Source organism: Pseudoduganella sp. jia 12, assembly GCF_055502675.1.
On sequence record NZ_JBUXKP010000004.1, the window covers coordinates 1 to 112,920 of the forward strand.

Genomic DNA, 112,920 nt, shown 5'->3' on the forward strand with positions numbered 1-112,920 from the left:
CGTACAAGTCATGCCTGATGACCATAGCAAGTCGGTCCCACCCCTTCCCATCCCGAACAGGACCGTGAAACGACTTTGCGCCGATGATAGTGCTGCAACCAGTGTGAAAGTAGGTTATCGTCAGGCTGTAATTCCAAGAGAAGCCCATTGCGTGATCGCAGTGGGCTTTTTTCATTTGTACTCACGCTTTGCAGTACGCGCAGACTTCGCTCCAGGTCCCGGGTTTTTGCTCGGCCGGGCACTGCCCGACCTCGCTCCACGAACAGGACCGTAAAACGACTTTGCGCCGATGTTCGTGCTGCAACCGGTGTCAAAGTTGGTTCAATCAGGCTGTTATATAGAAAAAACCCGCTAGCGTATGCTGGCGGGGTTTTTTGCTTTGGAGCGCTGCTTCACCAGTAGATTGCAGGCTTTGCTCCAGATCCGGCGGCCATCGCCGCCGACCCGCAAGCAACGCTGCCCGTACTGGCCACGAATGTCGGCGGCCTGTACGACGCGTTCGATATCGTCGGGCGCCATATGCGGCAGCAGGGGCACGGGCACCTGGTCGCCATCGCCTCCATCGCCGGCTGCTGAAGGACTATCCAGGCGCATCGCTGTACAGCGCCAGCAAGCGCGCCGCCATCGCGGTCTGCGACACGTTCCGCAAGGCCTTGGCGTCGTTCGGCATTGCCGTCACGGTCATCGTGCCCGGTTATGTCGACACGCCCCGACTGCGCGAACTGAACGGCGGCGATGCGCGCCGCAAGCCGTTCCTGCAAACGGAAGCGCAGGCCGTGCGCCATATCGCCCGGCCATCGCCCGGCGCGATGCCCGGTGCGTCTTCCCATGGCAACTGCACATGCTGATCCGGCTGTTCAACTGGCTGCCGCGGCCATTGCAAAGCCTGCGCAAAAAATAAAAGCCCGCGCAGGGCGGGCTTCGGATACGCCGGGTACGGATCAGAACCGGTAGGCCAGCTTCACCACGCCATAATCGACGCCGCTGTTCGGCTTCTTGATGCTGCCGTTCGAGAAGTGCTGCATCTTCACGGCCACTTCCCAGTTCTTGTTGAAGACATAGCCAATACCGATGTGGTCGCCGAACTGGAATGCCGTCGACAGGCGGTCATCGTTGTTGTTATAGGTTTCCGACATCAAGTGCGCGCCAATGCCGATCTCGGCATAGAAACCCAGCTTGTTCTTGTTTTCAAAGCGGAACACCGGCGTGAAGCCGATATCCACGATGTGCTGCTTATCGCCCGGCACGTTCTTGTACTGGCGGCCCTGCCAGTAACCGGCGCTCGCGTCCCAATATCCGGTCAGGTGCGTGTTGCCGGAATCGAACCAGCTCCAGTTCGGGTTCCAGTCCTTGGTGACGCCCACGCGCGCCATGCGGATTTTCGAAGCGGTGGCGGCTTCACCGTACACGCCATCGATCAGTTGGCCATCGGCCGCGAATGCGGCTTGCGCCGCCATCAGTGCGGCCACGGCCGCCATCAATTTTTTCATGTTCCTGTTCTCTCAAAGTGACATGCTGTATACATAATCGATACGGCAATCCGACTATTGTAGCGGGCTCGGCAGATTTAAGCTGAAGGGCATCCAAAGAGAAATCGATGCCATATCGTTATAAAAATGCAATTAACGGAGCAATTTTAGGGAGCAATAATTAACATGGGATTCTTTACGAAAATAGCTTTTCTCGGTATCGGCTTGATGGGAGAGCCAATGGTGCGGCGGCTGCTCGCGGCCGGGCTTCCGGTCAGCGCCTGGAATCGTACCTTCAGCAAGGCCGAGCGGCTCGCACCGGACGGCGCCGTCGCCGTGCCGCACCTGGAAGACGCGGTGCGCGACGCCGATATCGTCATCTCGATGCTGGAAGCCGGCCCCGTGGTCGGCACGCTCATCGATGCGGCCCTGCCATCGCTGCGCCAGGGCACGCTGTGGATCGACATGAGTTCCACCCGCCAGTCCGAGGCCCAGGCGTTCCATGCGCGCCTCCAGGCCGCCGGCTGCCGCTTCGTCGATGCGCCGGTCTCTGGCGGGGTAGGCGGCGCGCAGGCCGGCACGCTGGCGATCATGGCCGGTGGCGCCGAGGCGGATATCGAGCAAGCCCGCCCCGTGTTCGAAGCGATGGGCCGCGTGACGCGCGTGGGGCCGGCCGGCGCGGGGCAGGTCTCGAAGCTGTGCAACCAGCTGATCGTCGGCGGCACGATCAATATCGTGGCGGAGGCGCTGCTGCTCGCACAGGCCGCAGGTGCCGATCCCGCCGCCGTGCGCGCGGCGATCCGCGGCGGTTTTGCCGAGAGCCGCATCCTCGAGGTCCATGGCCAGCGCATGCTCGACCGGAACTTCCTGCCCGGCGGCCAGGTGACAACGCAATTGAAGGACCAGCACAATATCCTTGCCGCGGCGGCGGCCGCCGGCATTGCGCTGCCCGTCACCAGCCTGGTGACGGAGCGTTACGAGTCGATCCGGGATGTGTATCCGCAAGCCGATCACTCGGCCGCGCTGCTGGCGCTGGAGCGCCTGAACGAAGGCCAGCGCGTGGGGGATGCGCCGGACCGATTACCGTGAACTTAACGTAAGGGCAGCGCCGTTTCCACCGGCAGTACCCGGAAGCAAGGGGCCATCATGGGAGACGGTTTGCCGGGCACCAGCGGCCTTGATCAGCGCAACGGTAACGCCGTTTCCACCAGCCGCACCCAGAAACTGGCACCGACCGGCAGCAGGTTGTCGTTGAAATCGTAGCTGCCATTGTGCAGCACGCACGGCCCCAGGCCATGGCCGCCGGTGCGGTGATCGCCATCGCCGTTGCCGATGAAGATGTAGCACCCGGGCTTTTCCTGCAGGAAGAAGGCAAAGTCCTCGGCGCCCATCGTCGGCTCGGCGTTGGCATCCACGTTCTGTTCGCCCACCACGGCCTTCATCACCTCGACGGCAAACGCGGTTTCCTTCTCGTGGTTCACGAGCGGCGGATAGTTGCGCTTGAACTGGAAATCCACTTCCGCCTCGAACGCGGCGGCAATGCCTTCGGCCAGCGCCCGCATGCGCTGCTCGACCAGGTCCAGCACCGGCGTGGTGAACGTGCGCACGGTGCCCACCAGTTGCGCCGTGTCGGGAATCACGTTGGTGGCGCTGCCGGCATGGATCTGCGTGATCGACAGCACGGCCGTGTCCAGAGGGCTCTTGTTGCGCGTGATGATCGTCTGCCACGCCTGGGCGATCTGCACCGCGATCATCACGGGATCGATGCCCTTGTGCGGCTGGGCCGCATGCGCACCCTTGCCGCGCACCGTCACGTGGAATTCGTTCGACGACGCCATCATCGGCCCCGTGCACACATTCATCGTGCCGGCCGCATAGCCGGGCCAGTTGTGCATGCCGTAGATGGCTTCCATCGGAAAACGTTCGAACAGGCCATCCTCGATCATCTTGCGGGCCCCGGCACCGCCTTCCTCGGCCGGCTGGAACACGAGATATACAGTGCCGTCGAAGTCGCGCTGCCGCGCCAGGTGGTAAGCAGCACCCAGCAGCATTGCCGTGTGGCCGTCATGGCCGCACGCGTGCATCTTGCCGGGGTGGCGCGAGGCGTGCGGGAACGTGTTCACTTCCTGCATGGGCAGCGCATCCATGTCGGCGCGCAGGCCGATCGAACGGTCCGACGTACCGTTCTTGATGATGCCCACGAGGCCCGTTACGCCAAGGCCACGCACCACGGGAATGCCCCATTCGGCGAGCCTGGCGGCCACCACGTCGGCGGTGCGTACTTCCTCATAGGAGAGTTCGGGGTGGGCGTGCAGGTCGCGGCGGATTTCCTGCAGCGCGGACTGGAACGCAATGATCGGTTCTACAAGTTTCATCTGGCTCTCCGTTGTTCTTTGCGGCCCCGGGTAAGGGCCGTCACGCCAAACACGCCAATAATTTGCTAGTAAGCGAAGGAACATTGTAGCCCTTGTAACGGTTTTCAGGCCACTGCGCGGCCACCCGCGCGGGGCGATCGCAAGACCGCGCCAGATGGTTTAGGATAGCGGATTGTCCCTCCAAGTTTTCGCCCCCCATGACCGCCACCCAAGTGCGTGCCACCTGCCCGCACGACTGCCCCGATACCTGCGCCATCCTTGTCACCGTTGAAAACGGCATCGCCACCGAAATAAAAGGCGATCCCGACCATCCCACCACGGCCGGCGTGCTGTGCACCAAGGTTTCTCGCTATGCCGAGCGCACCTATTCGCCGGACCGCCTGCTGTATCCGCTGCGCAGGGTGGGAAAGAAGGGCGAAGGTAAATTCGAGCGCATCAGCTGGGATGACGCCCTGGAGGAGATCGCCGCGCGGCTGAAGCCGCTGGCGGAGACCGCGCCGGAAGCCATCCTGCCCTACAGTTACTGCGGCACGATGGGCCTGTTGCAGGGCGAGTCGATGTCGTCGCGCTTCTTCCACCAGCTGGGCGCCTCGCTGCTGGACCGCACGATCTGCGCGATGGCCGGTTTCACGGGCTACAAGTACACGATCGGCGGCTCGATCGGCACCGACCTCGAACAATTCCAGGATTCGAAAGTGATCCTGATCTGGGGCGGCAATCCCATCGCGTCGAACCTGCATTTCTGGATGCGCGCGCAGGAGGCCAAACGGCGCGGCGCGAAGCTGGTGGCGATCGATCCCTACCGCTCGCTGACGGCCGAGAAATGCCACCTGCACATCGCGCCGATGCCCGGCACCGATGCCGCGCTGGCGCTGGGCATGATGCACGTGCTGATCGCCGAGAACCTGGTCGACGACGACTATATCGCGCAATACACGCTGGGCTATGAACAATTGAAGGAGCGCGCAGCCGAGTGGACACCGGCGCGCACCGCGGCCACCTGCGGTATTCCGGAAGAGCAGGTGCTGGAGCTGGCGCGCCTGTATGGCCAAGCGGCGCGGGCAGGCGAACCAGTGGCGATCCGTGTCAACTACGGCGTGCAGCGCGTGCGCGGCGGCGGCATGGCGGTGCGCAATATCGCCTGCCTGCCGGCGCTCGTCGGCGCATGGCGGCACGCCGCTGGCGGCATCCAGTTGTCGACATCGGGTTCCTTCCCGACCAACAAGCCGGCGCTCCAGCGCCCGGACCTGCTGAAGAAACTGCCCCGCACGATCAACATGACGACGATCGGCGACGACCTGCTGCGCCCCGCGTCGCCGGCGTTCGGCCCGCGCGTGGACGCTGTCATCGTCTACAACTCGAACCCGGTGGCGGTGGCGCCGGATTCATCGAAAGTGCAGGCCGGTTTCGCGCGTGAAGACCTGTTTACGGTGGTGCTGGAACAATTCCAGACCGATACCGTGGACTACGCCGATATCGTGCTGCCCGCCACCACGCAACTGGAACATGCGGACGCGCACCTGGCCTACGGACACCTGTACATGATGGCGAATAATCCCGCCATCGCGCCGCTGGGCGAAGCAAAGCCGAACACGGAAATCTTCCGCCTGCTGGCCGCCCGCATGGGCTTCACGGATCCGTGCTTCACCCAGACCGATGATGAACTGGCATCGCAGGCATTCCGGAAAGATGACGCAAGATCCATTCACTTCGATTGGGAATCGTTGAAGAAGAAGGGCTGGGAAAAGCTCAACATGCCGGATGCACCATTTGCCTATGGTAAATTCCCCACACCTTCAGGAAAATGTGAGTTCTTTTCCGAAGCCATGCGGGCCGATGGCCTGGACCCCCTGCCAGCCTATATCGAAAACTACGAATCCGCGTCATCTACCCCGGATCTGGCGGCAAAATACCCGCTGGCGATGATATCTCCGCCGGCACGCAACTTCCTGAACTCCACCTTTGTCAATGTGCAAAGCCTGCGTGCCACCGAGGGGGAGCCGCAGCTCGACATCCATCCTGACGATGCAACAACACGTGCCATCAATCACGGCGATATGGTGCGCATCTTTAACGATCGTGGCTCGTTCGTGTGCAAGGCCCGGGTCACGGAAAAGGCCCGGAAAGGCCTCGTGGTGGGCCTGTCGATCTGGTGGAAGAAGCTTGCGCGTGATGGCAAGAATGCCAATGAGGTGACCAGCCAGCGCCTGACCGACATGGGCCGCGCGCCAACTTTTTACGATACACTGGTTCAAGTCGAACGTGTCTCATGAGTAGGAAGCATGCGCAAGATTGCCCGTTTAAACATACGTGCCAAGTACCTCGTGGCAGGGCTTTCGTGCACAGCCTTGCTGGCCGGTTGCGCCCAGGTCAAGTACTACTTCCAGGCGGCGCAGGGCCAATATTCGCTGTGGTCCGATTCGCGCCCCGTCGATGACTGGCTGGGCGATCCCAACACCGAACCCAAACTGCGGGCCCGCCTGGAAAAGGCGGTCACGATCCGCAAGTTCGCCGTGCGCGAACTTTCCTTGCCGGACAACGCCAGCTACAAGCAATACGCCGCCCTGAACCGCCCGTTCGTGCTGTGGAACGTCGTCGCCACGCCCGAGCTTTCGCTGCGCCCCATCCAGTGGTGCTTCCCGATTGCCGGCTGCGTGGCCTACCGTGGCTACTACAGCAAGGAAGATGCGATGGCGTATGCGGAAGAACTGCGCAAGGAAGGCGACGACGTGCAGGTCGGCGGCGTTCCCGCCTATTCCACGCTGGGCTGGTTCAGCGATCCGCTGCTGTCCACCTTCATCAATTATTCCGACGCGGAACTGGCCCGCATGGTCTTCCACGAACTGGCCCACCAGGTGGTGTACATTCCCGGCGATTCCCGCTTCAACGAAGCCTTTGCATCCGCCGTCGAAGAGGCGGGTGTCGACCGCTGGCTCGAGTTGTACGGCAACGAGGCCATGCGCGAAGCGTATGTCCGCTACAGCATGCGCCGCAAGGAGTTCCTCGCGCTGCTGGTCAAGCACCGCCAGATGCTCTCCGAGCTGTATGCCAGCAAGGCAAGCGTAAAGAAGAAGCGCGAGGAAAAGGCACGTATCTTCGCCTCGCTGCACAGGGAATATGGCGTGCTCAAGGCGAATTGGGGCGGTTATGCCGGCTACGACCGGTTCTTTGCCGAGAAGCTGACGAATGCCCACCTGGCCGCCATCGCCACCTATAATGACCTCGTACCCGGCTTCAAGGCATTGCTGGCCCAGGAAAAGACTTTTCCGCGGTTTTATGCTGCGGTGCAGCGCATGAGTAACCTGCCCTCCGTGGAGCGCAGCGAGCGCCTGGCAGAGCTTGCACGCTCGGCGGCACCCGCCGCCGCGGTGACCGTCGTGGCGGAAAAACAGGCGGAAACCTCCGGTGGTCACTGACGTCGTCCGCTGTCATCTGCCGCATGCGCATGTTGCGCCGCCACAGGCCGATTCGCCTGTGTGCAGCCTTTCATCGCAATGGCCGGCCGCAAAAAGCGCTTGCATACGGCCCTACCTGCCGATAGCATCTTAGCGCGCAGATAGTACGAGCGTTCGTTTTCTGAAGTCGACACCGCGACAGCCCGCCAGCCCTGTGCAGCCGGCGGCCCATGACAGCGGGGCGAGCCAGACAGCCCTGCAATAAAACGGAGACAAGAGGCACAGCATGGACAAGATCTGGTTGAAGTCGTACCCATCCGGCGTTCCTGCCGAGATCGATCCGAACCAGTACCGCTCGCTGGTACACCTGCTGGAGGAATCGTTCCAGAAGTATGCGAACCGCAAGGCGTTCGTATGCATGGACAAGCACATTACTTTCGGCGAGCTCGACGCCCATTCGAAGCGCATCGGCGCCTGGCTGCAAAGCCGTGGCATGAAGCCGGGCGCGCGCGTGGCGCTGATGATGCCGAACGTGCTGCAATACCCGGTCGCGCTGGCGGCCGTGCTGCGCGCCGGCTACACGGTGGTCAACGTGAATCCGCTGTACACGCCGCGCGAGCTGGAGCACCAGCTGGCCGACTCGGGCGCGGAAGCCATCGTCATCCTGGAAAACTTCGCCCACACGCTCGAGCAGGTGGTGGGCCGCACGGCCGTCAAGCACATCGTCGTGGCCAGCATGGGCGAAATGCTGGGCATGGCCAAGGGCCTGGTGGTCGATTTCGTCGTGCGCAACGTGAAGAAGCTGGTGCCCGCCTATTCGCTGCCGAACGCCGTGCGCTTCAAGGATGCGCTGTCGCATGCATCGGGCATGAAGCTCACGCCGGTGGAAATCACGCACGACGACGTGGCCTTCCTGCAGTACACCGGCGGCACCACCGGCGTCTCGAAAGGCGCCACGCTGACGCACAAGAATGTGATCGCCAACGTGCTGCAGGTGGAGGCGTGGTCGCAGCCCGGCCTGGCGAAGGAACCGCGCGTCGAGGAACTGTCGATCGTGTGCGCGCTGCCGCTGTACCATATCTTCGCGCTGACGGCATGCGCCATGTGGGGCATGCGCATGGGCGCGCTGAACATCCTGATCCCGAACCCGCGCGACATCGGCGGTTTCATCAAGGAGCTGGCCAAGTACAAGTTCAACATGCTGCCGGCGGTGAACACGCTGTACAACGCGCTGGTGAACCATCCCGATTTCCACCATCTCGATTTCTCGGGCCTCAAGATCGCCAACGGCGGCGGCATGGCCGTGCAGCAGGCCGTCAACGACAAGTGGCTGAAGGCGACGGGCGTGGCGATCATTGAGGGCTACGGCCTGTCGGAAACGGCGCCCGTGGCCACCTGCAACCGTTCCGACAGCACCGCGTTTTCCGGCACGATCGGCTTGCCGATCCCGTCGACCGAGGTGGCGATCCTCGATGACGACGGCAACGAAGTGCCACTGGGCCAGCCAGGCGAGATCGCCATCCGCGGCCCGCAGGTCATGGCCGGCTACTGGAACCGGCCGGAGGAAACGGCGAAGGTGATGACGGCCGGCGGCTACTTCAAGTCCGGCGACGTGGGCGTAATGGACGAACGCGGTTATGTGAAGATCGTCGACCGCAAGAAGGATATGATCCTGGTCTCGGGCTTCAACGTTTATCCGAACGAGCTCGAAGCCGTGGTGGCTGCGCATCCGGGCGTGCTCGAAGTGGCTTGCGTCGGCGTGCCGGATGCGCACTCCGGCGAGGCGGTCAAGCTGTACGTCGTGCGCAAGGACCCGCTCCTGACCGCCGATGCGCTGATGGCGTATTGCAAGGAAAACCTGACCGGCTACAAGAAGCCGAAATACATCGAGTTCCGCGACGAACTCCCGAAAACGAATGTCGGCAAGATCCTGCGGCGCGTGTTGCGCGACGAGGCCACGGCCGGCACCCGGGAAGTGGCATGAGGATCCCCACAAGGGATTCCCGCATAATAAAGACGAGCGAAAGAAGAGGCACTGCATGGAAAAAATCTGGTTGAAATCCTACCCCGAAGGCGTACCCGCCGAGATCGACGTCTCGCAGTACACCTCGGTGACGCATCTGCTGGAGGACTCGTTCCGCAAATATGCCGACGACAAGGCCTACGTCTGCATGGACAAGTTCCTCACCTATGCGCAGGTCGACCAGATGTCCCGCAAGTTCGGCGCCTGGCTGCAGGGCAAGGGGCTGCAGAAGGGCGCGCGCGTGGCGATCATGCTGCCGAACGTGCTGCAATACCCGGTGGCGATGGCCGGTATCCTGCGCGCCGGTTTCACGGTGGTCAACGTCAACCCGCTGTACACGCCGCGCGAACTGGCGCACCAGCTGAAGGATTCCGGTGCCCAGGCGATCATCGTGCTGGAAAACTTCGCCAATACGGTGCAGCAGGTGGTGCATGAAACGCCGGTCGAGCACGTGATCGTGGCCACGATGGGCGACCTGCTCGGGGCCGTGAAGGGCACGATCGTCAACTTGGTCGTGCGCCATGTGAAGAAGATGGTGCCGGCGTTCTCGCTGCCGCGCGCCGTGCCGTTCAAGCAGGTGCTGGCCGAAGGCGGCCGCATGACGCTGCACCCGGTGAAGATCGGCCACGACGATATCGCCTTTTTGCAGTACACGGGCGGCACCACCGGCGTCTCGAAGGGCGCCGTGCTGCTGCACCGGAACGTGGTCGCCAACGTGCTGCAGAACGAGGCATGGCTGCACATGGGGCCCCAGCAGGAGCAGGTCGTGTTCGTGTGTGCGCTGCCGCTGTACCACATCTATTCGCTCACCATCTCCGCCTTCATGGGCATGCGCCTGGGCGGCCTGAACGTGCTGATCCCGAACCCGCGCGACATCCCCGGCTTCGTCAAAGAACTGGCGAAATACCGCGTGACCGTGCTTCCGGCCGTGAACACGCTGTACAACGCGCTGCTGAACAACCCGGAGTTCGCGAAACTCGACTTTTCCAGCTACAAGGTGTGCAACGGCGGCGGCATGGCCGTGCAGCAGGCCGTGGCCGACAAATGGCTCAAGCTGACCGGCACGCCGATCATCGAGGGCTACGGCCTGTCCGAAACGTCGCCGGTGGCCACCGCCAACCGCGTGGACATCAAGGAATTCACCGGCACGATCGGCTTGCCGATCCCGTCCACCGAAGTGGCCATCCTCGACGACGGCGGCAACCCGGTACCGCTGGGCACCGCCGGCGAAATCGCCATCCGCGGCCCGCAGGTCATGGCCGGCTACTGGCAGCGGCCCGACGAAACGGCCCGCTCGATGACGGCCGACGGCTTCTTCAAGACCGGCGACGTGGGCATCATGGACGAGCGGGGCTACACGAAGATCGTCGACCGCAAGAAGGACATGATCATCGTTTCCGGCTTCAACGTGTACCCGAACGAAGTCGAAGGCGTGGTGGCTGCCCACCCGGGCGTGCTCGAATGCGCGTGCATCGGCGTGCCGGACAAGAATTCCGGCGAGGCCGTGAAACTGTTCGTGGTGCGCAAGGACCCGAACCTGACGGCGGAATCGCTGATGGAATTCTGCAAGCACGAGCTGACCGCCTACAAGAAGCCGAAGTACATCGAGTTCCGCGACGACCTGCCGAAAACGAACGTGGGCAAGATCCTGCGGCGGCAACTGCGCGACGAGAAGCGCGCCGCTTGATGCGTTGGCAAACTTGTTAACCCCACAGGCAACTGCCGGGGTCAGACCGTGGTCTGACCCCGGGGTTACGCCTTTGGGGTAAAGCCCGGAACGAATCTCAGGCGGCAACCACCCCCGCCTTGCCATCCTCCACCGCGAACCTGGCCAGCGTCCGGATCCCGCTGGCCTTGTCCCGCACATCGTCGAGCCCCTGGAACAGCACCGAAGTCCGCTCGGGCGTCATCTCCATCAGCATGTACCCGCGCCGGTCGCTGCGCCCGTATTTGATGTGCGGGTTCATCGCCACGTACTGCGCGGTGCGTGCCTGCGGCCGCGAGCTCGACGTGATCGAGGTGCCGCAGAATTCCGTCGCCACGACCGGGTTGCCGGCGGCGCGCGGGCGCGCCGGGTCGCGCCGCAGCTCGGCCGCATAGAACGTGTGCACGTCGCCGGACAGCACCAGCGGATTGGCGGCGCCGCTCGTGCGAACCGCATCGAGCAGCCGCTGGCGGGCGGCCGGGTAGCCATCCCAGCCATCGGTCCAGAAGCGGCCGTCGCTGGCGCGGCGAATCTCCACCTGCGAAGATTGCGCCATCAGCGTTTGCTGCGCCAGCACGTTCCAGCGCGCCCTGGAGCCCTTCAGCCCCTCGCGCAGCCACGTCTCCTGCGCGGAACCCAGCATCGTGCGCCGGCCGTCCGCCAGCATCGCGCAGGCATTGCGATAAACGGAGTTGGAGCCGCCCCGATCCGGCCGGGCGCAGGCCTGCGGCGTGCGGTACTGGCGGTTGTCGAGCACGTGGAATCTCGCCAGCGCGCCCCAGTCGTAGCGCCCGTACATGCGCACATCCTTGAAGCCTCCAGCAGCAAAGCGCAGCGGCTGGTGCTCGCAATAGGCCTGGTAGGCTGCCGCACGGCGTGCGGCAAAGTCGGGCGTCAGCAGTTCATCGCGCAGGCCGCCGTAGTCGTTGGCCACCTCATGGTCGTCCCACGTCATGATCCACGGCGCCGCGTGGTGCGCGGCCTGCAGGTCGCGATCGCTCTTGTATTGCGCATAGCGGGCGCGGTACTGGTCCAGCGTGAAACTCTCGTCGCGGCGCACGGCCCGATCGGGATGGTCCAGGCTGTACCGGCCCCATTCGTAGATATAGTCGCCCAGGAAGGCCACCAGGTCCGGCGCCGCTTGCGCAAGGTGGCGGTGCGCGGCGTAGTGGCCGAATTCCCAGTGCTGGCACGACGCCACGGCCAGCTTCAGCACGCGGGGCAGGGTGCCCGGCGCGGGGGCCGTGCGGGTGCGCGCCACGGGGCTTACCGCATCGCCCAGCATGAAGCGGTACCAGTACCAGCGGTCCGGCCGCAAGCCTTTCACGTCCACGTGCACGCTGTGCGCCAGGGCCGGATTGGCGGTGGCCGTGCCGCGGGCGGCAATGGTGCGAAATGCCGCGTCCTCGGCCACTTCCCAGCGCACTGCGAATGCCACCGGCGGGGTGGTGCGGGCATCGAGCGGATCGAACAGGATGCGCGTCCACAGCACCACGCTGTCGGGCAGCGGCGCGCCGGATGCGACGCCCAGCGTGAACGGATAGGGCGCGTTGCGCGGCGCGGCCGCGCACGGCAGCACCGGGCCGAGCGCGGCCAGGCCAGCAACGCGGGCACCCGTCAGCAGCAACTGCCGGCGGCCGTGTTCCATGCGCTTATTTGTGCATCAGCGATTCGATCGGCGGTACCGGCCGCGGCTTGCGGTCCGACCCGGTGGCCACGTAGGTCAGCGTGGCTTCCGTGACCTTGACGATATCGGCCTGCAGGCGGTTGCGTTCCGCATAGACCTCGACGTTGACGGTGATCGACGTGGTGCCCACCCGGACGATATCGGCATAGAACGACAGCAGGTCGCCGACGAACACCGGATTCTTGAAGACAAAGGAATTGACGGCGATCGTGGCCACGCGGCCATTGGCGCGGCGGGTGGCCGGCAGCGAGCCGGCAATGTCGACCTGGGCCATGATCCAGCCGCCGAACACGTCGCCATAGACGTTGGCATCCGCGGGGGCGGGCATCACGCGCAGCTCCGGCATTTTGCCCGGAGGCAAGCGATTCGAGGCGGGACTGGGCGTTACATCGGGCGTGGTCATCGTGAAATCTCGTTGAGGGCTACAATTGGGTCCCAGATTTTAACGCCAGCCAGCCCGTCATGCGTCGTTCCGCCTATTCTTCCGAACCGCCCCCGCCCGGCCGCCCTGGCCGCAGCGACCTTGCCACCCTGAAAACATTGGTCCCGTATTTGTGGGTGTACAAGTGGCGGGTCGGCCTTGCCCTGCTGGCGCTGGTGGGCGCCAAGCTCGCCAACGTGGGCGTGCCGATCGTCATGAAGCACCTGGTCGACGCGATGACACTCAAGCCGGGCGACCCGCGCGCGCTGCTGGTGCTGCCGGTCGGCCTGCTGGTCGTGTATGGCGTGCTGCGGCTGTCCACCACGCTGTTCACCGAGCTGCGCGAGTTCCTGTTTGCCCGCGTCACGCAGCGCGCCGTGCGTACCATCGCGCTGCAGGTGTTCCGGCACCTGCATGCGCTGTCGCTGCGCTTCCACCTGAACCGGCAGACCGGCGGCATGACGCGCGACATCGAGCGGGGCACGCGCGGCGTCGGCTCGCTGATTTCTTACACGCTGTTCAATATCCTGCCCACGCTCGTCGAGATCACGCTGGTGCTGGCCTATCTCGTCACCCACTACGACATCTGGTTCTCCGTGATCACGTTCGGCGCGCTGGTGCTGTACATCACGTTCACCGTGACCGTCACGAACTGGCGCACGCATTTCCGGCGCACGATGAACGATCTCGATTCGAAAGCCAACACCAAGGCGATCGACTCGCTGCTGAACTATGAAACCGTCAAGTATTTCGGCAACGAGGAATACGAGGCGAAGCGCTACGACGAAGGCCTGAAGCACTACGAATCGGCGGCGGTGCGTTCGCAAACCTCGCTGTCCCTGCTGAACACGGGCCAGTCGGCCATCATCGCCACCGCGGTCACGCTGATCATGTGGCGCGCCACGGTCGGCGTCGTGGACGGCACCATGACGCTGGGCGACCTGGTACTGGTGAATTCCTTCATGATCCAGCTGTACATTCCGCTCAACTTCCTGGGCGTGATCTACCGCGAAATCAAGCAGAGCCTGGCCGACATGGAACGGCTGTTCTCGCTGCTCGACGAAAACCGCGAGGTGGCCGATGCGCCGCATGCGCAACCGCTGGCCACCCGGGGCGCGCAGGTCAGGTTCTCCCACGTGGAGTTCAGCTACGAGCCGAAACGGCAGATCCTGTTCGACGTGGACTTCACCATCGCCGCCGGTACCACCACGGCCATCGTCGGCCACAGCGGGTCGGGCAAGTCCACGCTGTCGCGGCTGCTGTTCCGCTTCTATGAAGTGGGCAGTGGCGCGATCACGATCGACGGCCAGGACCTGCGGGCGGTCACGCAGGATTCGCTGCGCCACGCGATCGGCATCGTGCCGCAGGATACGGTGCTGTTCAACGACACGATCGAATACAACATCGGCTACGGCAAGCCGGGCGCCACGCACGACGAGATCGTGGCCGTGGCAAAGGCGGCATCGATCCACGAATTCATCGACAGCCTGCCGGATGGCTACCGCACGATGGTCGGCGAGCGCGGGCTGAAACTGTCCGGCGGCGAGAAGCAGCGCGTGGCCATCGCCCGCACCTTGCTGAAGGATCCGGCCATCCTTGTTTTCGACGAAGCCACCTCCGCGCTCGATTCGAAATCCGAGCAGGCGATCCAGGCGCAGCTGAAGGAAATCGCCAGGAACCGCACGACGATGGTGATCGCGCACCGGTTGTCCACCGTGGCCGACGCACACCAGATCCTGGTGCTCGACCATGGCCGCATCGTCGAACGCGGCAATCACGCGGCGCTGCTGGCGGCGGACGGGCTGTATGCGCAGATGTGGGCGCGGCAGCAAGCTCGCGCCAATGCGCCGGATGAAGCCGCAGCATAACCGTCGGCATCATTGACATTATTGTTGTAAATACTGATGACTGCGCAATAAGCCGCTGATTCCAAAAGGGTTTTTTGCCTGGTCCGCAATTTGCCTCCTTCAGGGCGGGGCCGCACTGCGAGCGGCCTGATCGAGGGGGCACCGTGCGATCGACACCGGTTGTTGCGCTTGCAGCATTGCTGGCCTGCCTGCCGGCATGGGCGGTCGAGGTGATCGACATGGGGGGCCAAGCCTATTTGCCCACCGAGCCATTCGTGCCATCGCCTGCCTATTTTTACCCGCATGCCGGCGCTTCCTTTTCCGCTTATTCCTTTCCCGATCCGCTTTCACTCCCGCCCGCGCATGTACCGGGCGGTGAACGGGCCGGCACGCCATCGAACACCGCGTTGACCGACCTGGCCCTGCCCGCCGGAGCGCTGGCATCCGCCGCCATGGTGGCCGAGCCCATGCCGGTGCCGGAACCGGTATCGGTCCTGATGCTGGCTTGCGGCTTGTTGCTGATGGTCCCGGGCGCCTGGGGAGCGCGCTGGTCACGCCTGGGCGATACCGATTCATTGCTGCAACGGAGGTTTCCATGAGCGGATTGACAACCGCCGCACGCGCGGCACTTGGCGCGCCCGGCATCGAAAACGTCGACGGGCAGGTGCACCTGCTGGTGCCCGTGGTAAACGTTGGCGAGGCGGCCCTGTCCGTCCTCGAGGTGCGTGCGGTCAAGCTGGGCGGTGCGGTGCGCCTCAGCCCGGCCGCATTTCCGGTCGTGCTGGGCATGCTGGAAAGGCGCAGCGCGGCGAGCTTTACCGTGCGCTTCGCCGCCGGCGCTCTGGTGACGGGCCGACGCTACCTGCTGACGCTGGTGATCAATTATGCGGATGGCGGCGTGGTGCACGGCTTGCAACTGAGCCGGTATGTCAGGATACCGGCACCGACCCCGCGCATGACCGCACCGCTCCATGCCCGTGTCACCACCGTGCTGGCGCAGAATACGTGGCGCTATACCCTGCACAACGATGAGGCGCCGGATTCGGGCCTGTACATCTCCTCGCTCGCGCTGATGATTTCCGCGCCGGTCATGATCACCGGCACGCCACCCGGATGGCGTGGTGAAACGGATGGCATCAGCTATGTATTCTGGCGTGCCGTCGACTACCTGCGTCCCTATCCGAACCACGTGATGCCGGGCCACGAACTGCCGGGCTTTCGCCTCAACAGTCCGCACACGGCGTCGCAGGCCTCGGCGGCGGCCATATCGAGCTGGAACCACGGCATCGATGCGATCGGCCCGGTACTTACCGCCGACGTCGACGCCTGCTATGTGCTGACACCGTACCGTAACGTGGCCGAACCGGGCCGCAAATAAAAAGGCCGGGCTGTCATGCCCGGCCTCGTTGCAGATGGCGCCGCGGTCCAGCCAGCGGCATCCGGTTGCTGCATCAGGTCAGCGGCTCGGCCGCCGGATCCTTGTCCTTCGAAGGATGGGTCAATTCGCCTTCCCACTTGGCCACCACGGCGGTTGCGATGCTGTTGCCGATCACGTTCGTGGCGGAACGGGCCATGTCCAGGAAGTGGTCGATCGACAGCAGCAGCACCAGGCCCGCCTCGGGAATGTTGAACTGCGACAGCGTGGCGGCAATCACCACCAGCGAGGCGCGCGGCACGCCGGCCATGCCTTTCGACGTCAGCATCAGCACGGCCATCATCGTCATCTGCGTGCCCAGCGAAAGCTCGATGCCGTAGGCCTGGGCGATGAACACGGCGGCGAACGTGCAGTACATCATCGAGCCATCGAGATTGAACGAGTAGCCGATCGGCAGCACGAACGCGGCGATCCGGTTGCGCACGCCGAAGCGCTCCAGGCCTTCCAGCGTTTTCGGGAATGCCGCCTCCGACGACGCGGTGGAAAACGCCAGGATCGTCGGGCCGCGCACTTCCGTCAGCAGCTCGAAGATGCGCTTGCCCAGGAAGATGAAGCCGGCCAGGATCAGCAGGCCCCACAGCACGGCGATGCCGAAATAGAACTCGGCCATGAAGACACCGTAGGTCTTCAGCACGATCAGGCCTTCCTTGGCGATGATGCCGGAAACGGCGGCGAACACGGCGATCGGCGCGAACTGCATCACGTAGCCCGTCACCTTCAGCATCACGTGGGCCACGCCGTCGACGGCGTCGATCATCGGTTCTGCCTTCTTGCCCACGGCGGCGGCACCCAGGCCGAAGAACAGCGAGAACACCACGATCTGCAGGATCTCGTTTTTCGCCATGCCGTCCACGATCGAGGCGGGGATCAGGTGGGTGATGAAGTCCTTCAGCGTCAGGCTGCTGGTGGCCAGGCTGGTCACGTGCGCAGCGGTGTCCAGCGTGCCTTTCAGCGCGTCGCCGGGGCGGAACAGGTTGACCAGGACGAGGCCCAGCGCCAGCGACATCACCGAGGCGCCAAAGAACCAGGCAAGCGACTTGATACCGATGCGGCCAACCTCGCTGGCATCGCCCATGCGCGCGATGCCCACCACCAGCGTGGAGAACACCAGTGGCGCGATGATCATCTTGATCAGCCGGAGGAACATGGTCGTGATCAGCGACATCGCATCCGAATACGATACCGGCGTCGCCATCGTGGTGTTCAGGATATAGCCAACCACGATCCCCAGTGCCAGTGCCACCAGGATCCAGGTGGTCAGGCGGTTCTTTTTCTCCATGAGCGGTGTCTCTCCATGCTGGGCGCGCGGCGGCGGGTTGCGCGCCGGTGCCGGGGTTTGCCGTAAAATGATTAATTATCAGGCATTGTTAGAAAAGTTTCGCGCAGTATCCTTGGGGCATTCAACACTGTCAAGCAGGCTTTGGGCGCACGAATGGCGATGATCGACATACAAAACATCAGCAAGTGGTATGGGCAGTTCCAGGTGCTCGCCGATTGCACCACGCAGGTGGCAAAGGGCGATGTGATGGTGATCTGCGGCCCGTCCGGCTCCGGCAAATCCACGCTGATCAAGACCGTCAACGGGCTCGAACCGGTCCAGCGTGGCGAGATCGTCGTCGATGGCACCGCGGTCCATGCGCCCGGCACCGACCTGCCGCGCCTGCGCGCCCGCATCGGCATGGTGTTCCAGAATTTCGAATTGTTCCCCCACCTGTCGGTGCGGCAGAACCTGGCGCTCGGCCAGGAGAAGGTGCTCAAGCGCCCGCGTGACGAGGCCAATGAGCGCGGCCTGCAATACCTCGATCGCGTCGGCCTGCTCGCGCAGCAGGACAAATACCCGAACCAGCTCTCGGGCGGGCAACAGCAGCGCGTGGCCATTGCCCGCGCACTGGCGATGGACCCGGTGGCGATGCTGTTCGACGAACCCACGTCGGCGCTCGATCCGGAAATGATCAACGAAGTGCTGGACGTAATGGTGGGCCTGGCGCAGGACGGCATGACGATGATGGTCGTCACCCACGAGATGGGTTTTGCGCGCCGCGTGGCCAACCGCGTAGTGTTCATGGATGCGGGCCGCATCGTCGAGGATTGCGGCAAGGATGAATTCTTTGGCGCGCCCCGCTCGGAGCGCGCGCGTGAATTCCTGGCCCGGATCATCCACTGACGGAAGAGGCGGCAGCCGGTGCCGGCGAGCTCTCGCCGGATGCAGCTTGCAAGGGGGTAGAATATCGCATCCGTTTTTCGAGACTTGCCCATGTCCACCTTCGACGCCCCATCCTCCCTCACCATCATCCGCCCCGACGACTGGCACCTGCATCTGCGCGACGGTGCCACCATGGCCAGCGTGCTGCCGCACAGCGCGCGCCAGTTCGGCCGCGCCATCGTGATGCCGAACCTGAAGCCGCCCGTCACCACGGTCGCCCAGGCCGCCGCCTACCGCGACCGCATCCTGGCCGCGCTGCCGGCCGGCCTGTCGTTCGAGCCCCTGATGACGCTGTATCTCACCAATAACACATCGCCGGACGAGATCCGTCGCGCCGCCGAGTCCGATTTCGTGCACGCCGTGAAGCTGTACCCGGCCGGCGCCACCACCAATTCCGACGCGGGCGTTACCGACCTGGCCAATTGCTACAAGGTGCTCGAAGTGATGCAGGAAACCGGCTTGCCGTTCCTCGTGCATGGCGAAGTCACCGATGGCGACATCGACCTGTTCGACCGCGAAGCCGTGTTCATCGAACGCGTGATGCGCCCGCTGCGCAAGAACTTCCCGGCACTGAACGTGGTGTTCGAGCACATCACCACCAAGGATGCGGCGCAATACGTGGCCGAAGCCGAAGGCCCGATCGCCGCCACGATCACCGCGCACCACCTGCTGTACAACCGGAACGAGATCTTCAAGGGCGGCATCCGCCCCCATTACTATTGCCTGCCCGTGCTCAAGCGCGAAGAGCACCGCCTGGCGCTGGTCACGGCGGCAACGAGCGGCGACGAGCGCTTCTTCCTCGGCACCGATTCGGCGCCGCATGCGCAGGGCGCCAAGGAAGCGGCCTGCGGCTGCGCCGGCTGCTATACCGCGCTGCACGCGATGGAGCTGTACACCGAGGCATTCGAGCGCGCCGGCGCGCTCGACAAGCTCGAAGCGTTCGCCAGCCTGAACGGTCCGGCGTTCTACGGCCTGCCGCCGAACGAAGGCACGATCACGTTGAACCGCGAACAGTGGACGCTCCCGCAAACCCTGCCGCTCGGCGAGCAGGAGGTCGTGCCGCTGAACGCCGGCGAAACCATCAACTGGCGCATGGCGTAACACGGTGCTGCCCCCGGTCGACTGGTCGCGCCCGTGGTACGACGCGGTGCGCCCGGCGGCGCAGGCCGCTGGTGTCGCCGATGCGCCGGTGGACGTCATCGGCACCTTCAGCGCCCATGCCGCGGCGCTGGGCCTCGTCAACCATGCCGGCCTGCCGATCCGCTTCGTGCCGCAGGCCGCGCTTCCCGAAGGCGCCGCCTACGAAGAGCACATCGGCGCCACCGGTTGCGTGCCCACGCGCGACAACCTGCATGACTTCTTCAATGGCCTCGTGTGGCTGAGTTTTCCGCTGGTGAAGCGCGAACTGAACGCGCTGCAGGCGGCGCAGATCGCGCGCGACGGCATCCGCGCCGAACGGGGCCCCGCGCGCGACGCGGCCACGCTGTTCGACGAGAATGCGGCCCTGCTCTTGGTGGCCGATACCATGCAAGGCCAGGCGCTGGCCGATGCGCTGCGCAACCACCGCTGGCGCGAGGCATTCGTCGAGCGCGCCGCCATGTTCGGCACTCAGGCGCAGGCGCAGGTCTGGCTGTTCGGCCACGCGCTGATGGAAAAGCTGATGGCGCCCTACAAGGCCATCACCGCGCATACCCTGGTCGTGGCCGCGCCGGCCGCGTACTTCGCGCTGCCGCGCGCGGCGCAGCAGGCATGGATCGACGGCCACGTGGCCGAGAGGCTGCGCGCGGCAGGCTTGCGCAAGGCCGATTTCACGCCGCTGCCGGTGCTGGGCGTTCCCGGCTGGTGGGCGGCGCAGGACGATGCTTTTTATGACGACACCACCGTGTTCCGTCCCAGGCGGAACGCATCCACTCTGGAGAAACCATGACAGTACGAACGATTCGTTGGGGCATCCTCGGCACGGGCAAGATCGCCAAGGCCTTCGCCACCGCGCTGAAGGAAACACCGGATGCCGTGCTCGCGGCCGTTGCGTCGAGAAGTGTTGATAGCGCTACCGCGTTTGTCGGCGAATATGGCTCGCATGAATTGACGAAGAGCCATGGCAGCTACCAGGCGCTGGCGGACGATCCGGATGTCGATGCGATCTACATCGCCACGCCGCATCCGATGCACCGCGAGAACGCACTGCTGTGCCTGAACGCGGGCAAGCACGTGCTGGTCGAGAAGGCCTTCACCGTAAACCGGCGCGAGGCGGAAGACATCGTGGCCCTGGCGCGCGAGAAAAAACTGTTCGTGATGGAAGCGATGTGGACCCGCTTCCAGCCTGCCGTGCTGGAAGCAAAGCGCATCGTTGCCAGTGGCGAAATCGGCACCGTGGCCGCCGTGCAGGGCGATTTCGGTTTCCACGCGCCTGTCGATCCGGAGCACCGCCTGTTCAACCCCGCGCTGGGCGGCGGTTCGCTGCTGGACCTCGGTATCTATCCGCTGTCGATCGCCGCCTACTTCCTCGGCCCCGTGAAGTCGGTGCAGGCTGTCGGCCAGCTCGCGACCACGGGCGTGGACCTGCAATGCACCTTCGTGCTGCAGCACGAGAACGGCGGCCTGGCAGCCTGCACATCCAGCCTTGCGGCGCGCACGCCGGGCGAATTCACGATCAGCGGCAGCAAGGGCTTCGTGCGCCTGCACGGCCGCTTCCACAACACGGAAGAAGTGACGGTCGAACTCGATGACGGCAATCGCCGCACGGTGCGCATGCCGCGCATCGGCAATGGCTATGCGCATGAAATCATCGAAGTGAACCGCTGCCTGCGAGAAGGGCTGACGGAAAGCCCGCTGATGCCGCTGGAGGAAACGCTGGCGCTGATGGGCGTGCTGGACGAGGTGCGGCGGCAGGTCGGCGTCGCCTACGACGCCGACCTCTGATCAGCGAACGAGGTTGTCGACGCGGCGCTTGCGCGGCAGCAACAGCACGCCGGCGCCGACCAGCAGCATCGACCAGTTGGACGGCTCCGTGAGCGCCTGTTCCGCTGGCTTGGCGGAAGCCTTGGCGGCAGGCGTGACGGCTTCATGGCTGCCGGCCGGATCTGCCGTTGCGATGACCACTGGCTGCGTACCGGCGCCGGCCGCCGAAGCCGCACCTGCCATGGCAGGTGCGGCAGTTGCCTGCGCGCCGATTGCAAGAGATGCGATTACGAAATATGTTTTGATATTGATCATGTATTTGCAGAAAAGTCCAGATTGGGTGGCATTTTAATGTTGCAAACGATTCAACACAACGACTTTATTGATCGAAGCATATATATGGTGTTGCAGCGCAGCATGTAAGTACCTGGAGTACACTGTTCCCACGATCCCGAAAGGCCCGCCATGTCCACCAGTCCACGTTCCCTCGACCTGAAAACGATCCTGCTCGCCACCGGTGTCGTATTGACGCTGGCGATGGGCGTGCGCCATGGATTCGGTCTCTGGATGCAGCCGGTTTCCCAGGCCAACGGCTGGAGCCGCGAGACATACTCGCTGGCGATGGCGCTGCAAAACCTGCTGTGGGGCGCCTTCGGGCCGTTCGCCGGCATGGTGGCGGACCGCTGGGGCACGATGCGCGTGGTGCTGGCCGGTGCGTTCGCCTACATGGCGGGCCTGGTGTGGATGGCCACGGTCACGGACGCCACGCTGTTCATCGCCGGCTCCGGCATATTGATCGGGCTGGGCCTTGCCTGCACCGCGTTCGGCGCGGTCAGCGGCATCATCGGCCGTGCTGCACCGCCAGAAAAGCGCTCGTGGGCGTTCGGTATTTCCGGTGCCGCCAGCTCCTTCGGGCAGTTCCTGCTGATGCCGATCGAGCAGACGATGATTTCGCAGGCCGGGTGGCAAAACGCGCTGTACCTGCTGGCCGCCATCGTCGTATTCCTGATGGTGCCGATGGCGTTCCGGCTGCGCGAACCGGTGGCCCGCGTGGCCGCCGGCCACCAGCAGGGTATCCGCGAAGCACTGGGCGAGGCACTCGGCAACCGCTCGTTCCTGCTGCTGGTGGCGGGTTACTTCGTGTGCGGCTTCCAGCTCGTGTTCATCGGCGTGCACATGCCGGCCTACCTGAAGGACCAGGGGCTGGCCGATCCCAAGGTGGCCGTCATGGCGCTGGCGCTGATCGGGCTGTTCAACATCTTCGGCTCCTACTGGGCCGGCAAGCTGGGCGGCAGGCTGCCGAAGCGCTACCTGCTGTCGTTCATCTACTTCGCCCGCGCGGGCGTGATTGCCCTGTTCCTCACGGCGCCATTGTCGCCAATGTCCGTGTACCTGTTCGCGGCGGCGATGGGCGTGCTGTGGCTTTCCACGGTGCCGCTGACGAATGGCATCATCGCCGGCGTGTTCGGGCTGTCGCACATGTCGATGCTGGCCGGCGTGGTGTTCTTCTCGCACCAGGTGGGCAGCTTCCTCGGCGTCTGGCTGGGCGGCTACCTGTTCGACCTGCGGGGCAGCTACGACCTCGTGTGGGCCATTTCCATCGGCCTAGGCATCCTGGCCGGCGTTGCCAACCTGCCGATCGACGAGCGGGCGCTGGCGCGTCCGCACCTGAAGGTGGCATGAGGAGACGGACATGAAGTGGAACACGAAGAGGGGCGCGCTGACTTCACGCTGGCGGCGGCTGTTCGCGTGGTGCCTCGTCGCCCTCGTGCTGGCGGCGTGCTTCGCCGCCTACCTGCAGCCCGCCTTCATGTTCGACATGGCGACGCGGATCGTCATGTGCTTCTGACCGCCGCGGATCCGTTCCTGCATGTCGCGGAGCGCGAGCGGCGCGACACCGCCAGCACGCCGGCGCCGGCAAGCAGCATCATCCAGGTGCCTGGTTCGGGTACCGCAACCACGTCGACACCCAGCAGTTCCGTGTAGCCCTGGCCAAGGACCTGCTGGTCGTAGCCGGGGCCGTGGAAGGTGAAATCGATGTGCCGGGTCAGCAGGTTTTCGTTCGCATACAGCAGGTACGAATACTCGTAACGGAATATGCCGGGTGAACCGGTGAAGGCGTGGGAGGCGCCGCCTTCGAACGATCCGTCAGGATCGTAGTTCGCCCAGGTGGACAGCGCGACGGGCATGCCCGATGACGTGTCCGCGAACACCGGCGGAGCCGGCGGCTGCGGCAGGTCGGGATATTCCGGTACCTGGCCAGGGCGATAGTCGCCACTCAGGTGCATGCTGGACTGGAAGCCCGGCAGGCCATCGACCAGGCGCGGCACCTGCGCGGGCAGGAGTGTTCCGATGACCCAGAACTGCGCGGTATGCTCGCCGATCGCCGTGACGTCGAGGCCGACCTGCGCCAGGTCGCGCCAATGGCCCTCGACATCGTAGGTCACGTCGCGATAGTGCGAGGTGGTGCGCAGGCCGTCTTCGATGACCACCTCGTCGCGCAGCGTGTAGACGAAGTTGAAACGGCTGCCAGTCTCGCGGAACGCGGAGCTGCTGGAAACCGACGCACCGGTAACGTCGACGCCGGTCGTGGCATGGACAACCGTGAAAGTCATCACCCGGGCGGCCGCATCCGGCGCGGCAAGGCCCGGCGGGGAAAGGAAACACAGGAAAAGGAGCGACAGGAACGACAGGCGTGAAGCACGGTGCATGGCAACCCCCTGGAAGATCGATCGATATGTCGGCACTGCCTCATCCAGCTTAGGCCAGGGCTTGCAGGCTGCAAGGACAATCGGCGAGGTGTTGTGTTCGCCATACTCGGCAGGCACGGCCCGGGGATCGGATTACACCTTCAGGAATTCCTCGCGCCCACCCAGCCACCGCTCCAGGTGCGCCTCCACCACGGGTTCGCTGGCGGGGTCGTGCAGCAGCGCGTGCGCCACGTCGCGTGCCTGGTCGACCAGCCAGCCATCCGTTTCCAGGTCGGCAAAGCGCAGCATCGCCTGGCCGGATTGGCGGGCACCGAGAAATTCGCCGGGGCCGCGGATTTCCAGGTCGCGCCGGGCGATCTCGAAGCCATCGGTGGTCTCGCGCATCGTTGCCAGGCGCTGCTTGGCCACGTGGCCGAGAGGGCTCTGGTACAGCAGCAGGCACACGCTGGCCGCCGATCCGCGCCCCACGCGCCCGCGCAGCTGGTGCAGCTGCGACAGGCCGAAGCGCTCCGCATGCTCGATCACCATCAGCGACGCATTCGGCACGTCCACGCCCACCTCGATCACCGTGGTGGCCACCAGCACGTGCACCCGGGCGGCCGTAAACGCATCCATCACTTCCTGCTTCTCGGGCGGTTTCATGCGGCCATGCACGAGGCCCACCTGCAGGTCGGGCAGCGCCGCGGCCAGCGTTTCGTAGGTTTCCGTGGCGGTCTGCAATTGCAGCGCTTCCGATTCCTCGATCAGCGGGCACACCCAATACACCTGGCGGCCATCCAGCGCGGCCGCGTGCACCCGCTCGATCACTTCGTCGCGCCGGTTCTGGTCGATCACGCGCGTGACGATGGGCGTGCGGCCCGGCGGCAGCTCGTCGATCACCGACACTTCCAGGTCGGCGTAATACGTCATCGCCAGCGTGCGCGGGATCGGCGTGGCGGACATCATCAGCTGGTGCGGTACCAGCCCGTCCGCGCCCTTGCCGCGCAGGGTGAGGCGCTGGCCGACCCCGAAGCGGTGCTGCTCGTCGACGATGACGAGGCCCAGCCTGGCGAACTGCACCGTATCCTGGATCAGCGCGTGGGTACCGATCACCAGCTGCGCCTCGCCCGATTCGGCCATGGCCGAAGCCGCCATCTTTTCCTTTTTCTTCAGGCTGCCGGTCAGCCATGCCACCTTCACGCCCAGCGGTTCCATCCACGCGGCGATCTTCCTGAAATGCTGCTCGGCCAGGATCTCGGTGGGCGCCATCAGCGCGGCCTGGAAGCCGCTGTCGATGGCCTGCGTGGTGGCCAGCGCGGCCACCACGGTCTTGCCGCTGCCCACGTCGCCCTGCAGCAGGCGCTGCATCGGGTAGGGCTGGCGCAGGTCGGCGCGCACTTCCTCGAGCACGCGCGCCTGCGCATTCGTGAGCCGGAACGGCAACGCGGCCTGGAATGCCGCGGTCAGCGTGCCCACCGCCTCGAGCGGTGCCGCGCCTTTTTGCCGGCGCGCGTCCTGCGCGCGCTTCAACGACAGCTGCTGGGCCAGCAGCTCGTCGAACTTCATGCGGGTCCACGCCGGATGCGAGCGCTCCGCCAGCGCATGCTCGTCGACCTGTTGCGGCGGGTGGTGCAGCAGCTTCACGGCCGGCTCGAACCCGTGCAGCTGCATTTTTTCCACGAGGCGCGGGGGCAACGTGTCGGTCCAGTCGACGCGGCGCATCGCTTCCATGATCGCGCGGCGCAACACGTGCTGCGACAGGCCTTCGCCGGAAGGGTAGACAGGGGTGAGGGAGGTGGGCAGCGGCGCGCCTTCGTTGACCACCTTGTACGTGGGATGCACCATCTCCGCGCCGAAGAAGCCGTGCTTCAGCTCTCCGCGGGCGCGCACGCGCGTGCCTTCGGCCAGCTGCTTCGTCTGGCTGCCGTAGAAGTTCATGAAGCGCAGCATCAGTTCGCCCGTATCGTCGGCGATGTGCACGATCATCTGCTTGCGCGGCTTGTAGGTGATCTCGTTCTTCGTGACGATGCCTTCGACCTGCGACGTCTGGCCGCCGCGCAGGCAGGCCACGCGGATGTCGACCACCTCGGTCTCGTCCTCGTAGCGCATGGGCAGGTGCAGCACCAGGTCCATGTCGGTGCGCAGCCCGAGCCGGGCCAGCCTGCTTTCGACCGAGGGGGCCGCTTTCTTCACGGGGGACTTGCTTTGCTTCGTTTCGGCCATGGTCAGGTGATGCTTTTTTTACTCGACTGCGGTTTCTTGTGGGTCGCCCGGCAACTGATCGTGGGTTAAAAGCGTGCACGCATTTTTCTCTTCTGTGTCATGCCCGTTGCAAATGCCCCGGGATAGGTGGCTATCCCGGGGCATTTACGCCTAGCCTGACACGCAAATCCATCGCTTTTACCTCCACGCCGTTGCCGAGCGACCCACTAGCGTACAATAGAAGGTTGCCCAATGCTTTTTCAGCGGAATTGTGCGCACGTCGTCATCCATGCGCGCTACCGCCAGAACACGATATGTATTCGCTTTCCGATTTCGATTTTAACTTGCCGCCCGAGCGCATTGCTCAGTTTCCGCTGCCGGACCGCAGCGCTTCCCGCCTGCTGCACGTGGACGGCACCCGCCTGGTCGACCGAAAATTCACCGACATCCTCGACCTGCTGCAGCCGGGCGACCTGCTGGTGATGAACGACACCCGCGTGCTGAAGGCACGCTTCTTCGGCATCAAGGACAGCGGCGGCAAGGTCGAGGTGCTGGTCGAGCGCGTGCTCGACACGCGCACCGTGCTGGCCCAGATTCGTGCCTCCAAGTCTCCCGGCCCCGGCGTGAAGATCCGCCTGGCCGACGCGTTCGACGTGACGGTCGGCGAGCGCGCCGGCGAATTCTTCACGCTTCGTTTTGACGCCGACGTGTTCGACCTGATCGAGCAGTACGGCCGCCTGCCGCTGCCGCCATACATCGAGCACGCGCCCGGCGAAGTGGACGAGACCCGCTACCAGACCGTGTTCAACAAGGTGCCCGGCGCCGTGGCGGCCCCCACCGCCGGCCTGCACTTCGATGAAGCGCTGCTGCAAAAGCTGCGCGACAAGGGCGTGAACTTCGCCTACGTCACGCTGCACGTGGGGGCCGGCACGTTCCAGCCCGTGCGCACGGAGAACCTGGCCGAGCACAAGATGCATACCGAGTGGTACACGATGCCACAGGCCACCGTGGATGCCGTCAAGGCCGCGCGGGCCGCGGGCCGCGACGTGATCGCCGTGGGCACCACGAGCCTGCGCGCGCTGGAATCGGCATCGCAGTCGGGCACGATCGAGGCGGGCAGCGCCGACACGGCGCTGTTCATCACGCCGGGCTATGCCTTCAAGTCCGTCACGCGCCTGATCACCAACTTCCACCTGCCGAAGTCCACGCTGCTGATGCTGGTCTCGGCCTTCGCCGGTTTCGACGAGATCCGCGCCGCCTATGCGCATGCGATCGCCAACGAATACCGCTTCTTCAGCTATGGCGACGCCATGCTGCTGACCACGCCCAACCGGGCATAACGGATAAGTGACAATGCTGGAATTCAAACTCATCAAGACCGATACGACCGGTCTGACGAAGGCGCGCCGCGGCACGCTGAAACTGAACCATGGCGTGGTGCAGACGCCGATCTTCATGCCCGTCGGTACCTACGGTTCCGTGAAGGCCATGTCGCCGATCGAGCTGAAGGAAATCGGCGCGCAGATCATCCTCGGCAATACGTTCCACCTGTGGCTGCGCCCCGGTAACACCGTGATGGCCAAGTTCGGCGGCCTGCACAAATTCATGGGCTGGGACAAACCCATCCTCACGGACTCCGGCGGCTTCCAGGTGTTCTCGCTGGGCGAGATGCGCAAGATCACGGAAGAGGGCGTGCACTTCAACTCGCCCATCAATGGCGACAAGCTGTTCCTGTCGCCGGAGATCTCGATGCAGATCCAGCGCGTGCTGAACTCCGACATCGTGATGCAGTTCGACGAATGCACGCCGTATGAAATCGACGGTCGCCCGGCCACGCTGGAAGAAGCGGCGAAGTCGATGCGCATGTCGCTGCGCTGGGCGCAGCGCTCGATGAACGAGTTCAAGGCGGGCGAGAACCCGAATGCGCTGTTCGGCATCGTCCAGGGCGGCATGTTCGAGTCGCTGCGCGACGAATCGCTGGCCGGCCTGGAAGAGATCGATTTCCCGGGCCTGGCGATCGGCGGCCTCTCGGTCGGCGAGCCGAAGGAAGACATGATGCGCGTGCTCGAGCACATCGGCCCGCGCCTGCCGGCCAACAAGCCGCACTACCTGATGGGCGTGGGCACGCCGGAAGACCTGGTGGCCGGCGTCTCCAACGGCGTGGACATGTTCGACTGCGTGATGCCGACCCGGAACGCGCGCAATGGCTGGATCTTCACCCGCTTCGGCGACATCAAGATCAAGAACGCACGCTACAAGGAAGATACCGAGCCGTTCGATGCCACCTGCTCGTGCTACGCCTGCCGCAACTTCAGCCGCGCCTACCTGCACCACCTGCACCGCGCGCAGGAAATCCTGGGCGCCCGGCTGAACACGATCCACAACCTGCACTATTACCTGGACATCATGCAGCAGATGCGCGATGCGCTCGACGAGGACCGCTTCCCCGAGTGGGTCAAGCAGTTCCACGCCGACCGCGCCCGCGGGGTTTAACTGAGGAAAAACCTGCAAAAACTTCTTGCAATAGTGTAAAAGTCCCTGATCTCTGCGGCTTTGCCCAGTGCTAGAATACAGCGCTGTTTTTTTTAATTACATTGGAGTCACCCGTGTTCATTTCCAACGCTTATGCTCAAACCGCCGGCGCCGCCGATGCGTCGATGATGGGCAACCTGTCGACCTTCGTGCCGCTGATCCTGATGTTCGTGGTCATGTATTTCCTGATGATCCGCCCGCAGCAAAAGCGCGCCAAGGAACAGAAGGCCATGATGGACGCGCTCGCCAAGGGCGATGAAGTCGTCACGGTCGGCGGTATCCTGGGCCGGGTGTCCCGCGTGACCGATGCCTTCGTGACGGTGGAAGTGGCACCGAACACGGAAATCGTGGTACAGAAATCCGCGGTCACCACGCTGCTGCCGAAGGGCACGCTGAAGGGGCTGTAAGACCTCGCACAGGAAGCGGGCGGCATCACCGCCCGCTTTTGTTATCGGCCAACCACGCTGAAGATCATGAATCGTTATCCCATCTGGAAATACATCCTCATTGCCGTCGTCGTGCTGCTGGGGGCACTGTACACGGCTCCCAACTACATGGGCGAATCGCCCGCGCTGCAAATCACCAGCGGAAAATCCACGGTGAAGGTGGGTAGCGATATCGTCGCCCGCGTGGAGCAATTACTGGCCGCGGCGAAGCTGCCCACGTCCGGCATTACGTTCGATGCCGGCTCGAGCAGCCCTTCCGTGCGCGCCCGTTTCACCGACATCGATACCCAATTCAAGGCCAAGCTGGCGCTGGAACAGGGTTTGAACACCGATCCGGAAGACCCAGCCTATATCGTCACCAGCAACCTGATGGCCAATACGCCGGCATGGATGCAGAAACTGGGCGCCCACCCGATGTACCTGGGCCTCGACTTGCGCGGCGGCGTCCACTTCCTGATGCAGGTCGATACCAAGGCGGCGCTGGACAAACGTATCCAGGGTTTCCAGGCCGCGATTCGCAGCGAACTGCGCGACAAGAGTGTCCGCCATGCCGGCATCGAACGCGTGCGCGATTCGATCATCGTGAAATTCCGCGACGACGCCACGCGCCAGGCCGCCCGCAAGGCGCTGGGCGACATGAATGAACTGCAGTTCGCCGATGGCACCAGCGGCGCCGACCTGACGCTGACGGCGTCGATGAAGCCGGCAGCACTGAAGGCCGCGGTGGATAACGGCGTGAAACAGAACATTGCCACGCTGTCCAAGCGCGTCAATGAACTGGGTGTCTCGGAACCGATCATCCAGCAGCAAGGCGTGGACCGTATCGTCGTGCAGCTGCCGGGCGTGCAGGACGTGGCTCGTGCCAAGTCGATCATCGGCCGCACCGCCACGCTGGAAGTGCGTCTGGTCGACCAGACCGTGCCGCGCGGCACCGAGCTGACCGCGGCGATCCCGTTCGAGTCGGAGCTGTTCACCGCCGGCAAGAACGTCCCGGTCGTCCTGAAGAAGGATGTGATCATCACCGGCGACTTCATCTCGGCCGCCACGGCCACCTTCGATGAAAACCAGCAGCCGGCCGTGTCGCTCGACCTGAATGGCGATGGCGGTCGCCGCATGCGCGAAGCCACGCGCGACAACGTGGGCAAGGGCATGGCCATCGTGCTGTTCGAGAAGGGTAAACCGGAAGTGCTGTCGGTGGCCACGATCCAGGACGAACTGGGCAGCCGCTTCCGCATCACCGGCATGGGCAGCATCGAGAATTCCACCGAACTGGCGCTGCTGCTGAAGTCCGGCGCGCTGTATGCGCCGATGGAAGTCATCGAGGAACGCCTGGTCGGCCCGCAGCTGGGTGCCGAGAACATCGCCAAGGGCTTCAACGCCACGATGTACGGCTTCCTCGCGATCGCCGTCTTCATGGTCATCTACTACATGATGTTCGGCGTGTTCTCCGTGCTGGCGCTGGCCGTCAACCTGCTTCTGCTGGTGGCGATCCTGTCGCTGATGGGCATCACGCTGACCTTGCCCGGCATTGCCGCTATCGCGCTGGCACTGGGCATGGCGATCGATGCCAACGTGCTGATCAACGAGCGGGTGCGCGAGGAACTGCGGGCCGGCGCTTCGCCGCAGGCCGCGATCTCGGCCGGTTTCGACCGCGCGTGGGCAACCATCTTCGACTCGAACGTGACGACGCTGATCGTGGCGCTGGCGCTGCTGGTGTTCGGTTCGGGCGCCATCCGCGGCTTTGCGATCGTCCACGGCCTGGGCATCCTGACCTCGATGTTCTCCGCCGTCTTCGTGTCGCGCGGCGTGGTCAACCTGTGGTACGGCCGCAAGAAGAAACTGCAGTCGCTGTCGATCGGTACCGTCTGGGTACCGAAAGAAGCGAAGTAACGGCCATCGGTCAATAAGAGGATTTCATGGAATTTTTCCGCATTCATAGAGACATCCCGTTCATGCGCTATGCGACGATCTTCAACGTCGTGTCGGCGTTGACGTTCGTGGCGGCCGTGTTCTTCCTGGCCACCAAGGGCCTGCACCTGTCGATCGAGTTCAAGGGTGGCACGCTGGTGGAAGTGAAGTATCCGCAGGCGGCCAACCTGGAACGCATGCGCGAATCGCTGCGCACCGCCGGCTTCGAGCATCCCGAAGCCAGCACGTTCGGCACCGCCAGTGACGTGCTGATCCGCCTGCCGATCACGCCGGGCTCCAGCTCGGATACCACGTCGGCCCGCGCGTTCGAGGCACTGTGCCGCGCCGACCAGGGCTCGGTCAAACAGTTCGACGAGGTGTCGCCGCAAGGCGATCATCACGCCCGCACCGCCTGCGTCGACGCGGCAGGAAAGGAATCGATCTCGCTGCAGCGCGTGGAATTCGTCGGCCCGATGGTGGGCGAGGAACTGGCGCAGAACGGCATCAACGCGCTGATCATGGTGGTGATCGGGGTGATGATCTACCTGGCCATCCGCTTCGAGTGGAAGTACGCCGTGGCGGCGATCATCGCCAACCTGCACGACGTGATCATCATCATGGGCTTCTTCGCGTTCTTCCAGTGGGAGTTCTCGCTGACGGTGCTGGCGGCGATCCTGGCGGTGCTGGGTTACTCGGTCAACGAATCGGTCGTGATCTTCGACCGGATCCGCGAAAACTTCCGCAAGCAGCGCAAGATGAGCGTGCAGGAAGTGATCGACAACGCGATCACCAGCACGATGTCGCGCACGATCATCACTCACGGCTGCACGGAGATGATGGTGCTGTCGATGCTGTTCTTCGGCGGCCCCACCTTGCACAACTTCGCCATCGCGCTGACGATCGGCATCCTGTTCGGCATCTACTCGTCGGTGTTCGTCGCCGCCGCCGTCGCCATGAAGCTGGGCGTCAAGCGCGAAGACCTGATCAAGCCGGTCAAGGAAAAAGACGAGACCGACGGCGCCGTCGTGTAAAACGGCACCGCTCTCCCAATGCCGCCTTCGGGCGGCATTTTTTTCGCCTCCAACATTTAGGAAACTTTGCGATGTCAGGCGGGCAGCAGGATGGTGGCGCGCAGGCCGCCGGTGGGGCGGTTCGACAGCGTGACCTTGCCGCCGTGCGCGTCGATGCAGGAGCGGGCGATGGCGAGGCCGAGGCCGGCGCCGCCCAGCTCCGGCTGCCGGGCGGTGTCGAGCCGGTAGAACGGCTTGAATACGTCGTCCAGCTGCGCGGGCGGAATGCCGGGGCCGTCGTCGTCGATCGTGATGCGGATGGCGTCGCGGCCGCCGTCGATCTGCGCGGGCGCGACGTCGATCCGCGCGCAGCGCCCGTAGCGTACGGCGTTGTCGACGAGGTTCGTCAGCGCACGCCGGATCGCCAGCGGGCGGCAGCGGCAGGGCAGGGGATCGAGCCCGGCGGCGCGAGCCAGCGCCACGTCGCGCCCCTGCGCCGCCTGGTCGGCCGCGATTTCGGCCGCCAGGGCACCGATGTCGATGCCGATCGTCGGCTCGTCGTAGGCATCGTCTTTCGAGAAGCGCAGCGTTTCCTCGATCATCGACGCCATGTCGCGCAGCGTGCGCTGCATGCCGGTGCGCACCTCGTCGTCATCGACGAGTTCGGCGCGCAGCCGCAGCGACGTGACCATGGAACGCAGGTCGTGGCTGATCGAGGCGAGCATGCGCTTGTGGTCTTCCAGGTAGCGCGTCAACCGCGCCTGCATGATGTTGAACGACGCCGTCACCTCGCGCGCCTCGCGCGGCCCGGAAAGCGGCAGCGGTTCGTATTCCCCGCGGCTCACCCGTTCGGCGCCCTGCGACAAGGCCTTGATCGGCCGCACGATGCGCCGCACGAACACGATGCCGATCACCAGCACCGGCAGCGTGCTGACGGGGATCGAGAAGCGCAGCGGCTTCCACCACCACTGGGTGTTGGCGAGCGGCCGCTGGGCGCTGTTGAACCAGCCGCCCGGCAGCCGCAGCGCGATGGCGAGATCGGGATCCTCGTCGACCCCGGCGCGCGGTGCCAACGACACCCGTACCGCGTTGGCCGGCAGCTTCAGCTCGCGCTGCAATACCGCCTGCAGCGAGCGCTCCTCTTCATCCAGCGAAGTGTCGGCAACGTCGCTGCGCGGGCCCATGCGGTGGCGCGACGTGCCGGTGTCCAGCGCGGCCAGCATCGCATTGCCGGATGCGGCATCGCGCTGCGCCAGCGCCAGCCGGTAGGCCGACATGACGTTTTCCATCACGTAGCGGCGCGACATCCGGTGCAGCGTGCCGCCGCCGCTGTTGCTGGCGGTGGCCAGCAGCGCGATCAGGTGCGCGGCCAGCAGGCCGCAGATCAGCAGGCCGACCAACTGGCCCGCCATCGTCTGCGGCAGCAGCCGGGCAACGAACGCTTTCACGAAACGGCGAGCTGCGAAGCCGGGGAGGCGGTCACGGTGGCGGCGAACAGGTAGCCGTTGCCCCATACCGTCTTGAGCAGCCCTGGGCGGCGCGGGTCGGGCTCCAGCTTCTTGCGCAGCCGGCTCACCTGGCTGTCGATGCTGCGGTCGAACGCCAGCGCATCGCCGCTGCCGATCAGGTCCATCAGCCGGTCGCGCGAGAGCACCGTGCCCGGATGCTCGACCAGCACGCGCAGCAGGCGGTACTCGGCACTGGACAAGCCAGCCGGCTGGCCGTCCCGGTCGAACAGGTCGTGCTTGCCCGTGTCGAGGAACCAGCCGTTGAACGCATAGCCGCCGGCACGGTTGGCATGGGCCGCGGCCGGGGAGACAAGGGGACGGCGCCAGCGCCGCAGCACCGTACGGATGCGCGCCACCAGTTCCGGTGGGTCGAATGGCTTGACCACGTAATCGTCGGCACCGCTGTCCAGGCCTGCCACCTTGTCGGCGGAGGTATGCATGGCAGTCAGCAGGATCACGGGCGTGTCGAGCGTGCGGCTGATGCGCCGGCACAGCGACAGGCCGTCCTCGCCGGGCATCATCACGTCCAGCACGATCAGGTCGAAGCGTTCCTTCAGCAGCAGTGCGCCGGCCTGGGCGGCATCGGCGGCGGTGCTGACCGCGAGTCCTTGCCGGCGCAGGTAGGCGGCAAGGGAACTGCGGATGTCGGGGTGGTCGTCGACGACGAGGATATGGTCGGCTGCTGTCATCGGGGTGGTCCGGAGATGCGGATGATTCTCATTTACAAACCATGATTGTAGCAGTGCCGGCAGGCGGGCGGCATCCCCGGATGGATCTTACGCCAGCACCCAGCCCGCGGCGCCCAGCAACGCCAGGGCCGGCGCCGTCCATCGCACCGGCTGCGGCGCATAGGTCATCTGCAGTCCGACGGCCAGCGCGGCGAAGGTGAGGAACCCCAGCCACGCCAGGGTGCCGACGGAGGTGCCCCACGCCGCGATCGCCGGCACCAGGGCCACCGCCAGCAGCGCCCAGCCGCCGAGCCGCAGCGCCATCGCGGGAAATGCCTTGCCGTATACCTGCTCCTGGTGCCGCTCCATCGACAGCGACACGGCGGCCATTGCCGCATAGCTCAGCGCGAGCACGATCAGCGCGTTCATGGCGTCACCTCCTTCAACGGGGCAGGTACGGACTGCGCGGCCGGGCGGTCCTTGCGGATCAGGTGCCGGGCGATCCAGCCGAACAGCGCGGCGATTGCCAGCATCGCGAAATCGAAGCCCACGATCCCGGCCTGGCCGAGCGGAATGCTGGTGAACAGGCCATGGCCGCCCGTCACCGGATTGACGACCGGCAGCAGCGCGAACAGCACGGCGATCGCGATGCATTGCGCTTTCCACGCCGCGCGCGACGGCCGCAGGGCCGCATGCACGAGCGCGGCCAGCCATGCCAGGAAGAAGCCGTTGATTTCCCACGCGGCCCGTTCCGCCATCTCCACCGGCAGCAGGCGATTCAGCCAGAAATAGGCGCCCGTTGCCAGCGCCAGGCCGGTGATGACACCGATGTTCGTCACTTCCACCACGCGGTGGCCGAACGGCGTGCGGCCCAGCTTCTTGCGCTCCGGCGCCCGCTTGACGACCCACAGCACGAGGCCCGTGGCCACCATCGCGGTACCGACGATGCCGGACAGGAACAGCAGCCAGCGCACGGCCGGCCCGGCGAAGCGGCCCATGTGGGCACTGGCGAACACGTTGCCGAACGCGCTGGCGGCCGATGGCGTCGGCAGCGGCGGACGTTCCTTGATCTGGCCGGTGGCGGCGTCGAAGACGAGCCGTGCGGAGGCGCCGCGCGTCGTCAGGCTGTCGCTGCCGTGCGCGCGCAGTTCCACCGTCGCACCGGGCTTGTTGGGGTGGTTGACCGTGATGCGGCCCACTTCATGGTTCGGCCATTCGGCGCGTGCCTGCGTCATCATCGGACCGATGGCCGCAGCCAGGTCGACGGGGGGCGCACCGCCTGCATCGCGCGAACGGCCGCCGCGGCCTTCACGCCCCTGGCTCCCGCCTTCACGCTGCTGCTGCTGCTGCTGCTGCTGCTGCTGCGCACCCGCCACCATGCCGCGCCGCTCCATGTTGTAGGCTTGACGGTCGCCGCCATAGGCACTTTCCGCGCCCCACGGCATCAGCGTGGCCATCAGCAGCAACAGGCCGGAGAACGTGATCATGATGTGGAACGGCAGCGCCAGCACGGCCGTCGCATTGTGCGCGTCGAGCCACGAGCGCTGGCCCTTCTTCGGCCGGAACGTGAAGAATTCCGTGAAGATCTTCTTGTGCGTGATGACGCCGCTGATGATCGCCACGAACATGAACATGGTGGCGATGCCCACGATCCAGCGGCCGGTCACGCGGTCCATCGCATGCAGCTCGAAGTGGAAGCGGTACAGGAAATTGCCGCCGCGCGTTTCGCGCGCTTCGATCCTTTCCCCGGTGGCGGCGTCGAGCTCGGCGCGCTTCGTGCCGGCGCGGCCGGCCGCGGCGTTCCGGTCGCGCCAGCTGGCCGACACGGTGGTCTGCCGTTCGTTCGGCAGTTCCAGCGTCCACGTATTGGCGTTCGGCGCCAGCTTCTGCATGCCGGCCAGCGCCACCGCCGCCGTCTGCGCGGCCTCCGCGCCCGGCACGGAGGCATGCAGCTCCGGCTTCATCCACAGGTTCACCTCGTCGAGGAAGTAGCTGAGCGTGCCCGTGAAGAACACCGCGTACAGCAGCCAGCCCAGCACGATGCCCGTCCACGTGTGCAGCCACGACATGGACTGGCGAATGCCTTCCGGCTTGCTGTCGGGCCTCATGCCACGCTCCCCGCACCGGCACGCGCCAGCCATGTCGATGCCGCCAGCAATGCCGTCGACAGCACGATGCCGAGCCACGCACGGCGCGTGCTTGCCACCGCGAATACCCAGATGGCGGCGCACAGGTGCACCACGAACGACGACATGGTGGCCGTGGTGACGGCATCCACGCGGGTCATGCCGGTCTGTTGCAGCCACAGGCTCATGGACGCGGCCCAGGCGGCCGCCAGCGCATAGCCGCCGAAGATGGCCGCCACGCTGCGCGATGCGACCAGCCACCGGTAGGAGGCGGGCAGGGGAGTGTACTTGCTCACGATGTTCCTTCAGGACGAAACTGGTTCAATGCGGTATCAGAACGACGACGTCAGGCTCACGAACAGCGAACGGCCCGCTTCGTTGTACGAGGCCGCGCCGGACGTGCCGTTGGTGCTTTCGCGGAACAGGCGCTCGTCGAACAGGTTGTTGATGCCGGCACGCAGGCGCAGGTTCTTCGTGAACGCATAGCCGGCGCTGACGCCCCACACGCTGTACGGGTCCAGCGTATTCAGCGCGTCGCCGGTTGCCGCCGCACCCTGCGTGGTCAGGCGGCGCGGCTCCTGCTTGCCGTACCAGGTGCCGGTGAACAGCAGCGAGACCTTGTCGTCGACCTGCCAGTCGAGCGATGTGTTCAGCGTGAACTCCGGAATCACGGACAGCGGCTCGCCCGTGGTCTTGTTCTCGTTCTCGATCATGTAGGTGAGGTTGTTGATGAACTTCACATTGCGGCCGAACGGGATCGTCACGTTGCCCTCGACACCCTGCACGACCGCCTTCGGCGCGTTCTCCCACTGGAACAGGCGGCCGTTGGCCGACGTGTTGCCCAGCAGGCTGTCCATGCCGCCCACGATCTTGTTGCGGTAATCATTGTGGAAATACGTCACGCTGGCGCTGTGGCCGGCGTCGCTCCAGCCGATGCCGATTTCCTTGTTGACCGACGTTTCCGCGTCGAGGTTGTCGTTGCCGCGCAGGTAGCAGCCACCGCCCAGGTTCGGGTTGTTGACGGGGCAGCCGTTGCCGCGGGTGTAGTACAGGTAGTTCGGGTTCGACTGGTACAGGTTGGGCGCCTTGAACGCCCGCGCGATGCCGCCCTTGAGCGTGACGGTCGGCGTCAGCGAGTACGAAGCGTTCAGGCTGGGGCTCCAGTTGGTGCCGAACTGGCTGTGCTTGTCGAAGCGCAGGCCGGGTGTCAGCATCAGGTCATTGGTCACGCCGATATTGTCTTCCACGTACACGGCGTAGGTTTCGGCATCGGCCTTGCCGTCGCGGTTCGTCGCGCCCAGGCCGGGGATCGCGGTGGCGGTCTGCGTCATCGAGTACGGGTCGTCCAGCTTTTCCTGGCGCACGTCGAAGCCCACCGTCATCATCTGCGACAGGCCGAACAGCTTGCCCGGAATGTTCAGTTCACCGTTCAGGATGGTGTTCTCCAGTTCGGACGTCGACCACGACGTGGCGTTCGAGATGCTGCCTTCGGGACCGCCGGCCAGGCCTTCGTTCAGGCGCGTATTGTCCGTGTTCTCCCACTGCACCGACAGCTTCGACGTACCGAAATCCCACTTGCCGCGGTGCGTCAGCGCAGCCGTGCGGCGGATCATCACATTCGTTTCGGCGCCCGCATTGGCCAGTTCGCCCAGCAGCGCCGTGCCGGTGGAATTCACCGCGCGGTCGCCCGCGTAGATATTGCCCTGGCGGGAAAAGCCCGATTCCAGTTCGAGCACCTGGCCCGGCGCCAGATCCCAGCGCAGCAAGCCACCCACGTCGCGGTTGCGCACGCCTTCGCGGCCAGCCGGCGGGATCGCGCCATCGGCCGTGTTTTCCGGTGTGGCATTGATCGACAGATCGTCCGCATCGGTCTTGTTCACGTTGCCGAACACGCGGAACGAGAATTTGCCGGCCAGCGGGCCGGAGAGGTTGAAGCCCAGGCGCTTCGTCGAGCTTTCCTCGCCGTGTTCCGGGGCCAAGGCGTACGCCGTGACGGAGCCGGACAGCTTGTCGCCCGGCGCCTTCGTGATGATGTTGACCACGCCGCCGGCAGCGCCGGAGCCGTAGCGCGCGGCGGCCGGGCCGCGCAGCACTTCGATGCGTTCCACCAGCTCGGCCGGCACCCAGTTCGTGTCGCCGCGCGAATTGCGCTCGCCGCTGCGGCCCATCCGCACCGAGTTGCGCGAAGCGACCGGCTTGCCGTCGACGAGGATCAGCGTGTTTTCCGGGCCCATGCCGCGCAGGTCGATCTGGCGGTTGTTGCCATACTGGCCCGTGGAGCTGTTGCCGGTGAGGTTCACGCCGGGCATCGTGCGGATGATCTCGGAAAGGTCGTTGGCCGGTGGGCGCGCTGCGATATCGGCGGCGGTGATCGTCGACACGCCCGGTGCCTGCTTCAGTTCTTCCTCGGCGGTGGCGGTCACCTGCACTTCGGCCAGTTGCTGTTCGGCGGCCACCTGAGCATGGGCGACGGTGTTGAAGAACGCCAGACAGAGGGCGGCGGCGAGCGGGGTGCGTTGCAGAGTGTGATTCATTTCCTGGTCCTGGTTCATGGCATGTTCCGCGATCGCTGCCTGCCTCCGAGCATGACTATCGGCAACATCCAGATCGCGCGTAACTGAGAATGATACGCATTCAGGTCCGTAAAAGTTTGTCAAAGTGTGGCAGCCGATGGGCCGATTTCATGGTGCCGTCTTTCGCACACCTTCCATGCCTCATGGCGACAGCCGTCCGGAATGGTCCGGCGGCATTTGGCAATCCCTCGAATGCGGCCGATTTTTTGTTGACTTCGCAAAAAGGCGTGATTACACTAATTGCATCTGTTAGCGCTATCAGAGCTGAGTTGTAAATCAGCGAAAACCCGATTGCGCTGGCTGGGACGAAATAATTGTTAGCGCTGCCAGCATGTCCGCGAAGATGGACGGCGGCACGCGACGCAGGAGGAGACGACCATGCTGCACGCCAAGCCACCCGCCACCGCCGCAGCGGCATCCACGCCGCGCGCGTTACCAGGGGCAGCATGACGGAAGGTCCGATGGGCGGACCGGGTTACACTTTCCCGGTCTGTTTTTTCTGTGCGGGTGGGCAAACGGTCCGCCCGCGCAGTTTTTTTTCATGCAGGCCTTCCGAATGAGCAACCGCTTGAACAAACCCGCCACCACGCGCCTGCCCTGGCGCGAAAAGATCAGCTACGGCATCGCCGACATGGGGTTCAATTTTTATTGGACCAATATCGCCACGTTCCTGCTGTTTTTCTACACCGAGGTCTTCGGCATCTCGGCCGCCGCCGCCGCATCGATGATGTTCTCGATCAAGCTGATCAACGCCTTCACCGATCCCATGATCGGCGCGCTGGCCGACCGCACCACGACCCGCTTCGGCAAGTTCCGTCCTTACCTGGTGTGGATGGCCGTGCCGCTGGGCTGCGCCGCGGTGCTCACCTACACCACGCCCGACCTGGACGGCGACGGCCGCCTGCTCTGGGCCTATGGCACCTACCTGCTGATGATGGTGTGCTACACGGCCATCAACATCCCGTACAACGCGCTGTCCGGCGTCATGTCGTCCGATCCGCAGGAACGCTCCACCATCAACGGCCTGCGCTTCATCTGCGCATTCGGCGGCAGCATGCTGGTCACGGCCGCCACGCCGTGGATGGTGGAGGCGCTCGGCAAGGGTAACGACGAGCGGGGCTGGCAGCTGACGATGGCCGCCTGGGCGGTGGCCGCATGCGTGATGTTCCTGATCGCTTTCTTCAACACGCGCGAGCGCATCGCGCCGCCGCCGCAGCAGAAGACCAACGTGATGCAGGACGTGCGCGACCTGTCCCGCAACGGCCCCTGGGTGGTACTGTTCTTCCTGGCGCTGATCATCATGGTCACGATCACGCTGCGCACCACCACCGCCGCCTATTATTTCAAGTATGTCGTGGGCCAGCCGGAGCAGATGGGCACGTTCGTTTCCGTCTACATGTTCGCCGCCGCGGTGGGCGCCGCCGCGTCGCCGCTGATGACGCGCTTCATCGACAAGAAGAAGCTGATGATCATCCTGATGAGCACCACGGCCGTGCTGTCCGCCGCCTACTTCTTCATCCCGCCGGACCAGGTGTGGCTGATGTTCGTGCTGCAGGCATGCATGGGCCTCGTGCTGGGGCCGAAATCGCCGCTGGCCTTCTCGATGTATGCCGACACGGCCGACTACAACGAATGGCGCACCGGCCGCCGCGCCACGGCGATGACGTTCGCCGCCGCCACGTTCTCGCAAAAGCTGGGCACGGCGCTGGCCGTGGCCGTGATCGGCGCGCTGTTCACGACGCTGGGCTATGTGCCGAACGCCGCGCAAAGCCCCGATTCCACGGCCGGCATCGTGTGGCTGATGTCCCTGATTCCCGCCGCCTTCGCGCTGCTGGCCGTGGGCGTGATGTGCTGCTACCACCTCGACGCGGCCACGCTGCGCACCATCCAGTCCGACCTTGCCGCGCGCAAGCCGGCAACCGATATTCCAGATTCCGGAGAAGAACCCGATGCACGACCGAGTCCATTCCCACCTCCTGCGCCCGTCCGCTGACGGCCAGCGCTACGACCTGCTGTCGCCGACAGCGATGCCGCGCGCGGCCGGCTTCCTGTGGAACCGCAAGATGATGATCCAGGTGAACTGCCGCGGCTACGCCGTGGCCCAGTTCATGCAGCCGGAACCGGCGAAGTATTCGTTTGCGCCGAACCTGGAAGCGAAAACATTCATGCAGCCGGAGCAGGGCTATTACGCGCACCATCCGGGCCGCTTCTTCTATGTGAAGGACGAGGACACGGGCGAGCTGTTTTCCGCACCCCACGAACCGGTGCGCGCCACCCCGGACCGCTTCGAATTCTCGGCCGGGAAGAGCGACATGGCCTGGACGGTCGAAGCGCTCGGCATCCGCATCGAGCTCGCCATGGGCCTGCCGGTCAACGACGTGGCCGAGCTGTGGTCGCTGAAGGTCACGAACCTGTCGGGCCGGCCGCGCCGGCTGTCCGTCTACCCGTACTTCACGATCGGCTACATGAGCTGGATGAACCAGTCGGCCGAGTATCGCGCCGATCTTGGTGGTGTCGTGGCGTCGTGCGTCACGCCATACCAGAAGGTCGCCGACTACTTCAAGCAGAAGGACTTCAAGGACCGCACGTGCTTCCTGTGCGAGCGCGCACCCGATGCGTGGGAAGTGGCGCAGGAAGCGTTCGAAGGCGAGGGCGGGCTGCATGCGCCGTCGGCCCTGCAAGCCGAACGGCTGTCCGGCGGCGATGCGCGTTACGAAACGCCGGTGGCCGCCGTGCAGTACCGGCTCGCGCTGGCGCCAGGCGCGTGCGAGGAATACCGTTTCCTGTTCGGTCCCGCGTTCGACGATGCGGAAATCGCCGTGCTGCGCGAGCGGTACCTGTCCGCTGCCGGCTTTGCCAAGGCACGCGGCGAGTATGCCGCCTACATCGCCGCCGGCGCCGGCTGCGTGACGGTATCGACGCCGGACCCGGAGTTCGACAACTTCGTCAACCACTGGCTGCCGCGCCAGGTGTATTACCACGGCGGCTCGAACCGCCTGACCACCGATCCGCAGACGCGCAACTACCTGCAGGACAATATGGGCATGAGCTTCGTGCACCCGCCCGTCGCGCGCGGCGCGTTCGTGCATGCGCTGTCGCAGCAGGAGCCCAGCGGCGCGATGCCGGACGGGATCCTGCTCGTCGAAGGCGCGGAACTGAAATACATCAACCAGGTACCGCACACCGACCACTGCGTGTGGCTGCCCGTGTGCCTGAAGGCCTACCTGGACGAAACGGCCGACTGGGCGCTGCTCGACGAGGTGGTGACCGACCGCGAAGGCCATGGCCTGACGGTGGCGCAGCGCATCGGCCGCGCGATGGACTGGCTGCTGGCCGAGCGCGACGAACGGGGGCTGTCCTACATCGCGCAGGGCGACTGGTGCGACCCGATGAACATGGTCGGCTACAAGGGCAAGGGCGTGTCGGGCTGGCTGACGGTGGCCGCCGCCTATGCGCTGAACCTGTGGGCCGGCATGTGCGCGCAGCACAGGGATGAGGAAGGGGCACGGCATTTCCGCGCCGGTGCGCAGGCGATGAACGACGCGGCCAACGAGCACCTGTGGGATGGCCGCTGGTTTGCCCGTGGCATCACGGACGACGGCGTGGTGTTCGGCGTGGCCGACGACAGGGAAGGCCGCATCTGGCTCAATCCGCAGGCATGGTCGATGCTGTCCGGCGCTGCCAGCGCGGAGCAGCGCGCGACGATGGTCGCTGAGGTGGAACGGCAGCTGCACACGCCATACGGCGTGCAGATGTTCGCGCCGCCATTCTCGACAATGCGCGACGACGTCGGTCGCGTCACGCAGAAGCACCCCGGCTCGGCCGAGAACGGCGCCGTCTACAACCACGCCGCCGCGTTCTACATCTATAGCCTGTACGACGGCGCCGACGGCGAACGGGCCTGGGACCTGATGCGCAAGATGATTCCGGGACCGGACGAGGCGGATTACCTGCGCCGCGGCCAGCTGCCCGTGTTCATCCCGAACTACTACCGGGGCGCGTGGCACGAATACCCGCGCACGGCGGGCCGTTCGAGCCACCTGTTCAACACGGGCACCGTGTCATGGATCTACCGCTGCGTGATCGAGGGGCTGTGCGGCCTGGTGGGCGATGCGGAAGGCTTGCGTATCGCGCCGCAACTGCCGGCCGCCTGGCCCGGCATGAACGCCGTGCGCACGTTCCGCGGCGCCACGTTCGAGGTGTCGATCCAGCGCGGCGACGTGCGCGACGTGCAGGTGCGCTGCGATGGCACGCTGCTGCCGGCGGCACACGTGCCCGGCATCGAAGCGGGGCGCACCTACCGGCTGGAAGTGACGGTGCCGGCCCAGTGACCGGCGGCCGGCGCATGCGCCGGCCGATGCCGGCATGTCGTGCTGTTGTGCTCGTGTTGTGAGAGCAGTGCTCTCACTGCCAGGCACGGGGACACGGGCTCAGCCGCTAGTCGAGCTGCCGAAAAGCCGGGGGGCAACCGCCGTATTCGCCCTCAGGCGCTTGCTACGACGCGGTCCACCAGTTGCGGCACGGCTTCGCCGATGTCGAGCACGATGCCCGCCTCGTCCGGCTGCAGCGGTTCCAGCGCGGCGAACTGGCTGTCCAGCAGCGACACCGGCATGTAGTGGCCGACACGCGCGGCCATCCGCTCCTCGATCAGCTCGCGCGTGCCGGCCAGGTGCGCAAAACGCAGGCCGGGCACGCCTTCGCGCAGCAGGTCGCGATAGCGGCGCTTCAGCGCCGAGCATGCCACCACGATGCCTTCGCCGCGCGCCATGGCATCGCGGATCTCGCCTTGCAGGCTGGCCAGCCAATGCAGGCGGTCGCCATCCGTCAGCGGCACGCCGGCACTCATCTTCGCCACGTTTTCCGGCGAATGGTACCGGTCGCCTTCCACGTAGCGCACGCCCAGCCGCTCCGCCAGTGCCGCTCCCACGGAACTCTTGCCGCAGCCGGCTACACCCATCACCACCCAGCGCGGGGCATCCAATTTACTCATCTCGCCCTCTGATAGCGCTAACATAATTTTTCATTGTAATGCACACTGCGGTATCGTTCAAGCGCAATGTTGCTTGAAAAATGGGGTACGTCCCCATTTTTCAAGCAACTTTTCCAGGCAATGTTGGCACCGTTATGCGCTTTCGCGCGCCATCAGCGTGAAACCGAGGTCGATATGGGACTGGGCGGGACGTTCGCCGCGGATCGTGGCGCGCAGCATCGTGGCGGCCTCGAACCCGATCTTGTAGCGGGGCGTGCCGACCGTCGTCAGCGCCGGTTTCATCCACGCCGAAGCGGGCAGGTCGTTGAAACCGCAGATGGCCAACTGCTCGGGCACCGCGATGCCGCGCCGCTGGCACTGGTAGATGGCGCCGTGCGCCAGGTCGTCGTTGCAGCAGAAGATCGCGTCGCAATCGGGCACTTGCGCGAGCATGCGGCCCAGCAGTTCGGCGCCCAGCGCGATCGTCGATGGATCGGGCACCATGATTTCCAGGCGCGAATCGGCCAGGCCGGCATCGGCCATGGCCTTGCGGTAGCCCTCGGCGCGGCGCAGCGTGCGTTCGTCGAGCTGCGCGCCGATGAAGCCGATGCGTTTCTTGCCCTTGCCGAGCAGGTAGCGCGTCATCGCCTGGCCCGCTTCCACTTGCGAGAAGCCCACGCACAGCAGGTCGGGATCGGACGACAGGTCCATCATCGACACCACGGGCACGCGCGACGTTTCCAGCATCTGCTGCACGCGCGGGCTGTGCGTGAGGCCCGACAGCAGGATGCCGTCCGGGTTCGACTGCATGTACACGTTCAGCAGCTTTTCCTCCTCGGCGTCGGAATAGCGGGTGTTGCCGATCAGGAGCTGGTAGTTGTCGTCATCGAGTGCGTCCTGGATCCCCTGCAGGACAGCGGTGAACACGGTATTGGACAGCGAGGGCACGAGCACCACGATGACGTTCGATTGCGCCGAAGCGAGGGCGCGGGCGGCACGGTTCGGCACGTAGCCGAGTTCCTGCACGGCCTGCTCGACACGCTGGCGCAGCAGCGACGACACGAGATCGGGCTGGTTGATCGCGCGCGAGGCGGTCATGGGTGCCACGCCGGCACGGGCCGCCACGTCGCTCAGCGTGACGCGGCCGCTGGCGCGGCTGCGGGAAGAGGGGGATTTGCTCATATCTGGAGGGGCTCTTGGGGACCCCTGGAATCCTACTTTGTTTATGGTGTTGTTGGGCTGGATTTATCCATAGTTCGGGGACCGGTGTCAATCGAAGCTGCGCAGTCGATACCTGGGCGGCATGACCGAAAAGGCCCGGCGGCCCGCCCGCCGCCCATGCTAAGCTTGCCGCTTTGCCATCGGAGAAGCGCATGAGCCGCACCGGCCGCCTGTTCCAGCTGATGGATGCGTTGCGCGGCAACCGCCATCCCGTCACGGCGTCCGCGCTGGCCGACAGGCTGGGCGTATCCGAGCGCACGATCTACCGCGACATCGCGGCGCTCGCCGAGCTGGGGGCCCCGGTGGAGGGCTCGGCCGGCGTGGGCTATATGCTCAAGAGCGGCGTCTTCCTGCCGCCGCTGATGTTCTCGGCCGACGAACTCGAGGCGCTGGTGCTGGGCGCGCGCTGGGTGCGGCGCCAGGGCGACTCGGCGCTTGCCGCCGCGGCCGCCAATGCGCTGGCCAAGATCGCCACGGCCACCCCGAAGGACCTGCGCGACGAGATGGCCGACACCAGCCTGTGGGTACCGATCACGCCGCCCCAGCCGGAGCGCGACCGGTTCGTGCGCCCGGCCCGCGAGGCGATCCGCCGCCAGCACAAGCTGCGCATCAGCTACAGCGACGAACTTGGCCGTCCCTCCGAGCGCACCGTGTGGCCCTTCGCGCTGGCCTTCCTCGATGGCTGCCGCCTGCTTGCCGCCTGGTGCGAACTGCGCGCCGCGCCGCGCCATTTCCGTATCGACCGCATCCAGGCGGCCAGCACGCTTGCCGAGCGCTACCCCACGCCGCGCCAGGTGCTGATCCGGGACTGGCGCGCCGAGCACGGCATTCGCGACGACTCCTGACAGGAACTGTCAGGAGTCGTCGATAACATGCTTCATGTTGAAAATACATGTTATGTGAACTGGCGCACAGAGCGCGGCTGGCCTGACTAGTACTATGGAATTGTCTCTTTCAGGACATCCCTAGTTTTGGACTTGGCCCGCTTTCGAGCGGGCATTTTTTTTGTCCGTCGTCAGCGTGCATTGTGCTCCGCAGAATGGAGCCGTGATGGAAAACCTGTACGAAATGCTGCTTGGCCGCCCGCGGCACCCGCATGCCGATGCCGATGCTGATGCTGATGCTGATGCCGCGCCGGGCGAGCCCTTTGGCTGGGACTTGGCCGATGGCGCCGGCCCGGACCGCCTGTTCAACCGCTACCGCCGGCTGCGGCTGTCCGCGCAAAACGAACCCGCCGGGGCCGGGCTTACGGCTCGCTGCCCGGCAGCGCCCAGCGCAGCCCGCGCGTGATGACGGCCGGCGCCACCGTCAGGTGGTCTTCCTCCGGAATCACGTCGGCAACAACCTTCAGGCCCGGGTAATTGCGCGACTTCAGCGCCGCCTTGAATGCGCGCATGTCGCGCACCACGTCTTCGCGCTTGTTGAAGCGGGCGCCGGGCTTGATCGCCTCGTATTCACCGGCGACCAGCAGCACGTTGGCGCGCAGGTCCCTGCGGCTGGCCGCGACGGCCTTCTCGCGCTCGAACATCATGCGCCGGCCGAACCACAGCGACGGGCTGCCCAGCACGTAGTTTTCGAACATCTGCCGTTCGCCGAACAGCATTTCCAGGCCCAGCAGCGAGCCATACGAATGGCCGATGAATGTCTTGCGGTGCATGTCGGCGCGATAGTGCTTTGTCACGAACGGGAACACGTCGCTGGCGATGAAGCGGGCGAACGCCGCCGCTTCGCCGAACTTCGGTTCACGGCCCGGCATGTCGGAGCGGATGTCGGCATCGTCGGGCATGCCCGGCGTGTAATCGCGGCGGCGGCTGTATTCCGGGGTATCGCCGTTGGCATACGACAGGCCCACCAGGATGAATTCCTCGACCGTGCGGCCCCTGCGGCCCACACGACTGGCGATCGCACGGGTCAACGGGAAGGCGTAGGGCGCGTCGGTCACGAACACCACCGGGTAGCTGCGACCCGAGCGCGCATACGAAGGGGGCAGGCTCACATAGACCTGGTAATCGCGCTGCAGTTCCCGGGCACGCACGGTGCGCACTTCGGTTCCCTCCAGCACGTACGGCGCACCCTCGAGGGCAATCGAGGCGCCCTGGGCCAGCGCGCCGCCGGCCATGAAGCAGCATGCGGCGGCAAGCGCGCGGAGATGGTTCTTCATGTTGTCAGCGAAACAAAAAAATCCGATTATCGCCGAAATGGCGGATCCGGGTGCCGGCGCGATGCCGGGCATCGGCAAGGCATCAGCACGGCATCAGCGGCATCAGCACAGCACAAGCACGGCACGCAGCGCCTGCACCTCGCCATGCGACTCGTCGAGGATCGCCTGCAGCGTGCCGTCGCCCACCGCGAAATCGATCGTGCGGGCCGCTTGCGGTGTCGTCGCGCCGGGTCGCGCATGCATCGGGGAGGCGACGGGCGCCAGGTCGTCGGCCAGCAGCAGCGTGTCGCCCAGCGTTTCCGGCGGCAGCGCGCGCATGCCGGTCCACATCGCCTCGACGGCGCGCACCACGTGCCCGGGCACCATCAGTGCGCCGAGCACACAGCGGCCCAGCGCCGTTTCGCCGTGCGCCAGCCAGTCATCCGGCTCGCCGTCCAGCAGGCCGGGGAATTCGCCCGCGCGTGACAGCGCATAGAACGCTCCCACCTCGTGCACGATGCCGGCAAACAGTGCCGTGTCGGGATCCACATGGCTCACGCGACAGGCGATCACCTGGGCCAGCGCGGCCGTGTGGGCCGTATGCTCCCACAGCTGCGCCGCCTTCGCGCGCAGGCCCGCATCGGCCGGCGCACCACCGAGCTGGCGCACGATCAGCGCGGCCACCAGCGATTGCAGCGTGCGTACGCCGAGCCGGTGCACGGCCGCCCGCACGCTGGAAATCGGCGTGCCGGAACGGTTGAAGGCAATGGAGTTGGCGATCGCCACGGTACGCGCGGCCAGCAGCGGATCGGCGCCGATCAGGCGGGCGGCCAGGTCGACATGGCAATCGGGATCGACCAGTGCCTGCTGGAGCCTGATGGAGGCCTCCACGCTGGCGGGAAATGCGAGCTCGCCGCGGCCGGCCTGTGCCGCGATCGTGTTGAAGGCCTTGATTCTGTCCATCGAAAAATTATACCCATAATATTTCCATATGGAAATATGTTCGATGGAGCTGGGCAATGGAACTAGGCAATAGAACTGCGCAATGAGGCCGCGCCGGCGGTTACCGGCCGCCCGCGGCATCTCGCCATGGAACTTATTCTTGCCGGAAGATGGCGTCGCAGCCCTCGTGGGTGGTGCCTTCCTGGTCCGCCAGCTCATCCGTCAGCTCCAGGTCTTCCAGTTCCTCGACGGCATTGGTGAAGCTGTTGTGCTTCGTGGCGCCGATCAGGCGGTAGATGTCGCCATCCTCGTTGCGCACGCCGATCAGGAATTTCTGTGCGCGCACGTCGTCTTCGGAGGCGGTTTCCAGCAGCAGGTTGCCGGAGATCTGGTTGTCAAACTTGGCCGGGGTAAAGCCATCGATCAGGGTAGTTTTCAGCATCGTCTTTTTTCAGGATGGGGTTGATTCGGGAGAGGCATCGATCACGGACTTCAGGCGCGCAAGCACCCGTTCCAGTTCCGCGTAATCGGCCTCCGTGTAATGGGCGAACACGGCCCCGCCGCGCGAGGTCACGCGCGGGAACACGTCGTGGAACGCCTGTTCGCCGCGGGGCGTGAGCCGGATGAACCAGCTGCGTGCATCGAGCGTGCTGCGTTCGCGCATCACCAGGCCTTTTTGCTCCAGGCGTTCGATCACGCCCGTCAGCGTGCCTTTCGTGATCAGCGTCCGCTCGCCCAGCTCCTTGTACGACATGCCCGGGGTATTGCCCAGCGTGGCGATGATGTCGAACTGGGCATGCGTCAGGCCGCTCTCGCGCACATGGCGGCCGGACAGGCGCTCGAAGGCCTGCATGCATTCCGCCAGCAGCCGGATACTTTTCAGATAACGTTCACCCATGGCCGGATTATAGCGGGCGTCTGCCGCCGCCGTAGCGCGTGGTCGCGCAGCTGTTACCATAGCGGTCCCCATTTGTTCCGCTGTACATGCCACTGTCCATGCCCGATGTCCTTCGCTAACCTCGCACGGCTCGGCCGCGGGCAACCGCTGCGCATGCTGCTCGTGAATGCCGGCGATGCCGAGAGCCTGACCTGGTCCGGCCTGGCCCAGCCATTGCGGCTGGCGCAGCGCCTGCTGGGCGATGCCTTCGTGCTCGACATCCGCACGCCTGCCGCGGTGGCTGCCGGTGGCGCGGGAGACTGGCATGTGGCGCTGCTGGTCGCGGACGAGCAGCAACCGGCGCTGCCTTCCCCATTGCTGCACACGGTGCTCGACCGTTGCCGCGGCGCTGCCTGGTGGGGCGGTGTCGGCGCGGCGGTGCTGTGGCTGGCCACCGCGGGCCACGCCGCCGGCGTGCGCATCGCGCTGCCCTGGGCCTTGTACGGCGACACGGGCGAAATCGCCGAACAGGCGATCCTCACGCCCCACCTGTTCGAATGCGACGGCCGGCACCTCACGTGCTGCGGCGGGGCGGCCAGCATCGACTTCGCGCTGACGCTGGTCGAACACCTGTTCGGCAGCGGCATCGGCGCCGCCGTCAAGGAAGCGCTGTGCATCGACCGCGTACGCGGCGCGGACGAGCGGCAGCGGGTGGCGCTGCAGGCCCGCTTCGGCGTGCTGCAGCCGAAACTTTCCGAAGCGGTGACATTGATGGAGGCGAACCTCGAGGAACCGCTGTCCACCGACGACATCGCCCAGCTCGTCGGCCTGTCGCGTCGCCAGCTCGAACGCCTGTTCAAGCAATACCTGGGCAGCCTGCCATCGCGTTACTACCTCGAGCTGCGCCTGCAGCGCGCCCGCCAGCTGCTGCTGGAAACCAACCACTCGATCGTGCAGGTCGGCCTGATGTGCGGCTTCTCCTCCGGCTCGCACTTCTCCACCGCCTTCGGCGCGCTGTTCGGCAACACGCCCCGCGAAGAACGCCAACGCAAACTCGCCGCCGCCTGAAATGTTTCTTCAAAAATGGGGACGTACCCCATTTTTGAAGAAACATTTCCCGGAAAATGGGGTACGTCCCCATTTTTCGGGCAACATTGCCCGGTGATACGGAGCCGTTCCCATTTTTTCGGCAATTATGAAAATTTAAAATTCTTGTCGCATCTTCAAAAGAGTTTTAGCATCCCCGCTTTTACAATCCGTACTCACCGTGGACTTGCCGCGGCCGTACCTCTTCTTTTCCTGGGGAATGCCAATGAACGCCAAGCTTGATTCGACTGTTACCACTCGCCCTGTCACCAGGCAGACTTACGACGAAGTACTGGTGCCAACCTACGCACCGGCGCAGATGGTACCGGTGCGAGCAGCGGGCCTGGACCTGTGGGACCAGGAAGGCAAGCGCTACCTCGACTTCACGTCCGGCATCGCCGTGGCGGCGCTGGGCCATTGCAACCCTATCGTGGTCGAAGCGCTGGTGCGCCAGGCCAATACGGTCTGGCACCTGGGCAATGGCTACACGAACGAGCCGGTGCTGCGCCTGGGCCTGGCGATCACGGAAGCCACGTTCGCCGACCGCGCGTTCTTCTGCAACTCGGGCGCCGAAGCGAACGAGGCCGCGCTGAAACTGGCGCGCAAGCATGCCCATACCAAGTACGGCGAGCACAAGTCGCGCATCGTGTCGTGCCTGAATTCGTTCCACGGCCGCACGCTGTTCACCGTGTCCGTCGGCGGCCAGCCGAAGTACACCGAAGGCTTCGAGCCGCTGCCGCCATCGATCGACCACATTCCCTACAACGACATCGAAGCGGCGCGTGCCGCGATCGGCGACGACGTGTGCGCGGTGATCGTGGAGCCGGTGCAGGGCGAGGGCGGCGTGATGCCGGGTAATCCGGAATACCTGCAGGAGCTGCGCGCGCTGTGCGACAAGACCGGCGCCCTGCTGATCTTCGACGAGGTGCAGTGCGGCATGGGCCGTACCGGCTCGCTGTTCGCCTACATGGGCTACGGCGTGACGCCGGACGTGCTGACGTCGGCGAAGGCACTGGGCAACGGCTACCCGGTCGCGGCGATGCTGACGACGGAAGAGCTGGCGAAGAGCCTGGCGGTCGGCACGCACGGCACCACGTACGGCGGCAACCCGCTGGCCGCCACCGTGGCGCTGACCGTGCTGGAAACGATCAACCAGCCGGCCTTCCTGGCGCGCGTGAAGGAAGCGAGCCTGTACCTGATCGGCAAGCTGGAAGAACTGGTGCGCGACTACCCGCAGGTGTTCGGCATCGTGCGCGGCGCCGGCCTGCTGCTGGGTATCGTCGTCACCGACGAGTTCAAGGGCCGCTCGAAGGACATCCAGCGCGCCGTCGAGGCGGAAGGCCTGATGGTGCTGATCGCCGGTCCGGACGTCGTGCGCCTGGCACCGGCGCTGATCGTCACCGACGCGCAGATCGACGAAGCCATGGCGCTGATGCGCAAGGGCCTCGACAAGCTGCTGGCCGCCAAGTAAGACAGCCTTACCGGGCTGGCCTCACCGGCGTCGTCCATGCCGCCGGCGCGAAACACCCATCGTGCCGGCGGCTTCATTCAAACCAGGAGTGCCTATGTACGTCGTCCGTCCGGTGGAAACCGCGGATATCCCCGCGCTCGAGTCGCTGGCCGCGGTGACGATCCCCGGGTTGCACACGCTGCCGCGCAGCCGCGACAAGATCGTCATGGCCGTCGAGCGCTCGCTGGCGTCGCTGGCCGCCCAGGTCGATATCCCCAGCGAGGAATCGTACCTGTTCGTGCTCGAATCGGTGGAGGAGCGCCGCATCTGCGGCACCGCTGCCATCTTCGCTTCGGCCGGTTCCAACGGCACCTATTTCTCGTTCCGTAACGACGTGATCCAGCAGGTTTCGCGCGACCTGAATATCTGCCACAGCGTGCATGCGCTCACGCTGTGCTCGGAGCTCACCGCCTACTCGCAGCTGTCGTCGTTCTACATCGCGCCGGAAGTGCAGCAGGGGCCCGAGGCCGGGCTGCTGTCCCGTTCGCGCCTGATGTATGCGGCGCAGCACCCGCAGCGCTTCGGCGACCGCTTCTTCGTGCCGCTGGCCGGCGTCACCGATGACGATGGCCAGTCGCCGTTCTGGAATGCCGTGGGCCGCAAGTTCTTCAAGATGGATTTCCTCGACGCCGAGCGCACGATCGGCGGTGCGCGCAACCGCACGCTGATCGTGGAGCTGATGCCGCACTACCCGGTCTATGTGCCGCTGCTGCCGGGCGATGCCCAGGCGGCGATGGGGCAGATCCACCCGTCCGGCGAGCTGGCCTTCAACCTGCTCACGGCCGAAGGTTTCGAGGCCGACGAATACATCGACATCTTCGATGGCGGCCCGATCCTGCAGGCGCACAAGCATGCGCTGCGCACGTTCAACAGTTCGCAGAAGCTGCGCGTACGCACCGGCGTGGCCCGCACCCGGGAAGGCCCGCTGTTCAACTACGCGGTCGCCAACGGCGACAGCACGGCGTTCCGTGCCGTGACGATTCCCTGCCCGGACCTGGACGGCTGCGACGCGGTGGCGCTGCCCCCCGAAGTCCAGGAAATCCTGCGCGTCGCCGAAGGCGACAGCGTGACCTGCGTACGCATCTAGGAGAAGCCCATGCTTGTTGTACGCGCCATCAACGAGAACGATCTCGGCGGCCTGTTCGACCTGGCGAGCCAGGTCGGCACCGGCATGACCACGCTGAAGCCGGACATGAAGATGCTGGGCGACCGCCTGGCCACTGCCTGCGCGTCGTTCGCCGAAACCATCCCGCCGGAAGAGCGCGACTACCTGTTCGTCATGGAGGACACGGCCAATCACCGGCTGGCCGGCGTCTGCGCGATCAAGGGAGCCGTCGGTCTCACGGAACCGTTCTACAACTACCGGATCGGCACGCTGGTGCATTCGAGCCGGGAACTGAACGTGTTCACGAGAATGGAAACGCTGTACCTGTCGAATGACCTGACGGGATCCTCGGAGCTGTGCTCGCTGTTCCTGCATCCGGATTACCGGGTGGGCCACAACGGCAAGCTGCTGTCGAAGAGCCGTTTCCTGTTCATCGCCCAGTTCCCGCACCTGTTCACGGAAAAGATCATCGCCGAGATGCGCGGCTACCAGGCCGACGATGGCAGCTCGCCGTTCTACGAAGGCCTGGGCCGGCATTTCTTCAAGATGGATTTCCACCACGTGGACGACCTGACCGCGCTGGGCAAGAAATCGTTCATCGCCGAGCTGATGCCGCGCCAGCCGCTGTATATCGCCTACCTGCCGCAGGATGCGCAGGATGTCGTCGGCGCCGTGCACAAGTCCACGGCGCCGGCGCGCCGCCTGCTGGAGCAGGAAGGCATGCACTACGAAGGCTACGTGGACATCTTCGACGCCGGCCCCGTGCTGCAGGCGCGCGTGTCGGAACTGCGCGCGCTGCGCGACAGCGAGCTGGCCACCATCGCGCCCGATGAAGACATCGTGCATGCGTGCGCGCCCGCCACCACCGAACCCACGCTCGTCTCGAATACCACGCTGCGCGACTTCCGCATGATCGTCAGCGACGCGGTCAGCGTGAACGGCAGCATCGACCTGTCATCCGCCGAGCAGCGGCTGCTGCATTGCGGCACCGGCGCCACGGTGCGCACGCTGCCCCTGAACGTCAAGAAAAACCAGTGAGGAACCACATGCCCGATACCGTACTGTCCAACTTCATCGCCGGCCGCTGGCAAGCCGGCAGCGGCGCCGAACTGATCACCGTCGACCCGGCCACCGGCATCGAAACGTGGCGCGGCAAGGCCGCGGCACTGGAGGACGTGGCGGCCGCCTGCAGCGCCGCGCGTGCCGCGTTCGAGCCCTGGGCCGAGCGGCCGCTGGAAGAGCGCATCGCCATCGTCACCCGCTTTCGCGACCTGCTGAAGGAAAACAACGAGGCGCTGGCGGAGCTGATCGCCCAGGAAGTGGGTAAACCCATGTGGGAAGCGCGCACGGAAGTGACGACGATGGCGAACAAGGTCGACATCTCGGTGCAGTCGTACAACGCGCGCACCGGCGAAGTCCAGAACAAGATCGCCGATGGCGCCGCCGTACTGCGCCACCGCCCGCACGGCGTGTTCGGCGTGTTCGGCCCCTACAATTTCCCCGGCCACCTGCCGAACGGCCACATCGTGCCGGCCCTCATCGCCGGGAACACCGTCGTGTTCAAGCCCAGCGAATACGCGCCGCGCACGGCGATCAAGACCGTGGAACTGTGGGAGCAGGCAGGCGTGCCGGCGGGCGTGATCAACCTGGTCAACGGCGGCCGCGATACCGGCGTGGCGCTCGGCCAGAACGCCGACATCGACGGCGTGCTGTTCACCGGCAGCAGCCAGACGGGTGCCGCGCTGCACCGCCAGTTCGGCGGCCAGCCGGGCAAGCTGCTGGCGCTGGAAATGGGCGGCAACAACCCGCTCGTCGTGTGGGACGTGCAAGACATCGACGCCGCCGTGTTCATGGCGATCCAGTCGGCCTTCATCTCGGCCGGCCAGCGCTGCACGTGCGCGCGCCGGCTCGTCGTGCAAAAGGGCGAGAAGGGCGATGCATTCCTGCGCCGCCTGGTCGACGTGGCCGCGAAGATCCAGGTGGGCGAGTCGCATGCGGAGCCGCAGCCATTCATGGGCCCGGTGGTTTCCGCCGCCGTCGCCGAAAAGCTCGTGCAGGCGCAGGCCGCCATGGTCGAGAAGGGCGGCAGGCTGCTGCTGGAAATGAAACAGCTGAAGCCGGAAACGGGCTTTGTCTCGGCCGGCATCGTCGACGTGACCGATGCGCAGGGTATCCCCGACGAGGAATGGTTCGGCCCCCTGCTGCAGGTCTACCGCACGGACGATTTCGACACGGCGCTGCGCATCGCCAACAACACGGAATTCGGCCTGGCCGCGGCCCTGCTGTCGAACGAGGAAGAACTGTGGAAGAAATTCCAGCTGCGCGCCCGCGCCGGCATCGTCAACTGGAACCGCCCCACGACCGGCGCGGCCAGCACGGCGCCGTTCGGCGGCGTGGGCAAGTCCGGCAACCACCGGCCCAGCGCCTACTATGCGGCCGATTACTGCGCCTACCCGGTCGCATCGATCGAGAACGGCGCACTGGAAATGCCGGCCAAGCTGTCGCCAGGCCTGACGTTCTGAGGAAGATCCATGAGCACGCGTGAATTCAACTTCGACGGCCTGGTGGGGCCATCGCACAACTATGCCGGCCTGTCCTTCGGCAACGTGGCTTCGTTCAACAACGTCAAGAGCGCATCGAACCCGAAGCAGGCCGCCTTGCAGGGCCTGGCCAAGATGCGCGCGCTCGCCGCACGCGGCTTCGCGCAAGGTTTGCTGCCACCGCAGGCGCGGCCGAACTTCCGCCTGCTGCGCAGCCTGGGCTTCACGGGCAGCGATGCGCAGGTGCTGGCGCGGGCATACAAGGAGTCGCCCGTGCTGCTGGCCAGCGCGTACTCAGCGTCATCGATGTGGACCGCCAATGCCGCCACCGTGAGCCCGTCGCGCGACACGGCGGACGGCAGGGTGCACTTCACGCCGGCCAACCTGAACAACAAGCTGCACCGCTCGCACGAGCACGAGCAGTCGGGCCGCGCGTTGCGCGCCATCTTCCATGACGAGCGCCACTTCGCCGTGCACGACGCGCTGCCGTCCACGCCGGCGTTCGGCGACGAGGGCGCCGCCAACCATACGCGCCTGTGCCGCGAGCATGGGGCGGACGCCGTCGAGCTGTTCGTCTACGGACGCGTCGAATTCGATCCCGCCGCGCCGGCGCCCACGCGCTATCCGGCGCGGCAAACGCTGGAAGCGTCGGAAGCCATCGCCCGCCTGCACGGCCTGCAGGAAGCGCGCACCGTGTACGTGCAGCAGAATCCCGCCGTGATCGACCAGGGCGTGTTCCACAACGACGTGATCGCCGTCGGCAATGCCAACGTGCTGTTCTACCACGAGCAGGCGTTCGCCGACGAGCAGGGTACCTTGCTCAAGCTGCGCCAGGCGCTCGACGGCGTCGAGGCCGAGCTGGCGCCGATCCGCGTGGAGACCGGCCAGGTGGCGGTGGCCGATGCGGTGCAGAGCTACCTGTTCAACAGCCAGCTGCTGTCGAAGCCGGACGGCAGGATGGCGCTCGTGATCCCGCGCGAATGCGAGGAAAACGCCGCCGTGGCGAAGTACCTGCAAGGCCTGGTGGCCAGCGGCGGCCCGGTCGACGAGCTGGTGCACTTCGACCTGCGCCAGAGCATGCGCAACGGTGGCGGCCCCGCCTGCCTGCGCCTGCGCGTGGCGCTGACGGACCAGGAAGCCGCGGCGATGCACCAGGGCGTGGTCATGACCGAAGCGCTGTACCACAAGCTCGTGGGCTGGGTGGACAGGCACTACCGCGACCAGCTCGCGCCGCAGGATCTGGCCGACCCCGCGCTGGCGATCGAGATCGCCGCCGCACTGGAGGAACTCGAACGCCATCTCGGGCTGCCCGGGCTGTATGATCTGGGCTAGAACGTAGAGTGTTCTCACGTTTGGCAGATTGAACAATGAGTGGGGCTGGGCGATCCTCGGCCCCATTGCACATTGCGCCAGCCACGAGCCGGCGCGCAGTACCCATCACGCACACTGGAATAACTGGAGAAGCAGATGACAAAGATGCCGCAGCAACTGCGTAGTGAAACCCTGGAACTCGTCAATGGCGGCGTCGCCGGCAAGGGCGCCGACGGCACCCCCGTGGGCGCGCTGATCGCGCTCTGGCTGAAGTCCCTCGACGATGAAGACCTGGCCGATACCCTGCCCGCCAGCCTGGCGCCGGTGCTGGTGGAAGGCTTCACCGCCGCGGCCCGCCGCACGGTGCCGGGCGCGCAGATCGCCACGCTGCGCTATGCGGATGGCCGCGGCGGCAACGCCACGGCGCTGCTGGTCCTGAACGACGACATGCCGTATCTCGTCGACTCCATCGTGATGGTGCTGCGGCGCCGCAAGGTGCAGGCGAACGGCGTGCTCAATGCCGTGCTGCCGGTCACGCGCGACGCGAACGGCGCCGTCACGGCCGCCGGCGAACCGGGCGCGAAACTGGAGTCCTACGTGCTTTGCCTGCTGGCCGAGGAGCTCGACGACGCCTCGCTGCGCGAGCTGAAGGAAGGCATCGAAACGGTGGCGCGCGATGCCGCCGTCGTCCGGCGCGACCTGCCGACGATGAAGAACCGCTTCACCACCGTGGCCGATTCCGTGCAGGGCCAGGGCGAAGAGGGGGCCGAGGCCGCCGCCTTCCTGCAATGGGCGCGCGACGACGGCTTTGAAGTGCATGGCTATGCGTACTACCACGTGAAGCCCGGCACGCGCGAGCTGGAGCGCGACCTGCCCAGCCGCATCGGCGTGCTGCAGGATACCGCGCATCCGGTCTATGGTACCTGCCTGGCGAACATCCCCGGCGACCTCGATACGCTGAACCGCCGCGGCCACATCCTCTCCATCGTCAAGGCGGACGTGGGCGGCACGCTGCACCGCGACGAGCAGCTCGATTTCATCGGCGTGCGCGCCGCCGACGGGAACGGCAACGTGCTGGGCGAGCACTGCTTCATCGGCCTGTTCACCCGTGCCGCGATGCTCACGCCGCTGGCCCGCCTGCCGTTCGCGCGCGGGCGCATCGCCCAGGTGCTGAAGATCGCCAACCTGCGCCAGGAAGGCTTCCGCGCCGAAAAATTCATCGAGATCCTGGAATCGCTGCCGCGCACCGAGGCGCTGGAAGCGGATCCCGAATGGCTGGCCGAAGTGTGCAGCGCCGTCGTTTCGCTGTACAAGCAGCCGCGCACGAAAGTGTTCGCGCGGCGCGACGTGTATGCGCGCCACCTGAACGTGCTGGTCTACCTGCCGCGCGAGCGCTACAGCGCCAGCGTGGCATCGGCCCTGTCCCGCGCGCTGCAGGAGAGCTCCGGCGCCACGCATGTCAGTTCGCACACGCTGGTGGCGGATGGCCCGCTGGCCCGCCTGTACATGATCGCGCACGCGGCGCGCTACCCGCTGGACCTGGAAAGCGACGTGCAGCGCCCGCTGCTGTCGGTCCTTGATGGCTGGCATGAAGGTTTTTCCGAACTGGCCGACGCGGTGCCGGACGAGCACCTGCGCAACGACCTGCGCCGCCTGTGCGCCACGCTGCCGGTCGACTACGTGGCGGCCACGTCGCCGGCCGTCGCATTCCATGACCTGGACACGATCCTGCGCAACGGCATGCCGGAGCGCGCCAGGGTGCGCATCGAGCTCGCATCGGCCGCCAGTCCCGCCACGATCCGCATCTACACGCTGGACAAGACGCCCACGCTGTCGTCGATCCTGCCCGCGCTGCACAACGCCGGCGTGCTGATCGACCGCGAACGCGCGCACACGATCCGCACGGCCAACGGCCAGCGCCACTATGTGACGAGCCTTGCCGTGGATGCCGCGTCGGCCGAGAAGCTCGCGCGTCCCGGCGTGGCCGCCGTGGCCGAGGACCTGTTCGCCGCGCTGTTCAACGACGATATCGAGGATGGCCGCCTGAACGGCCTGGTGGTCGAAGGCGGCCTGAATCCGCGGCAGGTGCAGCTGGTGCGCGCCTACATGAGCTACTGGCGCCAGACCGGCACGCAGTTCTCGGTGCGCTACATTGCCGAGAGCCTGCGCCGCCAGCCGGCACTGGTGAAGGAAATCGTCGACGCGTTCGAGCACCGCTTCGATCCGCGGCGCAGCGAGGAAGACCGCGCCGCGGCCCGCGAACAGCTGGTGGCGCTGAAGGCCCGCGTGCCGCAGGTGAACCATGCCGACCTGGAGGTGATCCTGGCCGCGCTGATCGACCTGATCCTGGCCACCGTGCGCACCAATTACTTCCAGCCCAGCCCCGAGCTGCAGAACCCCGACGTGCTGGACGTGCGCGACAAGGTCATCTTCAAGTTCGATACGAGCCGGCTCGCCTTCCTGCCGGAGCCGAAGCCATACCGCGAGATCTACGTGTTCTCGCGCCGCTTCGAAGGCGTGCACCTGCGCGGCGGCCCGGTGGCGCGGGGCGGCCTGCGCTGGTCGGACCGCATGGAGGATTACCGCACGGAGGTGCTGGGCCTCGTGAAGGCGCAGATGGTGAAGAACGCCGTCATCGTGCCCGCCGGCGCCAAGGGCGGTTTCGTCTGCAAGCAGATGCCGGCTGGCGCGCCGCGCGAAGTGGTGGCGGCCGAAGGCGAAGCCGTGTACCGCATGTTCATCGCCAGCCTGCTGGAAGTGACGGACAACCGCGTGCTGGGCAAGATCGTGCCGCCGCAGGACACCGTGCGCTACGATGACGACGACCCGTACCTGGTGGTGGCGGCCGACAAGGGCACGGCCTCGTTCTCCGACATCGCCAACAGCATCGCCGTGCAGCGCGGTTTCTGGCTGGGCGACGCATTCGCCTCCGGCGGTTCGAACGGCTACGACCACAAGAAGCTGGGCATCACCGCCAAAGGTGCGTTCGAAGCCGTCAAGCGCCACTTCTACGAGATGGGCCACGACATGGCCAGCACGCCGTTCACCGTGGTCGGCGTGGGCGACATGTCCGGCGACGTGTTCGGCAACGGCATGCTGTTGTCGGACAAGATCCGGCTGCTGGCCGCGTTCGACCACCGCCACATCTTCCTCGACCCGAACCCGGACACGGACAAGTCGTTCGCCGAGCGCCAGCGGCTGTTCGCGCTGCCCCGCTCGTCGTGGGAAGACTACGACAAGGGCCTGATCTCCGAAGGCGGCGGCGTGTATCCGCGCTCGCTGCGCACCATCGACCTGTCGCCGCAGATCCGCGAGGCGCTCGATATCAGTGAATCGTCGCTGTCGCCCGAGGAGCTGATGCACCGCATCCTGCTGGCGCCGGTGGACCTGTTCTACAACGGCGGTATCGGCACCTATATCAAGGCCTCCACGGAAACCAACGCGCAGGTGAAGGACCGCGCCAACGACCAGATCCGCGTCAACGGCAGCGCGCTGCGCTGCAAGGTCGTGGGCGAGGGCGGCAACCTGGGTGCCACGCAGGCCGGCCGCATCGAGTTCGCGCTGGCCGGCGGGCGCATCTTCACCGATGCGATCGACAACTCGGCCGGCGTGGATTGCTCCGACCACGAAGTGAACGCCAAGATCTGGCTCGACGTGGAAGTCAACGCGGGCCTGCTGACGGAAGAGCAGCGCAACCGCACGCTGAACGACATGACGGACGATATCGTGCGCCTCGTCCTGCGCGACAACACGCAGCAGACGCGCCTCCTGGTGCGCGAGCTGCAGGCGCAATCGGATATCTCGGTGCAGAAGGGCTATGCCGCGCTGATCGCCAGCCTGGAAGAAGAGGGCGCGCTGTCGCGCGAGCTGGAGATGCTGCCGTCGGTGGCCGAACTCGCCCGCCGCAAGGGCGACAACCGCGGCCTGACGACGCCGGAACTGGCCGTCGTCATCGCCAACGTGAAGAACCGCTACAAGCGCCTGCTGGGCGTGCTGCCGCTGACGGAGGAAAGCTGGGCCGAAGCCGTGCTGCGGCCTTACTTCCCCGAACTGCTTGTGGCTACCCGTTCGCCGCTGGCGCACCCGCTGGCCAACGCGATCCTGGCCACCGTGCTGGCCAACGAAGCGGTGAACCGCTGCGGCCCGCTGATGCTGCGCAACCTGGCGCAGGAACATGGCGTGGCGGAGACGGACGTGATCCTGGCATGGGGCGAGGCATGGTCGGCGCTGAACCTGAACCCAGTGTTCGATACGCTCGACGCCGATGCGCTGGCCGTGCCGCGCGAGGTGTCGATGGCCGTCGATGCGCGCAGCCGCTCGGCGCTGCGTGCCGTGCTGGAAGGCGTGCTCGCGGTGCCGAAGGAACAGTTGCGCGGCAGCGGCGGCATCGCCGAGCTGGCCCGCCTGTTCGACGAGCCGGGCATGGCCGGGCGCCTCGCACCGGACGGCACCACGTTCGAAGCCGATGCGGTGCCCGACGCGAAGCCAGAATTCGCCACGGCGTGGAAAGCCCTGGAAGGCATCGAGGGCGTGTCCGCCTTCCTGTTCGCGGCACTGTCGGTGCAGCGGCCGGAAGGCATGGATTTGCCCGCGTTCCTTGCGCTGGGCACCACGTTGCGCGCGAAGGCCGGTATCGGTGCGCTGGAGCGCGGCCTGGATCTGCCGGCCACCAGCAAATCGCAGGAACAGTTGCGCAGCTATGCGCAGCAGGCATTGCGGCGCACGCAGCAGCGCTTGCTGGCACAGGTGCTGGCCCGCGCGGCCGGCCATGGCGCCGGCGCCGTGGATACCGTGATCGCGGCGCTCAACCTGCCGACGTTCAGCGCACCGGCGGACCTGGAGCAGGCGATGCTGGATGTGTGGACCTTGTCCGAAGCTGTCAATACCGGCGGCTATGGCATGCAGAAGGCGGCCTGAGATGGCGGCACCATTGGAGAACACACTGCCGCCGGCGGCCGATGGTGCGGCCGCGCTGCCGCCAGCCGTGCGGGCCCTAGCGGAGGCTGACTTCTCGGCCATCGCCCGCACGTTCGGTGACGCGGGCTTTGCGGTAACCGAGCCGGCGGACGGCATTCTCTCCATCCGCCATACCGGTACCGGCCGGCCGGCCGTGCTGCTGTCCGTCGGCGTGCACGGCGATGAAACGGGGCCGATCGAGCTGACGGCTTACCTGCTCGATGCGCTGGCGCGCGAACCGCAGGCGCTGGCGGTGGACCTGATGGTCTGCGTGGGCAGCATCGGCGCGATCCGTGCCGGCAAGCGCTTCATCGACGCCGACCTGAACCGCATGTTCCGCGCCGAGCGGGGCAGCCTGGCCGGCACCGCCGAAGCGGCGCGGGCGGACGAGATGATCGCCGCCACCGCCGCGTTCTTTGCCGATGCCGGCCCGGAGCGCTGGCACCTCGACCTGCACACGGCCATCCGCGCGTCGCATTACCCCACGTTCGCGATCGTGCCGGAACTGATCGCCACGCCGGCGCGCGAGCGTTTGATCGGCTGGCTGGGCGAAGCGGGCATCGGCGCCGTCATCCTGAACCGGGAAACGGCCGGCACGTACAGCTTCCACACGGCCGAGCACCACGGTGCCGCGGGCAGCACGGTGGAGCTGGGCCGCATCGGCACGCTGGGCCGCAACGACCTGGCGCAATTCGCCGCCGCTTCCGCCGCGCTGGACCGGCTGCTGCGCGGCAAGCCACCGCAGCCTGCCCCGCAACAACCGCACCTGTTCCGGGTTGCGCAAAACATCCTCAAGCTGTCCGACGGCTTCACGATGGCCTTCGGCAAGGAAACGCAGAACTTCACACCACTCAAGCAGGGCGACGAGATCGCCCGCGACGGCGACACGGTTTATACGGTGCAGCATCCCGAGGAATTCGTCGTGTTCCCGAATCCGGATGTCCGTATCGGCCTGCGCGCCGGCATGATGATCGTCCGTATCGGCTGACCACATACGGCATTACAGCTCACCCCGTGTCCACCTTGGGGTCAGGCACAAAAGTGGACACAGCCTCGACTATGGTGTGGCCGAGCTCGTGTCTGTTTTCGGGCCTGACCCCAGGGTGGACACGGCCTCGACTGTGGAGACGTAAAAAAAGCCACCCGAAGGTGGCTTGTGAGGCAGGAAGCTGGTGTCACTCGGATCAGATTGAAGCGAACTGCGTCGCTTGTGCCCGGGAATTCTGGTCGCGCATCTTGCGCATGGCCGGCCCATCCGGCACGCCGGCCGACGAAGCGGACGACGCGCGCGCAGCCGTGGCCGGGACAGGCGGCTTCTCCGATGATTCGCCGGCGCGGCTGTCGTCCGGCAGCCAGCGGACGATGGCCGCGGTCGCAACGACGGAGAGCAGCACGATGCCGGCGGCGGCCACCAGCATCAACGGATCGATGCGCGTAGAAGTGGTCGGGATCTTCTGGTACAGCGTCATCTCTTCCTCCTGTCTCGTCTGCTATTGGTATACGACAAGGTTATCCTTATACCAATAAGCGATCTACCCTTTTCCCTGTATCAAAGGTAAGCACATGTAACGACGCCCGGTAAAAGCGGGATCGGGCGATCCTCGCTACACTCTTTGCTATACCGTTGAAAGGAATTTCATGAGCCAGCTTTTTTCCCCGTACACCCTCGGCGAGACCCCCCTGAAGAACCGCATCGCCATCGCGCCGATGTGCCAGTATTCCGCCACCGACGGCCTGCCTGCCGACTGGCACATGATCCACCTCGGCAACCTGGCCCTGTCCGGCGCCGCGCTGCTGATCCTGGAAGCGACGGCCGTGTCGCCCGAAGGCCGCATTTCGGCGCAGGACCTTGGCCTGTGGTCGGACGAGCACCGCCGGGCACTGCAACGGGTCGTGGCGGCCATCCGCCGGCATTCGCCGATCGTGCTGGCCGTGCAGCTTGCCCATGCCGGCCGCAAGGCATCGTCCGCCGTGCCATGGGAAGGCGGCGGCAATATCCTCGTGGAAGACGGCGGCTGGCAGACCGTGGCGCCCTCGGCGGTGCCGCACGCCGAAGGTGAAACGGTGCCCGTGGCGCTCGATGACGCGGGCCTCGCGAAAGTGAAACAGGATTTCGTCGACGCCGCACGCCGCGTGCACGAACTCGGCATCGAGGCAATCGAACTGCATGGCGCGCATGGCTACCTGCTGCACCAATTCCTGTCGCCGTTGTCCAACCAGCGTACGGACCGCTACGGTGGCTCGCTGGAGAACCGCATGCGTTTCCCGCTCGAAGTATTCAAGGAAGTGCGCGCCGCGGTACCCCGCAGCGTGGCCGTGGGAATGCGGATCTCGGCCTCCGACTGGGTAGAGGGCGGCTGGGATATTGAACAGAGCGTGGTCTTTGCCAACGAACTGAAGAAGCTCGGCACCGACTTCATGCACGTGTCCAGCGGTGGCGTGTCGCCGAAACAGAAGATCCCCGTCGGCCCCGGCTACCAGGTGGGTTTTGCCGAGCGCATTCGCCGCGAGACAGGATTGCCGACGATCGGCGTGGGCCTGATCACCGAGGCGGAGCATGCCGAAGCCATCGTGGCGCAGGGCCAGGCCGACATGGTCGCACTGGCCCGCGGCATCCTGTACGATCCGCGCTGGCCGTGGCACGCGGCCGCGCAACTGGGCGCGCAGGTCGACGCGCCGCCGCAATACTGGCGCTGCCAGCCGCATGACCAGAAACAGCTGTTTGGGGATACACGTCTCGGACAGCGCTGACAACCGGACAAAGGGAACGATGCGCCGCTACGACCTGCTGATCTTCGATTTCGACGGCACGCTGGCCGACAGCTTTCCCTTCTTCCTCGAAGTGTTCGATACCGTGGCGGAAGCGCACCACTTCCGGCGCCTGGACCCTTCCCGCCTGGACGAACTGCGTGGCGCCGAGCTGCCGCAAATCATGCGGCAGTTGGGCATGCCGCGCTGGAAGCTGCTGCCCGTGGCGATGCATTTCCGCACGCTGATGGCGCAAAGCATCGGCCGCATCCGCCTGTTCGATGGCGTGGCCGGTGTACTGCGCAGCGCGGCGGCCGATGGCGTGCTGCTGGCCATCGTCAGTTCGAATTCCGAAGCCAATGTGCGTGCCGTGCTGGGCGAGGATGCGCGCCTGTTTGCCCACTTCGAATGCGGCGCGGCGCTGTTCGGCAAGCGCCGCCGCCTGCACCGCGTGGTGCAGGGCAGCGGGGTGCCGGGCGAGCGCGTGCTGTGCGTGGGCGACGAAGTGCGCGACATCGATGCCGCGCATGCCGAAGGGCTCGATTTCGCCGCGGTTGCCTGGGGCTATGCCAAGCCCGAAGCACTGCGTGCACGTGCGCCGAAGCTGATGTTCGGCAGCGTGGCCGACATGGCGGCGCAGCTCGCATACTGCGCGAAATCGCCCTCCGCAAGTTGAAGTATCTTTATTACCACTTGTTTTTTGCACACAAAATTCTCTTAGGGAAGTCGCGAAACTTGGCCCTATAATCGCGACTTTGCCCGGCGTCACGAGCGCCACGGCCTTGAACACCCTGACAAGGAACCCCCTGTGAGCCAGACGCTGGTCCAGAAACTGACCCGTACCAAACCGGTCGCCGCCACCGCCGACACGAGCCCGGAAACAGCCCCGGGCATTGGCATGGAAACGCCGCATGCTCCCGGCGGCCTGGCCCGCTCGATGGGCCTGTTCTCGCTGACGATGATCGGCGTCGGCGCCACCATCGGCACCGGCATCTTCTTCACGATGGTCGAAGCGGTGCCGAAGGCCGGCCCCGCCGTGATCCTGTCGTTCCTGCTGGCGGCGCTGACGGCCGGCCTGACAGCGCTGTGCTATGCCGAACTGGCGTTCCGCATTCCCGCATCCGGCTCCTCGTACTCGTTCGCGTATGCCACCGTGGGCGAATTCCTGGCCTTTATCATGGCCGCCTGCCTGCTGCTCGAATACGGGCTGGCCGCCAGCGCCACGGCGATCGGCTGGTCCGACTACCTGAATAACTTCCTGGGCAATGCCTTCAACTGGCACATACCCACGCTGCTGCGCACGCCGATGATCGTGTCGACACCGGAAGGCGTGGTGTTCAACTGGGGCCACGTCAACCTGCCGCCGATCATCCTGGTGGCACTGTGCTGCTTCTTGCTGTCGCGCGGCGCCAAGGAATCGGCGCGCACCAACGCCATCATGGTCATCATCAAGCTGGCGATCCTGCTGTTCTTCGTGGCCGTGGCCTTTACGGGTTTCGATGCCGACAACTTCACGCCATTCTTCAAGGGCGAAGGAGAGAAGGGCTTGCTGGGCATGGCCGGCGTAACGGCCGCCGCCGGCACCGTGTTCTTCTCGTTCATCGGCCTCGATACCGTGGCCACCGCGGGCGAGGAAGTACACAACCCGAAGCGCAATGTCCCGCTGGGCATCCTTGCCGCGCTGGGCATCGTTACCGTGTTTTATCTGCTCGTGTCCGTGGCCGCGATGGGCGCGCAGCCGGCGCACATGTTCGAGGGCCAGGAAGCCGGCCTCGCCGTGATCCTGCAGAACGTGACAGGCCAGGCATGGCCGGCACTGGTATTGTCCGCCGGCGCGGTGATTTCCGTGTTCTCCGTCACGCTGGTCACGATCTATGGCCAGACCCGCATCCTGTATGCGATCTCGCGCGACGGCCTGATCTCGAAGGGTTTCCACAAGATCCACGAGCGCACGGCAACGCCGGTGCTGAACACGATCATCGTCAGTATCGTGGTGGCTTTCGTGGCAGGCTTCGTCGACGCCACCTTCCTGTGGGACATGGTCAGCATGGGCACGCTGACGGCGTTCATCTTGGTGTCCGCCGCGGTGCCCGTCATGCGCGCCAAGGAGCGCCGCGCAGGCTCCTATAAAAAAGGGGGCTTCCGCGTGCCGCTCGGGCCTTACCTGGTGCCGGGCCTGTCGATCGCGGCGTGCCTGTACCTGATGGTGGGCCTGTCGCACACCACGCGCGTGATCTTCTCGATCTGGATGGCCGCCGCCATCGTCACCTATTTCGCCTATGGCATCCGCAATTCCCGCCTGAACAAGGTTTGACATGCAACTGAAAGCAATCGCCCTCGCAAGCTTCGTGGCCGCGGCCACAACGTCCGGGGCGATTGCCCTGGCCGCGGACGTTCATCCGAACCTGCGAGACTACAAGGCCGTGGCGCTGTCGCCTGCCGGCGAACGGATCGCCGCACTGGAATCGGTCGATACCGGCGTGCCGGGCAAGCGGCCGCACGCCACCGTCGTCGTGCGCGATGCCGGCACCGGCAGGATCGTCGATGAATACGATCCATGCGCGGCCTGCACCTATGACCGCCCCAGCTGGTCGCCGGACGGCAAGAGCGTTGCCTTCATCGGCAGCGCGGGCGGCAAGGCTACGCTGTACGTGGGTTCGCGCGTGCTGGCCACCGTGGATGGCAATGCGAATTCCGCGCGCTTTTCTCCCGACGGCGCATCGCTGGCCCTGCTGGCCACGGTCGGCGCGCGCAAGGAAACCGGTGCCACCGCCGCCGGCGCCCGCCTCGTGGGCGAGATCGGCAGCAACGACGATGCGCAGCGCATCGCCACGGTACCCGCCAGCGGCGGCACGCCGAAGCTGCTGTCGCCGGCCGATACCTTCATCTATGAATACGACTGGACGCCGGACGGCAGAGGCTTCGTGGCCACGGGCGCGAAGGGCGACGGCGACAACAACTGGTGGGTAGCCAGGCTGGCCTACGTGGATGCGGCCAGCGGCGCGCTGCGCGTGATCGCTTCGCCCACCACGCAACTGAACCTGCCGCGCGTGTCCCCGGACGGGAAGACGGTGGCCTATGTGGGCGGCCTGATGAGCGACTTCGGCGCGATCGGCGGCGATATCTGGACCGTGCCGCTGGCCGGTGGCGAACCCACGAACATCACGCCCGGCTTCAAGGGCACGTTCAACGCCCTGGCGTGGAAGAAGAATGGCCTGGTCGCCTCGGCATTGATGGGCGACCTGTTGGCGGTGCTCACCGTCGATGCGGCGACCGGCGAGACGAAGAAGCAGTGGTCGGCCCCGGTGACGGCGGCCGGCGGCACGGATGGACGGCTGTCGTTCAGCGCCGATGGCGCAAAGGTGAGCGGCGCCATCGAGGACTTCACCAGTGCGCCGCGCCTCGTGGCCGGCCCGCTGGCGCTGCCGGCGCAGGTCACGCGCGACAACGAGCGTGTTCCGGCACAGGTGTCGATGTCGAGTTTCTCGTGGGCGAACGAGGGCAGGACGATGCAAACCTGGATCGTGGGTCCGCCGAAGCTCGACCCCGGCAAGAAGTATCCGACGATCGTGCAGGTGCACGGCGGCCCGGCATCGGCGGCCACGCCACGCTTCATTTCCGAATCGGGCAGTCCCGATGTGCTGGCGCTGGTGAAAGCCGGCTACCTGGTCATGATGCCGAATCCCCGCGGCAGCTTCGGCCAGGGCCAGGAATTCGTGCGTGCCAACCGCCGCGATTTCGGCGGCGGCGACCTGCGCGACATCCTTGCCGGCATCGACATCGCGGCAAGGATCATGCCGATCGACTTGCAGCGCCTGGGCCTGATGGGCCGATCCTACGGCGGCTTTATGACGATGTGGGGCGTGACGCACAGCGACCGCTTCAAGGCGGCCGTGGCGGGCGCCGGCGTGGCCAACTGGATCAGCTACTATGGCCAGAACGGCATCGACCAGTGGATGGTGCCGTTCTTCGGCGCCACGATGTACGACGATCCGGACATCTACCGCAAGCTGTCGCCGATCGAATACGTGAAGGCCGCGAAGACGCCGACGCTGATCTACGTGGGCGAGCGCGACGTGGAAACCCCGGCTGCGCAATCGATGGAATTCTGGCACGCGCTGAAGGCGCTGAACGTGCCGACCGCGTTCGTGGTGTACGAGGGGGAGGGGCACGCTATCCGCAAGCCGGAACACCAGCAGGACCTCACGAAGCGGATCGTCGACTGGTTCGACAAGTACCTGTAAGCGCAACCTCCTGAAAGCAAAAAAGCCGGCAATGCCGGCTTTTTTCACAACGTATCGTCAGTATCAGATCGCGGCGGCGCGTGCGCGCAGCTTGGCCGCTTCGTGCGGTGCATCCGCTTCGACTTCGTCGGCCCAGCGCAGCAGGGACATGCGCACGCCGACCTTGTAGTACGACGGCACGTCTTCAGGCTGGGACTTGCTGCCGTGGACTTCGGCCAGTGCCGGCGGCGTGGTGCGCAGCATGGAGTGCAGCCAGCCGATCACGGTACGGCCGGTGCTGTCCAGGGAACCTGCGGTGGCGGTAGTAGGGAAGATGGCGGTCGACATGGTGAACTCCTGTGAATTGATCGTTGATGCAGTGCAGTATAAGGCGCGCACAGAAATAAAAAAAATTTTCATTTGTGATGTGTGCCATGCGTAAAACGTATAAAGTTGGTTTCCCCATAACAACTATTTATAACGCCGAAGAATACCCTGTCATCACCAATTCGTATAAAGCCCGACAGTCGCCATAAAAAAAGCCGGCATTGCCGGCTTGTATGGAGCAGTGCGCACCGGCACGGATCAGTCCAGCTTCCAGGCATAGTCCACGCGGGTCCATGTATCGGCCGGCGCGCCATCTTTCGTGCCCGGCGCGAACTTGCAGGCGGCCAGCTTGCGCAGCGCGGCGTTGTCCAGCACCCGATAGCCGCTCGACTTGTTGATGCGCGAATCCTTCACGACACCGCCGGACGACACGAGTACCGACATCGAGACCGTGCCTTGTTCTTCGTTGGCGATGGCGGCGCGGGGATAATCCGCCTTGCAGTTGCGGGAATCCGGCGTTGCCGGGACTTCGATCGCGGAGGCGGCTCCCGAGACGAGCATGGCGGCCAGCAGGCCGAGGCAACGGTTTTTTGCGGAAGTTTCGATGGACATGTTATTTCCCCTGAAGTTAATGACAGTTAGCCTTGGCGGTCGCCTCGGCTGTCTCCTGAATTAACGTTGTTGCATGCAGTGTAGGCATGCCGGAGAAATAAATGAACTTTTGATTCGTGATGTAAACCATTCGCCAAGTGAATGATTTATAAGGAAATAAACGGAAAATATAGCTATTTCATCACCGTGCCAAATGTCCGGTGCCCACGAATCTCATAAGAGGGGAATCTGTCGCGGAAATGAAAAAAGCCGGCAATGCCGGCTTTTCCAGGAAGCGCAGGAAGCGGATCAGTCGCGGCCGACCAGGTTGCGCAGTTCGGCAGCCTGGCTCGGCGACGTGATGTCGAAATCCTTGGCGAGGCGCAGGATGGCGCGGCGCTCGCGCAGGGTGGACACTTGCGAAGCGCTGCCATGCGATGCGGCTGCGGCGAATGGTGCGAAGGCGAGCATCTTGCCGAAGAAATTCATGGCGACACGGCCCACGCTGTCCAGATAGCCGCGGGTGGCCGGAGTAGTGATGAGGGCGGTAGACATGTTAGCTCCTGAATTGAGGGTTGTTGCAGTGCAGTATAGGGGCGTCCAGGTCATAAATAAAATTTTACTTTGTGATGATCTCCATTCGCAAAACGTATAGTTAATGAAGTGAAAACGATCGCTGTTCGTTTCCGGACAGTAAAACTGTTCGCCATCGGACACTACCGGCGCACCTGCCCGGGCAATGCATTGGCACAATGCTTGCAGAGATGACAGCATCAAAAGACGGAGACCATCATGCATTTGCGCGACTTCCGCATCGGCTGGCGAATGCTGGCCCGGCAGCCCCTGCACACGGCTGCCATGCTGCTCGGCCTGGCGATCGGGCTGGCCGCCGCGTTCCTGCTGCTGGCGTTCGTTCATTACTCGTTCAGCTACGACAGCGCCGTGCCGGACAACCGCAACGTTTATGTCTTCAAGCACAAGCTCAAGCTGCTGGCCGAGCCGCAGTGGATCGAGCAGATGCCCCTGCCTGCCCGCGACGTGCTGGCCAACAGCGGCCTGCCGCTCACGCTGTGCACCGTGAATCCGCATGCGAAGACGGTCAAGGTGGATGGCCGGCTGCATCAAGTGACGTTCAACGAGGTCAGCGCCACGTTCCCCGCCATGTTCGGCGTGCGCGCCCTGGCGGGCGACCTGGCCGCAACGCTGGCCCGGCCGGACGGGCTGGCGCTGACGCCGCGCGGCGCGCGCGAGCTGTTCGGCACCACGGCGGCGCTGGGGCGCACGCTCGATGTCGACGGCCGCATGCTGCGCGTGCTGGCGCTGCTGCCCGAGCCGCAGCCCAATACCACGCTGCCCTATACGGCCCTGGTCGGCGAGGGCACGGTGTTGTGGAAGCCGGGCGAGCGCGAACGGCAGCGCCACAACTGGACGGGGCTGGCTGGCAAGCTGTACGCCAGGGCGCCCGGCGTGCAGGCGCAGGCGATGGCCGCGCCGGTGCAGCAGGAGGCGAATCGCGTGGTGGCGGCAATGCTGGGTGCGAACGAGATGCGCCGTGTCGGCGGCACGATGGTGGAAGTGGCCGTCACGCCGCTGGCCGACGCGTATTTCGATACCGACGTCGCGGTCTTCCATGGCGGCGCGCGCGCATCGAAGGCGCGCGTGCTGGCGCTGGCCGCGCTGGCATTGCTGATCCTCGCACTTGCCGCCACCAATTACGTGAACCTGGCCACGGTGCGCGTGCTGGCGCGCGGCCGGGAGATCGCGGTGCGCAAGACGCTGGGCGCCGGCACCGGCCGGCTGGCGGTGCAGTTCGTTGCCGAATCCGTTGCCGTCGCGCTGGCAGCCGCCAGCCTCGGCCTGTTGCTGGCGTGGTTGCTGCTGCCCGTTTTCGCGTCATTGATGGACCGGCCGCTGGTGGAATTCCTGTCGCCCGCCTCGCTGCTGGCGGCGCTGGCGATCGGGCTGGCCACAGGCCTGGCGTGCGGCATCTGGCCGGCCCGGATCGCGCTGCGCGTGCTGCCGGCGCAGGCACTGGCAGGGCGGCCCGGCAGCGAACCGGCCGGCAGCACATGGCTGCGCCGTGCCCTGACCGTGTTCCAGTTCGCCGCCGCGATCAGCCTGTGCGCGCTGGCGCTGGCGGTCGGCTGGCAGGCCCGCTTCGCGGCGCAGGCCGATCCCGGTTTCGACGTGGACGAATTCGTGCTGCTGCACCTGCGCCAGGAGGCCGGCGCCGAAACGCGGCAGGCTTTCCATGCGGCGCTGGCGCGCGTGCCCGGTATCCTTGGTGCCACCGCGATCGACCTGCCGTTCGGTCATCCGATGGTGCGCAACAGTACCGCGTTCCGGGGGCCGTCCGGCGTGGAGCGGCGTTTCGAAATGAGCCTGGTCGGCCCCGGCTTTTTCGACGTGACCGGCATCGCGCCGGTGGCGGGTGTTGGCTTCAACGCGGGCTTCGATGCGGACTTCGATGCGGGCTCCGATGCGCGCTTCGACGGCACCCGCCCGTCCGCACCCCGGCAAAACGACATCATGCTGAACGGGGCCGCCGCGCGGGCGCTCGGCTTCGCGTCCGAAGCCGCCGCCGTGGGACAGGTGGTCACGATGGGCAAGGTACCGCTGCGCGTGGCCGGTATCGCGCCACCGCTGCGGCACAGGGGCTTGCGCTACCCGTCCACGGCCATGGTGTACCTGGTGGAGCAGGCCAGTGCGAACGTGATCATGGTGCGCACCACGCTGGATGCCGCGTCGCTGGAAAAGATACTGGCGCCGCTGCTGTCGCGTTTTTTCCCGGGGCCGCCGATCTGGGTACAGCCGGCGCGCGGGGTATTCGAGGATAGCAGCGCCGACGACTGGCGCATCGCGCGCCTGCTGACACTGGGCACCGCGGTCGCCACCGGCATCGCCGCGTTCGGCATCTACGTGCTGGCCGCCGGCAGCGTGCAGCGGCGCGGTCGCGAAATCGCGCTGCGCAAGCTGCACGGCGCGGGCGGCCGGGCCATCGGGCTGCTGGTCGGCACGGAGTTCGCCCTGCTGCTGCTCGCGGCGGCGGCGCTGGCATTGCCGCCGGCCGGTTTCGCCATCGCCTACTATCTTTCCGGCTTCGCGGTGGCGACGAGCCACGCATGGTGGGCACTGCCGGCGGCGCTGCTCGTCGGCGCGCTCACGGCATTGGGTGCCACGGTGCGCCACGCGATCGCCGCCATGCGGGTGATGCCGGTGGCCGCGTTGCGACAGGGGGAGTAGTCACCTGGCCCCATGGATCCCGGGGCATTTCCGCATGGCCTGGCACGAACATCCATCGCTTTTCACTACCGGGCCATTGCCGGGTCAGAGGCCAGGGAGGCGTGCCGGCTGGGCCAGCGGTGCCAGCCCATATGCGCCGCGGGCCTTGTCGCATTCGGGCGTGCAGGCGGCGAAATCCCGGCACGTTGCCGAGCGCAACGGGTAGATGGCGCAGCCGACCTTGTCGCCCACGCTGCCCTCGAGCGCCATGCAGCGTACCGGCGACTGTTCCGTTCCGCGCATGGCGATGCGGTGTGGCGTGATGGGGATGGTCATGTGGCGCGGCACCGTGCCGCCGGGATGGGCATCGCTTTCTCCCCAGTAGAAGGACACGCGGTAGTGCGCGCAGCACGCGCCGCAGTCCTGGCATACGTCGGAAGTGGATTCGGACATCATTCACAGGCGCGATAGTGGCTTGGCCTGGAATGATAGCAAAACGACCATGGATGAGTACATGGTCGTGCCGCGACCTATGCGTGTGCCCGCACCACGTTCCGTTCGATCGCCTCGCTGTGCACGAGGATCTTTTCCGCATCGGCCTGCAGCAGGCGCACCCGGCGCTGCACCACGGGCCAGCCGGGCCAGTCCACGGAACCCGCGGGCGCGATCGTTTCCGACCACGCCAGGTCTTCTTCCAGGCTCGGCACCGGCGCCATCACGCCGTGCCTGGCCAGCGCATCGGCGAGCGTGCGGCCTACCTGCGCATGGCTGGCCGCCAGCATGCGGTTCACCTCGCGCGCCGGGATGTCCTTCACGTGGCGGCGCAGGATCGCGCGCAGTGCCGCCACGTGCGCCACCAGCAGGTAGTTCTGCACGATGAACAGGTTGATGTCTTCCGCCGCGCGGCGTTTGCTGGCCGGCTCGTCGAGCATGCGCACCATCGCGGCAGACAGCATTGCCAGGGCATCCATCAGCCCCTTGCGCTGGATGCGGTAGGGGAAGTCGTTGCGGGACTTGCCCTGCAACAGCTCGAACGCCGCTTCCATGTAGCGCCCATTGGCGGCCAGCACCTGCTGGACCAGCTTGGGCAGGCTCTGGTATTCCCAGCTCGCCAGCACGAAGCTGAACACGGTGGCCACCGCGGCGCCGATGAACGTGTCCACCAGCCGTTCCGTGATCACGTGGATGCTGCCGCCCGCGGCCAGGTTCATCTGCAGCAGGATCATGATCGACACCGCGATCGCCGTGTAGCGGTAGCGCAGGTAGACGAACGTGGGCGTGGCGATCGTGGCCAGCACCAGCGCCGCCAGGATCACGGCTGGGTGGTTGAAGAACAGCAGGATCGCGGCCGTGATCACGCAGCCGATCACGGTGCCCACGATGCGGTCGCCGCGGCGCTGTTTCGTCATCGAGAAGCTGGGCCGCAGGATGATCACGATGGTCAGGATGATCCAGTAGCTGTGCGCCGAATAAGGCAGCAGCGTGCCGATGGCCAGGCCCACCGCGATCGCCATCGCCACGCGCAGCGAGAAGCGGAAGATCGGCGAATCCATGCGCAGGTGCGACAGCAGCACGCCGAACTCGTACTTCTGCTGCGACAGGAACGGCTGCATGTCGGCATCCTGCCAGAACGGCGTGCTGTCGTAGGCCTTCTGGCTGGCACCGTGCAGTTCGTCCACCATGTTGATGATGGCGCGCACCTTGTTGCGCTGCGCGCGCAGCACGGCCAGCGCTTCCTGCGCCGGCTTGCCCGCTTCCACGCGGCGCTGCAGCTCGGCCAGCTCCGTCTCGATGGCCGCCAGCTCCGGCTCGTAGCTGATGGTCTGGAACGACGCCTTCTTGCGCGTGACGGCGTAAGCCACCGATTCGATGTCCCGCGCGCACTTGAACGCGAGACCGCGCAGCGCTTCCAGCGCCGGCGAATCGGCCAGGTGCACGCGCAGTTGCGTGTAATCGGTGTGCGTGGACAGGATCTGCTCGTACAGGTCCAGCATGCACACGTGAATCTGCACCACGATCGCATCCTTGCGGTTCTGGTGCGAGCGCAGGATCAGGTCGCGCGAAGCCTGCTGCTTGTCGGCCAGCAGCGCCTGGTGGCGCACCAGGCGGTTGAACTGCTCGGTGAGGTTGTAGCGCGTGTCGTAGAAGTCGGCCTTGATATCGATGTAGGCCGCTAGCTCGAACAGCGCCTCGGCCAGTACCTGCTGCTTGATGCGGTGGCGCAGCAGCCAGGCGATGCCCATCGCGTAGCCGAGGTAGGCCACGCCGCCCAGCGTGAACAGGCCGGCATGGCCCAGCGCCTGCAACGGCGTCAGGTGGTGTTCCATCGACATCGTCATGATGAACAGCGTGGCCAATTGCAGCGGCATCGACTTCTTGCCGTACACGATCATCATGCTGGCGAAGAACGACAGCAGCACCAGCACCGCGATCAGCAGCCAGAAATGCGGCGCGCACAGGCTCACCACCAGCGTCACCAGACTGCACAGCAGGATGGACGCCAGCATCTCGTTGAACTTGTGGCGCAACGGGCTGGGCATGTCCATCAGGGCCGTGCACAGCGCGCCGATGCCGACGGACATGGCCGTCGTCATGTCGGCGAACGCCAGCGTGGCCCAGATGATGCCGATCAGGCCCGCGCCGAAGCGCAGGCCGAGGTGGAAGTAGTGGCTGTGGAAGAAGGTGCGCGGGCTCAGTGCATAGTGAAGTGGTTGTGGCATGGACCCGCCTTCGTTACAGCAGGCCCAGTACCGGGTAGCGGCGCCACTCCGGCTCCGCATGCCGCGCGCAGTGGTGCAGGATGAAGTCCAGCACCGCTTCCTGGTTCGACAGCAAGTCCGGGTTGGCCGCCTTCCACGCATCGAATCGTTCGCGCAATTGCGGTTCCTCTTCCAGCAGCTGCACGGCCAGGTCCTCGAACACGTAGTCGGAGATGGCCTCCTTCTTTTCCAGCACCGAGTTGAAGAAGCCCCAGCGGAAGAAGCTGTCGTGCGCCTGCGGCTCCAGCGTTTCGACGGCGTAGCGGGCATTGTCCTGGTCCAGCGACACGATCCAGTCGCCCGCATTCAGCGTGAACGTGCCGGTGCGCGCCTCGACATCGACCACGTCGTGGAACATATGGCCTTCGTAGGCGGCGGCGCGGGTCGACAGTTCGCCGATGTGGTACCAGCGCGCCTCGACCTGCATCGGCGCTTCGACGCGCGTCATCCGCACGCCGTTCCACTGCAGGCGCGCGACGACTTCGCGCCACGCCTGCGGAATGGCATACGCCTTCGGCACCCGCACCACGGTATCGGGCAGGAAGCTGTTGTAGTAAGGGATATCCTTCTCGTAGGGCTTGCTGCGGTCGTACGACAGGCGCGTGTAGTTGCCCAGCACGCTCGGGTGGCGGCGGGCTTCATAGCCCTTGAAGCGGAAGGTGGATGGCGTGTCCGACATCTTCCACGTCACCGTCCATTCCTGCTGCTGGCGCTGGGCGGCTTTCGCTTCGCGGCGCAGGCGCTGGATCTCGCCGGCATGGCGCACGGTGAATTCGCGTGTCACGTCCAGCAGGGTGCGCATCGATTCGTAGCGGTCCTTGAACGGCTTGAGCATGTGCGTCTCGGGCATGAAGCCGATGATGTTGTGCAGCGCCGTGAAGCCGGTGGAGAAGCGGGGCACTTCGAGGAATTCGGCGATGCCGTCGTCCGGCGTGTCCTGCACCGGATTGACGTACGGACAGGTGGGCCAGCCGCGCGCTGCCATCTCCGCGTAGAGATGCGGCAGCATGGTGTCGCGCAGGAAGGGGCCCAGGCCGGAGCCCAGCTTGTCCGCCTGGGTGTGGATCAGCGTCATCGTATACGTGTAGTCGGCGCCGTTGGACGTGTGGGTATCCACCATCACGTCCGGATCCCACGCGGTGATCAGTTCGTTGAAGACGCGCGCGTTCAGTGTGTCGCACTTGATGAAATCGCGGTTCAGGTCCAGGTGGCGGCTGTTGCCGCGAAAGCCGAACAGCTCCGGGCCTTCCTGGTTCGGGCGCGACGTGTTCGTGCGATTCAGGGCGCCGTCCACGTTATAGACCGGCACGAACAGCAGCACGGTGTCGCCCAGCGTGGCCAGCTTTGCCGGATCGAAGCAGAAGTCGCGCACGATGGCCATGCAGGCATCGATGCCTTCCGGCTCGCCCGGATGGATGCCGTTGTTGTTGAAGAAGACCGGGCGGCCCGCGGCCTTGATCGCTTCGCGGTCGAACACACCGTCCGCGCTCACCACGCCCACGTGCAGCGGGATGCCGCCATCGGACACCCCTGCCTGCCGGAAGCTCAATACCTGCGGGAAACGGCGCGCGAGTTCTTCATAGAACGCGATGCAGTCGGTCCACAGCGTGGTCTGGTTCTGGTTGCCTTTTTCATAAGGCGTGGGCATGGGCGTGAGCAATTCGGGGTGCATGGTCTGGATCTCAGGAGCAGTGACGGGAACGGCGATGCCGGGTAGGCGGCCGCGCCGCGATTGTAGCATCGCAACCTGTGTCGCAAGGACGCCGCAGCCGCTGGGAAACGTGCGAACGAGGCAGCGAAAACCATGCTATCAACGCCTTTTCACGAGGAGGGAACCGATGAACCGGATGATGGCTTTTGGCATGAAATTGCTGTGCATCTTGACCCTGGCGCTTGGGGGCGTTGCCACCGCGCAGCAGGCAAACACGGCGCCGCGCTTCACCTTGAACGTTCCCGCCGCCGAAACGTCGGGCGAGGCCGACCACTCGGTGCAGTTCATCGGCACCGCCACGGTGCTGATCCGTTTTGGCGGCATGACGATCCTGACGGACCCGAACTTCCTGCACAAGGGCGATCATGTGCACCTGGGCTATGGCCTCACGTCGGAACGGCAGACGAATCCGGCCATCGAATTCGATGCCTTGCCGCCTATCGACTTCGTGCTGCTGTCCCATTTGCACGACGATCATTTCGACAAGCTGGTGCGCGAAAAGCTGAAGCGTTCCACGCCGATCGTCACCACCGCTTCCGCGGCGGACGACCTGCGCAAGCTGGGCTTCACGTCCGTGATCGGCCTGGGCACGTGGCAGGATGTGCAGGTGACGAAAGGCGGCACGACGCTGCGCCTGACGGCGATGCCCGGCCGCCATGGCCCGGTGGCGGCAGCCGCGCTGCTGCCGGCCGTGATGGGATCGATGCTGGACTTCTCGTCCCCCGCCGGCCGCTATCGCATGTATGTGTCGGGCGACACGATGGTGTACCGCGATATCGAGGAAATCCCGAAACGCTTCCCCGGCGTGGACCTGGCGCTGCTGCACCTGGGCGGCACGCGTATCCTCGGCATCGTGACGGTGACGATGGATGCCAAGGAGGGCGTGAAGATGCTCAAGCTCATCGCCCCGCACCGGGCGATCCCGATCCACTACAACGACTACACGGTGTTCAAGTCGCCGCTGTCGGATTTCCAGAAGGCCGTGCAGGAGGCGGGGCTGGCGGAGAAGGTGACTTATTTGAAGCATGGCGAAACGTACCGCTACGAGCCGAAAAAGTGAGCCGGCAAGTGAGGCAATGAGGTGAGGCAATAAGGTGAGGCAGTAAAGGTGAAGCAATAAGGTGAGGCAGTAAAGCGACGCGCCGGCTATCGGCGATCCCTGCAGGCAAGCGGCTTTGCGGCAGTTCATCTTCCAGTCCGGGGCGGCATGGTAACTGTAGGGTTTCCCCGGAGGCCCCATGAAGATGCCGCTGAAGCTGTGTTCGCCGTTGCTGCCTTTGTTGCTGTTCTCGTTGTCATATGCCGCCCTGGCCCATGCCGCCGACGTGCCGCGCTACCGGCTCACGATTCCCGCCGGCGCGGCACGCCAGGATCCCGGCGGCATGGTGCAATTCTTCGGTACCGCCACCGCGCTGCTGCGCGTGCGCGGGCTGTCGGTGCTGATCGATCCCGGCACCGATGGCGGCACGCTGCCGGCCGACATGGCCGGTGCCGACCTGGTGCTGCTGTCGAACCCCGACTGGCATGGCGTGGGCGCGGCAACCTGGAATGCACGCCCCGTCGTGGCGATGACGGGCACCGCGGAGCGCCTGCGCAGCCATGGCATCCACAGCGTGTATCCGCTCGACACATGGGAAGGCATGACAGTTCGCAAGGGCGACACGCGGCTGCGGGTGACGTCGATGCCCGATCCCGGCGGTGCCCGGCCGGCCATGATGGCGGCCATGCTGGATTTCGGGCCATCGTGCCGCGTGCTGGTCAACCACGGCAACCTGTCGGCCGCCGAGATCGGCCTGATACCGCAGCGCTTCCCCGGTGCCCGGCTGGCATTGCTGCGGCAAGCGGGCGCGCCGCTACTGCTGGCACTGGAACAAAACGGCCGCGAGCCGGTGCCGGAACATCCTGTAGCGCGTGGCGAGCCTTATCGCTTCGGCTCGCCGACCTGCCAATAGGCTCGTTTGCCGGCGCTTATTTCTTCGCGTTGGCCTCGACCCACTTCTCGAACGCGGCAACGAACTTGCCGATCAATTCCTTCGTCTGTTCGTTGTTGATGTCGCCGTCCTCGCCCAGGTAGTTCGGCGAGCCGCCGATATACAGTTCCGGTGCCGGCATGACCGGCACGTTCAGGAACACCACGGCCTGGCGCGTGTTGTGGTTGGCGCCAAAGCCGCCTTGTGCGCCCGGCGACTGCGATACGACGGCGGCCGGCTTGCCATCCCACACGCTCTGGCCCCAAGGCCGCGAACCCACGTCGATCGCATTCTTCAGCGCGCCGGAAATCGTGCGGTTGTACTCGGGCGTCAGGAACAGCACGGCGTCGGCGGCCTTCAGCTTGTCGCGGAACACGGTCCACGCCTCGGCCGGCGTATTGGCGTCATCCAGGTCCTGGTTATACAGCGGCATGTCCAGCTCGACCAGTTCCGCCTCGAGCGACGGCGGCAGCATTTTTGCAATCGCCTGGGCGTACTTGCGGGTGATCGATTCCTTGCGCAGGCTGCCGACGAGGACAGCGACTTTCTTTGCCATGCTTTTCTCCTGAAGTTTGCGTGTTGTTGCGTGTGAAAAAGACAATGTAACGCATGCGGGCGAGATGTGCAGGGAAGTTCGCCGTTCGGTATGAGCAAGCGTCACGACGTACATTGCGCGACACGGCGCAGGGCCTGGCAGCATTGTGGTGCACGGCAGAAGGGATAGCGAAGATCTTGGTTCTGCCTGCCCCGAGAGGCTTTAAGATGCTTCCGCCAGAAGGTAGAAGCAGGGGGGCGTGCCGAAGTCGGCCATCGCGGCAACTTCGCTATCGGTCGAGGTACGAGAAGTGCGCGGAAATCAATCCGCCCGCGAATATGGCTGTCATCCTAGCGCAGAAACCGTGTCGAGCATGACCGCTTTCGCCACAAAGCCGCCACTCATACCGAGGGTCTGGGTTATGTTGACGAGGCTGCTGATAAATCGGCAGGCGGTGCGCGCTTTAGGGAAACATACCGCTTACGCCAGAAGAACCGATTGGCTCGTCTAGCTAGCTCTGCAAATTTGAATGACCAAAATCCGTATGGCTGAACGACTAGGTGCCATCGATCGTCGGTTCCGAAGAAGCCAAAACTGAGAGCGTTTGGTTCGTGAATATTGACGTCCTGTATGAAGCCGAAATAGTCAGGTGTTGATACGTTGTCGATGATTTTCCCTGTTCTATCAATCAGATAGAACCAATAACTAACTCCATCGAAATAATCATAGCAAGTCGCGATGAGTGAATGGCCAGAGAGCAAGAACTGTGCAGCGATCTCGTCGCCATTTACGACGGTGTGAACACGTGCCCTATCCATGACAAGCCGGCGCTTGAACCTTCGACCGGGATACCATTTAGGAAGCTCTTCCATTGAAAAATGGTCGGTATGCATCGCGATATTGTCCACCTGTGCTTAGGTTGGCAGCCATGCAGAGACTAGCCGCGAGCCGCAATCATTGAAAGTCCGTCTTGGCCCAAAGCAGACGATCATATTAGCTCAATGTGCGATCTTGTTGCTCAGGATAAGCGAACGGTTTTGTTAACACTCCTGGTTTTTCGATACACAAGCAGGTTTCGCAAACATTGGCCTCTTTTTGTTTGCACGCCGAATTGCAATGCTCAATGCTGGTACTAAGCAATAAAAAAGCCACGCCCCTTACAGGACGTGGCTCTTCAGGCGAATCAGGAGCGCTTATTCGGCGCCCATCTCCTTCAGCAGGTTATCCGCCTTGTCCACATGCTTCATATTCCACAGCATGTAGCGCAAATCGACCTGGATATCGCGGGTATTGGCCTTGTTGAAGTCCCAGTCCGAGATGATCGAATCGAGCGTGCCGTCGAACGCCAGGCCCACCAGCTCGCCCTTCGCGTTCAGCGCGGCCGAACCGGAATTGCCGCCGGTGATGTCCAGCGTGGCCAGGAAGTTCACCGGAACCGATTTCAGCTTCGGATCGACGTACTTGCCGAAGTCCTTGGCCTTGATCGCATCCAGCTGCGCTTTCGGCGCGTCGAATTCGCCTGTACCGGTGTGCTTGGCCAGCACGCCCTTGACGGTGGTGAACGCGGTCCAGGTGGTGCCGTCGGCGCCATGGGCGCGGCCGGCGATGTTGCCGTACGTGACGCGCAGCGTGCTGTTCGCGTCCGGGTACACGGCCTGGCCCTTCGACTTCATGTAGGCGATCTTGGCCTTCATGTAGCTGCCGTAGGCCTGCTGCAGCTTGCCGGCCAGTTCTTCTTCTTCCGCCTCGGCCTTCATGTCGGCTTCGTAGAGGGCGACGGCGGCCTTGACGAAGGCATCGTCGCTGGCCTTGAAGTCGGCCGGCTTCTTGTCCAGCCAGGCGTCGCGCGCCGCGGCGTCGTTCAGTTTCGTGCCGGCGTACAGCTTGTCCAGCGCCGCGGACAGTTCCGCATCGCTCATGCCGGCGCGAATGCCCAGTGCCGTATTGAATGCCGTTTTCTGCTCGGCGGCCGGTTGCGCCAGGTAGTTCTTCAGGTGGTGCATGGCGATCGCCTTGTCCACCTTCGGATCGAACGTGCGCACCAGCGATGCCACGCCGGACTTGATGCGCGGCAGGTCGCGCACCTGGTAGCCGGACTTGCGGTCGGCATCCGGTTTTTGCGTTTCGTTCGCCAGGCGGTACAGCATGCGTGCCGTCGTCAGCAGGCGCGGCTGGGCATAGCTGTAGTTGAAGTCGCGCTTGGCTTCCGCGTCGCGCTCGGCGATCAGGTGCTCGACCTTCGTGATGTCGTCGGCGTATTCGGCCTTGCGCTTGGCGTCGGCGTCGATCCACGCTTTCAGCTGCTCGTGCTCGGCCTTCTTGCGCTGCAGGAAATCGCTGCCGGCATACGAGTCGATCATGCCCTGGCGGTTCTTGTAATAGTTGTTGATGCCGGCGACCTGGCCCGCGTATTTCAGCGTCAGGTCCTTGTTGCCCTTGGTCTCGCGGTCGATGATCGCCAGCGTTTCGCCGGATGCCTTGACGAAGGCCGGGTACGAATAATCGAACGTGAACTGCACTTCCGACGGCAGGCGGTGGCGGTTGGTACGGCCCGGGTAGCCCATGGCCATCACGAAGTCGCCTTCCTTCACGCCTTCCTTGGCCAGCTTCAGTACATGGTTCGGCACGTACGGCACGTTGTCCTTGCTGTAGTCGGCCGCCTTGCCGTCCTTGCTTACGTAGGCGCGGTAGAAACCGTAATCGCCCGTGTGGCGCGGCCACATCCAGTTGTCGGTATCGCCGCCGAACTTGCCCACGCCGGCCGGCGGCGCGTGCACCAGGCGCACGTCGCGGATTTCCAGCTGCTTGATCTGGTAGAACTCCAGGCCGCCGTAGAACGACGGCACGGTGCAGCGGTGGCCGGCATCCTGCTCGCATGCCGCCACCAGCGCCTTCTGGTTCTTCTCGATCGCATCGCTGCGGGCCTTGCCGGACAGCTTGGCCACTTCCGGCGTGACGACCTTGTCGGTCACGTTCAGCACTTCCTTCGTCACGAACACACGCGTGCCCGGTGCGGCCGGCACTTCCTCGCCCAGCGAGCGGGCCACGAAGCCGTTGGCCAGCAGGTCGCGCTCCGGCGTGGAAGCCTGCGCCACGCTGTTGTAGATGCAGTGGTGGTTGGTGACGACGAGGCCCTGCGGCGACACGAACGAGGCCGAGCAGCCGCCCAGGCTGACGATGGCGCCGGCCGGGAATTCGGTCAGCCGGGTCAGGCTGTTCGGATCGAGTTTCAGGCCGGCGGCTTTCAGTTGCTTGGCGATCTGCGGCAGCTGCTGAGGCATCCACATGCCTTCGTCGGCATGGGCGGAGGTGATGCTCATGATAGCGAGCGCGAGAAGTGATTTTTTCATGCGATGGTCGATGTATAGGAGTTGTTGTAGGCGTCCCGATATTTGCCGCGGGTTACGTGGCGCGTGCAAGTATCCGCACCGCATCGAGATTCGTCAATCAGGAATTTCGATGGCAAAACCGCATGAAATTTGGTATTCGAGCATGAAATCAGGCATGAAAAAAGCCGGCCTTCCGGCCGGCTTCGTTTGCTATGCCATGTGTATCCGGTTAGCGTGCGCGTCCTCGGAAGACCAGGTTGACGATGGCCAGCAGGATCACGGCGCCCAGGAACGACACCAGCAGCGAGAGTGGACTGAAATCGTCGGCGTTGATGGTGCCCGTGCCGAACAGGGGCGAGAGCAGCCAGCCGCCGAGCAGTGCACCGACGATGCCGACCACGACGTTCAGGAACAGCCCTTGCTGGGCGTCCGTTTTCATGACGAGGCTGGCAAGCCAGCCGATGATGCCGCCGATAACGATCCAGATAATGAAGTTCATGCTCGTTCCCCTATATATCGTTGAGAGAAGAGACCGGGCCGTACCAGCCCTGCCATGAGAAAAAGTGTAAGGGGGCGATTGTGCTTGGTCCGTGCGCCAGCGTACGTTCCTGCGATGTCGGATGACAAATGGTCATCGCTGTCCTGGACCAATAAAAACGGCATTTGCAAATGCAGGCACTAGGTGCGGAAACGAACAGAGAGGTGTGGTTCGAATGTCTATTGTGGAGCAGTCCATTTACAACATGAAAAGGAGACTCTCATGAGCCAATCGAACCAGAATTCCCGCCTCGTCACCGGTCTGTTCAACGATCGCGACAGTGCCGAGCGCGCTTATCATCATGCGACTTCTCGTGGCTACGGCAAGGACGACATCAACGTGCTGATGTCCGATGAAACCCGCAAACGCTACTTCAGTGGCGACCAGGTCGAAACCGAATTGGGCAGCAAGGCTGCCGAAGGCGCCGGCATCGGTGCCGGCGTGGGCGGCGCGATCGGTGCCGCGCTGGCGGCCGTGGCCGCCGTGGGCACCACGCTCGTGCTGCCGGGCCTGGGCGTCGTCGTTGCCGGTCCGCTGGCTGCAGCGCTGGCCGGCGCCGGCGCGGGCGGCCTGACGGGCGGCCTGCTGGGTGCGCTGATCGGTGCCGGCATTCCGGAAGAGCGCGTGCAGCACTATGAAGAAGGCCTGAAGGGCGGCGGCATCGTGATGGGCGTGAATGCACGCTCCGACGAAGATGCGGCACACATCGAATCGAGCTGGAAGGATAGTGCCGGCCAGCACGTGATCGGCACGGGCCTCGGCGCAGCCGGCGGCGCGGCGGCAGGCCTGGCGGCCGGCACGCCGGGCGGCCCGATCGGCATGGCGGCTGGCGCTGTCGTCGGCGGCATCGCCGGCGGCCTGGCAGGCAAGGGCGCGGCCGAGGTGGTGAACCCGAAATCGGGTGACGACCTGAGCGACCACCACCTGGCAACGGGCGTGGGCGCCGGCGGCGGCGCGATGGCCGGCATGGCGCTGGGCGCCGCGGCCGGTCCGGTCGGCATGGCAGCCGGTGGCGCGATCGGCGCACTGGCTGGCGGCATGACGGGCAAGGGTGTCGGCGGCCTGGTCAACCCGGCCGAGGAAAAAACCTACTGGGAACAGCAGCACCGCAACGAGTCGTACTACAACCCGGCTTACCAGTACGACGACTACGATCCGGCTTACTCGCTGGGCTACAACGGCCGTGCCAACTACCGCGGCGACTGGAACACCAACGAAACGAGCCTGCAAAGCGACTGGGAACGCACGAAGGGCAATTCCCGCCTGTCGTGGAACGAAGCGAAGAGCGCCACCCGTTCCGCCTGGGATCGCATCGAGCGCAAACTGCCGGGCGACTGGGACAAGGACGGTAAGTAATAGCGGCAAGCAAGCTCGCGATCTGGCGTGCTGAATGAAAAGGCCGGGATTTTCCCGGCCTTTTTTCACGTGCCCGCGCTGGCGGTTGCCACCCTGCGCCGCGCATTCTTCAACCTCAGCATGGGCTGTTCCACGAGGTAGCAGCTCAGCACGCTGAGGGGCAGCACGATCGCGCAGGCAAGGGCCAGCTTCAGCCACGGCGACAGCGGCGGCAGGTAAGCCACCAGCAGTGTCTGCACCGGCCAGCCGTACAGGTAGACGCCATAGGAAATGTCCGGCAGCCTGTTGAACGATTCCGTCAGCCACATCGGACGGAACGCAAAGTAGAACAGCAGGTAGCCGCCGAACGTGGCCAGGCCCAGTTCGACATAACGGCGCGAAAACATCAATGCCAGCAGCACCATGGCTGCCACCAGCGCGCCGCGGCGCGTGAAGCGGTAGCAGTCGCGGTACAGGTAGAAGCAGCCGCCGGCGAAGAATAGCGAACCCAGCCGCACGATGGGGTCGTTCAGCAGCAGGCCCAGCGGCGCCCACGGCAGCGGCAGACCGAACGAGGCATACAGGTAGGCGGCAAAACCCGCCACCGTCAGTGCCAGCCACACGCCGCGATGCCGCACGCCTCCCGACACACCCAGCAGCAATACCGCCAGGTAGCAGGCGAATTCCCGCATGATCGTCCACATCGAGCCATTCACCTGCGGTTCGGGCAGGCTCTCGAACACGGGTGGTGTGATGGGACCATGCAGCACGGCGAGGCAGAGGGCGACGGTGCTCGTGGACAGTTCCCTGAAGTAGCGCGTGGCATCCGCACCGAGTGGCGCCACGATGTAGACGCAGACCAGGCTGGCGACGATGAACCCGGGATAGATGCGCAGCACGCGCTTGCGCAGGAATTGCGCCGGCACGGGATCGAGATCCCAGCTTTGCACGATCAGGTAGCCGCTCAGCAGGAAAAAGCCGTCCACCGCGAGCTCGCCGAACGACAGCGTGTGGAACAGCTGGGTCAGCAATTCGCGGTGGCGGTCGCCGTCCTGCAGCTCGGGCGCGTGCGACAGCAGCACGAGCAGTGCGAGCAGCAGGCGCAGCAGGTTGAAGTTGTTTTGATGCCGCGTCATCCCCATGAATCCCTCGTATAGTTTAGTTATGAAATTTATATGCATTTTTCATAACAAAATGTACGACGGTAGCGGTTACTAAGCAAGGCGCGGCCGCGGGGATGGTGGCATGGAACAACAAATGGCCGGAAAACCGGCCAGGCTCATGCCGCGTGGCGCGCCGCCGCGGCAATTTCCGCACGGGCGGCAGAGGCCAGCGCCGCGGCATCGGTACCGATCGCCTTCAGGGCGCGTGCCGCCGTGCCCTGCGGGCTCGATGCGACGACCGCCGCCACGTGCGCGCCTGTCAGTGCTTCGCCGGCTGCGCGCGGCCAGTCCGCCAGCGCACGCATCACGGCTTCCATCGATCCCTTGGACCGGTAAATGCCTTTCCGGGGCGGTACCGACGCTTCTCCCGCCACGAGCCCCGGATCGGCACCGACCGCCGCGAGCGCGGCACCATGCGCGGTGGTGATGCCGGCCTTCAGCTGCGATGGATCGGTTCCCGCTGCGGCAAAGGCACGCCGTGCCAGGCCATCCGGCAGGTCGAGTGCCGCCAGCAGGAAATGTTCCGGGCCCGGCTCCGGTTCCCCCATCGTGTTCGCATGCCGCTCGGCGCCCTCGCAAAGGGCCTTGATGGTGCGCATGTCGGCGATGCGCTGTTTCAGTCGCTGCAGCATGATGTTCCTTTCACACTAGGATTGGATCAACGGGGCCAGGCGCTTGTGTGCCGCCTGCTTCGATACGCCCAGCGCATCGGCTACCTGGCTCCAGGACCAGCCCTGGGCAATGGCGGCCGCCACGGCCTGGCGTTCGAGCTTGTCCGCGGCCAGGCGCAGCGCAACGACCGCCGCCAGCGCTTCGGCGGGATCGTCGGGATGGGGGAGGGAAATCATATCGATCATGCGTCAATCTTAGTTGACGATTCGTGCACCGTCAACAAAAGATGACGCAGCCAGGAACATTTCCAGAAACCGGGGTCAGACCCCGATTTTTGGAAATGTTTCCTCGATTCGGGGTCAGACCCCGGTTTCGGGCAACAAAAAGCCCCGCACGCGGCGGGGCTGGCATGGGACGCGGGCAGGGATTACTCGGCCGCGATTGCCTCGACCTGGATGGCCAGCTTCACTTCCGGGGCGAAGTTCGGGGTGCCGAAATTGATGCCGAAGTCAGTGCGCTTGAATTCGGCGGTGGCGTTGGCGCCGCACACTTCGCGTTTCAGGCGCGCATCCTGCACGCACTTGAAGCGGTCCACCTTCAGCTCCACGGGTTTCGTCACGCCGTTCAGCGTCAGTTCGCCGTCCACGCTGGCCAGCTGGTCGCCATTGAACTTGAACGACTTGCCCTTGTAGGTGGCGGTCGGGAATTTTTCGACATTGAAGATGTCCGGCGACTTCGCATGCGAGTTCATCTTCTCGTGGCCGAAGTCGATCGACGTCGTGTCGATCGTGATGTCCATGCTGCCGGTCTTGGCGGCGCGGTCCATCGTGATCGTGCCTTTCGTGTTGTTGAACTTGCCGCGCCACAGCGACAGGCCCTTGTGGTCGGCCTCGAAGCTGGGATACGTGTGGCTCGGGTCGATGTTGTAGGTGGCGGCGTTGGCCAGGCCAGCCATGGCGAGCAGTGCAGCGAACAGCGTGGTTTTCATGCGGTCTCCGTCAGTTGGAAAAATGCGGCAAAGGTCATTGGGATACGACGTGGAACTTGATCGTCACTTCATCGGCCACCATGCTCGTGTCCTTCCACTCGCCTTCGCCGATGTTGTAGGTCAGGCGCTTGATCGGCACCGCGCCGTCGAACACCTGCTTGCCGCCTTCCGTCTTCACGGTAACGGGGAAGGTGACGTCGGCAGCCTTGCCCTTGATGGTCAGCTTGCCGGTGACACTCAGCTTGCCCGCGCCGGCGCTCTTGATCGCGGTGGAGACGAAGGTGGCTTTCGGGAACTGGGCGGAGTTGAACCACTCCTTCTTCGCCACTTCCTTGTTGTACTCGGGGTCGCCCATGTCCAGGCTGGCCGTTTCCACTTCCACCGTGGCTTTCGAGGCATCGGGTTTCGCGACGTCGTAGTCGATCATCACGCTGTGTTTCTTGAACTTCGATTCGACCGGCACGTTCATCTGCTTGAACGTGGCCGACACGGAAGTTTTGGCGGGATCGGTCTTCAGCACGGCGGCGCCGGCCGCCAGCGACAGGCCGGCGAGGGAGGCAAGCAGGGCGTATTTCAAATGCGTTTTCATGGACGGGGCTCTCGTAAGTTAAGGAAGCATGCGTTTCAGGACATCGTCCCGATCGACGAAGTGGTGTTTCAGCGCGGCGGCGACGTGCATCGCCACCAGGGCGGCAAGCGCCATGTTCAGCCAGTAGTGGACGGGCTTCAGCGCGGCTTTCAGCGCCGTATCGGCCTCGAACACGGCAGGAATCTGCCACAGCCCCAGGTAGACGACAGGCACGCCGGATGCCGTCGTGTACAGGTAGCCGGACAGCGGCACGGCAAACATCAGGATATACAGCAGCACGTGCGTCACGTCCGCGGCCCGGGTCTGCCATGGCGCCATGCCGGCAGCATGGACCGGCGGCCGGTTCCGGTGGCGCCACAGCAGGCGCAGCGCGGCCAGCGCCAGCACGGTCACGCCCAGCCACTTGTGCCAGGAAAAGTACTTCAGCTTGGTGGGCGTGAAGCCGGGAATATCGACCATCACCAGCCCCATCGTGAAGGCCGCGATGATCAGCAGCGCGATCAGCCAGTGCAGCACCATCGCGGTTTTCGTATAGCGTTCCATCCGGAGCACCCCTGTTTTTTTAGTATGTTTAGTACGTGTTAGGACTAACAATCCGTCACTGTAGCAAAGAAACAAAGACTCTGCTGGCAGATGCAGAAACGGCAGCCCTTACCCTACAGGATAAGGAGCTGCCGTCATAGGGGCCTATGGTGAGAGGATACTTAAAAGGACAGGAGCCTCTTAGATCGCCTTGGCCAGCTGTGCCGCGATGCCGGTGTAGTTTGCCGGGGTCATCGCCAGCAGCAGGTCTTTCGCTTCCTGGGGAACGGCCAGCTTGCCGATGAATTCCTGCAGCGCTTCCTTCGTGATGCCCTTGCCGCGCGTGAGTTCCTTCAGCTGCTCGTACGGGTTCTCGATGCCGTAGCGGCGCATCACCGTCTGCACCGGCTCGGCCAGCACTTCCCAGCTGGCGTCCAGGTCGGCCGCCAGGCGCGCCGGGTTCACTTCCAGCTTGTTCAGGCCGCGCAGGCAGCTGTCATAGGCCAGCAGCGTGTAGCCCAGGCCCACGCCGATATTGCGCAGCACGGTGGAGTCGGTCAGGTCGCGCTGCATGCGCGAGACCGGCAGCTTTTCGGACAGGTGCTTCAGCACGGCATTGGCCAGGCCCAGGTTGCCTTCCGAATTCTCGAAGTCGATCGGGTTGACCTTGTGCGGCATCGTCGACGAACCGATCTCGCCGGCCTTCAGCTTCTGCTTGAAGTAGCCCAGCGATACGTAGGTCCAGATATCGCGGTTCAGGTCCAGCAGGATCGTGTTGGCGCGCGCAAAGGCGTCGAACAGCTCGGCCATGTAGTCGTGCGGCTCGATCTGGATCGTGTACGGGTTGAACGTCAGGCCCAGGCGCTGCTCGATCACGTTCTTCGAGAAGGCCGGCCAGTCGAACGACGGGTAGGCCGACAGGTGCGCGTTGTAGTTGCCCACGGCGCCGTTCATCTTGCCCAGGATTTCCACATTGGCGATGCGCACCACGGCACGTTCCAGGCGCGCGATCACGTTGGCGAATTCCTTGCCCAGCGTGGTCGGGCTGGCGGTCTGGCCGTGCGTGCGCGACAGCATCGGCAGCTCGGCGTTGACATGGGCGATGTCCTTCAGCTTCGCCACCAGGCCGTTCAGCGCCGGCACCATCACGCCATCGCGCGCGGCCTTGAGCATCATGCCGTGCGACGTGTTGTTGATGTCTTCGGACGTGCAGGCGAAGTGGATGAATTCGGAAGCGGCCACCAGTTCCGGCACATCCTTCACCTGTTCCTTCAGCCAGTATTCGACAGCCTTCACGTCATGGTTCGTGACGGCTTCGATTTCCTTGATGCGCGCGGCATCGGCTTCCGAGAAGTCGGCGGCCAGCTTGTCCAGCAGCGCCGTGGCGCTGGCCGGGAATGGCTTGATCTCGGCAAAGCCGGCCTGCGACAGCGCCTGCAGCCACGCGATCTCGACCTTCACGCGGTGGTGCATGAAGCCTGCTTCGGACAGGATGGGGCGCAGCTTGTCGGTCTTGGACGCGTAGCGGCCATCCAGCGGGGAAAGGGCCGACAACGTGGAATATGGAGTGGTCATGGTGAAGAGGGAGGCAGGAAAAAGAGCGATTTTACCATTGCCGTGCCGTTTTTTTGACCACCGGGCTGGCCGCCGAATGGCCACAGGGCCGCGGGGCCCGATGCTATACTGGGCCACACTCCCACCCCGGTGCCTGCCATGAAACTGATCGGTTCGCTCGCCAGTCCCTATGTGCGCAAGGTGCGCGTCGTGCTTGCGGAAAAAAAGCTCGATTACCAGATGCAGCTCGAGAACGTCTGGGCTGCGGATACCGGCATCCACCTGGTCAACCCGCTCGGCAAGGTGCCCTGCCTGGTCATGGAAGACGGCTACGTGATGTACGACTCGCGCGTGATCGTGGAATACCTCGATACGCTCACGCCGGTGTGCAAGCTGCTGCCGCCGAACGGCCGCGAGCGGGCGGACGTGAAGAACTGGGAAGCGCTGGCCGATGGCGTGACCGATGCCGGCGCGGCCGTGCGTGCCGAGCGCACGCAGCGTCCGGCCGAACTGCAAAGCGAGGCGGCGATCGAGCGCCAGATGACGAAGCTCACGCGCGGCCTGGCATTGCTGTCCGAGCGGCTGGCCGACACGCCCTGGTGCGCCGGCAACCACTACTCGCTGGCGGACGTGGCCGTGGGCTGCACGCTGGGCTGGCTCGGTTTCCGCTTTCCCGAGATCGACTGGCGCGGCAAGCATCCGAACCTGGACCGGCTCGCCAGCAAGCTCCACGAACGGCCCTCCTTCCGGGATACGCAACCCCAGGCCTGAAGGCGTCGCTCATCCATCCATGCGCCCATCCGCGCGCGCGTCGGCCCGCCATGCATTGCGCTACACTGTGGCGTCACGATAGAGCGGGGCGGCCATGGATCAACCTGTAGCGATTTTCGGCGAAGCACTGGTGGACGATTTCAGCACCCAGCGGGTCGTTGGCGGCGCGCCGTTCAACCTGGCCCGGCACCTCGCCGGTTTCGGCCTTCCCGTCACGATGGTCACCCGCATCGGGCTTGACGACAACGGCGCGCTGGTGCGCAGTGAATTCACGCGCTTCGGCATGTCCGGCGCGGGCCTGCAAACGGGCGCCGGCGAGGCCACCGGCAGCGTGCACGTGGAAGTGGGCGCCGACGGCAGCCACCGCTTCACCATCGTGCCCGACCAGGCCTACGACCATATCGACGGCGCCGCCGCACTGGCCGCCGTGCAGGCCGCCCGCCCCGGCATCTTCTGCTTCGGCACGCTGGCGCAGCGCGACCCGGTGTCGCGGGCTGCCCTGCATGGCCTGCTCGAGCAGACGGAAGCCGTGCGCTTCCTCGACCTGAACCTGCGCGCCGGCCACGTGGACGAAACCATCGTGTTCGACTCGCTGCAGCAGGCCGACATCGTGAAAGTCAACGAAGAGGAATTGCAGCAGCTGTTCAAGTGGTACTGCCACACGTGCCCGGACACGGTGAATATGGAGTGCATCTCGGTCGATACCGAATGCCGGGCGATGATGCACAATTTTTCGCTGTCCGCGCTGGTGGTCACGATGGGCGCGCGCGGTGCGCTGTACCTGTCGGCCGATGGCGCGCACCTGGCCGATCACGGCACGGGCAGCAGCGAATGCTTCGTCGATTCGGTGGGAGCGGGGGATGCGTTCAATGCCGTGTTCCTGCTGGGCCGGCTGCGCGGCTGGACGATGGAACGGACACTGGCGCGCGCGAATGCGTTCGCGGCGGCTTCCTGCGGGCATGCGGGCGCGGTGCCGCAGGATTTGTCGTGCTATGCCCGCTGGCTGGGCCAGTGGGCGGGCGAAGAGGCGCCAGGCGGCGCCTGATGCATTGAACCGGTATCGCGAACGAGACGGCGAACCGAGACGGCGAACCGAGACGGTGAACTGATGCCGAGAACTGATGCCGAGAACTGATGCCGAGAACTGATACGACTAACTGATGCCGCGAACCGATGCCAGGCAATGCCTGGCATCGCAACCTTGTCAGTGTGCCTCGTCCGCCGGCGCCATCTGTGTCTGCAGGTAGTTCTGGATGCCGACCTTGCCGATCAGGTCCAGCTGCGTTTCCAGGAAGTCGATGTGCTCCTCGGTGTCTTCCAGGATCGTCAGCAGCAGGTCGCGCGACACGTAGTCGCCCACTTTTTCCGCCTGGGCGATGCCTTCCACCACGGTCACGTGGGCGCCGCGCTCCAGTTTCAGGTCGGCTTCCAGCATTTCCTGGGTGTTTTCACCGATCAGCAGCTTGTGCAGCGCCTGCAGGTTCGGCAGGCCGTCCAGCATCAGGATGCGGTCGATCAGCTTGTCGGCGTGCTTCATTTCGCCGATCGATTCCTCGTATTCCTTTTTCGCCAGCTTGGCCAGGCCCCAGTGCTTGTACATCCGCGCGTGCAGGAAGTACTGGTTGATCGCGGTGAGCTCGTTCGTCAGCTGTGCGTTCAGCAAACGGATGACGTCTTTATCGCCCTTCATGGGAAAGCCTTTTCTTGATGTTTGTCGATCGTGGCATTTTGCCACAGATACCGCGCAATCCCAAGGCAAACCCCTTGCGTTCGTGGTCAAAATGGTGTAATGGCGTTGCGAAAGCAAATGAAAACTATTATCATTCACGTTTTATGCCAACGCTACAACAAGGAAAACATGTCGTTCATCAAGAGCCGCAAGCATTCGCCAGCCACGCTCGCCGCCATCGCCACGCTGGCGATGCCGCTCGCACTGCATGCTGAAGTCAATGGCGCCAACGCCGAACCCATCGCCCAGCAAGGCGACAACAAGATGCCGGAAGTGACCGTCACCGGCCGCGCCGCCAACAACGAATTCCAGATTCCGCAGCGCTCCGCGTCCGACAAGTTCACGGCGCCGCTGCTCGACACCCCGAAATCCGTCACCGTCGTCCCGAGCGAAGTGATCGCACAGACCGGCGCCACGTCGCTGGCCGATGCGCTGCGCACGGTACCCGGCATCACGATGGGCGCGGCCGAAGGCGGCAACCCGGTGGGCGACAACCTGTTCATCCGCGGCTACAACGCCCAGACCGACACCTATATCGACGGCATCCGCGACAGCGGCTCGCAATCGCGCGAAGTGTTCGCGATCGAGCAGGTCGAAGTCGTCAAGGGCCCGAACTCCGCGTACGGCGGCCGTTCCTCGGCCGGCGGCGGCGTCAACATCGTCAGCAAGACCGCCAAGCTGGACAACTTCTACAACGGCACCGTGGGCTTCGGTACCGACAACTACAAGCGCGTGACGGCCGACGTCAACCGCCAGATTGGCGCCGACTCCGCGTTCCGCATCTCGGTGATGGGCCATGAAAACGACGTGCCGGGCCGCGGCCCCGTGGGCGGCGACCGCTGGGGCATCGCGCCCACGATCGGCTTCGGCCTGTCCGGCCCGACCCAGGTCAACCTGTCGTACTACCACATGGAATCGAACGAGCTGCCCGATACCGGCATCCCGTTCAACAACCCGTTCAGCACCGGCCCCAATGTGGCGAAGAACGGCAACGGCACGCCGCTGTCCGTGCCGCGCGACAGCTTCTATGGCCTGACCAACCGCGATTTCCGCGACACCGAAACCGATATCGCCACCGTCGACGTCAAGCACGACTTCGGCAACGGCCTCACGCTGCGCAACGTGACGCGCTACGGCAAGACGAGCCAGGACTACGTGTGGACGCAGCCGGACGATTCGAAGGGCAACGTGGTCCTGTACGGCACCGTGTGGCGCCGCGCCAACACGCGCATTACGGAAACGGAAACGCTGGCCAACAGCACCGCGCTGTCGGGCGAAGTGCGCACCGGCACCCTGAAGCACAACTTCAGCACCGGCATCGAGTTCTCGCGCGAGCAAACCGACCGCGGCACCTATCTGTTCACGCCGGGTACCAACAACCTGCTGACGAACAACACCGTCTGCGCCACGTCCGGCGCGGCAACGGGGTACAACTGCGCACCGCTGGTGGGCGCGAACCCGGACGATCCATGGGCCTACAACCGCGCGCTGTCGCCGGCAAAATCGGGCATTCGTACCAACACCCGCGCCGCGTATGCGATCGACACCATCGAGTTCACGCCGCAGTGGCTGCTGAACATGGGCGTGCGCTGGGACGATTACCGCTCCGTGCTCGATACGCCGCAGTACACGCTGAACGGCACCACCACCCCGACCGTGCATGCCGAGGCGAATGCCACGTTCACCAACTACCAGGCCGGCCTGGTGTACAAGCCGGCCGCGAACAGCAGCGTGTACCTGTCGTACGGCACGTCGTCCACGCCACCGGGCAATGACGCCGGCGACGGCCTGGACGGCCTGACAGCAGCGATCCAGTACCTGAAGCCGCAGGAAAGCCGCAACTTCGAGCTGGGCACCAAGTGGGAAGTGCTGGCGCGCCGCCTGTCGCTGTCCGCCGCGATCTTCAAGAGCGACATGAACAACGCCCGCGTGACGGCGCCGGACGGCACCACGCAGAACGTGGGTAAGAAGAGCGTGCGCGGCTTCGAGCTGGGCGCTTCGGGCAGCATCACCAACGCCTGGCAGGTGTTCGGCGGCTACACGTGGCTGGACGGCAAGGTCGACGACAACGGCTTCGTCAACACGGGCACCGCCGCCGCGCCGATCTGGGCCGCTTCGCCGTACAACGGCAACGTGTTCCCGACCACGCCGAAGCACAGCGCTTCGCTGTGGACCACGTACAAGGTGCTGCCGCACCTCACGGTGGGTGGCGGCCTGAACTCGATGTCGAAGGTGTACGCCAACGTCAACAACAACAAGTGGGCGCCGGGCTACACCCGCTTCGATGCGATGGCGAACTACATCGTCAACAACAACGTCAGCCTGCAGCTGAACGTGCAGAACCTGTCGGACAAGCTGTACTTCGACAAGGTCTCGTCGCCGCACTACGCGGGCGTTGGGGCCGGCCGCAGCGCCTCGCTGACCGCCAGTTTCAAGTACTGAGGAACCACGCGTGATACTGCATATCCCCGGCGTGCTGGCGCCTGAGCAAGTCCGCCAATTCCGTGACCGCCTCGCGCAGGCGGACTGGATCGACGGGCGTGCCAGCGTCGGCTCGCAGGGGGCGGCAGTGAAGCGCAACCGCCAGCTGGCGGAAGGTTCCCCGCTGGCCGTGGAGCTGGGCGGCATCGTCGCCCGCGCCCTCACGGCCAACCCGCTGTTCTTCGCCGCGGCACTGCCGTTGCGGATCCTGCCGCCCTACTTCAATGGCTATGCCGGCGGTGAAACGTACGGCGACCATATCGACGGCGCCATCCGCGTGGCGTCGCCCGGCGGGGCACCGCTGCGGGCGGACGTGTCGACCACGGTATTCCTGTCCGACCCCGACGAGTACGACGGCGGCGAGCTGATCGTCACCGATGCCTATGGCATGCACGAGGTGAAACTGCCGGCCGGCGATGCGATCCTGTATCCGTCGACGACGGTGCACCGCGTGGAACCGGTGACGCGCGGCGAGCGCCTGGCCTCGTTCCTGTGGGCGCAAAGCATGGTCCGCGACGACTGGCAACGCACGATGCTGTTCGAGCTGGACCAGAACATCCAGTCCCTGCGCGCCACCCACGGCGACAGCCCGGCCACCGTCGGGCTGACCGGGCATTACCACAACCTGCTGCGGATGTGGGCGGAGACGTAAGAACCTGAACGACAAAACCGGTGACAGACACCAGTTTTTTTGCAACATATGTTCCGCAAAAATGGGTGTCTGTCACCGGTTTTGAAGCAAAAAACCCGGGCAGGCCCGGGTTTTTTACGACAGCTCTAAAACTGGGGACGTACCCCTGTTTTGAGGAAAAACCGGGGACGTACCCCTGTTTTAAAGAAAGATCGGAAACTGGAGTGCCTGGTCATCTTGTTTCTAGTAAATATTTCCTAGAAACAGGGGTACGTCCCCAGTTTTGCATTACGACAGCTTGAAGTTGATCGGCACCAGCACATACACCGGCACCGGTTTGCCATCTTCCATATACGGCTTGAACATGCTGCGCAATGCAGCTTGGCGGCCCGCTTCGTCCAGGTTCGCGGAGCCGGATGTCTTTTGCACCGTCGCCTGTTCCGGCGTGCCTTTTTCGCTGACCAGCACGCGCAGGGTGACGACACCCGTTTCGCCCAAGCGCCGCGAAATCGACGGATAGACAGGCTGCGGTTGCCGCACGTATTCGACACCCGTCACCAGCTTCGGCGAGGCCGGCGCTGGCGGGGCGGCGACCGGCGGGGCCGGTGGCGCGGGCGCGGCGGCCACCATGGGCGCGGGCTCGGCAGGCTTGACCGGTGCCGGCGGCACGGTGATCGTGTTTTCGATGACGATCGGCAGCTGCGGGATCACCGGCGTGAACACGGGCGGCGGCTTGATGGCCACTTCGACCACCTTCGGCGGCGCGGGCGGTGCCGGCGGCGCGGGTGGCGTCACGAACGTCACGTCGACCACCTGCGGCAGCTTCTTGACGGTATCGGTCACCATGCTGTTCTGCATGGCCCAGAAGCCAACCAGGTGAAGGCCGACAATCAGGGCGATCTTGCCGGATTTGTTGCGGCCGCTGCCAAGGGTGAATTCGAGAGGCGCTTCATTGGCCACATCGGGCGTGGCGGAAGGTTTGGACGTAGGTCGAGGCAGGCTCAGCGAATCCAGCCCGAGCCGCGACACGCCTGGCCGGGAAAGGCCGGGCAGCGTTTGCATGGAATTTCCTCAGGTAGTGAGGGTGGGGCGCTTCAGAACCGTTTCCTGGATCGGCGCGGCCACGTGTTCGTTCAGCACTTCAACGGCGTAGTCCAGGCAATTGCCGCAGCACGTGGAAACACCCAGTGCCTCGCGCAGCCCGTCCATGGTGCTGATACCAAGGTCGATGGCTTGACGGATTTCTCGATCGGAGATGTTGTTGCAAACGCAAACGATCATTGAAACACCTTCTGGCTAGTAAACAGGAAGCCGCGCCAAGGCGGACTCATCAAACGGGCTCATCAAGAACGGCTGATCGGGCAATGGCCCGGGCACCGCGAAGACTTATGGCAAAGCTGCTAATCTTAAGTCTTTCTTAATGAGAATCATTATCATTACGTTTCCTATTCTGCCGCAACACTGCGTACAATGCAAGCGATACCTGCAAATACAAACCATTCGCATTTGCCTCTATAATGATCAAGTTGATTTCCCCCAGAGAATTGTCATGACAGCTGCTTCCTCCTCCATCAGCCTCGACACGCTTGCGGTCGGCAAAAGCGGCACGGTGGTGCGCGTGGCACCCGGCAATTCGCACGATACCGAAGAGGGCGCCGACCTCGCGCGCCGCCTGATGGAGCTGGGCTTCGTGCCCGGCGAAAAAATCCGCATGCTCAAGCGCGGCATGCCCGGCGGCGAGCCGCTGGCGATCCGGGTCGGCAACTCGACCTTTGCATTGCGCCGTTTCGAAGCGGCCCTGGTCGCAGTCCAGCCTGAATAAAACGAGGTCTTAACTAGCATGGGTGTTACCGAGAAAGTGGCGCAGGCCGTAAGCCGTGCGCCGATGATTGCTTTGCTGGGCAATCCGAACTGCGGCAAGACCGCGCTGTTCAACCGCCTGACGGGCGCGCGCCAGAAAGTGGCCAACTATGCCGGCGTGACAATCGACCGCAAGGAAGGCCATTTCACGTCGCCCGCCGGGCATGCGTTCAAGGTGCTGGACCTGCCGGGTGCCTACAGCCTGAAGGCGCACACGCCGGATGAAGAGATCACGCGCGACGTGGTGGCCGGCCTGCGCGCCGGCGAAGCCGCGCCCGACCTGGTGGTGTGCGTGGTCGATGCCACCAACCTGCGCCTGAACCTGCGCCTCGCGCTGGAAGTGCAGCGCCTCGGCCTGCCGATGATCCTGTGCCTGAACATGGTGGACGTGGCCCGCAAGCGCGGCATCGAGGTCGATGCCGACAAGCTGGCCCGCGAACTGGGCATGACCGTGGTGGAAACGGTGGCGGTGCAAAGCGGTGGCGAAAAATCGCTGCTGCGCGCGCTGGACGAACTGGGTCCTATGGCGCCCGTGAAAGCGCGGCCGCTGGCCGCCATCGACGCCGTTTCGGTCGAGGACACCCAGCGCGAGGTGCGCCGCATCCTCGCGGTGGCAACCAATAATATCCAGGGCAGCGAAACGGGCACGGACAAGATCGACAACGTGGTGCTGCACCCCGTTGTCGGCCCCATGATCCTCGCGGTGCTGATGTTCCTGATCTTCCAGGCCGTGTTCAGCTGGGCCGAAGCCCCGATGGGCATGATCGAAGGAGCGTTCGGCGCCATCGGCGAAGCCGTGCAGGGCGTGATGGCCGACGGTGTGCTGCGCAGCCTGCTGGTCGACGGCGTGATCGCCGGCGTCGGCGGCGTGATCGTGTTCCTGCCGCAGATCCTGATCCTGTTCTTCTTCATCCTCGTGCTCGAGGATTGCGGCTACCTGCCGCGCGCCGCCTTTCTGCTCGATCGCCTGATGGGCGGAGTGGGCCTGTCGGGCCGCGCGTTCATCCCGCTGCTGTCGTCGTTCGCCTGCGCGATTCCCGGCGTGATGGCCGCGCGCACGATCCAGAACCCGCGCGACCGGCTGGTGACGATCATGATCGCGCCGCTGATGACATGCTCGGCGCGCCTGCCCGTGTATGCGCTGCTGATCGCCGCGTTCATCCCCGACCGCGAAGTGTGGGGCATCTTCAACCTGCAGGGCCTGGTGCTGTTCGTGCTGTATTTCGCCGGCATCATCTCGGCGATGATCGTGGCGTGGGTCATGAAGCGCACGATGGGCGCGAAACGCCGCCATGCGCTGATGCTGGAACTGCCGAACTACCACCTGCCGAACCTGCGCAACCTGGCCATCGGCCTGTGGGAGCGTGCCAAGATCTTCCTGCTGCGCGTGGGTACGCTGATCCTCACGCTGACGATCCTGCTGTGGGCGCTGTCGAGCTTCCCCGGCGCGCCGGAAGGCGCCACGCAGCCGCCGATCTACTACAGCCTGGCGGGCATGATCGGCCGCGCGCTGGAAGTCGTGTTCGCGCCGATCGGCTTCAACTGGCAGATCTGCATCGCGCTGGTACCCGGCATGGCCGCCCGCGAAGTGGCCGTGGGCGCGCTGGGCACCGTGTATGCGCTGTCCGAAACCGGCGACGAGGTTGCCACCGCGCTGGCGCCGCTGCTGGCCAGCACGTGGTCGATGGCCACCGCGCTGTCGCTGCTCACCTGGTATGTGTATGCGCCCCAGTGCCTGGCCACGCTGTCCGTGGTCAAGCGCGAAACGGGCAGTGCCCGCTATGCATGGATGATGGCCGGCTACATGTTCGGCCTCGCCTACGCCGCTTCGTTCATCGTTTACCAGATCGCCCATTACCTGGGCGCTTGAGGAGTTCGCCATGTGGCAGGAATTCATCGTTGCACTGATCGTCATCGCTGCCCTGGTGCAGGCGTGCCGGAAATTCCTGCCCGCCACGCTGCGCCAGCGCATGGTGTACGCGCTGTCGAAGAAAGGCTTCGACCAGGACAAGCTGGCGAAGCTGTTCAAGGTGCAGTCGGACTGCGGCAGCGGCTGCGGTTCCTGCGGCTCGTGCGAAACCACGCCGGCACCGATCGACACCTCGGAAGATGGCAGCGCCAAGCGGCGCGTGATCATGCTGAACGTGCAGCGCTGAGCGCACCGTCGAAGCGCCACCAGCGCTTCGGCTGGCGAGAAGCGGTCAACGAACCCGGGCTTGCCCCGGGTTTTGTTTTGGGTACACCAGCAGCGATTCGACACCCCATGCGAGCGTGATAACACCGCCTATCCAGGCCGCATTCGATTGCAGCAGCGGCCAGGACGCCATCGCCGCACCGCCAACAACCATCAAGCCCTTGATCATCGTGTCGTTGGAGATGCCGAAAATGCCGTCCGACCCGGGCCCCATGGCGGCGATGCGCCACTCGAACAACAGCCCGGCAATGCTGAAGACAAGGTGCGAGAACAAGGTGCCGGCCGTCAGCGGCAGCAGGTCGCTGTCCACTGGCAGGAAGAGCAGCACGGCGATCAGGGCCACTTCGGCCAGGTAAAACAGGGCACGCTTGCGGGACGTTTTCATGGACGGCGCCTTCGTGGTGAATGGGTTTCTCATTCTGGCTTCTGCTCGCCGAAACCGGCGCAGATGCGTTCGGACGCCATGGCCCGGTAATCGGCCAGCGGCGGCAATTTCATGCCGGCCCGCCGCGCATCGACTTCTCCAGGCGCATGCAATGGGTGCGGCTCCCATCGCAGCCGCGCCACGCAGCGGCCCTGCGTGCCATAGCGCTGCGGTTCCCCGGCGCCCACCGCTATCCGGTCGGACAGGTAGGCAAAGCTCTGCGGCACCACTTCGTTGGTCGCCAACAGCGGCTCCATCGCCCGCAGGACAGTGCGCTGCCAGGCGCGATCCTCGTCGGCGTGCTGCACCAGCAGCCATGCGGCCTGGCTGGCGTCCTTGCCCACCATCGCGATCGTCGGCCAGCCGTGCCGGGCGAACACCGATTTCAGTTCCGCCGTGTGGTGCCGCCGCACGGCCGCCACCATGCCTGGCGATGCGTCGCCCTTCAGCACTGCCTGGTCGATTTCCTGCCATCGCAGCAGGTCGGCGCGCAAGACCGGCAAGCCCACGTCGGCCGCGGTGGCGGTGGTAGCGGTGGTGGACAGCAGAGCAAGTGGCATCAGGGCCAGTGGCAGCAGCAGGCGCATGGGTCTCCCCGTCGAGAAACCAGCATTGTAGAAGCGGGAACGGCCGCGAAATCTCGCCAATGTCCACCAGCGAAAAAAAACGCCACCCGAAGGTGGCGCGAAGTCTGAAGGATAAAGCGATGAAACTCTTTGCAGGCCTTAGAAGCGGAAGTTCGCGGTCAGGCTGGCCGAGCGCGGGGTGCCCGGCGTGTAGCGGTAGCCGCTCTTGTTGATCGCCGCCACGTATTCCTCGTCCGCCAGGTTGTACACGTTCAGGCGCAGGTCGACGTTCTTCGTGAGGGCATAGGAGGCCATTGCGTCGGCCACCCAGTAGCTCTTCGAGTAGGCCGGGGTGCCCACGGCGCCGTCGGTGCCGCGCAGCAGCTTGCCGTTGTAGCGCACGCCGCCGCCGACCGTCAGGCCGAACGGGAAGCTGTACGTGGTCCAGCTGGTGAACGCGTCCTTCGGCGTGTACGTCAGGGCGTTTTCGCCATCGGCGGTGACCAGGCGACCCGCTTCCACGCTGGTCTTCATGTGCGTGTAGCCGGCGCTGACCATCCAGTTCGGCGTGATCTGGCCCTGCACGCCCAGTTCGATGCCTTCGACCCGCTTCTTGCCGGTCTGGTAGTAGCGCGTCGCGTCGGTTGCATCCTGCTCGACTTCGTTCTTCACGTCGGTGATGTAGTAGGCGGCGGTGACGGCCAGTTTCTGGTCGACCAGGTCCCACTTCGTGCCGATTTCCTTGGTCAGCGTTTCCTGCGGATCGAACGCCGCGTTGGCCGCGCTGCTGGCCGACGTGGACAGGCTGAACGATGCGCCGCCCGGCGGCTGCTTCGAGTTGGCGATGGTGGCGTACACACTGCTGTTGGCGGTCGGCTTGTACAGCACCGACAGCTTGCCGGTGGTCAGCGTGTCGCTGTCGGACAGCACGGTCGGCACGAACACGTTGTTGGTCAGGGTGGTGGCGATGTAGTCGAGGTCATAGTGGTCAACGCGCACGCCGCCGTTGACGATCCACTTGTCGCCGATCTTCACGGTATCGAACAGGTACAGCGCCTGCGTATCCGTGCTGCCCTGGGCACCGGCGCCGGTGCGGATGTTGTTCAGGCCGGTCAGGGGAACATTGGCGTTCGGTGCATACAGCGACGTTGCATCCAGCGTGCCGGCGCCCGTGCGGGCATAGGTGTTCTGCTTCTCGCTGATGAATTCCAGGCCGCCGACGACGGTATGCTGCAGCGCGCCGGTCGTCACGTCCCACGTTACCGCGGTCTGGTTGGCGATGATGCGGTTCTCCTGGTCCTTCAACGTGCGGGTGTTACGGCGCAGCTGCCATGTCGAAGGATCGGCCGGGTTCGGCGTGATCAGGGTGGAGGGTGTGACCACGCCGGTGGTGGCATTCGTGCTGGCAGGCCCCATCATGAACGCGGTCAGCAGGTAGTCCTGCTTCGTCTTGCCGTAGCGCGAGGTGTTCTGCAACCGCAGGTTCGGCGAGAAGTCATGGTCGATGCGCACGGTGGCCATGTCGGCCTTCACGTCGTCGTGGTCGCTCACGTGGCCATAGAAGCCTTGCGGGTCGACCATCGGCGCGTTGTTCAGGAATTCGCGACGCAGGGCGGGGTTGGCATTGCGGCTGTCCGGGCTCGTGTAGCCTGGCAGGCCGATGGTCGGCACGCCGCCGTCGGGAATGTTGTCCTGCTTGATGTGCAGATAGGACAGGTGCGCGCGGGTCTTGCCGCCCAGGCCGAAGGCGACCGTCGGCGCCACGCCCCAGCGCTTGTTCTTCACCACGTCACGCGAGGCGCTTTCCGAATCCTGTGCCATCACGTTCAGGCGGAAGGCGATGCCGTTTTCCGTGTCGAGCACGCGGTTGATGTCGGCGGTGGCGCGCTTCTGGCTGCCGCTGCCGCCCGTGACCGAACCCGAGATCGCGTTTTCCAGGTTGGCCTGCTTCGATTGCAGGTTGACCGAACCCGTTGGCGCGCCGCGGCCCGTATCGGTACCGGCCGGGCCCTTCAGCACGTCGATCTGTTCGATGTTGAACACGTCGCGCGAGATCGAGCCGATGTCGCGCACGCCATCCACGTGAATGCTGCCGGACGTGTCGAAACCGCGCAGGAAGATCGCGTCACCCGTGTTGGTATTGCCGTTTTCCCCCAGGAAGAACGTGCCCACGCCCGGCGAGTTGCGCAGCGCCTCGGTCAGCGTGGTGGCGTTCTGCTGCTCGAACAGTTCCTTCTTGATCACGGTGATCGTCTGGGGCGTGTTCACCAGCTTTTCCGTGTATTTCGGCGACGATGCGCGTTCCGCCTTGAAATCATTTTCTTTCGTAGCCTCGGCAACGACTTCGGACATCTGCTTGTCCTGCGGGTCGGCGGCGTGCACGGCAGCGGCCGGCAACAGCAGCGTGGCCAGCACAGTGCTCATCTGCAAACGGGTAGGGTGTTTACGACTCTTAATCTGGGTCATTTCTCAACAAGTCCGTGTAAGTTTTTGTAAAAGACTGTCGAGTCTAGCAATTGTGGCAAATTATGTAAACGAGAATTGTTATCATTCGCATTATTGGTAGCGCTATGCCCAGCCATTTGTGGCAGCCATGTCACGATAGGGAGTGCTAAGCTGCGTTTTTCGCCAACTTCCGGGGCACAAGGCACCACATGATCACCGTCCATCACCTGAACAATTCCCGTTCGCAGCGCGTGCTGTGGCTGCTGGAAGAATTGGGCCTGCCGTACCAGGTCGTGCGCTACGAGCGCGACAAGCGCACGATGCTGGCGCCGCCCGAGCTGAAAGCCGTGCACCCGCTGGGCAAGTCGCCCGTCATCGTCGATGGCGACTGCACGGTGGCCGAATCCGGCGCGATCATCGAATACCTGCTGGATCACTATGATGAAGGTGAACTGCGCCAGATCGGCCTGCGGCCGCCCGCACGCACGCCGGAAAAGCGCCGCTGGACCTATTTCCTGCATTACGCGGAAGGCTCGATGATGCCGCCGCTGCTGATGAAGCTGATCTTCGACCGCGTGGAAACGGCACCGGCGCCCTTCTTCGTGAAGCCGATCGCGCGCGGCATCGCGCAGAAGGTGAAGGCCACCTACATCCTGCCGCAGATCCGCCAGCACCTCGATTACCTGGAAGGGGAGCTGGCCCGGCACGACTGGTTCGCCGGCGACGCGTTCAGCGCGGCCGATATCCAGATGAGCTTCCCGCTGGAAGCGGCCGCGTCGCGCGGCGGCCTCGATGCGGCCAGCCACCCGAAGCTGGCGGCCTTCCTCGACCGCATCCATGCGCGGCCGGCTTATGCGCGCGCGCTGGAGCAGGGCGGGCCTTACGAACTGCTGCGCTAGCGCTTCCCTGGGTTCCGTGGGCGTGCGGTAGAATCGGGATTTTTGCCATGGGACGCCTGCTAGCCATCGACGGCCTGAACATCGTGCGGCGCGTGTATGAAGCGAGCCCCGAGCCCGACTCGGACCTGAAGGCCGAGATCGCGCTGCGCCATGCGCTCAATTCCTTCCGCACGCTGATCAACGGCCATGAACCCACGCACGTGCTGCCCGCCTTCGACTATGGCGGCACCACGTGGCGCCACGCGCTGTACGGCGGCTACCGCGAATCGCGCGCGCCGATGCCGGCACCGCTGCGCGCGGCCTTGCCGGGCTTTTACGAGAAGCTGGAAACGTTCGGCCTGCGCCCCGTTTCGCTGCCGGAGGTGGAAGCGGACGACGTGATCGGCACCGTCGTCATGCGCTGGCTGAAGCAGGAACGGGGAGAAGCCGTCGTGGCCACCACGGACAAGGACCTGCACTGCCTGATCGCCCATGGCGCCCGCGTGTGGGACCACTTCAAGAGCGAATGGCACGACCACGCCTGGGTCGAGAACAAATGGGGCGTGCCGGCCGCCCAGCTGCCCGACCTGCTGGCGCTGATGGGCGACGCCACCGACAGCATTCCCGGCGTTTCCAAGGTGGGGCTGAAGACGGCGGCGAAGCTGTTGCGTACCTACGGCTCGCTGGATGCGATCATGGCCGGCGCCGGCATCCTGAAGGACACGGTAGGCGAGGCACTACGAAAAGAGCGGGAGATGCTGTATCTTTCCCGTCAGCTGGTGGAACTGAAAACGGACGTCACGGTGGGCGTGAGCTGGAACATGCTGGCCTGGGAGCGTTGAAGCGCCGCTTCGACGCAATAGCCCGAAGGTTGCGGCAATGAGGAAAGAACAACGATGCTGAAGGCAGTGATCATCGACGGCAGCGCAGTGGCGCGCGGCCTGCTCAATACGGTGCTGACGGATGGCGGCTACGACGTCGTCGGCCAGGCGCACACCTGCGCGGCCGGCACGGCGCTGCTGATCAAGTTCAACCCGCAGATCGTCTGCATCAACCGCGACCAGCTGGAGCAGGACATTCCCGGCGTCGAGGCGATGCGCCGGCAATGGCCGAAGGCGCTGATCTTCATGGTATCCAGCGAATTCGACGCCGCCACCGTACAGAAAGGCCATGCGATGGGCATCAACGGCTACATCGTCAAACCGTTCAACGCGGACACCGTGCTGAAGACGATCCGCAATACCGTGATCGCGATGGTGAAGCGGCAGCAGAAGGCGCAGGAAGGGACGGACGGCCAGGAACCGCCGGCAGGGGCCTCGGAACCCTGATCGCCGGAAATGTTGCTCGAAAAATGGGGTACGTCCCCATTTTTTGAGCAACTATCCGAGGTTTCGAAAAATGGGGTACGTCCCCATTTTTTGAGCAACTATCCGAGGTTTAACCAGCGGTGCGTGGCCCGGCGATGATGCCGCCGCCCAGGCACACGTCGCCGTCGTACAGCACGGCCGACTGCCCCGGTGTCACGGCCCACTGCGGGTCCATGAACGACAGCGCGAATTCGCTGGTGCCGGCAGGCGCCAGGTCGCACGCCACGTCGGCCTGGCGGTAGCGCGTCTTGGCGGCGATGCGGCCGGCCTCGGGCGGCACGCCGGCGATCCAGCTGGCCTGGTCGGCAGCCAGGTCCGGCGACAGTAGCCACGGGTGGTCGTGGCCCTGCACTACCCACAGCGTGTTCGTGGCCACGTCCTTGCGCGCCACATACCACGCGTCGCTGCTGCCGTCTTCCTTCTGGTAGCTCTTCACGCCGCCGATGCCGATGCCCTTGCGCTGGCCCAGCGTGTAGAACGACAGCCCCACGTGTTCGCCGACGATCTTGCCGTCCGGCGTCTTCATCGGGCCCGGCTTGTACGACAGGTAGCGGTTCAGGAATTCGCGGAACGGCCGCTCGCCGATGAAGCAGATGCCGGTCGAATCCTTTTTCGCGGCATTCGGCAGCTTGAGCTTTTCGGCGATCTTGCGCACTTCCGTCTTCGGGATTTCGCCCAGCGGGAACAGCGTCTTCGACAACTGCGCCTGGTTCAGGCGGTGCAGGAAGTAGCTCTGGTCCTTCGTGTGGTCGACGGCCTTGAGCAGTTCGTGCGTGCCGGTGGCGGCGTTGTGGCGCACGCGCGCATAGTGGCCGGTGGCGATCAGGTCGGCGCCCAGCACCATCGCATGGTCGAGGAAGGCCTTGAACTTGATCTCGGCGTTGCACAGCACGTCCGGGTTCGGCGTGCGGCCGGCCTGGTATTCGCGCAGGAATTCGGCGAACACGCGGTCCTTGTATTCGGCGGCGAAGTTCACCGCTTCGATATCCACGCCCACCACGTCGGCCACGCTGGCCGCGTCGATCCAGTCCTGGCGCGTGGAACAGTATTCGGAATCGTCGTCGTCTTCCCAGTTCTTCATGAACAGGCCCACCACTTCATAGCCCTGTTCCTTCAGCAGCCATGCCGACACCGAGGAGTCCACGCCGCCGGACATGCCGATCACGACTTTTTTCTTGCTCATTTCATCAATCCGTTCTGATCACACTTCCTCGTACACCGAGACATGTGTATGCAGCAGTTCAAGCGGCGCGCGCTTGCCTGCCAGGTATTCGTCGACGCACGTCATCAGCAGCGGGCTGCGGTGACGCTCGCGGCACGCGGCGATTTCGTCGCGCGTAAGCCACATCGTGCGCAGGATGCCGTCGTCCAGCGGGCGCTCCGGGTGGAATTCTCCCGGAACACCGCAGAACGCAAAGCGCAGGTAAGTCACCAGTTCGCCGGTGCGCGCCGAGCGGTAGCGCGACATGTACATGCCCACCAGCGCCGTCGGCGTGAAGTCGTAGCCGGTTTCCTCCAGCGTTTCGCGCACCACGGCTTCTTCCAGCGATTCCAGCGGGTCCAGGTGGCCCGCGGGCTGGTTCAGGCGGATGCCGTCGCTGGTTTCTTCTTCGATCAGCAGGAATTTGCCGTCGCGCTCGATGACGGCGGCAACGGTCACATTGGGTTTCCAGGTACGCGGCATGAAGGTCATCCTTGAAAGAGCCGGTATTTTAGCCTGTTCCGCCCGGACACATGTGACTGCCGCGTGACACCCCGCGTCACTTGTTGTCAGCAAGCCGACGTTGACTTATGAAAAAGATTATTCGACAAGATTTCCGTGCTAGTGTTGAGTCAGTCTCGATTCAACCCTGCAGTCAGTTTCGCACTCTCATCGATCAATAACATCGGAGGCGTTTCATGAGGATAGGAATACCGGTCGAAACGCGGCCGGGCGAAACTCGGGTCGCCGCAACACCCGAAACGGTCAAGAAACTCGCGGGCAAGCACCAGCTGATCGTGCAATCCGGCGCCGGAACGGCCGCCTCCATTCCCGACGATGCCTATGCCGCCGCGGGCGCCACGATCGCCGGCGCGGCCGAGGCCTACGGCAGCGACATCGTGCTGAAGGTGCGCGCGCCCGATGCGGGAGAGCGTGCGCAGATCAGGGCGGGCACGGTGCTGATCGGCATGCTCAATCCATTCGATACCGACAACATTGCCGCAATGGCCACGGCCGGAGTGTCCGCCTTTGCGCTGGAAGCCGTGCCCCGCATCACGCGGGCGCAATCGATGGACGTGCTGTCGTCGCAGGCCAACATCGCCGGCTACAAGGCCGTGATGGTGGCCGCCAACACTTACCAGCGCTTCATGCCCATGCTGATGACGGCCGCCGGCACTGTGAAGGCGGCGCGCGTGCTGGTCATGGGTGTCGGCGTCGCCGGTCTGCAGGCGATCGCCACCGCCAAGCGGCTCGGTGCCGTGATCGAGGCGTCCGATGTGCGGCCGCCGGTGAAGGAGCAGGTCGAGTCGCTGGGCGCGAAGTTCATCGACGTGCCGTTCCTCACCGACGAAGAAAAGGAAATCGCCAAGGGCATCGGCGGCTATGCGCGGCCGATGCCTGCGGACTGGATGCGCCGCCAGGCGGAACTGGTGCACGAGCGGGCGAAACAGGCCGACATCGTCATCACCACCGCGCTGATCCCGGGCCGCAAGGCGCCGGTACTGATCTCGGAAGACACGGTGCGGGCCATGAAGCCAGGTTCCGTGATCGTCGACCTGGCGGTGGAGCAGGGCGGCAACTGCCCGCTGTCGGAGCTGGGCCGCACGGTGGTCAGGCACGGCGTCCACATCGTCGGCGAACCGAACCTCGCCTGTCACGTGGCGGCCGATGCCTCGGCGCTGTATGCCCGCAACGTGCTCGATTTCCTCAAGCTGATCCTCGACAAGGACGACAGGCTGGTCATCGACCGCGAGGACGAGATCATCAAGGCCACGCTCGTGGCGCACGGCGGAGACGCATTCAGAAAATAGCTGCAAAAAACAAGGGGACGTCATGGAAGTGAGTCACACCATTATGGAAACAAGGAGAGCGTTGTGGAAGTGAGTCATACGATCATCAACCTCATCATCTTCGTGCTGGCCATCTATGTGGGCTACCACGTCGTCTGGAACGTGACGCCGGCGCTGCACACGCCGCTGATGGCCGTCACCAACGCCATTTCCGCCATCGTCATCGTCGGCGCCATGCTGGCGGCCGCGCTGACCGACGGCTTGATCGGCCAGGTCGCCGGTACCGTGGCGGTGGTGCTGGCCGCCGTCAACGTGTTCGGCGGCTTCCTCGTCACGCGCCGCATGCTGGAAATGTTCAAGAAGAAGGACAAGAAAGAGGGAGGCAAGTGATGGCCTTCATCTCGATGAACCTGGTGACGATGCTGTACCTCGTTGCTTCCGTATGCTTCATCCAGGCGCTGAAGGGACTGTCGTCGCCGGCCAGCGCGCGGCGCGGCAACGCGTTCGGCATGGCCGGCATGGCGATCGCCGTGCTGACCACGATCGCGCTGATCGCGAAACTCCAGGCCGACAGTACCGCCAACGGCGCCGGTACCCACGGCATGGGCTTCGGCCTCGTGGCGCTCGGCGTGATCGTCGGCGGCGCCATCGGCGCCTATCTCGCCAAGACCGTGGAGATGACGAAGATGCCGGAACTGGTGGCGGCCATGCACTCGCTGATCGGCCTTGCCGCCGTCTGCATCGCCGTGGCCGCGGTATCGGAACCGCAGGCGTTCGGCATCGCCGCACCGGGCGAGCCGCTGCCGCTGGGGAACCGTATCGAGCTGTTCATCGGCACGTTCGTCGGCGCGATCACGTTCTCCGGTTCCGTCATCGCGTTCGGCAAGCTGGCCGGCAAATACAAGTTCCGCCTGTTCCAGGGGGCACCCGTGGTGTTCGCGGGCCAGCATGTGCTGAACCTCGTGCTGGCGCTGGTGATGGTCGCGCTGGGGCTGGTGTTCGTGTTCGCCGACGGGGTGGCACCGGCCTGGACGCCCTTCGTGGTGATGACGGCGATCGCCTTCGTGCTGGGCGTGCTGATCATCATTCCGATCGGCGGCGCGGACATGCCGGTGGTGGTCTCCATGCTGAACAGCTACTCGGGCTGGGCGGCGGCCGGCATCGGCTTCTCGCTGAACAACTCGATGCTGATCATCGCCGGCTCGCTCGTGGGGTCGTCGGGCGCGATCCTGTCGTACATCATGTGCAAGGCGATGAACCGGTCGTTCTTCAACGTGATCCTGGGCGGCTTCGGCGGCGATGCGGCGGCGGCGGCCACCGGGGGCGCCCAGGTCGCGCGGCCGGTGAAATCCGGTTCGGCCGACGATGCGGCGTTCCTGATGAGTAATGCCGAAACCGTGATCATCGTGCCCGGCTACGGCCTGGCCGTGGCACGCGCCCAGCACGCGCTGAAGGAGCTTGTGGAAAAGCTCACGGAGCACGGCGTCACCGTCAAGTATGCGATCCACCCGGTGGCGGGCCGCATGCCGGGCCACATGAACGTGCTGCTGGCCGAAGCCGAGGTGCCCTACGACCAGGTATTCGAGATGGAGGACGTGAACGGCGAATTCGCGCAGGCCGACGTGGCGCTGATCCTGGGCGCGAACGACGTCGTCAACCCCGCCGCCAAGGATCCGAAATCGCCGATCGCCGGCATGCCGATCCTGGAGGCCTACAAGGCCAAGACGGTCATCGTCAACAAGCGCTCGATGGCGTCGGGCTATGCGGGCCTGGACAACGAGCTGTTCTACATGGACAAGACGATGATGGTATTCGGCGATGCCAAGAAGATCATCGAGGAGATGGTCAAGGCCGTCGACTAGGTTTCACTTTTTTCGCATCCTGTTGGCGCTGCCGGTCCCGATGACGGCGGCGCCAAATCTTTTGTGGCGCCCGATGAATTCCTGTATGATTCCACGAAAAATGGTAACGTTTCCATAATCGGGAAGTGGGGCGTCACAGGGAGACAGGCATGGCAGGTTCGATTTCGCGGCGCTGGCCGAAGGTGCTGATAGTGCCGCTGCTGGCGCTTTGCGCCGCGGGCGCGGCGGCGCAGACGGTGCAGGCATGGATTACCAGCGGCGACCAGTCGCGGCTCATGCAGCGCGGGGAGGACGCGCGGTTCAGTCCAGCCGGCGATGAACCCACCATCATCGACGTCGACCCCGCCCGCCGTTTCCAGGAAATGACCGGTTTTGGCGCCTCGATCACCGATGCCTCCGCCTGGCTGATCCAGCGAAAGATGACGGCGCCGCAGCGCGACGCCCTGCTGAACGAGCTGTTCGGCGCACCACCCGCCGGCCTGGGGCTGTCGTTCACGCGCCTGACGATCGGCGCTTCCGACTTCTCGCGCACGCACTACAGCTTCGACGACATGCCGCCCGGCGCGACCGATCCGGAACTGGCGCACTTCTCGATCGATCCGAACCGCGCGGACGTGCTGCCCGTGACGAAGGCGGCGCTGGCGATCAACCCGCAACTGAAGGTGATGGCATCGCCATGGAGCGCGCCCGGCTGGATGAAGAGTACCGACAGCCTCATCCAGGGCACCCTGAAGCCGGAAGCGTTCGCGCCGTTCGCCGCCTACCTGTCGAAATACGTCGGCGCCTACCGGGCCGAAGGCGTACCGATCTTCGCGCTCACCCTGCAGAACGAACCGCACTTCGAGCCGAAGAACTATCCCGGCATGCGCGTCGATCCGGCACAGCGCGCGGCCTTCATCGGCGGCCACCTCGGGCCGCTGCTGGCGAAGGAGGATCCGGGCGTGCGCATCCTCGACTGGGACCACAACTGGAACGAGCCGGGTTCGCCGGCGGCCGTGCTGCGCGACCCCGTCGCGAACAAATACGTGGCCGGCGTGGCCTGGCACTGCTATGGCGGCGACGTGCGCGTACAGGCCGCGTTGCACGACACGTGGCCGGACAAGGAAACCTGGTTCACCGAATGCTCGGGCGGCGGCTGGGCGCCCGGCTGGTCGAACAACCTGCTGTATTTCATGCGCACGCTGGTGATCGGCACCACGCGCGGCTGGGCGAAAGGTGTGCTGCTGTGGAACCTGGCGCTCGACGAGAACGGCGGCCCGCACCTGGGCGGCTGCGACAACTGCCGGGGCGTCGTCACCATCGATTCGCGCACCGGCGAGGTCACGCGCAACGTCGAATACTACGCACTGGCCCATGCCAGCCGCTTCGTGCGGCCCGGTGCGCACCGCGTGTTCTCCAGCAGCGGCTATGCGGACCTGGACACGGTGGCCTTCCGCAATACCGACGGCACGCTGGCGCTGCTGGTCGCCAACGCGGCCGATGGGCCGCGCCGCTTTGCCGTACGCCTGCGCAACCGGGCGTTCACCTACGAGCTGCCGCCGAAGAGCGTGGCCACGTTCGCCTGGAAATGAGCAGCGGGCCGTGAACGAGGGCAGCCGATACAGTATGCTTGCGTCATTACAGCACCATAGGAAAACGTAGTGGCAACCATCAAGGACGTGGCCCGGCTGGCGGGCGTGGGACTCGGCACCGCATCGCGCGTGGTCAGCGGCAAGGGCGCGGTGTCGCCGGCCACGCAGGCCAAGGTGCGCGCGGCAATCGACGAACTGGGGTTCCGGCCATCGCACGCGGCGCGGGCCCTGCTGTCCGGCTATTCGAAGATGATCGGCGTGTACATTCCGATCCTGAAGGGCACGTTCTATACGCCGATCCTGCAGATGATCGACATCGAGCTGCGCGCCAACGGCCTGCACATGGTGGTGGCATTCGGCGCGGGCCGGGGCGATGCGCTGCGCCAGGCCGTCGAAGGTATCGAATTCCTGATGGAGCGCGGCTGCGACGGCATCATCTCGATGAGCAACATCCTCGGCGACGAGGATATCGCCGCGCTGGGCGCGCGCGGCGCCAACATCGTCGTCGTCAACAATGCCACCAGCGGCCTGGGCGAGCAGGCCTTCCAGGTCGATCACCGCAAGGGCGGCGCGCTGGCGGCGGAAACGCTGCTGGAGCAGGGGCACCGCCAGATCGCCGTGATCGCCGGCCCGTCCGATGCGCCGGACAACGT

The 112,920-nt window shown here is 64.9% G+C and carries 102 protein-coding genes and 1 rRNA gene (1 of these 103 only partly in view); 56 read left to right on the top strand and 47 right to left on the bottom strand.

The genetic code is table 11. From position 1 onward, the window contains the following. The first annotated feature begins 13 nt into the window (after positions 1-13). A 5S ribosomal RNA gene (gene rrf / locus ACY65G_RS09235) occupies positions 14-126 on the top strand. A gap of 225 nt (positions 127-351) precedes the next feature. Here rrf and ACY65G_RS09240 read toward each other — a convergent pair. After that, on the bottom strand, positions 352-594 hold the full coding sequence (locus ACY65G_RS09240; RefSeq protein ID WP_464997615.1) for a hypothetical protein: 243 nt from the start codon (positions 592-594) through the stop codon (positions 352-354). Between the two features lie 29 nt (positions 595-623). On the opposite strand from ACY65G_RS09240, the gene ACY65G_RS09245 reads away from it, so the two are divergent. Next, on the top strand, positions 624-848 hold the full coding sequence (locus ACY65G_RS09245; protein ID WP_464997594.1) for a hypothetical protein: 225 nt from the start codon (positions 624-626) through the stop codon (positions 846-848). Positions 849-941: 93 nt separating this feature from the next. Here ACY65G_RS09245 and ACY65G_RS09250 read toward each other — a convergent pair whose 3' ends face one another. After that, positions 942-1,490: an acyloxyacyl hydrolase gene (locus ACY65G_RS09250; protein ID WP_464997074.1), complete on the bottom strand. Its 549-nt coding sequence runs from the start codon at positions 1,488-1,490 to the stop codon at positions 942-944. A gap of 165 nt (positions 1,491-1,655) precedes the next feature. Between ACY65G_RS09250 and ACY65G_RS09255 the strand changes: the two genes are divergently transcribed. Further along, the gene (locus tag ACY65G_RS09255) at positions 1,656-2,558 is read left to right on the top strand and encodes an NAD(P)-dependent oxidoreductase (RefSeq protein WP_464997075.1); all 903 of its coding nucleotides are present in this window, start codon (positions 1,656-1,658) and stop codon (positions 2,556-2,558) included. Positions 2,559-2,650: 92 nt separating this feature from the next. On the opposite strand, the gene ACY65G_RS09260 is transcribed toward ACY65G_RS09255, so the two are convergent. Beyond that, positions 2,651-3,844, bottom strand: coding sequence for a M20 aminoacylase family protein (locus ACY65G_RS09260; RefSeq protein WP_464997076.1), 1,194 nt, complete (start codon positions 3,842-3,844; stop codon positions 2,651-2,653). A 197-nt stretch (positions 3,845-4,041) separates the two neighbouring features. Here ACY65G_RS09260 and ACY65G_RS09265 point away from each other — a divergent pair, with 197 nt between their 5' ends. From ACY65G_RS09265 to ACY65G_RS09280, 4 genes are all read left to right on the top strand, one after another. Next, a complete protein-coding gene (locus tag ACY65G_RS09265) occupies positions 4,042-6,117 on the top strand; it encodes a molybdopterin-containing oxidoreductase family protein (protein ID WP_464997077.1) in 2,076 nt (691 codons plus the stop codon). 9 nt (positions 6,118-6,126) lie between these two features. Continuing rightward, a complete protein-coding gene (locus ACY65G_RS09270; RefSeq protein ID WP_464997078.1) occupies positions 6,127-7,260 on the top strand; it encodes an aminopeptidase in 1,134 nt (377 codons plus the stop codon). A 265-nt stretch (positions 7,261-7,525) separates the two neighbouring features. Then, positions 7,526-9,223: a long-chain-fatty-acid--CoA ligase gene (locus tag ACY65G_RS09275; protein ID WP_464997079.1), complete on the top strand. Its 1,698-nt coding sequence runs from the start codon at positions 7,526-7,528 to the stop codon at positions 9,221-9,223. Positions 9,224-9,278: 55 nt separating this feature from the next. Further along, the gene (locus ACY65G_RS09280; protein WP_464997080.1) at positions 9,279-10,949 is read left to right on the top strand and encodes a long-chain-fatty-acid--CoA ligase; all 1,671 of its coding nucleotides are present in this window, start codon (positions 9,279-9,281) and stop codon (positions 10,947-10,949) included. 97 nt (positions 10,950-11,046) lie between these two features. On the opposite strand, the gene ACY65G_RS09285 is transcribed toward ACY65G_RS09280, so the two are convergent. Further along, positions 11,047-12,615 carry an alkaline phosphatase D family protein gene (locus ACY65G_RS09285; RefSeq protein WP_464997081.1) on the bottom strand — a complete coding sequence of 523 codons (1,569 nt, stop codon included), beginning with the start codon at positions 12,613-12,615 and terminating at the stop codon, positions 11,047-11,049. Between the two features lie 4 nt (positions 12,616-12,619). After that, complete coding sequence (locus ACY65G_RS09290; RefSeq protein WP_464997082.1) at positions 12,620-13,057, bottom strand: acyl-CoA thioesterase; 438 nt, start codon at positions 13,055-13,057, stop codon at positions 12,620-12,622. A 59-nt stretch (positions 13,058-13,116) separates the two neighbouring features. Between ACY65G_RS09290 and ACY65G_RS09295 the strand changes: the two genes are divergently transcribed. The 3 genes from ACY65G_RS09295 (at position 13,117) to ACY65G_RS09305 (ending at position 16,300) form a co-directional block, all read left to right on the top strand. Continuing rightward, on the top strand, positions 13,117-14,943 hold the full coding sequence (locus ACY65G_RS09295) for an ABCB family ABC transporter ATP-binding protein/permease (RefSeq protein ID WP_464997083.1): 1,827 nt from the start codon (positions 13,117-13,119) through the stop codon (positions 14,941-14,943). Between the two features lie 143 nt (positions 14,944-15,086). After that, positions 15,087-15,521, top strand: coding sequence for a hypothetical protein (locus ACY65G_RS09300; protein WP_464997084.1), 435 nt, complete (start codon positions 15,087-15,089; stop codon positions 15,519-15,521). Next, positions 15,518-16,300 (top strand): hypothetical protein, encoded by a 783-nt coding sequence (locus ACY65G_RS09305; RefSeq protein ID WP_464997085.1) that lies wholly within the window; start codon positions 15,518-15,520, stop codon positions 16,298-16,300. The genes ACY65G_RS09300 and ACY65G_RS09305 overlap by 4 nt, the downstream gene beginning before the upstream one ends. Before the next feature lie 73 nt (positions 16,301-16,373). Here ACY65G_RS09305 and ACY65G_RS09310 read toward each other — a convergent pair whose 3' ends face one another. After that, positions 16,374-17,636: a dicarboxylate/amino acid:cation symporter gene (locus ACY65G_RS09310; protein WP_464997086.1), complete on the bottom strand. Its 1,263-nt coding sequence runs from the start codon at positions 17,634-17,636 to the stop codon at positions 16,374-16,376. Between the two features lie 159 nt (positions 17,637-17,795). On the opposite strand from ACY65G_RS09310, the gene ACY65G_RS09315 reads away from it, so the two are divergent. From ACY65G_RS09315 to ACY65G_RS09330, 4 genes are all read left to right on the top strand, one after another. Further along, on the top strand, positions 17,796-18,521 hold the full coding sequence (locus tag ACY65G_RS09315) for an amino acid ABC transporter ATP-binding protein (protein WP_464997087.1): 726 nt from the start codon (positions 17,796-17,798) through the stop codon (positions 18,519-18,521). A 90-nt stretch (positions 18,522-18,611) separates the two neighbouring features. Beyond that, positions 18,612-19,661 (top strand): dihydroorotase, encoded by a 1,050-nt coding sequence (pyrC, locus tag ACY65G_RS09320; protein ID WP_130187200.1) that lies wholly within the window; start codon positions 18,612-18,614, stop codon positions 19,659-19,661. 4 nt (positions 19,662-19,665) lie between these two features. Beyond that, positions 19,666-20,487, top strand: a complete 822-nt coding sequence (locus tag ACY65G_RS09325) for a DUF3025 domain-containing protein (protein WP_464997088.1) — start codon at positions 19,666-19,668, stop codon at positions 20,485-20,487. Beyond that, positions 20,484-21,482, top strand: coding sequence for a Gfo/Idh/MocA family protein (locus ACY65G_RS09330; protein WP_464997089.1), 999 nt, complete (start codon positions 20,484-20,486; stop codon positions 21,480-21,482). The genes ACY65G_RS09325 and ACY65G_RS09330 overlap by 4 nt, the downstream gene beginning before the upstream one ends. Here ACY65G_RS09330 and ACY65G_RS09335 read toward each other — a convergent pair whose 3' ends face one another. Continuing rightward, the gene (locus tag ACY65G_RS09335; protein WP_464997090.1) at positions 21,483-21,704 is read right to left on the bottom strand and encodes a hypothetical protein; all 222 of its coding nucleotides are present in this window, start codon (positions 21,702-21,704) and stop codon (positions 21,483-21,485) included. Between the two features lie 222 nt (positions 21,705-21,926). On the opposite strand from ACY65G_RS09335, the gene ACY65G_RS09340 reads away from it, so the two are divergent. Both ACY65G_RS09340 and ACY65G_RS09345 read left to right on the top strand, forming a co-directional pair. After that, positions 21,927-23,144, top strand: coding sequence for an MFS transporter (locus ACY65G_RS09340; protein ID WP_464997091.1), 1,218 nt, complete (start codon positions 21,927-21,929; stop codon positions 23,142-23,144). Positions 23,145-23,154: 10 nt separating this feature from the next. Beyond that, complete coding sequence (locus ACY65G_RS09345) at positions 23,155-23,310, top strand: hypothetical protein (protein WP_464997092.1); 156 nt, start codon at positions 23,155-23,157, stop codon at positions 23,308-23,310. Here ACY65G_RS09345 and ACY65G_RS09350 read toward each other — a convergent pair. Both ACY65G_RS09350 and recG read right to left on the bottom strand, forming a co-directional pair. Continuing rightward, positions 23,297-24,172, bottom strand: a complete 876-nt coding sequence (locus ACY65G_RS09350) for a PEP-CTERM sorting domain-containing protein (protein ID WP_464997093.1) — start codon at positions 24,170-24,172, stop codon at positions 23,297-23,299. The genes ACY65G_RS09345 and ACY65G_RS09350 overlap by 14 nt on opposite strands. Before the next feature lie 132 nt (positions 24,173-24,304). Then, on the bottom strand, positions 24,305-26,374 hold the full coding sequence (recG, locus tag ACY65G_RS09355; protein ID WP_464997094.1) for an ATP-dependent DNA helicase RecG: 2,070 nt from the start codon (positions 26,372-26,374) through the stop codon (positions 24,305-24,307). Positions 26,375-26,667: 293 nt separating this feature from the next. Here recG and queA point away from each other — a divergent pair, with 293 nt between their 5' ends. The 5 genes from queA to secF all read left to right on the top strand — a co-directional run bounded on the left by queA (position 26,668) and on the right by secF (position 32,270). Further along, positions 26,668-27,693, top strand: a complete 1,026-nt coding sequence (gene queA, locus ACY65G_RS09360) for a tRNA preQ1(34) S-adenosylmethionine ribosyltransferase-isomerase QueA (protein ID WP_464997095.1) — start codon at positions 26,668-26,670, stop codon at positions 27,691-27,693. Between the two features lie 13 nt (positions 27,694-27,706). Then, positions 27,707-28,846, top strand: coding sequence for a tRNA guanosine(34) transglycosylase Tgt (gene tgt / locus ACY65G_RS09365; RefSeq protein WP_464997096.1), 1,140 nt, complete (start codon positions 27,707-27,709; stop codon positions 28,844-28,846). A gap of 113 nt (positions 28,847-28,959) precedes the next feature. Further along, positions 28,960-29,292, top strand: coding sequence for a preprotein translocase subunit YajC (yajC, locus tag ACY65G_RS09370; protein ID WP_130187208.1), 333 nt, complete (start codon positions 28,960-28,962; stop codon positions 29,290-29,292). A gap of 66 nt (positions 29,293-29,358) precedes the next feature. Next, the gene (gene secD / locus ACY65G_RS09375; RefSeq protein ID WP_464997097.1) at positions 29,359-31,221 is read left to right on the top strand and encodes a protein translocase subunit SecD; all 1,863 of its coding nucleotides are present in this window, start codon (positions 29,359-29,361) and stop codon (positions 31,219-31,221) included. 26 nt (positions 31,222-31,247) lie between these two features. After that, positions 31,248-32,270 (top strand): protein translocase subunit SecF, encoded by a 1,023-nt coding sequence (secF, locus tag ACY65G_RS09380; RefSeq protein WP_464997098.1) that lies wholly within the window; start codon positions 31,248-31,250, stop codon positions 32,268-32,270. Between the two features lie 74 nt (positions 32,271-32,344). On the opposite strand, the gene ACY65G_RS09385 is transcribed toward secF, so the two are convergent. From ACY65G_RS09385 to ACY65G_RS09410, 6 genes are all read right to left on the bottom strand, one after another. Next, complete coding sequence (locus ACY65G_RS09385) at positions 32,345-33,697, bottom strand: ATP-binding protein (RefSeq protein WP_464997099.1); 1,353 nt, start codon at positions 33,695-33,697, stop codon at positions 32,345-32,347. Further along, positions 33,694-34,446, bottom strand: coding sequence for a response regulator (locus tag ACY65G_RS09390; RefSeq protein WP_464997100.1), 753 nt, complete (start codon positions 34,444-34,446; stop codon positions 33,694-33,696). Before ACY65G_RS09390 ends, ACY65G_RS09385 begins: the two co-directional genes overlap by 4 nt. A gap of 87 nt (positions 34,447-34,533) precedes the next feature. Next, positions 34,534-34,854, bottom strand: coding sequence for a DUF3325 domain-containing protein (locus ACY65G_RS09395; RefSeq protein WP_464997101.1), 321 nt, complete (start codon positions 34,852-34,854; stop codon positions 34,534-34,536). Beyond that, positions 34,851-36,533 (bottom strand): PepSY-associated TM helix domain-containing protein, encoded by a 1,683-nt coding sequence (locus tag ACY65G_RS09400; protein WP_464997102.1) that lies wholly within the window; start codon positions 36,531-36,533, stop codon positions 34,851-34,853. The genes ACY65G_RS09395 and ACY65G_RS09400 overlap by 4 nt, the downstream gene beginning before the upstream one ends. Beyond that, positions 36,530-36,847, bottom strand: a complete 318-nt coding sequence (locus ACY65G_RS09405) for a DUF3649 domain-containing protein (protein ID WP_464997103.1) — start codon at positions 36,845-36,847, stop codon at positions 36,530-36,532. Before ACY65G_RS09405 ends, ACY65G_RS09400 begins: the two co-directional genes overlap by 4 nt. Positions 36,848-36,883: 36 nt before the next feature. Next, positions 36,884-39,085, bottom strand: coding sequence for a TonB-dependent siderophore receptor (locus tag ACY65G_RS09410; protein WP_464997104.1), 2,202 nt, complete (start codon positions 39,083-39,085; stop codon positions 36,884-36,886). A 607-nt stretch (positions 39,086-39,692) separates the two neighbouring features. Between ACY65G_RS09410 and ACY65G_RS09415 the strand changes: the two genes are divergently transcribed. Continuing rightward, entirely contained in the window at positions 39,693-41,117 is a 1,425-nt protein-coding gene (locus tag ACY65G_RS09415; protein WP_464997105.1) for an MFS transporter, read from the top strand. Continuing rightward, positions 41,074-43,455 (top strand): GH36-type glycosyl hydrolase domain-containing protein, encoded by a 2,382-nt coding sequence (locus ACY65G_RS09420; protein WP_464997106.1) that lies wholly within the window; start codon positions 41,074-41,076, stop codon positions 43,453-43,455. The genes ACY65G_RS09415 and ACY65G_RS09420 overlap by 44 nt, the downstream gene beginning before the upstream one ends. A 152-nt stretch (positions 43,456-43,607) precedes the next feature. On the opposite strand, the gene ACY65G_RS09425 is transcribed toward ACY65G_RS09420, so the two are convergent. Continuing rightward, a complete protein-coding gene (locus ACY65G_RS09425) occupies positions 43,608-44,114 on the bottom strand; it encodes a gluconokinase (protein WP_464997107.1) in 507 nt (168 codons plus the stop codon). 132 nt (positions 44,115-44,246) lie between these two features. Beyond that, a complete protein-coding gene (gene gntR / locus ACY65G_RS09430) occupies positions 44,247-45,275 on the bottom strand; it encodes an HTH-type transcriptional regulator GntR (protein WP_464997108.1) in 1,029 nt (342 codons plus the stop codon). A 191-nt stretch (positions 45,276-45,466) separates the two neighbouring features. On the opposite strand from gntR, the gene ACY65G_RS09435 reads away from it, so the two are divergent. Both ACY65G_RS09435 and ACY65G_RS09440 read left to right on the top strand, forming a co-directional pair. Continuing rightward, positions 45,467-46,159 (top strand): helix-turn-helix transcriptional regulator, encoded by a 693-nt coding sequence (locus ACY65G_RS09435; protein ID WP_464997109.1) that lies wholly within the window; start codon positions 45,467-45,469, stop codon positions 46,157-46,159. Positions 46,160-46,364: 205 nt separating this feature from the next. Then, on the top strand, positions 46,365-46,604 hold the full coding sequence (locus tag ACY65G_RS09440) for a hypothetical protein (protein WP_464997110.1): 240 nt from the start codon (positions 46,365-46,367) through the stop codon (positions 46,602-46,604). On the opposite strand, the gene ACY65G_RS09445 is transcribed toward ACY65G_RS09440, so the two are convergent. The 4 genes from ACY65G_RS09445 to ACY65G_RS09460 all read right to left on the bottom strand — a co-directional run bounded on the left by ACY65G_RS09445 (position 46,561) and on the right by ACY65G_RS09460 (position 49,294). Next, entirely contained in the window at positions 46,561-47,475 is a 915-nt protein-coding gene (locus tag ACY65G_RS09445; protein ID WP_464997111.1) for an alpha/beta hydrolase, read from the bottom strand. The two genes, ACY65G_RS09440 and ACY65G_RS09445, sit on opposite strands and share 44 nt — an antisense overlap. Before the next feature lie 102 nt (positions 47,476-47,577). Next, a complete protein-coding gene (locus tag ACY65G_RS09450) occupies positions 47,578-48,417 on the bottom strand; it encodes an HDOD domain-containing protein (protein WP_464997112.1) in 840 nt (279 codons plus the stop codon). Positions 48,418-48,550: 133 nt separating this feature from the next. Next, entirely contained in the window at positions 48,551-48,838 is a 288-nt protein-coding gene (locus ACY65G_RS09455; RefSeq protein WP_464997113.1) for a hypothetical protein, read from the bottom strand. Between the two features lie 9 nt (positions 48,839-48,847). Beyond that, complete coding sequence (locus tag ACY65G_RS09460; RefSeq protein WP_464997114.1) at positions 48,848-49,294, bottom strand: MarR family winged helix-turn-helix transcriptional regulator; 447 nt, start codon at positions 49,292-49,294, stop codon at positions 48,848-48,850. Between the two features lie 105 nt (positions 49,295-49,399). Here ACY65G_RS09460 and ACY65G_RS09465 point away from each other — a divergent pair, with 105 nt between their 5' ends. From ACY65G_RS09465 to ACY65G_RS09500, 8 genes are all read left to right on the top strand, one after another. Beyond that, the gene (locus ACY65G_RS09465) at positions 49,400-50,341 is read left to right on the top strand and encodes a GlxA family transcriptional regulator (RefSeq protein WP_464997115.1); all 942 of its coding nucleotides are present in this window, start codon (positions 49,400-49,402) and stop codon (positions 50,339-50,341) included. A 244-nt stretch (positions 50,342-50,585) separates the two neighbouring features. Next, positions 50,586-51,830 carry an acetylornithine/succinylornithine family transaminase gene (gene astC, locus ACY65G_RS09470; protein ID WP_464997116.1) on the top strand — a complete coding sequence of 415 codons (1,245 nt, stop codon included), beginning with the start codon at positions 50,586-50,588 and terminating at the stop codon, positions 51,828-51,830. Between the two features lie 94 nt (positions 51,831-51,924). Further along, the gene (locus tag ACY65G_RS09475) at positions 51,925-52,956 is read left to right on the top strand and encodes an arginine N-succinyltransferase (RefSeq protein ID WP_464997117.1); all 1,032 of its coding nucleotides are present in this window, start codon (positions 51,925-51,927) and stop codon (positions 52,954-52,956) included. Between the two features lie 9 nt (positions 52,957-52,965). Next, entirely contained in the window at positions 52,966-54,012 is a 1,047-nt protein-coding gene (gene astA / locus ACY65G_RS09480; RefSeq protein WP_464997118.1) for an arginine N-succinyltransferase, read from the top strand. An 8-nt stretch (positions 54,013-54,020) separates the two neighbouring features. After that, positions 54,021-55,496 (top strand): succinylglutamate-semialdehyde dehydrogenase, encoded by a 1,476-nt coding sequence (astD, locus tag ACY65G_RS09485; RefSeq protein WP_464997119.1) that lies wholly within the window; start codon positions 54,021-54,023, stop codon positions 55,494-55,496. Between the two features lie 9 nt (positions 55,497-55,505). Further along, the gene (gene astB, locus ACY65G_RS09490) at positions 55,506-56,846 is read left to right on the top strand and encodes an N-succinylarginine dihydrolase (RefSeq protein WP_464997120.1); all 1,341 of its coding nucleotides are present in this window, start codon (positions 55,506-55,508) and stop codon (positions 56,844-56,846) included. Positions 56,847-56,981: 135 nt separating this feature from the next. After that, positions 56,982-61,742, top strand: coding sequence for an NAD-glutamate dehydrogenase domain-containing protein (locus tag ACY65G_RS09495; RefSeq protein WP_464997121.1), 4,761 nt, complete (start codon positions 56,982-56,984; stop codon positions 61,740-61,742). A gap of 1 nt (position 61,743) precedes the next feature. Beyond that, positions 61,744-62,769 (top strand): succinylglutamate desuccinylase, encoded by a 1,026-nt coding sequence (locus ACY65G_RS09500; protein WP_464997122.1) that lies wholly within the window; start codon positions 61,744-61,746, stop codon positions 62,767-62,769. A 196-nt stretch (positions 62,770-62,965) separates the two neighbouring features. On the opposite strand, the gene ACY65G_RS09505 is transcribed toward ACY65G_RS09500, so the two are convergent. Beyond that, on the bottom strand, positions 62,966-63,250 hold the full coding sequence (locus ACY65G_RS09505; protein ID WP_464997123.1) for a hypothetical protein: 285 nt from the start codon (positions 63,248-63,250) through the stop codon (positions 62,966-62,968). 169 nt (positions 63,251-63,419) lie between these two features. Here ACY65G_RS09505 and ACY65G_RS09510 point away from each other — a divergent pair, with 169 nt between their 5' ends. The 4 genes from ACY65G_RS09510 to ACY65G_RS09525 all read left to right on the top strand — a co-directional run bounded on the left by ACY65G_RS09510 (position 63,420) and on the right by ACY65G_RS09525 (position 68,773). Continuing rightward, positions 63,420-64,532, top strand: a complete 1,113-nt coding sequence (locus ACY65G_RS09510; protein ID WP_464997124.1) for an NADH:flavin oxidoreductase/NADH oxidase — start codon at positions 63,420-63,422, stop codon at positions 64,530-64,532. Between the two features lie 19 nt (positions 64,533-64,551). Next, a complete protein-coding gene (locus ACY65G_RS09515; protein ID WP_464997125.1) occupies positions 64,552-65,205 on the top strand; it encodes an HAD hydrolase-like protein in 654 nt (217 codons plus the stop codon). A gap of 132 nt (positions 65,206-65,337) precedes the next feature. Then, positions 65,338-66,843, top strand: a complete 1,506-nt coding sequence (locus ACY65G_RS09520; RefSeq protein WP_464997126.1) for an APC family permease — start codon at positions 65,338-65,340, stop codon at positions 66,841-66,843. 1 nt (position 66,844) lies between these two features. Then, complete coding sequence (locus ACY65G_RS09525; RefSeq protein WP_464997127.1) at positions 66,845-68,773, top strand: S9 family peptidase; 1,929 nt, start codon at positions 66,845-66,847, stop codon at positions 68,771-68,773. Positions 68,774-68,836: 63 nt separating this feature from the next. Here the strand turns inward: ACY65G_RS09525 and ACY65G_RS09530 are convergent, their stop codons facing one another. The 3 genes from ACY65G_RS09530 to ACY65G_RS09540 form a co-directional block, all read right to left on the bottom strand. Further along, positions 68,837-69,100, bottom strand: a complete 264-nt coding sequence (locus ACY65G_RS09530) for a hypothetical protein (RefSeq protein WP_464997128.1) — start codon at positions 69,098-69,100, stop codon at positions 68,837-68,839. Between the two features lie 237 nt (positions 69,101-69,337). Beyond that, on the bottom strand, positions 69,338-69,691 hold the full coding sequence (locus tag ACY65G_RS09535) for an energy transducer TonB (protein ID WP_464997129.1): 354 nt from the start codon (positions 69,689-69,691) through the stop codon (positions 69,338-69,340). 288 nt (positions 69,692-69,979) lie between these two features. Then, positions 69,980-70,225 (bottom strand): hypothetical protein, encoded by a 246-nt coding sequence (locus ACY65G_RS09540; RefSeq protein WP_464997130.1) that lies wholly within the window; start codon positions 70,223-70,225, stop codon positions 69,980-69,982. A 237-nt stretch (positions 70,226-70,462) separates the two neighbouring features. Here ACY65G_RS09540 and ACY65G_RS09545 point away from each other — a divergent pair, with 237 nt between their 5' ends. Further along, entirely contained in the window at positions 70,463-72,913 is a 2,451-nt protein-coding gene (locus ACY65G_RS09545) for an ABC transporter permease (protein ID WP_464997131.1), read from the top strand. A gap of 84 nt (positions 72,914-72,997) precedes the next feature. On the opposite strand, the gene ACY65G_RS09550 is transcribed toward ACY65G_RS09545, so the two are convergent. The 3 genes from ACY65G_RS09550 to ACY65G_RS09560 all read right to left on the bottom strand — a co-directional run bounded on the left by ACY65G_RS09550 (position 72,998) and on the right by ACY65G_RS09560 (position 77,323). Then, on the bottom strand, positions 72,998-73,348 hold the full coding sequence (locus ACY65G_RS09550; RefSeq protein ID WP_464997132.1) for a YkgJ family cysteine cluster protein: 351 nt from the start codon (positions 73,346-73,348) through the stop codon (positions 72,998-73,000). Positions 73,349-73,422: 74 nt separating this feature from the next. Then, a complete protein-coding gene (locus ACY65G_RS09555) occupies positions 73,423-75,612 on the bottom strand; it encodes an FUSC family protein (protein WP_464997133.1) in 2,190 nt (729 codons plus the stop codon). 13 nt (positions 75,613-75,625) lie between these two features. Next, positions 75,626-77,323: a M14 family zinc carboxypeptidase gene (locus ACY65G_RS09560; RefSeq protein WP_464997134.1), complete on the bottom strand. Its 1,698-nt coding sequence runs from the start codon at positions 77,321-77,323 to the stop codon at positions 75,626-75,628. A gap of 190 nt (positions 77,324-77,513) precedes the next feature. Between ACY65G_RS09560 and ACY65G_RS09565 the strand changes: the two genes are divergently transcribed. Together ACY65G_RS09565 and ACY65G_RS09570 are read left to right on the top strand one after the other, a co-directional pair. Next, on the top strand, positions 77,514-78,422 hold the full coding sequence (locus ACY65G_RS09565; protein ID WP_464997135.1) for an MBL fold metallo-hydrolase: 909 nt from the start codon (positions 77,514-77,516) through the stop codon (positions 78,420-78,422). Positions 78,423-78,600: 178 nt separating this feature from the next. Next, entirely contained in the window at positions 78,601-79,314 is a 714-nt protein-coding gene (locus ACY65G_RS09570) for a hypothetical protein (RefSeq protein WP_464997136.1), read from the top strand. A 16-nt stretch (positions 79,315-79,330) separates the two neighbouring features. Here the strand turns inward: ACY65G_RS09570 and ACY65G_RS09575 are convergent, their stop codons facing one another. From ACY65G_RS09575 to ACY65G_RS09590, 4 genes are all read right to left on the bottom strand, one after another. Next, positions 79,331-79,888 carry an NADPH-dependent FMN reductase gene (locus tag ACY65G_RS09575; RefSeq protein WP_464997137.1) on the bottom strand — a complete coding sequence of 186 codons (558 nt, stop codon included), beginning with the start codon at positions 79,886-79,888 and terminating at the stop codon, positions 79,331-79,333. A 398-nt stretch (positions 79,889-80,286) separates the two neighbouring features. Next, positions 80,287-80,760, bottom strand: a complete 474-nt coding sequence (locus ACY65G_RS09580) for a hypothetical protein (RefSeq protein ID WP_464997138.1) — start codon at positions 80,758-80,760, stop codon at positions 80,287-80,289. A gap of 300 nt (positions 80,761-81,060) precedes the next feature. Beyond that, positions 81,061-83,217, bottom strand: a complete 2,157-nt coding sequence (locus tag ACY65G_RS09585; RefSeq protein WP_464997139.1) for a S46 family peptidase — start codon at positions 83,215-83,217, stop codon at positions 81,061-81,063. Between the two features lie 208 nt (positions 83,218-83,425). Continuing rightward, positions 83,426-83,695 carry a GlsB/YeaQ/YmgE family stress response membrane protein gene (locus ACY65G_RS09590; protein WP_137315003.1) on the bottom strand — a complete coding sequence of 90 codons (270 nt, stop codon included), beginning with the start codon at positions 83,693-83,695 and terminating at the stop codon, positions 83,426-83,428. A 261-nt stretch (positions 83,696-83,956) separates the two neighbouring features. On the opposite strand from ACY65G_RS09590, the gene ACY65G_RS09595 reads away from it, so the two are divergent. Further along, positions 83,957-85,090 (top strand): hypothetical protein, encoded by a 1,134-nt coding sequence (locus ACY65G_RS09595; protein WP_464997140.1) that lies wholly within the window; start codon positions 83,957-83,959, stop codon positions 85,088-85,090. Between the two features lie 65 nt (positions 85,091-85,155). On the opposite strand, the gene ACY65G_RS09600 is transcribed toward ACY65G_RS09595, so the two are convergent. The 7 genes from ACY65G_RS09600 to purB form a co-directional block, all read right to left on the bottom strand. Continuing rightward, positions 85,156-86,205, bottom strand: coding sequence for an acyltransferase family protein (locus tag ACY65G_RS09600; protein ID WP_464997141.1), 1,050 nt, complete (start codon positions 86,203-86,205; stop codon positions 85,156-85,158). A 143-nt stretch (positions 86,206-86,348) separates the two neighbouring features. Then, on the bottom strand, positions 86,349-86,864 hold the full coding sequence (locus ACY65G_RS09605) for a Clp protease N-terminal domain-containing protein (RefSeq protein ID WP_464997142.1): 516 nt from the start codon (positions 86,862-86,864) through the stop codon (positions 86,349-86,351). Between the two features lie 15 nt (positions 86,865-86,879). After that, positions 86,880-87,089 carry a helix-turn-helix domain-containing protein gene (locus tag ACY65G_RS09610; protein WP_464997143.1) on the bottom strand — a complete coding sequence of 70 codons (210 nt, stop codon included), beginning with the start codon at positions 87,087-87,089 and terminating at the stop codon, positions 86,880-86,882. Between the two features lie 182 nt (positions 87,090-87,271). Beyond that, positions 87,272-87,832: a YceI family protein gene (locus ACY65G_RS09615; protein WP_464997144.1), complete on the bottom strand. Its 561-nt coding sequence runs from the start codon at positions 87,830-87,832 to the stop codon at positions 87,272-87,274. A gap of 34 nt (positions 87,833-87,866) precedes the next feature. Continuing rightward, positions 87,867-88,421 (bottom strand): YceI family protein, encoded by a 555-nt coding sequence (locus tag ACY65G_RS09620; protein ID WP_464997145.1) that lies wholly within the window; start codon positions 88,419-88,421, stop codon positions 87,867-87,869. A gap of 18 nt (positions 88,422-88,439) precedes the next feature. Further along, positions 88,440-88,964 (bottom strand): cytochrome b, encoded by a 525-nt coding sequence (locus ACY65G_RS09625; protein WP_464997146.1) that lies wholly within the window; start codon positions 88,962-88,964, stop codon positions 88,440-88,442. Between the two features lie 180 nt (positions 88,965-89,144). Further along, a complete protein-coding gene (gene purB, locus ACY65G_RS09630; RefSeq protein ID WP_464997147.1) occupies positions 89,145-90,518 on the bottom strand; it encodes an adenylosuccinate lyase in 1,374 nt (457 codons plus the stop codon). A 138-nt stretch (positions 90,519-90,656) separates the two neighbouring features. Here purB and ACY65G_RS09635 point away from each other — a divergent pair, with 138 nt between their 5' ends. Both ACY65G_RS09635 and ACY65G_RS09640 read left to right on the top strand, forming a co-directional pair. After that, entirely contained in the window at positions 90,657-91,268 is a 612-nt protein-coding gene (locus ACY65G_RS09635; RefSeq protein WP_464997148.1) for a glutathione S-transferase N-terminal domain-containing protein, read from the top strand. A gap of 94 nt (positions 91,269-91,362) precedes the next feature. Then, positions 91,363-92,313, top strand: coding sequence for a PfkB family carbohydrate kinase (locus ACY65G_RS09640; protein WP_464997149.1), 951 nt, complete (start codon positions 91,363-91,365; stop codon positions 92,311-92,313). Between the two features lie 159 nt (positions 92,314-92,472). Here ACY65G_RS09640 and bfr read toward each other — a convergent pair whose 3' ends face one another. Further along, positions 92,473-92,958: a bacterioferritin gene (bfr, locus tag ACY65G_RS09645; protein ID WP_130187258.1), complete on the bottom strand. Its 486-nt coding sequence runs from the start codon at positions 92,956-92,958 to the stop codon at positions 92,473-92,475. 168 nt (positions 92,959-93,126) lie between these two features. Between bfr and ACY65G_RS09650 the strand changes: the two genes are divergently transcribed. Together ACY65G_RS09650 and ACY65G_RS09655 are read left to right on the top strand one after the other, a co-directional pair. Next, positions 93,127-95,439, top strand: a complete 2,313-nt coding sequence (locus ACY65G_RS09650; protein WP_464997150.1) for a TonB-dependent receptor — start codon at positions 93,127-93,129, stop codon at positions 95,437-95,439. A 10-nt stretch (positions 95,440-95,449) separates the two neighbouring features. Further along, positions 95,450-96,130 (top strand): Fe2+-dependent dioxygenase, encoded by a 681-nt coding sequence (locus tag ACY65G_RS09655; protein WP_464997151.1) that lies wholly within the window; start codon positions 95,450-95,452, stop codon positions 96,128-96,130. 267 nt (positions 96,131-96,397) lie between these two features. Here ACY65G_RS09655 and ACY65G_RS09660 read toward each other — a convergent pair whose 3' ends face one another. After that, on the bottom strand, positions 96,398-97,171 hold the full coding sequence (locus tag ACY65G_RS09660; RefSeq protein WP_464997152.1) for an energy transducer TonB: 774 nt from the start codon (positions 97,169-97,171) through the stop codon (positions 96,398-96,400). 9 nt (positions 97,172-97,180) lie between these two features. Beyond that, positions 97,181-97,390 carry a (2Fe-2S)-binding protein gene (locus ACY65G_RS09665; protein WP_137314988.1) on the bottom strand — a complete coding sequence of 70 codons (210 nt, stop codon included), beginning with the start codon at positions 97,388-97,390 and terminating at the stop codon, positions 97,181-97,183. 268 nt (positions 97,391-97,658) lie between these two features. Here ACY65G_RS09665 and ACY65G_RS09670 point away from each other — a divergent pair, with 268 nt between their 5' ends. The 3 genes from ACY65G_RS09670 to ACY65G_RS09680 are packed head-to-tail and all read left to right on the top strand — an operon-like array spanning position 97,659 to position 100,125. Continuing rightward, a complete protein-coding gene (locus tag ACY65G_RS09670; RefSeq protein WP_464997153.1) occupies positions 97,659-97,931 on the top strand; it encodes a FeoA family protein in 273 nt (90 codons plus the stop codon). 18 nt (positions 97,932-97,949) lie between these two features. Next, positions 97,950-99,839, top strand: coding sequence for a ferrous iron transporter B (gene feoB / locus ACY65G_RS09675; protein WP_464997154.1), 1,890 nt, complete (start codon positions 97,950-97,952; stop codon positions 99,837-99,839). A 10-nt stretch (positions 99,840-99,849) separates the two neighbouring features. Next, positions 99,850-100,125, top strand: a complete 276-nt coding sequence (locus tag ACY65G_RS09680; protein ID WP_464997155.1) for a DUF6587 family protein — start codon at positions 99,850-99,852, stop codon at positions 100,123-100,125. A 45-nt stretch (positions 100,126-100,170) separates the two neighbouring features. Here the strand turns inward: ACY65G_RS09680 and ACY65G_RS09685 are convergent, their stop codons facing one another. The 3 genes from ACY65G_RS09685 to ACY65G_RS09695 all read right to left on the bottom strand — a co-directional run bounded on the left by ACY65G_RS09685 (position 100,171) and on the right by ACY65G_RS09695 (position 103,619). Beyond that, entirely contained in the window at positions 100,171-100,548 is a 378-nt protein-coding gene (locus ACY65G_RS09685; protein WP_464997156.1) for a hypothetical protein, read from the bottom strand. A 29-nt stretch (positions 100,549-100,577) separates the two neighbouring features. Beyond that, positions 100,578-101,174, bottom strand: a complete 597-nt coding sequence (locus ACY65G_RS09690) for a DUF6624 domain-containing protein (RefSeq protein WP_464997157.1) — start codon at positions 101,172-101,174, stop codon at positions 100,578-100,580. 138 nt (positions 101,175-101,312) lie between these two features. Then, complete coding sequence (locus tag ACY65G_RS09695) at positions 101,313-103,619, bottom strand: catecholate siderophore receptor Fiu (protein ID WP_464997158.1); 2,307 nt, start codon at positions 103,617-103,619, stop codon at positions 101,313-101,315. 188 nt (positions 103,620-103,807) lie between these two features. Here ACY65G_RS09695 and ACY65G_RS09700 point away from each other — a divergent pair, with 188 nt between their 5' ends. From ACY65G_RS09700 to ACY65G_RS09710, 3 genes are read left to right on the top strand one after another with little or no spacing between them, the layout of a single operon-like run. Continuing rightward, positions 103,808-104,497 (top strand): glutathione S-transferase family protein, encoded by a 690-nt coding sequence (locus ACY65G_RS09700; protein ID WP_464997159.1) that lies wholly within the window; start codon positions 103,808-103,810, stop codon positions 104,495-104,497. A gap of 47 nt (positions 104,498-104,544) precedes the next feature. Next, positions 104,545-105,318: a 5'-3' exonuclease gene (locus ACY65G_RS09705; protein ID WP_464997160.1), complete on the top strand. Its 774-nt coding sequence runs from the start codon at positions 104,545-104,547 to the stop codon at positions 105,316-105,318. A 54-nt stretch (positions 105,319-105,372) separates the two neighbouring features. Beyond that, the gene (locus ACY65G_RS09710; protein WP_464997161.1) at positions 105,373-105,804 is read left to right on the top strand and encodes a response regulator; all 432 of its coding nucleotides are present in this window, start codon (positions 105,373-105,375) and stop codon (positions 105,802-105,804) included. Positions 105,805-105,913: 109 nt separating this feature from the next. On the opposite strand, the gene mnmA is transcribed toward ACY65G_RS09710, so the two are convergent. Then, positions 105,914-107,026: a tRNA 2-thiouridine(34) synthase MnmA gene (gene mnmA, locus ACY65G_RS09715; protein ID WP_464997162.1), complete on the bottom strand. Its 1,113-nt coding sequence runs from the start codon at positions 107,024-107,026 to the stop codon at positions 105,914-105,916. Between the two features lie 18 nt (positions 107,027-107,044). Beyond that, entirely contained in the window at positions 107,045-107,527 is a 483-nt protein-coding gene (locus ACY65G_RS09720) for an NUDIX hydrolase (RefSeq protein ID WP_130187271.1), read from the bottom strand. Positions 107,528-107,742: 215 nt separating this feature from the next. Between ACY65G_RS09720 and ACY65G_RS09725 the strand changes: the two genes are divergently transcribed. The 5 genes from ACY65G_RS09725 to ACY65G_RS09745 all read left to right on the top strand — a co-directional run. Beyond that, positions 107,743-108,855: a Re/Si-specific NAD(P)(+) transhydrogenase subunit alpha gene (locus ACY65G_RS09725; RefSeq protein WP_464997163.1), complete on the top strand. Its 1,113-nt coding sequence runs from the start codon at positions 107,743-107,745 to the stop codon at positions 108,853-108,855. A gap of 63 nt (positions 108,856-108,918) precedes the next feature. Beyond that, positions 108,919-109,224: a proton-translocating transhydrogenase family protein gene (locus ACY65G_RS09730; RefSeq protein ID WP_464997164.1), complete on the top strand. Its 306-nt coding sequence runs from the start codon at positions 108,919-108,921 to the stop codon at positions 109,222-109,224. After that, positions 109,224-110,696 carry an NAD(P)(+) transhydrogenase (Re/Si-specific) subunit beta gene (locus ACY65G_RS09735; protein WP_464997165.1) on the top strand — a complete coding sequence of 491 codons (1,473 nt, stop codon included), beginning with the start codon at positions 109,224-109,226 and terminating at the stop codon, positions 110,694-110,696. Before ACY65G_RS09730 ends, ACY65G_RS09735 begins: the two co-directional genes overlap by 1 nt. A gap of 149 nt (positions 110,697-110,845) precedes the next feature. Then, positions 110,846-112,267, top strand: coding sequence for a glycoside hydrolase family 30 protein (locus tag ACY65G_RS09740; protein ID WP_464997166.1), 1,422 nt, complete (start codon positions 110,846-110,848; stop codon positions 112,265-112,267). A gap of 69 nt (positions 112,268-112,336) precedes the next feature. Continuing rightward, positions 112,337-112,920, top strand: the 5' portion of a protein-coding gene (locus ACY65G_RS09745) for a LacI family DNA-binding transcriptional regulator (protein ID WP_464997167.1). The gene runs 451 nt beyond the window's last position; the window shows 584 of its 1,035 coding nt (coding positions 1-584); it begins with the start codon at positions 112,337-112,339; the stop codon falls past the right edge of the window.

Excerpts from the sequence above, each read along its gene's own strand:
- ACY65G_RS09240 (WP_464997615.1), bottom strand. The coding sequence starts at position 594 with ATGCGCCTGGATAGTCCTTCAGCAGCCGGCGATGGAGGCGATGGCGAC.
- ACY65G_RS09250 (WP_464997074.1), bottom strand. The coding sequence starts at position 1,490 with ATGAAAAAATTGATGGCGGCCGTGGCCGCACTGATGGCGGCGCAAGCC.
- ACY65G_RS09255 (WP_464997075.1), top strand. The coding sequence starts at position 1,656 with ATGGGATTCTTTACGAAAATAGCTTTTCTCGGTATCGGCTTGATGGGA.
- ACY65G_RS09260 (WP_464997076.1), bottom strand. The coding sequence starts at position 3,844 with ATGAAACTTGTAGAACCGATCATTGCGTTCCAGTCCGCGCTGCAGGAA.
- ACY65G_RS09265 (WP_464997077.1), top strand. The coding sequence starts at position 4,042 with ATGACCGCCACCCAAGTGCGTGCCACCTGCCCGCACGACTGCCCCGAT.
- ACY65G_RS09270 (WP_464997078.1), top strand. The coding sequence starts at position 6,127 with ATGCGCAAGATTGCCCGTTTAAACATACGTGCCAAGTACCTCGTGGCA.
- ACY65G_RS09275 (WP_464997079.1), top strand. The coding sequence starts at position 7,526 with ATGGACAAGATCTGGTTGAAGTCGTACCCATCCGGCGTTCCTGCCGAG.
- ACY65G_RS09280 (WP_464997080.1), top strand. The coding sequence starts at position 9,279 with ATGGAAAAAATCTGGTTGAAATCCTACCCCGAAGGCGTACCCGCCGAG.
- ACY65G_RS09285 (WP_464997081.1), bottom strand. The coding sequence starts at position 12,615 with ATGGAACACGGCCGCCGGCAGTTGCTGCTGACGGGTGCCCGCGTTGCT.
- ACY65G_RS09290 (WP_464997082.1), bottom strand. The coding sequence starts at position 13,057 with ATGACCACGCCCGATGTAACGCCCAGTCCCGCCTCGAATCGCTTGCCT.
- ACY65G_RS09295 (WP_464997083.1), top strand. The coding sequence starts at position 13,117 with ATGCGTCGTTCCGCCTATTCTTCCGAACCGCCCCCGCCCGGCCGCCCT.
- ACY65G_RS09305 (WP_464997085.1), top strand. The coding sequence starts at position 15,518 with ATGAGCGGATTGACAACCGCCGCACGCGCGGCACTTGGCGCGCCCGGC.
- ACY65G_RS09310 (WP_464997086.1), bottom strand. The coding sequence starts at position 17,636 with ATGGAGAAAAAGAACCGCCTGACCACCTGGATCCTGGTGGCACTGGCA.
- ACY65G_RS09315 (WP_464997087.1), top strand. The coding sequence starts at position 17,796 with ATGATCGACATACAAAACATCAGCAAGTGGTATGGGCAGTTCCAGGTG.
- pyrC (WP_130187200.1), top strand. The coding sequence starts at position 18,612 with ATGTCCACCTTCGACGCCCCATCCTCCCTCACCATCATCCGCCCCGAC.
- ACY65G_RS09330 (WP_464997089.1), top strand. The coding sequence starts at position 20,484 with ATGACAGTACGAACGATTCGTTGGGGCATCCTCGGCACGGGCAAGATC.
- ACY65G_RS09335 (WP_464997090.1), bottom strand. The coding sequence starts at position 21,704 with ATGGCAGGTGCGGCTTCGGCGGCCGGCGCCGGTACGCAGCCAGTGGTC.
- ACY65G_RS09340 (WP_464997091.1), top strand. The coding sequence starts at position 21,927 with ATGTCCACCAGTCCACGTTCCCTCGACCTGAAAACGATCCTGCTCGCC.
- ACY65G_RS09345 (WP_464997092.1), top strand. The coding sequence starts at position 23,155 with ATGAAGTGGAACACGAAGAGGGGCGCGCTGACTTCACGCTGGCGGCGG.
- ACY65G_RS09350 (WP_464997093.1), bottom strand. The coding sequence starts at position 24,172 with ATGCACCGTGCTTCACGCCTGTCGTTCCTGTCGCTCCTTTTCCTGTGT.
- recG (WP_464997094.1), bottom strand. The coding sequence starts at position 26,374 with ATGGCCGAAACGAAGCAAAGCAAGTCCCCCGTGAAGAAAGCGGCCCCC.
- queA (WP_464997095.1), top strand. The coding sequence starts at position 26,668 with ATGTATTCGCTTTCCGATTTCGATTTTAACTTGCCGCCCGAGCGCATT.
- tgt (WP_464997096.1), top strand. The coding sequence starts at position 27,707 with ATGCTGGAATTCAAACTCATCAAGACCGATACGACCGGTCTGACGAAG.
- secD (WP_464997097.1), top strand. The coding sequence starts at position 29,359 with ATGAATCGTTATCCCATCTGGAAATACATCCTCATTGCCGTCGTCGTG.
- secF (WP_464997098.1), top strand. The coding sequence starts at position 31,248 with ATGGAATTTTTCCGCATTCATAGAGACATCCCGTTCATGCGCTATGCG.
- ACY65G_RS09390 (WP_464997100.1), bottom strand. The coding sequence starts at position 34,446 with ATGACAGCAGCCGACCATATCCTCGTCGTCGACGACCACCCCGACATC.
- ACY65G_RS09395 (WP_464997101.1), bottom strand. The coding sequence starts at position 34,854 with ATGAACGCGCTGATCGTGCTCGCGCTGAGCTATGCGGCAATGGCCGCC.
- ACY65G_RS09400 (WP_464997102.1), bottom strand. The coding sequence starts at position 36,533 with ATGAGGCCCGACAGCAAGCCGGAAGGCATTCGCCAGTCCATGTCGTGG.
- ACY65G_RS09410 (WP_464997104.1), bottom strand. The coding sequence starts at position 39,085 with ATGAATCACACTCTGCAACGCACCCCGCTCGCCGCCGCCCTCTGTCTG.
- ACY65G_RS09420 (WP_464997106.1), top strand. The coding sequence starts at position 41,074 with ATGCACGACCGAGTCCATTCCCACCTCCTGCGCCCGTCCGCTGACGGC.
- ACY65G_RS09425 (WP_464997107.1), bottom strand. The coding sequence starts at position 44,114 with ATGAGTAAATTGGATGCCCCGCGCTGGGTGGTGATGGGTGTAGCCGGC.
- gntR (WP_464997108.1), bottom strand. The coding sequence starts at position 45,275 with ATGAGCAAATCCCCCTCTTCCCGCAGCCGCGCCAGCGGCCGCGTCACG.
- ACY65G_RS09435 (WP_464997109.1), top strand. The coding sequence starts at position 45,467 with ATGAGCCGCACCGGCCGCCTGTTCCAGCTGATGGATGCGTTGCGCGGC.
- ACY65G_RS09440 (WP_464997110.1), top strand. The coding sequence starts at position 46,365 with ATGGAAAACCTGTACGAAATGCTGCTTGGCCGCCCGCGGCACCCGCAT.
- ACY65G_RS09445 (WP_464997111.1), bottom strand. The coding sequence starts at position 47,475 with ATGAAGAACCATCTCCGCGCGCTTGCCGCCGCATGCTGCTTCATGGCC.
- ACY65G_RS09450 (WP_464997112.1), bottom strand. The coding sequence starts at position 48,417 with ATGGACAGAATCAAGGCCTTCAACACGATCGCGGCACAGGCCGGCCGC.
- ACY65G_RS09455 (WP_464997113.1), bottom strand. The coding sequence starts at position 48,838 with ATGCTGAAAACTACCCTGATCGATGGCTTTACCCCGGCCAAGTTTGAC.
- ACY65G_RS09460 (WP_464997114.1), bottom strand. The coding sequence starts at position 49,294 with ATGGGTGAACGTTATCTGAAAAGTATCCGGCTGCTGGCGGAATGCATG.
- ACY65G_RS09465 (WP_464997115.1), top strand. The coding sequence starts at position 49,400 with ATGTCCTTCGCTAACCTCGCACGGCTCGGCCGCGGGCAACCGCTGCGC.
- astC (WP_464997116.1), top strand. The coding sequence starts at position 50,586 with ATGAACGCCAAGCTTGATTCGACTGTTACCACTCGCCCTGTCACCAGG.
- ACY65G_RS09475 (WP_464997117.1), top strand. The coding sequence starts at position 51,925 with ATGTACGTCGTCCGTCCGGTGGAAACCGCGGATATCCCCGCGCTCGAG.
- astA (WP_464997118.1), top strand. The coding sequence starts at position 52,966 with ATGCTTGTTGTACGCGCCATCAACGAGAACGATCTCGGCGGCCTGTTC.
- astD (WP_464997119.1), top strand. The coding sequence starts at position 54,021 with ATGCCCGATACCGTACTGTCCAACTTCATCGCCGGCCGCTGGCAAGCC.
- astB (WP_464997120.1), top strand. The coding sequence starts at position 55,506 with ATGAGCACGCGTGAATTCAACTTCGACGGCCTGGTGGGGCCATCGCAC.
- ACY65G_RS09495 (WP_464997121.1), top strand. The coding sequence starts at position 56,982 with ATGACAAAGATGCCGCAGCAACTGCGTAGTGAAACCCTGGAACTCGTC.
- ACY65G_RS09500 (WP_464997122.1), top strand. The coding sequence starts at position 61,744 with ATGGCGGCACCATTGGAGAACACACTGCCGCCGGCGGCCGATGGTGCG.
- ACY65G_RS09505 (WP_464997123.1), bottom strand. The coding sequence starts at position 63,250 with ATGACGCTGTACCAGAAGATCCCGACCACTTCTACGCGCATCGATCCG.
- ACY65G_RS09510 (WP_464997124.1), top strand. The coding sequence starts at position 63,420 with ATGAGCCAGCTTTTTTCCCCGTACACCCTCGGCGAGACCCCCCTGAAG.
- ACY65G_RS09515 (WP_464997125.1), top strand. The coding sequence starts at position 64,552 with ATGCGCCGCTACGACCTGCTGATCTTCGATTTCGACGGCACGCTGGCC.
- ACY65G_RS09525 (WP_464997127.1), top strand. The coding sequence starts at position 66,845 with ATGCAACTGAAAGCAATCGCCCTCGCAAGCTTCGTGGCCGCGGCCACA.
- ACY65G_RS09530 (WP_464997128.1), bottom strand. The coding sequence starts at position 69,100 with ATGTCGACCGCCATCTTCCCTACTACCGCCACCGCAGGTTCCCTGGAC.
- ACY65G_RS09535 (WP_464997129.1), bottom strand. The coding sequence starts at position 69,691 with ATGTCCATCGAAACTTCCGCAAAAAACCGTTGCCTCGGCCTGCTGGCC.
- ACY65G_RS09540 (WP_464997130.1), bottom strand. The coding sequence starts at position 70,225 with ATGTCTACCGCCCTCATCACTACTCCGGCCACCCGCGGCTATCTGGAC.
- ACY65G_RS09545 (WP_464997131.1), top strand. The coding sequence starts at position 70,463 with ATGCATTTGCGCGACTTCCGCATCGGCTGGCGAATGCTGGCCCGGCAG.
- ACY65G_RS09550 (WP_464997132.1), bottom strand. The coding sequence starts at position 73,348 with ATGATGTCCGAATCCACTTCCGACGTATGCCAGGACTGCGGCGCGTGC.
- ACY65G_RS09555 (WP_464997133.1), bottom strand. The coding sequence starts at position 75,612 with ATGCCACAACCACTTCACTATGCACTGAGCCCGCGCACCTTCTTCCAC.
- ACY65G_RS09560 (WP_464997134.1), bottom strand. The coding sequence starts at position 77,323 with ATGCACCCCGAATTGCTCACGCCCATGCCCACGCCTTATGAAAAAGGC.
- ACY65G_RS09565 (WP_464997135.1), top strand. The coding sequence starts at position 77,514 with ATGAAATTGCTGTGCATCTTGACCCTGGCGCTTGGGGGCGTTGCCACC.
- ACY65G_RS09570 (WP_464997136.1), top strand. The coding sequence starts at position 78,601 with ATGAAGATGCCGCTGAAGCTGTGTTCGCCGTTGCTGCCTTTGTTGCTG.
- ACY65G_RS09575 (WP_464997137.1), bottom strand. The coding sequence starts at position 79,888 with ATGGCAAAGAAAGTCGCTGTCCTCGTCGGCAGCCTGCGCAAGGAATCG.
- ACY65G_RS09580 (WP_464997138.1), bottom strand. The coding sequence starts at position 80,760 with ATGCATACCGACCATTTTTCAATGGAAGAGCTTCCTAAATGGTATCCC.
- ACY65G_RS09585 (WP_464997139.1), bottom strand. The coding sequence starts at position 83,217 with ATGAAAAAATCACTTCTCGCGCTCGCTATCATGAGCATCACCTCCGCC.
- ACY65G_RS09590 (WP_137315003.1), bottom strand. The coding sequence starts at position 83,695 with ATGAACTTCATTATCTGGATCGTTATCGGCGGCATCATCGGCTGGCTT.
- ACY65G_RS09595 (WP_464997140.1), top strand. The coding sequence starts at position 83,957 with ATGAGCCAATCGAACCAGAATTCCCGCCTCGTCACCGGTCTGTTCAAC.
- ACY65G_RS09600 (WP_464997141.1), bottom strand. The coding sequence starts at position 86,205 with ATGACGCGGCATCAAAACAACTTCAACCTGCTGCGCCTGCTGCTCGCA.
- ACY65G_RS09605 (WP_464997142.1), bottom strand. The coding sequence starts at position 86,864 with ATGCTGCAGCGACTGAAACAGCGCATCGCCGACATGCGCACCATCAAG.
- ACY65G_RS09610 (WP_464997143.1), bottom strand. The coding sequence starts at position 87,089 with ATGATCGATATGATTTCCCTCCCCCATCCCGACGATCCCGCCGAAGCG.
- ACY65G_RS09615 (WP_464997144.1), bottom strand. The coding sequence starts at position 87,832 with ATGAAAACCACGCTGTTCGCTGCACTGCTCGCCATGGCTGGCCTGGCC.
- ACY65G_RS09620 (WP_464997145.1), bottom strand. The coding sequence starts at position 88,421 with ATGAAAACGCATTTGAAATACGCCCTGCTTGCCTCCCTCGCCGGCCTG.
- ACY65G_RS09625 (WP_464997146.1), bottom strand. The coding sequence starts at position 88,964 with ATGGAACGCTATACGAAAACCGCGATGGTGCTGCACTGGCTGATCGCG.
- purB (WP_464997147.1), bottom strand. The coding sequence starts at position 90,518 with ATGACCACTCCATATTCCACGTTGTCGGCCCTTTCCCCGCTGGATGGC.
- ACY65G_RS09635 (WP_464997148.1), top strand. The coding sequence starts at position 90,657 with ATGAAACTGATCGGTTCGCTCGCCAGTCCCTATGTGCGCAAGGTGCGC.
- ACY65G_RS09640 (WP_464997149.1), top strand. The coding sequence starts at position 91,363 with ATGGATCAACCTGTAGCGATTTTCGGCGAAGCACTGGTGGACGATTTC.
- bfr (WP_130187258.1), bottom strand. The coding sequence starts at position 92,958 with ATGAAGGGCGATAAAGACGTCATCCGTTTGCTGAACGCACAGCTGACG.
- ACY65G_RS09650 (WP_464997150.1), top strand. The coding sequence starts at position 93,127 with ATGTCGTTCATCAAGAGCCGCAAGCATTCGCCAGCCACGCTCGCCGCC.
- ACY65G_RS09660 (WP_464997152.1), bottom strand. The coding sequence starts at position 97,171 with ATGCAAACGCTGCCCGGCCTTTCCCGGCCAGGCGTGTCGCGGCTCGGG.
- ACY65G_RS09665 (WP_137314988.1), bottom strand. The coding sequence starts at position 97,390 with ATGATCGTTTGCGTTTGCAACAACATCTCCGATCGAGAAATCCGTCAA.
- ACY65G_RS09670 (WP_464997153.1), top strand. The coding sequence starts at position 97,659 with ATGACAGCTGCTTCCTCCTCCATCAGCCTCGACACGCTTGCGGTCGGC.
- feoB (WP_464997154.1), top strand. The coding sequence starts at position 97,950 with ATGGGTGTTACCGAGAAAGTGGCGCAGGCCGTAAGCCGTGCGCCGATG.
- ACY65G_RS09680 (WP_464997155.1), top strand. The coding sequence starts at position 99,850 with ATGTGGCAGGAATTCATCGTTGCACTGATCGTCATCGCTGCCCTGGTG.
- ACY65G_RS09685 (WP_464997156.1), bottom strand. The coding sequence starts at position 100,548 with ATGAAAACGTCCCGCAAGCGTGCCCTGTTTTACCTGGCCGAAGTGGCC.
- ACY65G_RS09690 (WP_464997157.1), bottom strand. The coding sequence starts at position 101,174 with ATGCGCCTGCTGCTGCCACTGGCCCTGATGCCACTTGCTCTGCTGTCC.
- ACY65G_RS09695 (WP_464997158.1), bottom strand. The coding sequence starts at position 103,619 with ATGACCCAGATTAAGAGTCGTAAACACCCTACCCGTTTGCAGATGAGC.
- ACY65G_RS09700 (WP_464997159.1), top strand. The coding sequence starts at position 103,808 with ATGATCACCGTCCATCACCTGAACAATTCCCGTTCGCAGCGCGTGCTG.
- ACY65G_RS09705 (WP_464997160.1), top strand. The coding sequence starts at position 104,545 with ATGGGACGCCTGCTAGCCATCGACGGCCTGAACATCGTGCGGCGCGTG.
- ACY65G_RS09710 (WP_464997161.1), top strand. The coding sequence starts at position 105,373 with ATGCTGAAGGCAGTGATCATCGACGGCAGCGCAGTGGCGCGCGGCCTG.
- mnmA (WP_464997162.1), bottom strand. The coding sequence starts at position 107,026 with ATGAGCAAGAAAAAAGTCGTGATCGGCATGTCCGGCGGCGTGGACTCC.
- ACY65G_RS09720 (WP_130187271.1), bottom strand. The coding sequence starts at position 107,527 with ATGCCGCGTACCTGGAAACCCAATGTGACCGTTGCCGCCGTCATCGAG.
- ACY65G_RS09725 (WP_464997163.1), top strand. The coding sequence starts at position 107,743 with ATGAGGATAGGAATACCGGTCGAAACGCGGCCGGGCGAAACTCGGGTC.
- ACY65G_RS09735 (WP_464997165.1), top strand. The coding sequence starts at position 109,224 with ATGGCCTTCATCTCGATGAACCTGGTGACGATGCTGTACCTCGTTGCT.
- ACY65G_RS09740 (WP_464997166.1), top strand. The coding sequence starts at position 110,846 with ATGGCAGGTTCGATTTCGCGGCGCTGGCCGAAGGTGCTGATAGTGCCG.